The organism is Brevibacterium aurantiacum (assembly GCF_007558825.1).
Lineage (GTDB): Bacteria > Actinomycetota > Actinomycetes > Actinomycetales > Brevibacteriaceae > Brevibacterium > Brevibacterium aurantiacum_A.
This window is the reverse complement of sequence record NZ_VLTK01000003.1, coordinates 343,602-458,944: the sequence shown is the minus strand read 5'-3', so window position 1 is coordinate 458,944 and position 115,343 is coordinate 343,602. Positions and strand designations below refer to the sequence as shown.

99 protein-coding genes and 5 tRNA genes (2 of these 104 cut by a window edge) are annotated in these 115,343 nt (G+C 62.8%); 90 read left to right on the top strand and 14 right to left on the bottom strand.

Translation table 11 applies throughout. From position 1 onward, the window contains the following. Together FO013_RS07035 and holA are read left to right on the top strand one after the other, a co-directional pair. A protein-coding gene (locus FO013_RS07035) for a ComEC/Rec2 family competence protein (RefSeq protein WP_143921836.1) crosses the window boundary here: on the top strand, positions 1-484 show its end. It extends 1,814 nt beyond the left edge of the window; only the last 484 of its 2,298 coding nucleotides appear in the window; its start codon lies beyond the left edge, outside the window; it ends in the stop codon at positions 482-484. 63 nt (positions 485-547) lie between these two features. Further along, the gene (gene holA / locus FO013_RS07030) at positions 548-1,531 is read left to right on the top strand and encodes a DNA polymerase III subunit delta (RefSeq protein ID WP_143921835.1); all 984 of its coding nucleotides are present in this window, start codon (positions 548-550) and stop codon (positions 1,529-1,531) included. Positions 1,532-1,636: 105 nt separating this feature from the next. On the opposite strand, the gene rpsT is transcribed toward holA, so the two are convergent. From rpsT to FO013_RS07010, 4 genes are all read right to left on the bottom strand, one after another. After that, positions 1,637-1,897, bottom strand: a complete 261-nt coding sequence (rpsT, locus tag FO013_RS07025) for a 30S ribosomal protein S20 (protein ID WP_143921834.1) — start codon at positions 1,895-1,897, stop codon at positions 1,637-1,639. 215 nt (positions 1,898-2,112) lie between these two features. Then, complete coding sequence (locus FO013_RS07020; protein WP_143921833.1) at positions 2,113-2,478, bottom strand: VOC family protein; 366 nt, start codon at positions 2,476-2,478, stop codon at positions 2,113-2,115. Between the two features lie 61 nt (positions 2,479-2,539). Next, positions 2,540-3,136 carry a type II toxin-antitoxin system PemK/MazF family toxin gene (locus FO013_RS07015; RefSeq protein ID WP_143921832.1) on the bottom strand — a complete coding sequence of 199 codons (597 nt, stop codon included), beginning with the start codon at positions 3,134-3,136 and terminating at the stop codon, positions 2,540-2,542. 11 nt (positions 3,137-3,147) lie between these two features. Further along, positions 3,148-3,915: an endonuclease/exonuclease/phosphatase family protein gene (locus FO013_RS07010; protein ID WP_143921831.1), complete on the bottom strand. Its 768-nt coding sequence runs from the start codon at positions 3,913-3,915 to the stop codon at positions 3,148-3,150. A gap of 187 nt (positions 3,916-4,102) precedes the next feature. Here FO013_RS07010 and lepA point away from each other — a divergent pair, with 187 nt between their 5' ends. Beyond that, positions 4,103-5,974: a translation elongation factor 4 gene (gene lepA, locus FO013_RS07005; RefSeq protein WP_260848033.1), complete on the top strand. Its 1,872-nt coding sequence runs from the start codon at positions 4,103-4,105 to the stop codon at positions 5,972-5,974. Continuing rightward, positions 5,975-7,207 carry a radical SAM family heme chaperone HemW gene (hemW, locus tag FO013_RS07000; RefSeq protein ID WP_143921830.1) on the top strand — a complete coding sequence of 411 codons (1,233 nt, stop codon included), beginning with the start codon at positions 5,975-5,977 and terminating at the stop codon, positions 7,205-7,207. Between the two features lie 108 nt (positions 7,208-7,315). Here the strand turns inward: hemW and FO013_RS06995 are convergent, their stop codons facing one another. Both FO013_RS06995 and FO013_RS06990 read right to left on the bottom strand, forming a co-directional pair. Further along, on the bottom strand, positions 7,316-8,128 hold the full coding sequence (locus FO013_RS06995; protein ID WP_143921829.1) for a DUF4870 domain-containing protein: 813 nt from the start codon (positions 8,126-8,128) through the stop codon (positions 7,316-7,318). Positions 8,129-8,267: 139 nt separating this feature from the next. Then, positions 8,268-9,131, bottom strand: a complete 864-nt coding sequence (locus tag FO013_RS06990; protein ID WP_143921828.1) for a DUF3097 family protein — start codon at positions 9,129-9,131, stop codon at positions 8,268-8,270. Positions 9,132-9,272: 141 nt separating this feature from the next. Here FO013_RS06990 and hrcA point away from each other — a divergent pair, with 141 nt between their 5' ends. From hrcA to zapE, 8 genes are all read left to right on the top strand, one after another. Then, on the top strand, positions 9,273-10,343 hold the full coding sequence (hrcA, locus tag FO013_RS06985; protein WP_143921827.1) for a heat-inducible transcriptional repressor HrcA: 1,071 nt from the start codon (positions 9,273-9,275) through the stop codon (positions 10,341-10,343). Between the two features lie 121 nt (positions 10,344-10,464). Continuing rightward, positions 10,465-11,580 (top strand): molecular chaperone DnaJ, encoded by a 1,116-nt coding sequence (gene dnaJ, locus FO013_RS06980; protein WP_143921826.1) that lies wholly within the window; start codon positions 10,465-10,467, stop codon positions 11,578-11,580. Beyond that, entirely contained in the window at positions 11,577-12,359 is a 783-nt protein-coding gene (locus FO013_RS06975) for a 16S rRNA (uracil(1498)-N(3))-methyltransferase (RefSeq protein WP_143921825.1), read from the top strand. Before dnaJ ends, FO013_RS06975 begins: the two co-directional genes overlap by 4 nt. 28 nt (positions 12,360-12,387) lie before the next feature. Then, a complete protein-coding gene (locus FO013_RS06970; RefSeq protein WP_143921824.1) occupies positions 12,388-13,440 on the top strand; it encodes a PhoH family protein in 1,053 nt (350 codons plus the stop codon). Beyond that, entirely contained in the window at positions 13,437-13,925 is a 489-nt protein-coding gene (ybeY, locus tag FO013_RS06965; protein WP_143921823.1) for an rRNA maturation RNase YbeY, read from the top strand. Before FO013_RS06970 ends, ybeY begins: the two co-directional genes overlap by 4 nt. Positions 13,926-13,928: 3 nt before the next feature. Continuing rightward, entirely contained in the window at positions 13,929-15,182 is a 1,254-nt protein-coding gene (locus tag FO013_RS06960) for a hemolysin family protein (RefSeq protein WP_143921822.1), read from the top strand. A gap of 1 nt (position 15,183) precedes the next feature. Next, positions 15,184-16,119, top strand: a complete 936-nt coding sequence (gene era / locus FO013_RS06955; protein ID WP_143921821.1) for a GTPase Era — start codon at positions 15,184-15,186, stop codon at positions 16,117-16,119. A gap of 97 nt (positions 16,120-16,216) precedes the next feature. Further along, complete coding sequence (gene zapE / locus FO013_RS06950; protein ID WP_143921820.1) at positions 16,217-17,227, top strand: cell division protein ZapE; 1,011 nt, start codon at positions 16,217-16,219, stop codon at positions 17,225-17,227. 124 nt (positions 17,228-17,351) lie between these two features. Here zapE and FO013_RS06945 read toward each other — a convergent pair whose 3' ends face one another. Then, complete coding sequence (locus FO013_RS06945) at positions 17,352-17,828, bottom strand: PGPGW domain-containing protein (RefSeq protein WP_260848032.1); 477 nt, start codon at positions 17,826-17,828, stop codon at positions 17,352-17,354. A gap of 136 nt (positions 17,829-17,964) precedes the next feature. Between FO013_RS06945 and FO013_RS06940 the strand changes: the two genes are divergently transcribed. From FO013_RS06940 to FO013_RS06855, 18 genes are all read left to right on the top strand, one after another. Beyond that, positions 17,965-18,037 (top strand) — tRNA-Gly (locus FO013_RS06940). A 26-nt stretch (positions 18,038-18,063) separates the two neighbouring features. Next, positions 18,064-18,134 (top strand) — tRNA-Cys (locus tag FO013_RS06935). A gap of 34 nt (positions 18,135-18,168) precedes the next feature. Then, a tRNA-Val gene (locus FO013_RS06930) sits at positions 18,169-18,240 on the top strand. Between the two features lie 36 nt (positions 18,241-18,276). Further along, positions 18,277-18,348: transfer RNA gene (locus tag FO013_RS06925), tRNA-Val, on the top strand. A 184-nt stretch (positions 18,349-18,532) separates the two neighbouring features. Then, positions 18,533-19,882 (top strand): DUF4190 domain-containing protein, encoded by a 1,350-nt coding sequence (locus FO013_RS23155; protein WP_313900571.1) that lies wholly within the window; start codon positions 18,533-18,535, stop codon positions 19,880-19,882. A 185-nt stretch (positions 19,883-20,067) separates the two neighbouring features. Then, complete coding sequence (gene thrS, locus FO013_RS06915) at positions 20,068-22,074, top strand: threonine--tRNA ligase (protein WP_143921818.1); 2,007 nt, start codon at positions 20,068-20,070, stop codon at positions 22,072-22,074. Then, positions 22,071-22,670: an HIT family protein gene (locus tag FO013_RS06910; RefSeq protein ID WP_143921817.1), complete on the top strand. Its 600-nt coding sequence runs from the start codon at positions 22,071-22,073 to the stop codon at positions 22,668-22,670. The genes thrS and FO013_RS06910 overlap by 4 nt, the downstream gene beginning before the upstream one ends. Beyond that, positions 22,667-24,688 carry an alpha/beta hydrolase family protein gene (locus FO013_RS06905; protein WP_143921816.1) on the top strand — a complete coding sequence of 674 codons (2,022 nt, stop codon included), beginning with the start codon at positions 22,667-22,669 and terminating at the stop codon, positions 24,686-24,688. The genes FO013_RS06910 and FO013_RS06905 overlap by 4 nt, the downstream gene beginning before the upstream one ends. A 224-nt stretch (positions 24,689-24,912) precedes the next feature. Beyond that, entirely contained in the window at positions 24,913-25,392 is a 480-nt protein-coding gene (locus FO013_RS06900) for an NUDIX hydrolase (protein WP_235344391.1), read from the top strand. A 126-nt stretch (positions 25,393-25,518) separates the two neighbouring features. Further along, positions 25,519-26,271, top strand: a complete 753-nt coding sequence (locus FO013_RS06895) for a YebC/PmpR family DNA-binding transcriptional regulator (RefSeq protein WP_143921815.1) — start codon at positions 25,519-25,521, stop codon at positions 26,269-26,271. A 21-nt stretch (positions 26,272-26,292) separates the two neighbouring features. Next, positions 26,293-26,889 carry a crossover junction endodeoxyribonuclease RuvC gene (gene ruvC / locus FO013_RS06890; protein WP_143921814.1) on the top strand — a complete coding sequence of 199 codons (597 nt, stop codon included), beginning with the start codon at positions 26,293-26,295 and terminating at the stop codon, positions 26,887-26,889. 460 nt (positions 26,890-27,349) lie between these two features. Continuing rightward, positions 27,350-29,392 (top strand): HNH endonuclease signature motif containing protein, encoded by a 2,043-nt coding sequence (locus FO013_RS06885; RefSeq protein WP_143921813.1) that lies wholly within the window; start codon positions 27,350-27,352, stop codon positions 29,390-29,392. A gap of 153 nt (positions 29,393-29,545) precedes the next feature. Beyond that, positions 29,546-30,166: a Holliday junction branch migration protein RuvA gene (gene ruvA, locus FO013_RS06880; RefSeq protein ID WP_143921812.1), complete on the top strand. Its 621-nt coding sequence runs from the start codon at positions 29,546-29,548 to the stop codon at positions 30,164-30,166. A 77-nt stretch (positions 30,167-30,243) separates the two neighbouring features. Further along, positions 30,244-31,287 carry a Holliday junction branch migration DNA helicase RuvB gene (gene ruvB / locus FO013_RS06875; protein ID WP_143921914.1) on the top strand — a complete coding sequence of 348 codons (1,044 nt, stop codon included), beginning with the start codon at positions 30,244-30,246 and terminating at the stop codon, positions 31,285-31,287. Positions 31,288-31,368: 81 nt separating this feature from the next. Beyond that, complete coding sequence (locus tag FO013_RS06870) at positions 31,369-31,977, top strand: preprotein translocase subunit YajC (protein ID WP_260848031.1); 609 nt, start codon at positions 31,369-31,371, stop codon at positions 31,975-31,977. Positions 31,978-32,010: 33 nt separating this feature from the next. Next, the gene (gene secD, locus FO013_RS06865) at positions 32,011-34,335 is read left to right on the top strand and encodes a protein translocase subunit SecD (protein ID WP_260848030.1); all 2,325 of its coding nucleotides are present in this window, start codon (positions 32,011-32,013) and stop codon (positions 34,333-34,335) included. Beyond that, the gene (gene secF, locus FO013_RS06860) at positions 34,332-35,348 is read left to right on the top strand and encodes a protein translocase subunit SecF (protein ID WP_143921811.1); all 1,017 of its coding nucleotides are present in this window, start codon (positions 34,332-34,334) and stop codon (positions 35,346-35,348) included. Before secD ends, secF begins: the two co-directional genes overlap by 4 nt. Positions 35,349-35,364: 16 nt before the next feature. Next, the gene (locus tag FO013_RS06855) at positions 35,365-37,662 is read left to right on the top strand and encodes a RelA/SpoT family protein (protein ID WP_143921810.1); all 2,298 of its coding nucleotides are present in this window, start codon (positions 35,365-35,367) and stop codon (positions 37,660-37,662) included. A 30-nt stretch (positions 37,663-37,692) separates the two neighbouring features. On the opposite strand, the gene FO013_RS06850 is transcribed toward FO013_RS06855, so the two are convergent. Together FO013_RS06850 and FO013_RS06845 are read right to left on the bottom strand one after the other, a co-directional pair. Further along, complete coding sequence (locus tag FO013_RS06850; RefSeq protein ID WP_260848028.1) at positions 37,693-38,253, bottom strand: hypothetical protein; 561 nt, start codon at positions 38,251-38,253, stop codon at positions 37,693-37,695. Positions 38,254-38,349: 96 nt separating this feature from the next. After that, the gene (locus FO013_RS06845) at positions 38,350-39,702 is read right to left on the bottom strand and encodes a DUF349 domain-containing protein (RefSeq protein WP_143921809.1); all 1,353 of its coding nucleotides are present in this window, start codon (positions 39,700-39,702) and stop codon (positions 38,350-38,352) included. 119 nt (positions 39,703-39,821) lie between these two features. On the opposite strand from FO013_RS06845, the gene FO013_RS06840 reads away from it, so the two are divergent. Then, positions 39,822-40,466, top strand: a complete 645-nt coding sequence (locus FO013_RS06840; protein ID WP_186293008.1) for an MBL fold metallo-hydrolase — start codon at positions 39,822-39,824, stop codon at positions 40,464-40,466. Between the two features lie 88 nt (positions 40,467-40,554). Next, entirely contained in the window at positions 40,555-41,889 is a 1,335-nt protein-coding gene (gene hisS / locus FO013_RS06835; RefSeq protein WP_143921808.1) for a histidine--tRNA ligase, read from the top strand. A gap of 83 nt (positions 41,890-41,972) precedes the next feature. Here the strand turns inward: hisS and FO013_RS06830 are convergent, their stop codons facing one another. Then, positions 41,973-42,347, bottom strand: a complete 375-nt coding sequence (locus FO013_RS06830; RefSeq protein WP_143921807.1) for an ArsR/SmtB family transcription factor — start codon at positions 42,345-42,347, stop codon at positions 41,973-41,975. Positions 42,348-42,466: 119 nt separating this feature from the next. Between FO013_RS06830 and aspS the strand changes: the two genes are divergently transcribed. The 49 genes from aspS to FO013_RS06585 all read left to right on the top strand — a co-directional run bounded on the left by aspS (position 42,467) and on the right by FO013_RS06585 (position 98,310). Beyond that, positions 42,467-44,251 carry an aspartate--tRNA ligase gene (gene aspS / locus FO013_RS06825; RefSeq protein WP_143921806.1) on the top strand — a complete coding sequence of 595 codons (1,785 nt, stop codon included), beginning with the start codon at positions 42,467-42,469 and terminating at the stop codon, positions 44,249-44,251. Then, complete coding sequence (locus FO013_RS06820) at positions 44,251-45,738, top strand: replication-associated recombination protein A (RefSeq protein ID WP_143921805.1); 1,488 nt, start codon at positions 44,251-44,253, stop codon at positions 45,736-45,738. The genes aspS and FO013_RS06820 overlap by 1 nt, the downstream gene beginning before the upstream one ends. A gap of 138 nt (positions 45,739-45,876) precedes the next feature. Continuing rightward, positions 45,877-47,490, top strand: coding sequence for a cation:proton antiporter family protein (locus FO013_RS06815; protein WP_260848027.1), 1,614 nt, complete (start codon positions 45,877-45,879; stop codon positions 47,488-47,490). 300 nt (positions 47,491-47,790) lie between these two features. Continuing rightward, entirely contained in the window at positions 47,791-48,390 is a 600-nt protein-coding gene (gene rpsD / locus FO013_RS06810; protein WP_186293019.1) for a 30S ribosomal protein S4, read from the top strand. A 175-nt stretch (positions 48,391-48,565) separates the two neighbouring features. After that, positions 48,566-51,220, top strand: coding sequence for an alanine--tRNA ligase (gene alaS, locus FO013_RS06805; protein ID WP_143921803.1), 2,655 nt, complete (start codon positions 48,566-48,568; stop codon positions 51,218-51,220). Further along, a complete protein-coding gene (gene ruvX / locus FO013_RS06800; protein WP_143921802.1) occupies positions 51,217-51,693 on the top strand; it encodes a Holliday junction resolvase RuvX in 477 nt (158 codons plus the stop codon). The genes alaS and ruvX overlap by 4 nt, the downstream gene beginning before the upstream one ends. Beyond that, positions 51,690-52,832 carry an endolytic transglycosylase MltG gene (mltG, locus tag FO013_RS06795; RefSeq protein WP_143921801.1) on the top strand — a complete coding sequence of 381 codons (1,143 nt, stop codon included), beginning with the start codon at positions 51,690-51,692 and terminating at the stop codon, positions 52,830-52,832. Before ruvX ends, mltG begins: the two co-directional genes overlap by 4 nt. Further along, entirely contained in the window at positions 52,829-53,797 is a 969-nt protein-coding gene (locus FO013_RS06790) for a shikimate dehydrogenase family protein (protein WP_143921800.1), read from the top strand. The genes mltG and FO013_RS06790 overlap by 4 nt, the downstream gene beginning before the upstream one ends. Before the next feature lie 27 nt (positions 53,798-53,824). Beyond that, positions 53,825-54,601, top strand: a complete 777-nt coding sequence (locus tag FO013_RS06785) for an A24 family peptidase (RefSeq protein WP_143921799.1) — start codon at positions 53,825-53,827, stop codon at positions 54,599-54,601. Between the two features lie 10 nt (positions 54,602-54,611). Then, on the top strand, positions 54,612-55,817 hold the full coding sequence (gene aroC, locus FO013_RS06780) for a chorismate synthase (protein WP_143921798.1): 1,206 nt from the start codon (positions 54,612-54,614) through the stop codon (positions 55,815-55,817). After that, positions 55,814-56,437, top strand: coding sequence for a shikimate kinase (locus tag FO013_RS06775; protein WP_143921797.1), 624 nt, complete (start codon positions 55,814-55,816; stop codon positions 56,435-56,437). Before aroC ends, FO013_RS06775 begins: the two co-directional genes overlap by 4 nt. A 79-nt stretch (positions 56,438-56,516) precedes the next feature. Next, entirely contained in the window at positions 56,517-57,632 is a 1,116-nt protein-coding gene (gene aroB / locus FO013_RS06770; RefSeq protein WP_143921796.1) for a 3-dehydroquinate synthase, read from the top strand. A gap of 115 nt (positions 57,633-57,747) precedes the next feature. Beyond that, positions 57,748-58,308 carry an elongation factor P gene (gene efp, locus FO013_RS06765; protein ID WP_143921795.1) on the top strand — a complete coding sequence of 187 codons (561 nt, stop codon included), beginning with the start codon at positions 57,748-57,750 and terminating at the stop codon, positions 58,306-58,308. Then, positions 58,309-58,716, top strand: coding sequence for a transcription antitermination factor NusB (gene nusB / locus FO013_RS06760; protein ID WP_143921794.1), 408 nt, complete (start codon positions 58,309-58,311; stop codon positions 58,714-58,716). It begins immediately after the preceding gene. 110 nt (positions 58,717-58,826) lie between these two features. Further along, a complete protein-coding gene (gene pyrR, locus FO013_RS06755; RefSeq protein WP_143921793.1) occupies positions 58,827-59,378 on the top strand; it encodes a bifunctional pyr operon transcriptional regulator/uracil phosphoribosyltransferase PyrR in 552 nt (183 codons plus the stop codon). Further along, positions 59,375-60,355: an aspartate carbamoyltransferase catalytic subunit gene (locus FO013_RS06750; protein WP_143921792.1), complete on the top strand. Its 981-nt coding sequence runs from the start codon at positions 59,375-59,377 to the stop codon at positions 60,353-60,355. Before pyrR ends, FO013_RS06750 begins: the two co-directional genes overlap by 4 nt. Then, positions 60,348-61,667 carry a dihydroorotase gene (locus FO013_RS06745; RefSeq protein ID WP_143921791.1) on the top strand — a complete coding sequence of 440 codons (1,320 nt, stop codon included), beginning with the start codon at positions 60,348-60,350 and terminating at the stop codon, positions 61,665-61,667. The genes FO013_RS06750 and FO013_RS06745 overlap by 8 nt, the downstream gene beginning before the upstream one ends. Next, complete coding sequence (locus FO013_RS06740) at positions 61,652-62,146, top strand: PH-like domain-containing protein (protein ID WP_143921790.1); 495 nt, start codon at positions 61,652-61,654, stop codon at positions 62,144-62,146. The genes FO013_RS06745 and FO013_RS06740 overlap by 16 nt, the downstream gene beginning before the upstream one ends. After that, positions 62,143-63,294, top strand: a complete 1,152-nt coding sequence (gene carA / locus FO013_RS06735; protein WP_143921789.1) for a glutamine-hydrolyzing carbamoyl-phosphate synthase small subunit — start codon at positions 62,143-62,145, stop codon at positions 63,292-63,294. The genes FO013_RS06740 and carA overlap by 4 nt, the downstream gene beginning before the upstream one ends. A gap of 9 nt (positions 63,295-63,303) precedes the next feature. Beyond that, positions 63,304-66,579, top strand: a complete 3,276-nt coding sequence (gene carB, locus FO013_RS06730) for a carbamoyl-phosphate synthase large subunit (protein WP_143921788.1) — start codon at positions 63,304-63,306, stop codon at positions 66,577-66,579. Next, positions 66,579-67,436, top strand: coding sequence for an orotidine-5'-phosphate decarboxylase (gene pyrF / locus FO013_RS06725; RefSeq protein WP_143921909.1), 858 nt, complete (start codon positions 66,579-66,581; stop codon positions 67,434-67,436). The genes carB and pyrF overlap by 1 nt, the downstream gene beginning before the upstream one ends. A 244-nt stretch (positions 67,437-67,680) precedes the next feature. Continuing rightward, positions 67,681-67,992: an integration host factor, actinobacterial type gene (gene mihF / locus FO013_RS06720; RefSeq protein ID WP_092108101.1), complete on the top strand. Its 312-nt coding sequence runs from the start codon at positions 67,681-67,683 to the stop codon at positions 67,990-67,992. A 19-nt stretch (positions 67,993-68,011) separates the two neighbouring features. After that, positions 68,012-68,575: a guanylate kinase gene (gene gmk, locus FO013_RS06715; protein WP_222103585.1), complete on the top strand. Its 564-nt coding sequence runs from the start codon at positions 68,012-68,014 to the stop codon at positions 68,573-68,575. A gap of 12 nt (positions 68,576-68,587) precedes the next feature. After that, complete coding sequence (gene rpoZ, locus FO013_RS06710; protein WP_101618587.1) at positions 68,588-68,920, top strand: DNA-directed RNA polymerase subunit omega; 333 nt, start codon at positions 68,588-68,590, stop codon at positions 68,918-68,920. Further along, on the top strand, positions 68,917-70,173 hold the full coding sequence (gene coaBC, locus FO013_RS06705) for a bifunctional phosphopantothenoylcysteine decarboxylase/phosphopantothenate--cysteine ligase CoaBC (RefSeq protein WP_143921786.1): 1,257 nt from the start codon (positions 68,917-68,919) through the stop codon (positions 70,171-70,173). The genes rpoZ and coaBC overlap by 4 nt, the downstream gene beginning before the upstream one ends. After that, the gene (gene metK, locus FO013_RS06700) at positions 70,170-71,372 is read left to right on the top strand and encodes a methionine adenosyltransferase (RefSeq protein WP_313900570.1); all 1,203 of its coding nucleotides are present in this window, start codon (positions 70,170-70,172) and stop codon (positions 71,370-71,372) included. The genes coaBC and metK overlap by 4 nt, the downstream gene beginning before the upstream one ends. Further along, positions 71,372-73,537 carry a primosomal protein N' family DNA-binding protein gene (locus tag FO013_RS06695; RefSeq protein ID WP_143921784.1) on the top strand — a complete coding sequence of 722 codons (2,166 nt, stop codon included), beginning with the start codon at positions 71,372-71,374 and terminating at the stop codon, positions 73,535-73,537. The genes metK and FO013_RS06695 overlap by 1 nt, the downstream gene beginning before the upstream one ends. A 54-nt stretch (positions 73,538-73,591) precedes the next feature. Next, entirely contained in the window at positions 73,592-74,551 is a 960-nt protein-coding gene (locus FO013_RS06690; protein WP_143921783.1) for a methionyl-tRNA formyltransferase, read from the top strand. Continuing rightward, positions 74,548-76,041, top strand: coding sequence for an RsmB/NOP family class I SAM-dependent RNA methyltransferase (locus FO013_RS06685; protein ID WP_260848026.1), 1,494 nt, complete (start codon positions 74,548-74,550; stop codon positions 76,039-76,041). The genes FO013_RS06690 and FO013_RS06685 overlap by 4 nt, the downstream gene beginning before the upstream one ends. A gap of 1 nt (position 76,042) precedes the next feature. Then, positions 76,043-76,705: a ribulose-phosphate 3-epimerase gene (gene rpe, locus FO013_RS06680; protein WP_143921782.1), complete on the top strand. Its 663-nt coding sequence runs from the start codon at positions 76,043-76,045 to the stop codon at positions 76,703-76,705. Positions 76,706-76,716: 11 nt separating this feature from the next. Further along, positions 76,717-77,382: a nicotinamide mononucleotide transporter family protein gene (locus FO013_RS06675; protein WP_143921781.1), complete on the top strand. Its 666-nt coding sequence runs from the start codon at positions 76,717-76,719 to the stop codon at positions 77,380-77,382. An 80-nt stretch (positions 77,383-77,462) separates the two neighbouring features. After that, positions 77,463-77,726, top strand: a complete 264-nt coding sequence (locus tag FO013_RS06670; protein WP_143921780.1) for a phosphoribosyl-ATP diphosphatase — start codon at positions 77,463-77,465, stop codon at positions 77,724-77,726. 62 nt (positions 77,727-77,788) lie between these two features. Further along, positions 77,789-78,628 (top strand): ATP phosphoribosyltransferase, encoded by an 840-nt coding sequence (hisG, locus tag FO013_RS06665; protein WP_143921779.1) that lies wholly within the window; start codon positions 77,789-77,791, stop codon positions 78,626-78,628. A gap of 25 nt (positions 78,629-78,653) precedes the next feature. Continuing rightward, on the top strand, positions 78,654-79,070 hold the full coding sequence (locus tag FO013_RS06660) for a PH domain-containing protein (protein ID WP_260848025.1): 417 nt from the start codon (positions 78,654-78,656) through the stop codon (positions 79,068-79,070). 2 nt (positions 79,071-79,072) lie between these two features. Beyond that, positions 79,073-80,272 (top strand): CaiB/BaiF CoA transferase family protein, encoded by a 1,200-nt coding sequence (locus tag FO013_RS06655; RefSeq protein WP_143921777.1) that lies wholly within the window; start codon positions 79,073-79,075, stop codon positions 80,270-80,272. 134 nt (positions 80,273-80,406) lie between these two features. Beyond that, positions 80,407-81,909 (top strand): carboxyl transferase domain-containing protein, encoded by a 1,503-nt coding sequence (locus tag FO013_RS06650; protein ID WP_143921776.1) that lies wholly within the window; start codon positions 80,407-80,409, stop codon positions 81,907-81,909. 28 nt (positions 81,910-81,937) lie between these two features. Continuing rightward, positions 81,938-82,702, top strand: a complete 765-nt coding sequence (gene hisF, locus FO013_RS06645) for an imidazole glycerol phosphate synthase subunit HisF (protein WP_143921775.1) — start codon at positions 81,938-81,940, stop codon at positions 82,700-82,702. Next, positions 82,699-83,070: a phosphoribosyl-AMP cyclohydrolase gene (gene hisI, locus FO013_RS06640; RefSeq protein ID WP_143921774.1), complete on the top strand. Its 372-nt coding sequence runs from the start codon at positions 82,699-82,701 to the stop codon at positions 83,068-83,070. Before hisF ends, hisI begins: the two co-directional genes overlap by 4 nt. Then, positions 83,060-84,622: an anthranilate synthase component I gene (trpE, locus tag FO013_RS06635; protein WP_143921773.1), complete on the top strand. Its 1,563-nt coding sequence runs from the start codon at positions 83,060-83,062 to the stop codon at positions 84,620-84,622. The genes hisI and trpE overlap by 11 nt, the downstream gene beginning before the upstream one ends. Position 84,623: 1 nt before the next feature. Continuing rightward, positions 84,624-85,151, top strand: a complete 528-nt coding sequence (locus FO013_RS06630; RefSeq protein WP_143921772.1) for a Trp biosynthesis-associated membrane protein — start codon at positions 84,624-84,626, stop codon at positions 85,149-85,151. 98 nt (positions 85,152-85,249) lie between these two features. Next, positions 85,250-85,519, top strand: a complete 270-nt coding sequence (locus FO013_RS06625) for an HGxxPAAW family protein (protein WP_143921771.1) — start codon at positions 85,250-85,252, stop codon at positions 85,517-85,519. Continuing rightward, positions 85,516-86,319, top strand: a complete 804-nt coding sequence (gene trpC, locus FO013_RS06620) for an indole-3-glycerol phosphate synthase TrpC (RefSeq protein WP_143921770.1) — start codon at positions 85,516-85,518, stop codon at positions 86,317-86,319. The genes FO013_RS06625 and trpC overlap by 4 nt, the downstream gene beginning before the upstream one ends. 37 nt (positions 86,320-86,356) lie before the next feature. Next, a complete protein-coding gene (gene trpB / locus FO013_RS06615; protein WP_143921769.1) occupies positions 86,357-87,571 on the top strand; it encodes a tryptophan synthase subunit beta in 1,215 nt (404 codons plus the stop codon). After that, positions 87,568-88,359, top strand: a complete 792-nt coding sequence (gene trpA / locus FO013_RS06610) for a tryptophan synthase subunit alpha (RefSeq protein WP_143921768.1) — start codon at positions 87,568-87,570, stop codon at positions 88,357-88,359. The genes trpB and trpA overlap by 4 nt, the downstream gene beginning before the upstream one ends. Beyond that, on the top strand, positions 88,356-88,670 hold the full coding sequence (locus tag FO013_RS06605) for a hypothetical protein (RefSeq protein WP_143921767.1): 315 nt from the start codon (positions 88,356-88,358) through the stop codon (positions 88,668-88,670). Before trpA ends, FO013_RS06605 begins: the two co-directional genes overlap by 4 nt. A 178-nt stretch (positions 88,671-88,848) precedes the next feature. Then, complete coding sequence (gltB, locus tag FO013_RS06600) at positions 88,849-93,549, top strand: glutamate synthase large subunit (RefSeq protein ID WP_143921766.1); 4,701 nt, start codon at positions 88,849-88,851, stop codon at positions 93,547-93,549. After that, positions 93,542-94,996, top strand: a complete 1,455-nt coding sequence (locus tag FO013_RS06595; RefSeq protein ID WP_143921765.1) for a glutamate synthase subunit beta — start codon at positions 93,542-93,544, stop codon at positions 94,994-94,996. Before gltB ends, FO013_RS06595 begins: the two co-directional genes overlap by 8 nt. 123 nt (positions 94,997-95,119) lie before the next feature. After that, entirely contained in the window at positions 95,120-96,667 is a 1,548-nt protein-coding gene (pyk, locus tag FO013_RS06590) for a pyruvate kinase (RefSeq protein WP_101618596.1), read from the top strand. 248 nt (positions 96,668-96,915) lie between these two features. After that, on the top strand, positions 96,916-98,310 hold the full coding sequence (locus FO013_RS06585) for a dicarboxylate/amino acid:cation symporter (protein WP_143921764.1): 1,395 nt from the start codon (positions 96,916-96,918) through the stop codon (positions 98,308-98,310). A 211-nt stretch (positions 98,311-98,521) separates the two neighbouring features. On the opposite strand, the gene FO013_RS06580 is transcribed toward FO013_RS06585, so the two are convergent. Next, positions 98,522-98,603, bottom strand: a tRNA-Leu gene (locus FO013_RS06580). A 160-nt stretch (positions 98,604-98,763) separates the two neighbouring features. On the opposite strand from FO013_RS06580, the gene FO013_RS06575 reads away from it, so the two are divergent. Then, positions 98,764-99,384: an ANTAR domain-containing response regulator gene (locus FO013_RS06575; RefSeq protein WP_374701013.1), complete on the top strand. Its 621-nt coding sequence runs from the start codon at positions 98,764-98,766 to the stop codon at positions 99,382-99,384. A gap of 156 nt (positions 99,385-99,540) precedes the next feature. Here FO013_RS06575 and FO013_RS06570 read toward each other — a convergent pair whose 3' ends face one another. Continuing rightward, positions 99,541-99,999, bottom strand: a complete 459-nt coding sequence (locus tag FO013_RS06570; protein WP_143921763.1) for a PaaI family thioesterase — start codon at positions 99,997-99,999, stop codon at positions 99,541-99,543. A gap of 41 nt (positions 100,000-100,040) precedes the next feature. Here FO013_RS06570 and polA point away from each other — a divergent pair, with 41 nt between their 5' ends. Continuing rightward, complete coding sequence (gene polA, locus FO013_RS06565; RefSeq protein WP_143921762.1) at positions 100,041-102,707, top strand: DNA polymerase I; 2,667 nt, start codon at positions 100,041-100,043, stop codon at positions 102,705-102,707. A gap of 251 nt (positions 102,708-102,958) precedes the next feature. On the opposite strand, the gene FO013_RS06560 is transcribed toward polA, so the two are convergent. After that, positions 102,959-103,798, bottom strand: coding sequence for a class I SAM-dependent methyltransferase (locus FO013_RS06560; RefSeq protein ID WP_143921761.1), 840 nt, complete (start codon positions 103,796-103,798; stop codon positions 102,959-102,961). Positions 103,799-104,002: 204 nt separating this feature from the next. Here FO013_RS06560 and rpsA point away from each other — a divergent pair, with 204 nt between their 5' ends. The 5 genes from rpsA (at position 104,003) to FO013_RS06535 (ending at position 111,995) form a co-directional block, all read left to right on the top strand. Further along, positions 104,003-105,490 carry a 30S ribosomal protein S1 gene (rpsA, locus tag FO013_RS06555; RefSeq protein WP_069600240.1) on the top strand — a complete coding sequence of 496 codons (1,488 nt, stop codon included), beginning with the start codon at positions 104,003-104,005 and terminating at the stop codon, positions 105,488-105,490. Positions 105,491-105,536: 46 nt separating this feature from the next. Then, on the top strand, positions 105,537-107,357 hold the full coding sequence (locus FO013_RS06550; protein ID WP_143921760.1) for a hypothetical protein: 1,821 nt from the start codon (positions 105,537-105,539) through the stop codon (positions 107,355-107,357). 9 nt (positions 107,358-107,366) lie between these two features. Beyond that, positions 107,367-108,527: a dephospho-CoA kinase gene (gene coaE / locus FO013_RS06545; protein WP_143921759.1), complete on the top strand. Its 1,161-nt coding sequence runs from the start codon at positions 107,367-107,369 to the stop codon at positions 108,525-108,527. 65 nt (positions 108,528-108,592) lie between these two features. Beyond that, positions 108,593-110,725 carry an excinuclease ABC subunit UvrB gene (gene uvrB / locus FO013_RS06540; protein ID WP_143921758.1) on the top strand — a complete coding sequence of 711 codons (2,133 nt, stop codon included), beginning with the start codon at positions 108,593-108,595 and terminating at the stop codon, positions 110,723-110,725. Between the two features lie 202 nt (positions 110,726-110,927). Then, positions 110,928-111,995: a TerC family protein gene (locus FO013_RS06535; protein ID WP_143921757.1), complete on the top strand. Its 1,068-nt coding sequence runs from the start codon at positions 110,928-110,930 to the stop codon at positions 111,993-111,995. Positions 111,996-112,119: 124 nt separating this feature from the next. Here FO013_RS06535 and FO013_RS06530 read toward each other — a convergent pair whose 3' ends face one another. After that, a complete protein-coding gene (locus FO013_RS06530) occupies positions 112,120-112,410 on the bottom strand; it encodes a YciI family protein (protein WP_143921756.1) in 291 nt (96 codons plus the stop codon). Positions 112,411-112,476: 66 nt separating this feature from the next. Here FO013_RS06530 and FO013_RS06525 point away from each other — a divergent pair, with 66 nt between their 5' ends. Then, positions 112,477-115,002, top strand: a complete 2,526-nt coding sequence (locus tag FO013_RS06525) for a DEAD/DEAH box helicase (protein ID WP_143921755.1) — start codon at positions 112,477-112,479, stop codon at positions 115,000-115,002. Between the two features lie 15 nt (positions 115,003-115,017). After that, positions 115,018-115,343 carry the beginning of an excinuclease ABC subunit UvrA gene (gene uvrA / locus FO013_RS06520; RefSeq protein ID WP_143921907.1) on the top strand. It continues 2,545 nt past the right edge of the window, so only the first 326 of its 2,871 coding nucleotides appear in the window; its start codon is at positions 115,018-115,020; its stop codon lies beyond the right edge, outside the window.

Below are 115,343 nucleotides of genomic sequence, written 5' to 3'. Positions count from 1 at the left end.
CGACGCCGGTGGGGCCCAGATCGAGGTGCTCTGGCCACCTGCGCGAGAGACCGCGGGGGCAGAGGAGAACGCGGGAGCAGAAGAGACCGCAGGAGCAGCAGAGACCGCAAAGACAGAGGGGACCGAAGTGCGCAATGACGACTCACTGGTCCTCCGGGTCGAACAGAAGGGACTGCGCTACCTTGTCCCCGGCGACATCGGAGAAGACGAACAGTTCATCGTCGCCCAGAATCTCGAACCCGTCGACCTGCTCATCGCACCCCACCATGGCTCCTCCGACCTGTCGGAAGACTTCTTCACTGCTGCAGGCGCTCGCCTCGGAGCGATCTCAGTGGGGGAGAACAGCTACGGCCATCCCACCCCACGAGCCCAACGAGCCTTCGGGCCCGTCCCGGTTCTGCGCACCGACCTCTGCGGCACCATCGCCATCTATGCAAACGCGCAATACAGTACGGGGCGAAGCTGTGGCGGTGATGGACAGTGACTCCCGCGGTAGGCTCCGGTGACCGAGGCACATCGAGTCCGTGGCTAACGATAGGCTGGGCGCATGGCAGTGAAGAAGACCCTGATCCCGTGGAGTTCCGCGAAGCCCGCGCCCGTAGTGATGATCTCCGGAAACGAGCCTGTGCTCATCCGCATGGCCAAGGATCGGATCGTCACTGCCGCGCGGAAGTCCGACCCGGAGGAGATCGAGTTCGACGCCGCCGGATACCAGGGTGGAGAGCTGCTCATGGCCGCCTCGCCCTCATTGTTCTCCTCCTCCAAACTCATCGTCGTCGACAGCGTCGAGAAGTGTTCGGAGGCGTTCTTGGCAGATGCGCTCGCCTACCTCGATGAGCCCAATGACGATGCCGTCGTCCTGCTTCTTCACGGAGGCGGCAACCGCGGCGCCAAATTGGTCAAGAAGATCGAGTCGAACGGATTCCCCCGGGTCGATGCTGCGCCGCTGAAGAACGAGAGCGACCGCGCCAAATTCGCCCAAGGACGATTCAAGGCTGCGAAGAGGCAGATCGACGAATCAGGGATGGCCGCGCTCATGTCTGCACTCGGGGCCGACCTGTCCGAACTCAATGCCGGAGTCGACCAGCTCATCGAGGACACCGACGGAACCATCACCGCGCAGATCGTCGACCAGTACTACGGCGGACGAGTGGAGGCCACCGGCTTCAAAGTCGCCGACGCCGCAGTCGGAGGTGATGCGAAGAGCGCGCTGAGCCTCCTGCGCCACGCACTGTCGACCGGGTCCGACCCGGTGCCCCTGGTTGCCGCGGTCGCGATGAAGCTGCGATCGATGGCCAAGGTCCAGGGATTCTCGGGATCGAGCGGCGAGCTCGCCTCGGAGCTGAAGATGGCTCCCTGGCAGGTCGATCGTGCCCGGCGCGAGGTGCGCCGGTGGAACGAAGTCGCCTTGGGGCAGTCATTGATCGCGGCAGCCGAAGCTGATGAGGCCGTCAAAGGCGGAGGCCGTGACCCGGTCTATGCGGTCGAATGGTTCGTCTCCGAAGTCTGCCGGTTGGCTCGTCAGCGCTGAGCGGTGAAGAGTCTCTGAGCGGAGTACAGACTCTGAATGGTGAATAGTTGAGGGGCCCGATCCAAACGGATCGGGCCCCTCGAAGCTATAGCCTCAGTGATCGACTCAGAGAGCGTTGATCTGCGTGGCCATGCGCGACTTGCGGTTCGCAGCGTTGTTCTTGTGCAGAACACCCTTCGAAACGGCCTTGTCGAGCTTACGGGCGGCAACAGCATAAGCCTGCTGTGCTTCGTCCTTGTTGCCGGCAGCAATGTTCTCGCGGACGACGCGGATATGTGACCGAACCTCGGACCGCACAGCCTTGTTGCGCTGGCGAGCCTTCTCGTTGGTTTCAATCCGCTTGATCTGTGACTTGATATTAGCCAATTTCAACACTCTTTCGTGTTAGTGGAACATGGTCGTGAGGGCACACCTGACCGACATACTCATCTCCGCGGGGAAACACATCGATGATATCGAGCCTGATGGCATCTTCACCCGACCTCAGCGAGACACACGCCTTTGATGAAGATACTTTCTCAACGATACAGGCTGATTCCGTCAGGCAGAAATTCAATCCGCGTGAATCACGCGAGCGAGCATCAGCTGTCTACGTGTGTGATGGCGAGGATACTGCCAGCCGGGTCCTCGATCACCGCGAACTGATCATTGTGAACAAGAACCTTGCCGCCCAGAGCGGTGCATCGTTGCGCGCTGACTGCGACATCGGCGACGTTGATGTATACGAGCCAGACAGGCGGAAGCGATGCATTCGCGCCGCGCCGGTGGCATATACCGCCGACATAGTCAGCACCGTCTGCAGTCTTGAGGAAGTAGTCGGAGTAGCCTTCCATGTCCCACTCTTCGACAGTCCATCCGATCACATCTGTGTAGAAATCACGGAGTGGGCCAGCCTCCGGGACTGTCAGGTCCGCGGAAACGATGGTGCCTATCCTGTGACTGTCCATGATCGAATTCTCAGTGGGGGAGACGATCCTGTCAATGCTTTGTGCTGATGGACGAGCAGGCTCAACCGGCGGCGACGTTCCTGCCGATCTGCTCGAAGATCTCGCGCGGCATGATCGATCCTTCTCGACGGATGGACTGCGGATCGAGTCGGATCACACGGTCGAGACGAATCTCGGAGGGCCTGCCGTGCGAGTCCCAATCGCCGCTGCCGATGTTCATCCACCGGGCATGGCGGTCTTCGCGAACCTCTCCGACTCCACCGGAAATGTGGTCCTGGCTGGTGAGCATGAGCGCGAGCACCCAGCGACCGTCCTTGCCCACGACCAGGGAAGGGCGATCCTTGCCCTGGGAATGGTCTTCTTCGTAGGGGACCCATCCCCAGACGACCTCTCCCGGATCGGCATCACCGTCGAGATCGGGTGAATAGGTGACATTGACCGGGCCGCGGTAATCACCCGGGTAGTCGCTCTGACCCGCCGAGGCGGGGTCGGATGACCGTGCATCTGCCCCACCAGTTCCACTTCTTCCAGGACCATTCGGGCGCGGGCCCGACCCCTGCGGGCCCGCTTTCTTCTTCGCCTGTGATTCCTTGAGGAATTTGAAGCCTTCGTTGACGCCGATCTTGACGACGCGATTGACCAGTGATTTCCAACTCATGGTCACTAAGCCTAATCGACGTAGCTCAGGACCGCCTCGACCGGAAAGTGGTCGGAGGGGTATTCGCCGTCAGCAGAGAAGGTGTTGATCCGGGTCGACACGGTCCGCAGGTCCGATGAGGTCAGGATCCAGTCGATCCGGCCATCCCCGTCCTTCGGGCCCTTGTAGCGGTGGAAGGTGCCGATGTTCTCACCCGGGACGATTGCCCCGGTGTCGGTGAGTCCCAGCTCAGTGCAGAAATAGTTGTAGACGGGGGAGCCCGTGGCGACGTTGAAATCTCCTGTGACCACGCACGGACCGGTGGCCGCGGCGAGATGGCCGGCCATGATCTTCCCTGATTCCAGACGAGCCTCTTCGGACTTGTGATCGAGGTGAGTGTTGAGCAGGCGTAGCGACTGCCCGGCGAGACGATCCCGAAAATCGACCACTGTCAGCGTCCGGGCGTGGGAGACACCCCAGGATTCGGAGGCGACCGTCTCCGGATGTTCGGACAGCCAGCTGATGTCGACGGTGTCGACGTCGAATCGCGATGAGTCGTAGATGACCGCGGTGAACTCACCCGAATTGCCGCCCGAATGTCCCTCACCCAACCAGATGTACTCACCGGGAAGCAGGCTGATGAGTGTCTCGAGCTGATCGAGCTCACCCTCCTGCGTGCCGATAATATGAGGGTGAGCCTGGGTGATGAGCTCGGCGGCGATGGGCAGGCGCTTGGCCACGGGATGGCCGTCCATCGCCGGATATCTGAGGTTGAAGCTCATGATCGAGAAATCGCTCATGGCTCAATCTTCGCCGATCGCCGTCGAATGTGCAGGATCGGCACCGGGATTCTCAGTGAGTTCGAGTCGGAGATAAGAAGCTGGGCTCGCATGCACCGGGGTGCGGAGGATTCCAGTCTGGTGCGCAACCCATGGAACAATGGAAGTTCTGGTCTGTCGAAGGAAGTCTGTCGAAGGAAGGGCGTTCATGTCACCTCAGGTGAAGCCGCAAGCACTCGAACGGATTTCGCCGTCCGCTACATCACCCGAGTTGATCCGCAATTTCTGCATCATTGCTCACATCGACCATGGAAAGTCGACCCTGGCCGACAGGATGCTCCAGGTCACCGGGGCGGTTCAGCCGCGCGATATGCGAGCTCAGTACCTCGACCGGATGGACATCGAACGCGAACGCGGAATCACGATCAAGTCCCAGGCCGTGCGCATGGCCTGGGAGAACGAGGGCACTCCCTTCGCTCTCAACATGATCGACACTCCGGGGCACGTCGACTTCAGCTATGAGGTTTCCAGATCCCTGGCTGCCTGTGAAGGTGCGCTCCTTCTCGTCGACGCAGCACAGGGCATCGAAGCCCAGACTCTGGCCAACCTCTACATGGCCATGGAGAACGATCTCGCGATCATTCCCGTCCTCAACAAGATCGACCTCCCCGCCGCACAGCCCGAGAAGTACGCGGAAGAGCTGGCCAACCTCATCGGCTGCGAACCCGAGGACTGTCTGCTGGTGTCGGGCAAGACCGGTGAAGGTGTCGACGCAGTCCTCGATCGCATCATCTCGGACATTCCTGCTCCTGTCGGCGACGCCGATGCGCCGGCTCGAGCCATGATCTTCGATTCCGTCTACGATACGTACCGGGGGGTCGTGACCTATGTGCGCCTCATCGACGGTTCGCTGCATCCGCGTGAGAAGCTGACGATGATGTCGACGGGCAGCACCCACGAGCTCCTCGAGATCGGCGTCTCCTCACCGGAGCCGAAGGCCACGAAGGGCCTGGGCGTCGGCGAGGTCGGATATCTCATCACCGGTGTCAAAGACGTGCGCCTGTCCAAGGTCGGCGACACGGTCACACTGAATTCTGCACCAGCCACGCAGGCGCTTGAGGGTTACAAGGAACCTAAGCCAATGGTGTATTCCGGGCTGTTCCCAATCGATGGATCGGACTACCCGATCCTGCGCGATGCCCTTGACAAGCTCAAACTCAACGATGCCTCGCTGGCTTACGAGCCAGAGACCTCGACGGCGCTGGGCTTCGGCTTCCGCTGCGGATTCCTCGGACTTCTCCACCTCGAAGTCCTGCGTGATCGCCTCGAACGCGAATACGACCTCGACCTCATCTCCACCGCACCCAGCGTGATCTACGACGTCACGATGGAAGACGGATCGGAGATGGAGGTCACGAACCCGAGCGAGTATCCGACCGGCAAGATCAAAGAGGTCCGCGAACCCATGGTCCGGGCCACCATCCTCACCCCGAGCGATTACATCGGCGCGGTGATGGAACTGTGCCAGACGCGTCGCGGCAGTCTTCAGGGAATGGACTACCTGTCCTCGGACCGGGTCGAGATCCGTTACCGACTGCCCCTGGCCGAGATCGTCTTCGACTTCTTCGACCAGCTGAAGTCGAAGACCAAGGGCTACGCGACCCTCGATTACTCCGATGACGGCGAAGACGCAGCGGACCTGGTCAAGGTCGACATCCTGCTTCACGGAGATCACGTCGACGCCTTCTCTGCGATCGTCCACCGCGACAACTCCTACTCCTACGGTGTGCTCATGGCTGGCAAGCTGCGCAAGCTGATCCCGCGCCAGCAGTTCGAGGTGCCGATCCAGGCTGCCATCGGTTCGCGCATCATCGCTCGTGAGACCATCCGCGCCATCCGCAAGGATGTGCTGAGCAAGTGCTACGGCGGAGACATCAGCCGAAAGCGCAAGCTGCTGGAGAAGCAGAAGGAAGGCAAGAAGCGGATGAAGGTCGTCGGCAATGTCGAGGTCCCTCAGGAGGCCTTCATCGCCGCTCTGTCCTCGGATGATCCGGAGCCCAAGAAGGAATCCAAGAAGTAAGTGCCCGCACAACCGACTGGTGAGACTCCACCGCTTGACGGTTCGCTGCCGGCCTCGGCCGGGGTCGGCGCGGCCTCTCGCGGGCTGAGCCTGTACGTTCACGTCCCCTACTGTCGGGTCCGCTGCGGCTACTGCGACTTCAACACCTACACCGCAGAGGATCTGGGACCCGGCGCCTCCCGCGAGGACTACCGCAGCAATCTTGCCCGCGAACTTGATCTGTCGACTCGTGTCCTCGCCGAGGCGGGGGGCGCCGACCGTGCGGTGACGACGATCTTCTTCGGCGGAGGTACCCCGACGATGTTGGCCGCCGAGGTGCTGGCCGGTGTGATGGATGACATCCGCGACCGCTTCCGGTTGGCACCGGATGTCGAGGTCACGACCGAAGCGAACCCCGACACATTGGACCCGAGCTACATTGCGACCCTGGCAGCGGCTGGGTTCACGAGGATCTCCTTGGGCATGCAGTCGGCTGTGCCCCATGTGCTCGCGACCTTGGACCGCACACACGACCCGGAGAAGATCCCGGATGTGGCGAAATGGATCAAAGAAGCCGGTCTGGAGCTGAGCCTCGATCTCATCTACGGCACACCGGGCGAGTCCATCGACGATTGGCGCAGGTCACTTCAGGTGGCGCTGAGCAACGACGTCGATCACATCTCCGCCTATTCGCTCATCGTCGAACCCGGTACGAAGATGGGCGCCATGGTTCGCCGAGGTGATCTGCCGATGCCCGACGAAGACGACCTGGCCGACAAATACGAGATCGCCGATGCCGCCATGGAGGCGGCCGGTCTGCACTGGTACGAGGTCAGCAACTGGTCGACGTCAGCGGAGACCCGCTGCGACCACAACATGGCCTACTGGCGCAATGCCGATTGGTGGGGCTTCGGACCCGGAGCCCATTCGCACATCGGTGGAGTGCGGTTCTGGAACGCCAAACATCCTCGTGCCTGGTCCGACCGGCTGCTCGCAGGCGAGTCGCCTGCCATCGGTCGTGAGGTGTTGGAAGCATCGACCCAGGAGATCGAGCGGATCATGCTCGCGGCTCGCATCGATTCGGAACTGCCTCTGGACTCACTGGGCACAGGCAGTGACAGGGCGATCAGGGGATTCGTCCAGCAGGGACTTCTCGATGGAGACGCCGTGGATGAAGGCCGCTTCGAACCTACGTTGCAGGGCCGGCTGATGGCTGACTACATGGTTCGTATCCTCACGGACTACGTGGACTGAACCACCACCATGTGAACTGAACCGAACGCAGAGAAGCCGCTGTCATCGATTGCGATGGCGGCGGCTTCTCTGTGCTGAGATGACTCTCAGATCATGTGGCGGATCTGATCACTTCACGAATTCGAAGGTAAGTGGGAACTTGTACCCTTCTCCCTTGCTCCCGGCCACAGCGGCGATGATGTAGAGCACCGTGTAGACGAGCGGGACGAGGAATGCCAGGAAATAGACGAAGAAGCCGAGACCGAAGGTGACGAGAGCGAGGACGAAGGCGATGACCATGAACACCATGACGGCTGCGAACGTGGCGATGCAGTTCGTGATCATTGCATTGAGGCCTTGCCGCGAGTGTTCGCGCACATAAGGCGATTCGTCCTTCTTCACGAGGAACATGATCAGTGGCAGGAAACCGACGAAGATCGACCCGATGTGAGTCCATAGGACCGTGGTTCTCTCGGCCTCGCTGGCCTGCCAGAACATCTCGGAGCCGGGACCGTAGGCATTCTCCGGAATCATTCGTGAGTCGAACAGCGCCGGATTTCCGACTGGTTGACCCGGTCCGTAGCTGTGTGCCTGCTGACCATAGGATTGCTGAGCATACTGCTGCTGACCCTGGCCATACTGCTGCTGTTGCCCGTACTGCTGCTGACTGCTGTAGGCCTGCTGTGATCCGTAGCCGGGCTGTTGCTGCTGCGAGCCATAACCCGGCTGCTGCGAACCGTAGCTCGGTTGCTGTGATCCGTACCCTGGCTGCTGTGCACCAAAGTCCGGCTCAGCTGGCTGGTTCTGCTGGGAACCGTAGTTCTGCTGAGCGGGGTTCGGCTGGCTGTAGGGCTGCTGGGGTCCAGAGGCCTGAGAATAGTTCGGCGGCATTGGACGCGACTGGTCAGGGCCGTTGTTCGGCTGCTGGGGGTTGTAAGACATGCGGGTCCTTTCAGGGCTTCTGGACACTCACACTATCGGAAATGCCCTGGCGCCGAATTGGGGAAAGCCCGAATCCTGTACCAGTTCGATCACATTCGACCGCGGCCACATTCGACCGCGGCCACAGCCGACCGAAGTCTCAGCCGACGGTGACGAAGTCGATGAGCTCTTCGACTCGACCCGAGAGTGTGGGTTCGACATCGGCTATGGTGCTGACCTTGCCCAGGATGCGCACCCAGCCCCGTGCCACATCCCGGTGGTCGGCGTGCGGCCAATCGATACGTCTCAGGATTCCCGTCTTCCAATCCTCACCACGGGGGACCACCGGCCATTCCCTGATGCCGACGACATGAGGCTTTACAGCCTGCCAGATGTCGACATAGGGATGACCGATGATGTGGACGACGTCGCGGTAGCGGGGATCAGCATGCACCGCCTCGGCGATCTTGGATTCTTTGGTGCCGGACACGAGGTGATCGGCGAGGACTCCGACGCGGTGATCCTTGTCAGGACCGAACGCGGCGAGCTTGTCGGCGACATCGTCGAGTCCACCCAGCGGTTCGACGACGACTCCCTCGATGCGCAGATCGTCGCCCCAGATCTTCTCGACGAGCTCGGCATCGTGTTTGCCTTCGACCCAGATGCGGGAACCGCGAGCCACCCGGGCACGAGCATTGCCGACCGCACGTGAGCCCGAAGCCGTGCGACCGGGAGTCGACTTCTTCTTGGTCGGCAGCTTGATGTCGACGGGTTTGCCCTCAAGCAGGAAGCCAGGACCCAGGGGGAACGCGCGGACCTTGCCTGCCCGGTCCTCAAGATTGACGACGATCCCGGCGGTGGTCTTCTCAGCGCCGACGACGGCGCCGACATATCCGCTCATCGCGTCTTCGAGAACCATTCCGAGACCCAGCTCAACAGGCGTGGACTTCTTGGGCCGGTGCGAGGAAGGCGAGGTACCTGCCAGCACATCGGGCCCGTAGCGATCAAAGGTATTCACGGTCAACCACCCTAATCAAGGACTTGACGCGATAGGTGCAGACCCGCTGGGGCAGGCCCGAAAGTGAATTCGGAATGTAAGAAGCGTAGAATTGGCACTCAAAGCAGATGAGTGCCAAATGCGGTGCCGAACGAAGGAAGGGGACGAATGAACGACAGCAGGCGAGCACAGGTTCTGCGGGCGATCGTCGAAGACTTCGTCGCCACCAATGAACCCGTCGGGTCGAAGGCCATCGTTCAGCGGCACACGCTCGGTGTCTCTCCGGCCACGATTCGCAATGACATGGCCCACCTGGAGCAGGAGGGCTACATCGCGCAGCCTCACACCTCCGCTGGTCGAATCCCGACTGATCTCGGCTATCGGATGTTCGTTGATCGCATCGACGACTTCAAACCGCTCACACACGCTGAGCGGCGCGCGATCTTCCAGCTCATCGATGGCAACGGGGACCTCGACGACATGCTCGACCGCACGGTGAGGGTCCTCTCGGGCCTGACCCACCAAGTGGCGCTGATCCAGTATCCGACAGTCTCGCGTGCCACGATCAAACACATCGAGGTAGTGAGTCTTGGCCCCAACCGCATCCTCGTCGTCCTCATCACCGATGCAGGGCAGGTTGAGCAGAAGATCGTGATCACGCCGGGCGTCGTTGACGATGAGTCGCTGCGCGGAATCCGCGATGAGGTCAACTCCGAATTCTCCGGTCAGAAGCTGTCGAGAGTCGTGAGCACGGCCACACCTCGTGCTTCGGCCCAGAACGATGACGGCACCCAGTCAGAACCTGTCGTGGGAGCCGGCGCTGTCGGAACCGACGTAGCCGCGGCACTGGTACAGGTCCGCTCCGCCGTCATTGATCTCGTCATTGCCACGCGTGAAGAGCGCATCATCATGGCAGGCACAGCAAACCTGGCTCGATCCGGCAGGGAGTTCGGTGAGAAGATGGCACCGATCCTCGAAGCTTTCGAAGAGCAGGTCGTACTGCTCAAGCTGCTGACGTCGATGGCTGAGGACCAAGAGGAGATCAGCGTTCGGATCGGTCGTGAGAATACTCACGAGTCGTTCAGCTCGACATCCCTCGTGGCCGCCGAATATGGTCATGACGCGGGGTCCACCGCGCGATTGGCAGTGCTCGGGCCGACCCGGATGGACTATCCTACGACGATCACAGCTGTCCGGGCCGTGGCGAAATACGTCTCCTCTGTCCTCGACCAGGGCTAGATGCACCGACACCAGAGCACACAGCACAGCGCGAACAAGCAGCACAGCGTGACCAAGCACCACACTGCGAACAGGCACGATAACGCGAACAACGCACACCACCAGGGAGAGAGAAGTTTCTGTGGCCGATCACTATGAAACACTCGGAGTGTCCAAGGACGCTTCGGCGGCTGAAATCAAATCGTCGTACCGAAAGCTGGCCCGGAAGTATCACCCCGATGTGAACCCGGGACACGAGGACGAGTTCAAAGCCATTTCCCTCGCCTACGATGTCCTCTCCGATTCGGAGAAGCGCCGGAACTATGACATGGGCGGCGGCGAGAACGGACAGGGCTTCCCAGCCGGTGGCGGCTTCGGCGGCTTCGGCGACATCTTCGAGACCTTCTTCGGTGGGGGAGCCGGCTCGGCCGGCGGTCCGATGCCGCGCACACAGCGCGGCAAGGACGCGCTTGTCGGAGTCGACATCGATCTCGAGACCGCCGCGTTCGGCGGCAACATCGACCTCGATGTCACCACTGCCGTCGTCTGCGACACCTGCTCAGGTGCCGGAACCCAGCAGGGCACATCCGTTGAGACATGCTCCCTGTGCCACGGTGCCGGCAGCGTTCAGCGCATGACCCGGACGCTCCTGGGCCAGATGGTGACGAACCAGACGTGCAACTCCTGCCACGGCTTCGGCACCGTCATTCCCAACCCCTGCCTCAACTGCCAGGGTGACGGTCGGGTCCGCAAGCAGCGGACCATGAAGATCCGCATCCCCGCCGGAGTCTCCGACGGAACCCGCATCCAGCTTTCGTCGCAGGGCGAAGTGGGACCCGGGGGAGGTCCTGCTGGTGACCTCTTCGTCGAGGTCATGGTCTCCCGCCACGAAGTCTTCCAGCGCGACGGTGACAACCTGCGCGCCTCCGTCTCCGTGCCGATGACCGCAGCCGCTCTGGGCGCTTCGATCCCCTTCGACACCTTCGACGGCTCGCAGGAGCTCTCGATCGAAGCCGGCATCCAGTCAGGCACCGTCATCAAGCTTCCAGGACTCGGTGCCACCCGACTGCGTTCGGAGACCCGAGGCGACCTGCTCGTCACGGTCGACGTGTTGACGCCGGACAAGCTTGACGATGAGCAGAAGGAACTGCTGTCACAGCTGGCGACTCTGCGTGAGGAAGAGACCCCGCGCGCTCAGATCACCACCCAGAACCGCGGCATGTTCTCCCGCATGCGTGAGAAGTTCGCCGGTCGGTGAGTCTTCCCGTCTTCTTCTCGACCCAGGTCGCCGAGGCGGCCGCCGGTCAGGTGCTCACCTTCGGTGAGGACGTGGCCGGACACGCGGTCCGAGTCCGCAGACTCGGGCCCGGGGACGAGCTCGAAATCGTCGACGGATCCGGCACCCGCGTACGCGGAACGGTATCGACCGCCTCGGCGAACGAACTCGGACTGCACGTCGCCTCGGTGACTCACACCGACGAGGACCAGCCACGGTTGGTCCTCGTGCAGGCTCTGGCCAAGGGCGACCGCGATCTGCAGGCGATCGAAGCCGCCACAGAGATCGGAGTCGACGAGGTGGTCCCGTGGGCCGCCGAACGCTCGATCGCCGATTGGCCCGCGAAGAAGCGCGACAAGCTCGCAGCCAAGTGGGACAACGTTCTGCGGGCGGCATCCCTGCAGGCCAGACGATCCCGCTTCCCTCTGCGCCACGACCTGGTCCGCGGCACCGGCCTGGCATCGACTCTGACCGCCACAGACACCGTCTACGTCCTCCATGAAGCCGCCGAGCAGAAACTGTCGCAGGCTCTGAGGGACTCTGGACCAGCGAATGCGTCGGTCATCGAAGATTCCTCGGCCGCGGACTCTGGACGCATCGTCCTAGTCGTTGGTCCCGAAGGCGGGATCAGCGACGCTGAGCTCGATGCCCTCGCAGCCATCGGTGCGAAAGCCGTTCTCCTGGGACCCACGGTCCTGCGGTCATCGTCGGCCGGAGCCGCCGGACTCGTCATGGCTCAGAATTCATTGGGCCGTTGGTGACGAAGGCGACTACGATGGAAGCACACAATTGCAGTACTCCCACAAGTACGAACAGTCACTAAGGATCATTCTGGACACCTCCACTCAGCCCACGAACTCTGTGGACAACACACCTGCCGAAGAAGCTGCATCGGACACAGTGCGTCTCGTGATTCCCGACTCCATCGATCTGGTCGAGTTCTTCGGGCCGGGGGAATCGAACCTGCGGAAGCTCGAGCGAGTATTCCCCGACCTCGACCTGCACGTGCGCGCCAACCAGGTCCAGGCCAGCGGTGAGCCGCCGCGCGTGGCAGCCTTCGTCTCAGTCATCGGGGAGCTCAAGAAGCTGCATGGCTCCGGCCACCGCATCAACGAGGAGACGATCGATCGGGTGGCGTCGTTCTCCTCGGAGGGCAAAGCCGCCTCGGCGGTGATGGGAACGAACATCCTGTCCACCCGCGGAAAGTCCATCCGTCCCAAGACGATGGGCCAGCACGACTACGTCAAGGCGATCCGCAACCACACGATCACCTTCGGCATCGGTCCAGCAGGTACGGGCAAGACGTACCTGGCAATGGCCATGGCCATCAACGCCCTGCAACACAAAGAAGTCTCACGCATCATTCTCACCCGCCCAGCGGTTGAGGCGGGGGAGAGCCTGGGCTACCTGCCGGGAACGCTGAACGAGAAGATCGACCCCTATGTGCGGCCCCTCTACGACGCCCTGCACGACATGGTTGATCCCGAGTCGATTCCGCTGCTCATCGAAACGGGGACCATCGAGGTCGCACCGTTGGCATACATGCGCGGCCGCACCCTCAACGATGCGTTCATCATCCTCGATGAAGCGCAGAATACGACCGGTGAGCAGATGAAGATGTTCCTCACCCGGCTGGGCTTCGGCGCGCGGATGGTCGTCACCGGTGACGTCTCTCAGATTGACCTGCCGGGCAAGACCCGCAGCGGTCTCAACCTCGTCCAGGACATTCTGACCGGAATCGACGACATGGAATTCTGCCACCTTGGCAGCAAGGATGTCGTCCGCCATCAGCTGGTGACGAAGATCGTCGATGCCTATGACCTGTGGGGAAGCACCGAGTGAATACCGAGATCTCAAACGAGACAGACGAAGCAATCGACCTCGACGAGGTCGTGGCTCTGACCGAATACCTGGGCCAGGCTCTGCACATGCACGCCGGCGCCGAGCTCGCAGTCACGATGGTCGATGCGAAGGCGATGGAGGAACTCCACATCACCTGGATGGACCTCGACGGTCCAACCGATGTGATGTCGTTCCCGATGGACCAGCTCACACAGGGACGGGCTGGGGCTCCCACCGAGGGCCAGATGGGTGACATCATCATCTGCCCCGAGGTGGCCGCCGCTCAGGCCTCGTCCTCGGGGCATTCGACCATGGATGAGGTGCTCCTGCTGACCGTCCACGGATTCCTGCACCTGCTCGGATACGACCACGGCGAGCCTGAGGAGAAGGAGGAGATGTTCGCCCTGCAGCGGCATCTGCTGCTCACCTTCTTCGCTGCCCGCTACGACGGTCGCACCGACATCCCTTCTCCCACTGAGGTCTGAGCCGTGCTCTGGCTGTTCCTCGGTGCCGCACTGTGTCTCGTCGTTTCGGCGACTCTGTCTGCTGTCGATGCCGCTCTGCTCAGCGTGTCGCATCAGGCGATCCAGGATGCGAAGGACGAAGGCAAGAAGTCTGCGTTTCGGGCAGAGAAGATCCTCATCGATCTGCCCACAAACATCAACGTCATCATCTTCGTCCGAAACTTCATGGAGGCACTGGCCACGGTCTTCATTGCTCTGGCCTATAACTCGATCTACTCCGTGGGACCGCTCATGGTCGTGCTCACAGTGCTCACCGCCTCGATCGCTGTCTTCGTCGTCGCCGGCGTGTCCCCACGGACAATCGGTCGACGCCGTTCTCTGGCCGTCTGCCTCAACCTCAGCTGGGTCGTGGGCGCAGCACTTGTCGTACTCAAACCTCTGACGAACATCCTCGTCCTCCTCGGCAACCTGCTGACGCCTGACCGCGTGTACAAGGACGGCCCCTTCGTCACCTCCGACCAGCTGCGCGACCTCGTGGAGCGGGCCAGTGAGTCCGACATCATCGAAGACGGCGAACGGGAGATGATCCAATCCGTCTTCAACCTCTCGGACACCTCGGCGAATGAGGTCATGGTTCCGCGCACCGACCTCGTGACGGTCAACTCCGGCACACCGCTGACCAAGGTCATGAATCTCTTCCTCCGCTCGGGATTCTCACGGATCCCCGTCAGCGGAGAGGATCTTGACGACATTCGCGGCGTTGCCTACCTCAAGGACGTCGCCAGACGGCTCCACCTCCACCCGGAGGACGCAGAACGATCGGTCGATATCCTGGCACGGGGAGTTCTGTTCGTCCCCGAGACCAAACCTGCTGATGACCTGCTGGAGCAGATGCAGCTCGATTCGACGCATCTGGCGATCCTCGTGGATGAATACGGCGGCACCGCCGGACTCGTCACCATCGAGGACATCGTCGAGGAGATCGTCGGCGAGATCGAAGACGAGTACGACACCAGTGATGATGAACTCGTCGAGGTCGACGACGGCTCATTCGTCATCAGCACCCGCATGTCGATCTCCGACTTCGCCGACTATTTCGATGTGAAGATCGACGAGGACGACGTCAACAGCGTCGGCGGTCTGCTCACGAAGCTCATCGGCCGCGTTCCCATCGACGGCTCGAACGCATCGATCGAAGGTCTTTACATCGAAGCGATGGAGGGTCAGGGCCGCCGCCACCGCATCACCCACGTCAGGGTCACGAAGGAAGAGAACTGAAATGGAATTTCGTACAGACTACCCCGAGAACTACCGGGCCGGCTTCGCCTGCTTCGTGGGCCGACCGAACACCGGTAAGTCAACGCTGACGAACGCGCTGGTGGGGGAGAAGGTGGCGATCACCTCGGCGAAGCCCCAGACCACTCGGCACACGATCCGCGGCATCGTCCACAAAGACGATCACCAGCTGATCCTCGTCGACACCCCGGGACTCCACAAGCCTCGGACCCTGCTGGGCAGCCGCCTCAACGATCTTGTGGCCTCGACGCTGAGCGAGGTCGACGTCATCGGCTTCTGCCTGCCCGCTGATGAACCTATCGGGCCCGGCGACAAGTACATTGCGTCCCAGCTCGAGCTCCTCGACGGCCGCACCCCGATCGTGGCCCTGGTGACGAAGACGGACAAGGTTCCCCAGGAGAAGGTCGCCGAGGCTCTGCTGGCTGTGGGTGGCCTCGCCGACTTCGCCGATGTAGTTCCGGTTTCTGCCGTCGAGGGATTCCAGATCGACACGGTCGACTCCGTTCTGACCGGTCACCTGCCGGTCTCTCCGCCGCTCTACCCCGAGGGGGAGCTGACGGATGAGCCGGAGGAGATGATGATCGCCGAGCTCGTCCGTGAGGCTGCGCTCGAAGGCGTCCGCGACGAGCTTCCACACTCCCTGGCCGCTCAGGTCGAGGAGATGTACCCGCGTGAGGGACGCAGCGAGGACAACCCGCTGTGGAACGTCCACGTCAACCTCTACGTCGAACGTTCCAGCCAGAAGGCGATCATCATCGGCAAGGGCGGCAGCCGACTCAAAGAGATCGGAAGCGAATCGAGGCGCGGCATCGAAGCACTGCTCGGGACCAAGGTCTACCTCGACCTGCATGTGAAGATCGCCAAGGACTGGCAGAGAGACCCGAAGCAGCTGGGGCGTCTGGGCTTCGACTTCAGCTGAGACGACTTCAGCTGGGAGTGCTCTCCCGCCAGCTGAGAGCACTCTCACGTCAGAGGCAGTTGATCGACCACGCGTGGCCTGCAATAGACTAGGCCGAGTGAATGCCGAGCAGACTCTGGTCGCACTGAGCGACCGTTCCCCCCACGTTGCACCCGAAGAACTGATTGCGGGCCTCGTCCCGCCACCGCAGTTCCACGACGTGTCCTTCGCCAGCTACCGCACCGATGACTCGGAGCCCTCGCAGGCCCAGGCACGCAACAAACTTGAGGAGTTCGCAGCGTCGTCGACATCCAAGGGCTTCCTGGGCAAGCTGTTCTCGAAGGGCAAGGACGGACCAAAGGGCGTCTACCTCGACGGCGGCTACGGCGTGGGCAAGACACACCTGTTGGCCTCGGCTTGGCACGCGAATGAGAAGCCTGCGACCTTCGGCACCTTCGTCGAATACACGAACCTCGTCGGCGCGCTCGGATTCATCCGTGCCCGTGACGATCTCTCACAGATGAAGCTCGTCTGCGTCGACGAGTTCGAACTCGACGATCCCGGCGACACGGTGCTCATGTCACGCCTCATGCGCGAACTCACCGACGCCGGCGTGAAGATCATCGCCACCTCGAACACTCTGCCCGGATCGTTGGGGGAGGGCCGCTTCGCCGCACAGGACTTCATCCGAGAGATCCAGGCGCTGGCCGACCAGTTCGACATCTACCGCATCGAGGGCAAGGACTACCGCCACCGTGGGCTGAGCGAGCCGGCTGAACCGGTTCCTGCCGAGAACCTCGATGCCGCGACGTCTGAGTTGACCGGCACAGTCGCCCGCGACGACTTTCCGACACTTCTGCGCCATCTCTCCACCGTGCATCCCTCTCGGTACGGTCGCATGGTCGATGGGTTGGACGCGGCCGTGTGGGAAGACGTAACGACGATCGACAACGAGGGTGTCGCGCTGCGCTTCGTTGCCCTCGTCGACAGGCTCTATGACCGCAACGTCAAGATCATCAACTCGGGACAGGCGTTGAACAAGGTCTTCACCGAAGAGTCATTGGCTGGAGGGTACCGGAAGAAGTACATGCGCTGCCTTTCGCGCCTGACAGCGCTCTCCTCGCAGTGATCTGCCCTCCTCGCATTAACAGGCGCTCCTCGCATTAACAGGCGCTCCAGGCGGCAGCTGGCTCCCTTGGCAGCAATTGTGGCTCCCCAGGCAGCAATTGGCTCTCTGGGCAGGTTCGTCGGCGCTACTGCAGCTCGAGGTATTTGAGGACCTCGATTTCGGGCACCCAGTCGGGGAGTCCGATGATCCTGAAGGCGGCCCAGACGACAACGGCAACTAGTGCCGCTGTAACCGCAGCGAGCGTCCAGCGCACCCAGACCGGCCGCGCCATGACCCAGTGCGTCCATTTCTCCACGTTGAGGCGGACGAAGTGCAGAATCCGCTGCGCCCAACGGAACTCGCTGGAGATGACGAACAGTCCGATGATGACGATGAGCCACCCCGGGCCCGGAAACGGCACGAGCACCAGGCCGATGAGCACGATGAGCGTGCCCACTCCACCGACGATGGTCCGATAGAGCCGTGCCGTGTGCGGGTTGGCCATGACGGTTCTGCGCCAGCGCAGGAAGCTCAGACGCGTCTTGCGCCAGGGGCGCACGCCTTGCTTGTGATGGCGTGACAGCCACCCTGTGGGGCGCTTGTCCTGGGGATCGTCGTTCACTCTTCCAATATAAGTCGATGAGTCTGAAAGCCCGATTTGTGTGTGTGACCACGATCACTCGGATCTGATTTTGCATGGACCGCCACCTGCGTATAGAGTTATATCTCGTTGCCAGGGAAACCGGGCAGCGAGAAATGCGGATGTGGCTCAGCTGGTAGAGCATCACCTTGCCAAGGTGAGGGTCGCGGGTTCGAATCCCGTCATCCGCTCGAAGGCGTCATGGCACTGCCTTGATGGTGGCGTGGCCGAGAGGCGAGGCAGCGGCCTGCAAAGCCGTATACACGGGTTCGAATCCCGTCGCCACCTCGGATTCGTCCAACGGTTCGCTGTTGGTGAGTCGGCGCGATTGGCGCAGCGGTAGCGCGCTTCCTTCACACGGAAGAGGTCACTGGTTCGATCCCAGTATCGCGCACAGGGACCTTGTGTTCCGGTGCAACAAATGAATAAGGCGCGATTGGCGCAGCGGTAGCGCGCTTCCCTGACACGGAAGAGGTCACTGGTTCGATCCCAGTATCGCGCACAGGAGAAGCCCCGAGTGACTCACTCGGGGCTTCGTGCATTCACCATCCGCGCCTCCAGCGCGAAGAGCTCGGCTTCGATGTGTCGGTCGTGTGTCAGGACTGCCACGTGGATGCCATGGGGAAAGCGACACATTCACTAGTACGCTAGTGACGGTAACCATCGACGAAGACTTCGGAGCACTCATGTCTACTCCTCAGAACCCGTACGAACCGAACAACGGTTCTGGAAATCAGAACCCCAACGGTCAGGGCCCCGACAACCAGCCGCCCAGTGCTCCTGGTTTTTCGGGTGATCAGAACAACGGGCAGCAGCCACCGCAGTACGGTTCGCAGAACAACGGGCAGCAGGCACCACAGTACGGCTCGCAGAACGATCCGAATCAGCAGCCGCAGTACGGTTCGCAGCCACCGCAGTACGGTTCGCAGCCCCAGTACGGCTCGCAGCCAAACGACACGGGTGCTCCAGGATACGACCAGAACCAGGGCGGCTACGGCCAGGGTTATGATCCCAACGCTCAGGGCTACGATGCCAACGCGCAGGGTTACAGCCAGGACCCCTACAGCCAGGACCCCTACAGCCAGAATCAGGGCGGCTATGGTCAGGGCTACGACCCCAACGCGCAGGGCTATGACGCGAACCAGTACGGCCAGCAGCCCGCTTACGCCGGTGCTGAGGGTTCTTCGGACCAGTTCATCCCAGCCAACCCAAATGCGAGCTACGGTTCGTATTCTGCAGGCTCGGGGAACAACAAGTCGAAGAACATCTGGGGAATCCTCGCGTTGATCGGCGGCATCGCCGGCATCGTCCTGTCCATCTTCTTCGGAATCGGATTCATCTTCGGCGTTGCCGGCGCGATCTTCGCCTTCGTCGGTCTCTCCGCGATCAAGAAGGGGTTGGCCAATAACAAGGGCATGACCATCACCGGCATGATCCTCAGCTTCATCGCCATCCTGTTCTCGATCATCTCGGTCATCGTCACCTTGATCTTCGGCGGCATGTTCATCACGGCGATCGGCGAAGCCGCCGACGAGCAGTCCTCATCCGCAGCTCCGGTTCAGGGTCCCTCCGACCCTGCGCAGGACCCCAGTCAGGGTGCAGGCTCGTCTGACGGCAGTGAAGCGGCGGCTCCTCCGGTCGAGGGCGGCGGTGTCGAGGTCGGCACCGATGTGACGGCGGCGGTCGCCGTGAAATCAGGTACCGCGTCCGAATATGCTGCAGGCGCCGAAAGCAGCAATGGCGAGATCGCGATCGTCACTGTGACTGCCAAGAACAGTGGAAGTTCCGACGTCGATCTTTCGCTTGCACAGTTCACCGCCGACAATGGTGCGGGCAAGGAATATGAGGATGTGTTCGACGCCTCCAAATACAAGGGCGGCTTCCCTTTCTCTGACCCGATCCCGGCTGGAGGAGAAGAGACCGTCGAACTCGCATTCGCAGTTCCGTCCGCCGAGGTCGACAAGGTGCACCTGAAGCTCTCCATGAGCGAAGATCTGGGCAAGGGCAAGGACTTCGAATTCAGCAAGGCCGCGTGATACGGCTCGGGACGACCCTCCGATCCCGACTGACGTAGGCGCGAACCGCGCTGACATCGAAAACTGTATATGATTCACCAGTTGGGTGGCGGTCTCACGACTGCCACCCAACTGGTTTCGCACCGCCGATTTGGTATTAGACTCGAGTGGCGAGACACCCTAGAACAGACGAACGGAGAAGATCAGTGGCAGACAGCATTGACTGCGCGGGAGAGACCATTCCTTGGAAACAGGGACTGACCGGCACGGAGATCTTCTCCACGGACCGCACGGTCGTTGCAATGTGGCTCGACGGGCAGCCTGTCGACCTCAGCCGCGAACTTTCCGCTGGTGACAAGGTCGCTCCGATCGCCATCGATTCCCCCGCGGGTCTCGACATCCTGCGCCACTCGGCCGCACACGTCACCGCCCAGGCCGTTCAGGACCTGTTCCCAGACGCGAAGCTCGGCATCGGGCCCTACATCACAGACGGCTACTACTTCGATTTCGATGTCGCTGAGCCCTTCACCCCTGAAGATCTCAAGGCGATTCAGAAGAAGGCCGCCCAGATCGTGAAATCCGGCCAGACCTTCAATCGAGTCGTCGTCACCGAAGATGAGGCGAAGGCGCGTATGGCCGATGAGCCCTACAAACTCGAACTCATCTCTGACAAGGGCGCGGGCTCCGACGACTCGGCCTCCGTCGAGGTCGGCGCCGGTGAACTCACCGTCTACGAGAACCTTGACCGCAAGGGCGAAATCGTGTGGCAGGACCTCTGCCGCGGACCGCACCTGCCCACGACCAAACTGATCGGCAACGGGTTCGCAGTCACCCGCTCCTCGGCGGCCTATTGGCGCGGAGACCAGGCCAATGCGAGCCTGCAGCGCGTCTACGGCACCGCCTGGGCCTCGAAGGAGGATCTCAAAGCCCACCAGGATCGCCTCGCCGAGGCAGAACGCCGTGACCACCGCAAGCTCGGTGCCGAACTCGATCTGTTCTCGTTCCCCGAGGAGCTCGGCTCCGGTCTGCCCGTCTTCCACCCGAAGGGCGGAGTCATCAAGCGCGAGATGGAGGATTACGTCCGCGCCCGCCACATCGAAGAGGGCTTCGAGTACGTCGGCACCCCGCACATCTCCAAGGAGACCCTGTACTACACCTCCGGGCATCTGCCGTACTACGGCGAGAACATGTTCCCGCCGATCTCCGTCGACGAGGTCCGCGACGAATCCGGGGAAATCGTCAAGGAGGGCACCCCCTATCGTCTCAAGGCGATGAACTGCCCGATGCACAACCTGATCTTCCGCTCGCGCGGACGCTCCTATCGCGAACTTCCCCTTCGTCTCTTCGAATTCGGCACCGTGTACCGTGACGAGGCCTCTGGGGTCGTCCATGGTCTCACCCGTGTGCGCGCACTGACCCAGGACGATTCGCACTCCTATGTGGCGCAGGAAGACGCCGCGAAGGAGATCCGTCACCTGCTCGAATTCGTCCTCAGCCTGCTGCGTGATTTCGGACTCGACGACTTCTACCTCGAACTCTCCACACGCGACGAAGACGGGAAGAAGAAGGACAAATTCATCGGCTCCGATGAACAGTGGGCAGAAGCCACTCAGGTCCTCGAAGAGGTTGCACGGGAGACCGGGCTCGAACTGGTCCCCGATCCCGGCGGAGCCGCGTTCTACGGTCCCAAGGTCTCCGTCCAGGCCCGCGATGCCATCGGCCGGACCTGGCAGATGTCGACCGTGCAGCTCGACTTCAATCAGCCGGAGCGCTTCGGCCTGGAATACCAGGCCGCCGACGGTACTCGTAAGCAGCCGGTGATGATCCACTCGGCGAAGTTCGGGTCCATCGAGCGGTTCATGGGTGTGCTCATCGAACACTATGCGGGCGCGTTCCCCGTCTGGCTGGCACCGGTACAGGTCACCTGCATCCCCGTGGCCGAGGAGTTCAACGACTACCTCGCCGAGGTGGCCTCACAGCTGCGGGCTGCCGGCGTTCGCGTCGAGATCGATGACAGCGACGATCGGTTCCCGAAGAAGATTCGCAACGCCTCGAAGTCGAAGGTGCCCTTCGTGCTCATCGCCGGTGGGGAGGATCGCGACGCGAATGCTGTGTCGTTCCGTTTCCGCAACGGTGAGCAGGACAACGGCGTATCCGTCGCCGAGGCGGTCACCCGAATCGTCGAATCCATCGAAACCAAGGCCCAGGTATGACAGAGGACCCACACAACCGCCTCGGCGAGGGCAGGCCCGATCCTTGTGAAGGCATGCCCGAACCCGAGGCGGCTGCGGGTTTTCCGGGGGAGTCCGATGGTTTCCAGCGGCTGTGGACACCGCATCGGATGGTCTACATCGGAGGGCAGGACAAACCCAAGCACTCCGGAGTTTCCGAGTGCCCGTTCTGTACGGCGCCGACGAGGTCCGACGAACAGGGCCTGATCGTGGCCCGCGGCGAGGAAGTGTACGCAGTGCTCAATCTGTACCCGTATAACCCGGGCCACCTCCTCATCTGCCCCTATCGTCACGTCGCGGACTACACGGAGCTGTCCGAGTCGGAGACGGCGGAACTCTCCCACTTCTCGCAGAAGGCGATGACCGTGATTCGCGCCGTATCGTCCCCTGACGGCTTCAACTTGGGAATGAACCAAGGACCCGTGGCAGGTGCCGGTATCGCTGCGCACCTCCATCAGCACATTGTGCCCAGATGGGGCGGGGACTCGAACTTCCTGCCCGTCGTGGCACAGACCAAAGCTCTGCCGCAGGTGCACGCCGACGTGCAGGCTGCGCTGTCAAAGGAATGGAACAGATGAACCCCGAAGATCTCGACTCTCTCGCCGAGTACTCATCCCCACTGCTGCGCGGCAGCGAAGCCGTCATCACGATCACCCGCCCCGATCTTGAGTCGAACAGCTATCTCTCGCAGCTTTTCGCGCTGTCGGGGGAGACCTCGAGACGGCTAACCCACAACTGGCGAGACTTCGCCCCCGAAATCCGCAGCAATTGGTCAGGATATCTGAGTGCGGCCAAGAAGGAATCAGCTCAGCTGTTCGCCGGCTCCAGCCTGGAGACGGCTCATCGGATCACGGACAACCACCTCGGCGTCTCCGAGTTCGCGCTCGACGATGAGGGCGCACGGGCACTCTACGTCGCGCGGGTGGCGCAGCCGGGACGCTACGGTGAGGACGACGACATCCCCGCCGCTGAGGAAGCGCCACGGCGAATCACCTCGGCGGCCTACCTGAGCAACGGACTGGGCTACACGAACGACCGTCCGGCGCAGGCCTTCCTGGTCGATCTCGTCGAACCGGGCCTGGGGAAGTCCGGCATCGCAGGCGGAGCCGAGGTGCCGATGTCCACACTCCTGGAGTCCCCGGAATCAGATGTCCACGACCCGCAGTTCTCACCGAGCGGCACCCGAGTCAGCGTGGTTTCCTCGGTGGTGCCCGACCATGGCGAGTCCGACCTGCGAACGACGGTGTGGCTGCTTGGCGGAGACCACCCGGAGCCGCTGACGCTGCCGCGGATGAGTGTGAACCTGCACAGTTGGGTCGACGATGAGACTGTGCTGCTCGTCGGCAACGAGTTGACCCGAGACGAACTCGACTTCGTTGGGCAGATGCCCGGACTCTTCGTCCACGATCTGACCACTGGCTCGACACGACGCCTGACCGACCCGGAGACCGTCTCGGTCGCGTCGATCCGGCCCCAGGTCATCGATACAGCTGGAGACGGCTCAGGTGCGGCGAAGGCTTCTGTCATCGCTGTCGTGGACACGGATGGAGCCTCAAGGATCATCGCGATCGAACTCGCTGCCGAGACGCGGACACTGGACGAACTGAACTTCCTCACGGATGACACGGCAGTGGTCAACGGCTTCGACGTGGACGGAGACAATCTCGTCTGGACAGGGGAGACGCCCACGAACCCTGCTGTTCTCGACCGTGTGCGACTCTCCGGATCCGGCCGGACATCCGCTGGCGACGGCGAGGTCCTCAGAGCACATCCTGCGCCCGCGAATTCCGTCCTCCCGCAGCTTCTTCGAGTCGACGGTGAGGGCGGGGCCATCACGGGGTGGCTGGCGAAGCCCAGCGGCCCAGGACCGTTCCCCGTCATTCTCAACATCCACGGTGGGCCGTTCGCGCAGTACACCCACGGGTGGTTCGATGAAACCCAGGTGCTCACCTCCGCCGGGTACGCCGTGGTCTACGCGAACCCGCGCGGCTCCGGCGGACGCACCCGTGCGTGGGGTACCGCAGTGCAGGGGGACATGGCGGCCCCAGCGATGGCCGACGTTCTCGCGGTCCTCGACCACGCGCTGGCCAATGATGCCGAGCTCGACTCCACCCGTCTCGGCGTCCAGGGCGGATCCTACGGCGGCTATCTCACCGCGATGATCACTGCTGCAGATCATCGCTTCCAGGCGGCCATCGTCGAACGCGGCTACCTCGACCCCGACAGCTTCGTGGGCACCTCTGACATCGGACGGTTCTTCACCGAGGAGTACACCACCCGTGATCGGGAGGCCATTGCACGGCAGTCGCCTTTGGCACACGCCTCGCAGGTGCACACGCCCAGCCTGGTGATGCATTCGGAACTCGACTTCCGCTGTCCGCTCGAACAGGCTCAGCAGTATTATGCCGCGCTGCAGCGGGCCGGTGTGGACACCGAAATGCTCATCTTCCCCGGAGAGAACCACGAACTCTCACGCTCGGGCCAGCCCCGCCACCGTCGGCAGCGTTTCGAAGCGATGCTCGACTGGTGGGACCAGCATCTGGGCGGAGACGTCGATGCGAATCTCGACGACCAGACCGCCTCGGCGATCCACTGAGCCGATGACCGACTCAACCGCCTCTGAGGCGATGCCCCTACCCCTCTTGCACCTGGCCAGAACACGTCCCAAGTCGGTGATTTCTCACATTGAACGTCACCAGCTTGGTCGTCTGGGGACTACCCGATATCGTTCTGTCGGTTACGATTGCGGTCTTGCCGGTTGCTTGCCGCTTCACTATTCTGCTCAGACTGCATCCGTCCATCGTCAACTCCTGGAGAACCATGAAACCTCGTAAAGCCTCACGGGTCGTATTACTCAATGAGCGCGACGAGGTTCTCCTGATTCGTGCTCAGGACCTGCTCACGCCCACACACCAGTGGTGGATGACCTGCGGCGGCGGATCCGAACTGGGGGAGTCTGCGGCTCAGACAGCGGCCCGCGAACTCGCCGAGGAGACCGGGATCGAATGCGAACCCGGAGAGCTCATCGGACCCTTGGCCACCCGTGACGGGGTGTTCGAATTCACGGAGAAGTCTCTGCACCAGCGGGAAACCTACTTCGCCTTCCGCACGAGCGAGGACATCGAGCTCGAGGACGCCGTCTGGACTGACATCGAGAAGCGCAGTCTGCTGGAATTCCGGTGGTGGTCTCGCGAAGAGCTGATGACCACGACGGAGACGATCTATCCGAAGAATCTTCTCAGCCTCATGGATCTTGTCGCTGAAGGCTCTGTGCCCGAGGTCCCCCTCGTCATCGACTAGTGGCCGCTCGGCATCGGCCGAGGGAACGTACCGCATGAGCGGTGAGCTGCTTCGTCCGGCACAGCGCACATAACGGTGTGCTGAGCGTATAGACTCTAGGGGCTGTATCTATAGGAAGGAACACCAGTGTCAGGTCATTCCAAGTGGGCAACGACTAAACACAAAAAAGCTGCCATCGACTCCAAGAGGGCCAAGCTCTTTGCCAAGCTGATCAAGAACATCGAGGTTGCCGCTCGCAACGGTGGGCCTGATCTCGAAGGCAACCCGACGCTGTTCGACGCGGTCCAGAAGGCGAAGAAGAACTCGGTTCCTGCCGACAACATCACCCGCGCGGTCAAGCGCGGCGGTGGTCTCGACGGCTCAGCCGTGAACTACGAGAACATTCTGTACGAAGGCTATGCCGCAGGCGGTGTCGCCCTCCTCATCGAATGTCTGACCGACAACCGCAACCGGGCAGCCTCTGAAGTCCGCGTGGCAGTCACGCGCAACGGCGGCACCATGGCAGACCCCGGATCGGTCACATACAACTTCGACCGCAAGGGCGTCATCACCGTTCCCGCCGAGGGAACCGACGAGGACTCGATCCTTCTGGCCACCCTCGATGCCGGAGCCGAAGAGGTCAAGGACGAAGGCGAGAACTTCGAGATCATCTGTGAGGCCACCGACCTCGTCGCCGTGCGCACAGCGCTTGTCGACGCAGGCATCGACTATGACTCGGCCGAGGCATCCTTCGTGCCCGGGATCGAAGTCAGTTTGGACGCGGACACCGCCAGCAAGGTCTTCAACCTCATCGATGCGCTCGAAGACAGCGACGAAGTTCAGAACGTCTATTCCAATGCTGATGTCAGCGACGAGGTTCTTGCCGAACTTGATTCCTGATGAGGCCGAATATGGTGCCTGATGAGAATCCTCGGCGTTGATCCTGGTCTGACCCGGTGCGGGCTGGGTGTCATCGACACCCTGCCCGCCCGCAAGGCCACAATGGTTTCCGTCGATGTGCTGCGCACGCCATCCACGGACTCCGTGGATCTGCGTCTGGGCGCCCTCGCCGAGGCGTTCGACAGCTGGCTGGACACGTACCGTCCCGATGTCGTGGCCATCGAGCGAGTATTTGCCCGCAATGACGTCTCCACGATCATGGGAACGGCCCAGGTGTCAGGCCTGACTATGGGGCTTGCCGCCAGGCGCGGACTGCCGGTGGCGATGCACACGCCCTCCGAGGTCAAAGCCGCCATCACCGGGTCAGGACGGGCTGATAAGAAGCAGGTCACGAACATGGTGACCCGGATCCTCGAACTCGAGGCTGCGCCGAAGCCGGCCGATGCCGCGGATGCTCTCGCGATCGCGATCTGCCACTCATGGCGTGGAGCACTCAGCGGGCAATCGACTCCTGGAGCGAATAAGGACCTGAATGAGCGCAAGAGCGCCGGACGTCAAGGCACGGGCCTGACGAAAGCTCAGGAGCAGTGGGCCAAGGCCCTTCGCAAAGCCAAGTAGTGTCATCGCGGTCGGGTGTCCCGCTTTTTCGCCGTCTCGCCGTCCGGTCGTCCAGTCGTTGAGTGTCGTCCCGCTGACGCTGCGCTTCGCCGTCACTGCGGCACTCCACTCCGACATTCTGCCGTCACTTCGCCGTCACTTCGTTTCGCAGTGCGAAGCGGGTGTGACGGTTCTTTTGTGCGCGAGTCCGGGTGTGTGATCGCGGGTGTCGGCGCGGAGATGACCACCGAGCAGTGCGGAGATGACCAGCGAGCAGTCCTGTCAGTTTCCGATGTGCAGTGTGCGCAGGTGTCAATCCTTCTTGGCTGAGCGTGAATGTCGCTCTAGCCGAATAGAACAACATAGAATACGACGAATCGAATGTAGATAGAATCGAATAAAAGTCTATACAATGCGCATTTGATCTAATACAATGGGACTATACACGCAACAATGTTGTTGACGAACGGATGTACAGACGATGACTCTCACCCCCGACCGGACACCAGGAAAGTGCCATAGGCGCTCACCTGGCACCGCCGCGGGAGAGTCTGCCGAAGGCCCGCAGGAACCTGGCACAGCTGTGGGGGAGTCCGCCGCCGACGAAGATGAATCGTTGTCGATGCCGGAGCCGACATCGTTTCGGGAGCAGCTTGAGGCCGCCGGAATGGACCTGACAGGCAATCCTTTGGCGGAGAAGCTCGATTCGATCGCGGCTGTTCCAGTCACACCCATGGAAAGTTGCGATGACGATTCTGACCGGCACAGCACCGAAGGTGCATATGCCGATGAACAGGTTGCTCCGGTCGATTCTGGAGCGCAGAGTGATGGCGGTGGGATCGACCGGTCCCCAACTGCGGACGAAGGTCAATCGACTTCTGTCGTGATGCATCCACTTCTATCGGATGCCGAATGGCGCGACCTCGACCGACTTGCCCCCGAGTTGACCCGCAGCATCGGTAACCTCAGTATCCTCAAAGACGAACTGTTGAGATTCGAACGTCCTCTTGGGCCTGATCACGCGATGACTGTCATCAACGGGATCGAAACCGCCACTCGCATTCTCGAAGCGATGTCTGCTGTCGCTCTGTCGGTCTATGAACGGTGCGGGACTCCCACCGACTATGGAGCGAAGACGACGAAGGCGCTGGTCCAGAACCGGTTGAATCTGACCGGGTATGAAGCCAACCGACGTGCGGAGCTCGCCAAAAATCTCGGCGGCCGCGTGTACATGACTGGTCAGGCCAGAGAACCCGTCAACCCCATCGTTTCCAAGGCCCTGCATTCGGGAGTGCTCTCGGCGGGTCAGGCGACCGCGATCAACGACTGTCTTTCCAAGCTGCCGATCTGGGTTTCATCCAGTGTGCGCGACAAAGTCGAAGCGGACCTTGTGGAAAGGGCCCCACGAGTCCGGGTCTCAGATTTGAAAACGATCTTCGCTACTATTTTGGACCGTATTGATCCCGACGGAGAAGAACCGAAGCTTTCGCGGGATCGTTCGCGCTGTTACGTGACTGTGCGAGCCCGAGATGACGGCGACTGGGATCTCAGAGGCCTCTTGGACTCAGTCTCAGGAGGAATCCTCAACGGACTGCTGGCCTCGCGTATTCTGCCAGGTGACAACTCGGAAAACCCACAGAGCGCACCGGGCTCGACGGAACCTCTGCAGGCTCACGATGGCGCGCGCACGACTGATGGCACGCGCACGACTGTGAAAGACGAGGGTCCTGCCGAGCCTGAATTCGACATCTTTCGAGCCGTTTTGGCCGGGGACGTCTCGGACGCGCCGTTGCCACATGCTCTGCCAGAGGATCGGCCGGACTGGATTGCCGATTCAGGAGGTTCCGATTCGGCTGTTTCTGGGTTCTCGAGCTTCGGAGTCAGCGAAGACGGAGCGCTGGTCGACACAAGCGGGAGTCAAGGAACAGTGCGCAATCGCATCTACGGGCGATTTGCAACAATGATCTCACGCGTCGAGATGGACCGGATAGGGCGAGGTTCGCCATTCGCCTTGGTCGTCACCGCAAAAGCTGAAGACATTGCGACCGGAAAAGGACGATCGACCACAGGTTGCGAAGCCGAATTTCCTCTATCAACGGCGGTCAGCGAAGGATTGAACGGTTCAGTCTTCTTCCACCTGATGTCGGATAAAGCCAAGACGATGGAAATCGCCACCGAAGGTCGATATGCCACGAACAGGCAAGTGGCAGTACTCGCAGCCAGAGATCAAGGCTGCACCTTCCCCGGATGCGATGCACCGCCAGGATGGTGCGACGCGCACCACATTGTGCCTTGGGCTGACGGGGGCAAGACCGACATCAACAACCTCACGTTGGCATGCGGACTGCATCACCACCTGATCGACAAATCGGATTGGTATGCCCGAATGCTCCACGATGGCCGACCAGCATGGATCCCGCCACTGGGCATTGACGTCGAACGGCGTCCGATCCTACACGCCAGGTTCGTCGCGCAGGAGATCATTGACGGACTGTTCGACGGAGCCGAGCTCCCACCGCAGTGATCGCAGAGCTCCCACCGCTGTGGTGGCAGAGCTCCCACCGCTGTGACGCGCTGGTGATGTTTTCCGGACAGACCATTGCGGGGCGGAGCCTTGGTATCGTCGGTATGTCGAGTCAGGTACTCGGGGACTAGCTGATAGCCTGGATTCGTACATGTGTTCCCACTCGAAAGGCAGGCCGTGATCAGTTTCCTCAGCGGTACGGTCCATCGCATCGCAGCTGACCACCTCGTGATTCTCACCTATGGTGTCGGGCGCCGAGTCAACGTCACGCCGGATACCCTTTCAAACACACGTCATGGTGCAGATATCGAACTCGTGACCACCCTGGTTGTGCGTGAAGATTCCATGACTCTCTTCGGCTTCGATACAGAAGATGAGAATCACACCTTCGACGTGCTGTTGTCGATCTCCGGAATCGGTCCCCGCCTGGCCATGGCAATTCTGTCGGTGATGGGGCCGGGCGAACTGGCAGCCGCGATCTCGAATCAGGATGCCAACGCGCTGACCCGCGTGCCAGGGATCGGCAAAAAGGGCGCCTCCCGAATCATCCTCGAACTCGAGAACAAACTGCCGAAGCTCTCCGTGTCCCAGCCAGGGCCGCAGCTGTCGTTCGGCGGTGCGAATCAGCAGGTCGTCGACGCTTTGGTCGGTCTTGGCTGGAAAGAAGCACAGGCCGCTGACGTCGTGCAGGAAGTGGTCAATGATCTCGGCCAGAATGCGGGCACCTCGGAGCTGTTGAAGGCTTCGCTCAAGGTTCTGGGTGCTAGGAAGTGACCAGCTCCTATGACGGTGGAAACAGCTCTTACGGCGGTGGAAACAACTCCTACGGCGGTGGTGACACCTCCTACGAAATGGAATTCGGTGATCAGGAACTGACCGGCGCCGAAGAGGAGCGTTTGGTCTCAGGCCGCGCGGAGACCGCCGAGCGCGATGCGGAAGCAGCACTTCGTCCCAAAGGACTGCAGGACTTCATCGGCCAACCTCAGGTCCGCGAACAGCTGTCCCTCGTGCTCGATGCTGCGAAAGCACGGAACAGAGCCCCCGACCACGTGCTGCTCTCGGGGCCTCCCGGCCTGGGGAAGACGACGCTGGCAATGATCATCGCGCATGAGATGCAGACGAGTCTGCGGGTCACTTCCGGGCCGGCAGTTCAGCATGCAGGAGATCTCGCAGCGATCCTCTCTTCACTGGAGGAAGGCGAAGTCCTCTTCATCGACGAAATCCACCGGATGGCTCGCGCCGCAGAAGAGATGCTCTATGTCGCGATGGAAGACTTCCGTGTCGATGTCATCGTCGGCAAGGGCCCCGGCGCCACAGCGATTCCGCTCGACCTGCCCCAGTTCACCATGGTCGGGGCCACGACTCGTTCCGGTCTGCTGCCCGCACCTCTGCGTGACCGGTTCGGATTCACCGGACTCTTAGACTTCTACTCAAGCGATGATCTCCTGACCGTGCTGAAGCGGTCAGCCCACATGCTCGGAATCGAAGCAGACCTTGCAGGTCTGACGGAGATCTCAACCCGGTCTCGCGGCACTCCTCGAGTTGCCAACCGCCTCCTGCGAAGGGTCAGAGACTGGGCGCAGGTGCGCGGAACCGGCATCATCGATGAGGCCGCAGCGCTCACGGCGCTCAAGGTCTACGAGGTCGACGAACTTGGACTGGATCGTCTTGACCGTTCCGTGCTGCAAGTTCTGTGCAAACGTTTCGCTGGGGGGCCGGTTGGCCTTGGAACCATCGCTGTTTCCGTCGGAGAAGAGGCCGACACCGTTGAAACCGTATCGGAACCCTACCTTGTGCGAGAGGGGCTCATCAGCCGCACTCCACGCGGTCGAGTTGCGACGTCAGCAGCTTGGAAACATCTCGGGATGCAGATCCCAGCAAACTATGAGTTCTGATCCCGGCAATTGAGTTCGCCTTGAGTACTGAGTACGAACTAAGGTAGTGGACTGGTTCATTCTTATGAAAGGTAGATACCTGTGGATTTATTGATCCCTCTCGCGCTTGCAGCGTTGCTTATTTTTTTCCTGTTCAATTCTCGGCGTAAACAGAAAGCGCGTGCAGAGCAGATCAAGACGGGACTCGTCCCCGGGGCTACCGTGATGACGACGTTCGGTGTCTTCGGCACGGTTCTGTCCATCGACGATGAAAACAACCAGGTCACCCTCGAGTCGGGCCCCGGCACCGTCCTCCGCGTTCACCGTCAGGCAATCGGCCAGATCAACAACCCTGAAACCGAAGGTGCTGCCGCCGGCGGCGCTGTTGCAGGATCTGCCGACGTTGCCGACGACGCTGAGAGCAGGGATACCCCGGCGATCACCGACGCAGAACTCGACGCCATGAATGAGCGTAAGCGCGCCGAGAACACCGATAATGATGCGGATCTTCCAGCAGACGATCTCGTTGACTCCGACACCGGACTGAACACCGATGCTGATCAGCCCAAGGCCGACGACGCAGACTCCGTCACCGGCGACGATGCTCCCGGGTCTGAGCGTGCCGAGGACGTCGTGGATGGTTCCGGTGACACTGATGCTGACGCATCCGGCACCGATTCTTCCGATCCTGAGAACAACAAGAAGAACTGACTTCGCTCACTGCACTCAATCGAAAGCTGAAACGTGTCCGATACTGAAGAAAAGCCACGTCCTGGTTTGCGCTTCGTGTGGCTGTCGATCATCGCTGCACTGCTCCTCGGCATCATTGCCGGCGGTGTCGTATGGTCAGATGCCACGACCACCCCGAAGCTCGCACTCGACCTCGAGGGCGGAACCTCGATCATCCTGGAGCCCCAGGTTTCAGAGGACACGGACATCAGCAAAGAGCAGCTTGATCAAGCTGTGTCGATCATTCGACAGCGTGTGGACTCGACAGGTGTCTCCGAAGCCGAGATCACGACCCAAGGCGATCGCAACATCATTGTGAACCTGCCGGGCAACCCGGACGAGGAGACGCGTAACCTGGTCCGTTCTTCTGCGCAGCTCGTCTTCCGTCGAGTCGCACTCGTCGGTGACCCTCGTTCCCAGGAGGATATCCAGAAGGAACAGGAGAAGAGCGGCGGGGGAGAGCAGCAGGACCCCTCCGAAGGACTCACAGACGAGGAGAAGAAGCGACTCGAAGATCTCACCGGTGGCGGTGCCGGTGCACAGGCGGATGCTGGTGCACAGGGCGACGGCAGCGGTCAGGGCGGAGCTGGAGCACCGGGCCAGGACAGCGGGAATGCACCTGCCGGTGGCGGCGAAGTTGCCAAGGCCGGTGGCGGCGATGTCGCCAAGGCCGGTGGCAGCATTCCAGGACCGGCAGGCAAGGACGCTGAGAAATCCGGGGAGAAGAGCGGCGAACAGGCGGCCGAAGCGAGCGGGTCCGGCAAGGGCGACGACACGAAGGTCACTGATTCGACGCCGAGACCGCTCTTCGACCCCGAGAAGGACGTCGACAAGTGGCAGACCGAGTCCATCATCAAGAAGTACTCGGAGCTCGACTGCACTGATCCGAAGAATCGGACCGGTGGACAGCAGCAGCCAGCCGATGAACCGGTCGTCGCCTGCGGTAAGGACGGAGAGGCCAAGTACATTCTCGGCCCCGTCGAACTCTCGGGCGAGCATCTCGAAGACGCCAACTTCGGCTATGCGGCCGGCGCCAACGGAGTGCAGACCAACCAGCCTGCAGTGAACCTCAAGTTCGACGGCGTCGGGCGTGAGATCTTCAAGCAGATCACCTCGGACATCACCGGGAAGCAGCAGCCGTACAACCAGTTCGCCATCGCTCTTGACGGAAACGTGCTTTCGGCACCGACATCGAACGCAGCGATCACTGACGGCAATGCTGAGATCTCGGGCAACTTCACTCTTGACGAGGCCCAGACCCTGGCCGACCAGCTCAAGAACGGCTCTCTGCCGTTGAGCTTCCAGGTCCAGAGCGAGGATCAGATTTCGCCGACATTGGGTACCAACTACCTCAATATCGGCCTGCTCACCGGTCTCGTCGGACTCATCCTCGTCGTCATCTATTCGCTCCTGCAATACCGAGTGCTCGGTCTGGTCACGGTCTCGAGCCTCGTCGTCGCCGGCGTGTTGACATATCTCCTGCTGCTTCTGGCTTCGTGGAGATACGGCTATCGACTGTCTCTGGCAGGTGTCGCCGGTATCATCATCGGCATCGGCATGGCGGCGGACTCGTTCATCGTCTACTTCGAACGAGTCAGAGACGAATTGCGCAGCGGCAGACAGCTGCTGTCTGCGGTCGAAGTCGGTTGGGATCGTGCCAAACGCACCATCTGGGCGTCCAAAGCAGTGAACATGCTCGCCGCGGTCATCCTCTACATCCTGGCCGTCGGTTCCGTGCGCGGGTTCGCCTTCACCCTGGGCCTGACTGTGATCATCGACGTGCTCATCGTCTTCCTGTTCACGCACCCCATGTTGGAAGTGCTCGCACGCACCAAGTTCTTCGGTCAGGGCCATCCGATGTCCGGTATGGATCCGAGGCTGTTGGGTGTCAAGCCTGCTGCCTATCGTGGCGCGCTCAACCTCAGCATCGACGACGAGAAGTCGCCGGAGGCACGCAGACGGGAGAAGGCTCGAACCCGAAAGGCAGGAATGTCCTCCGACGTCGAGGCGGATTCGGTCGAGGATTCGACTGTCGAGTCGACAAGTTCGTCGTCTGGATCTTCGTCTGCATCGTCGAAGGTCGATGCCGGATCCGAGTCATCCAGCCAGTCTCGTGGCACGACGACGACCAAACGGTCGAAGAAGTCTCGGTCCACCGATTCCGACGAGGCCTCTGATTCCACAGAGCCAGTCGATGTCGCGACCGAGACGAAGTCGAAGAAGAAGACCGCGTCGTCGACGAAATCGGCACGAACCGGTAGCACGATCGCAGAGCGGAAGGCGGCTGAGAAGAAGGCCGCCGAAGATTCTGCCGACAATGGCAAGGAGGCAGACAAGTGAAACGGTTCTTTGCCTGGGGCAACCGGCTCCACAACGGTGAGTCATCGATTCCCTTCGTCGGGAAGGCCAAACTCTGGCTGTTGATCTCCGGCGCTCTGGTTCTTCTGTCACTGCTCGTCCCATTGATCGCAGGATTCAACTTCGGTATTGCCTTCAAGGGCGGATCGCAGTTCCAGGTCGACCACGTCTCGGACACTGCGCCGGCTAAGGGCGAAGACATCGTCGCCGGGGTCGTGGGCAATTCCGAACCACGTCTGAGTCCTACGGGCGATACAGCTGTGAAGATCGAGACGAACCAGCTCAGCGATGACGAGATGCAGGAGGTCCGTGACGCTCTTGTGAGCGGATACGACGTCAAGGCAGAAGACGTCACATCCACGTTCGTCGGCCCCGAGTGGGGCCAGGACGTGACCGAGAAGATGATTCGCGCTCTCGTCATCTTCGTCGGCATCGCCATGATCGTGATGGCGCTGTACTTCCGTACTTGGAAGATGTCTCTGGCAGCGATCGTCGGACTGCTGGTCGTCATGATCATCACGACGGGCATCTATTCCGCGACAGGATTCGAAATTACTCCTGAGGCGGTGATCGGCTTCCTGACGGTCCTGAGCTTCTCGCTCTACGACACTGTGGTGGTCTTCGATAAGATCAGAGAGAATACGACTCGGTTCAAGGACAAACGCAATCTGAAATTCTCTGAGTTGGTCAACCTCGGCGTCAATCAGACAACGGTTCGTTCGATCAATACCTCCGTCGTGTCGGTGCTCCCGATCGCATCGATTCTCTTCATCGGTGTATTCCTGCTCGGCGCGGGAACTCTGGTCGACATCTCACTGTCGCTGTTCATCGGTACGATTGTGGCAGCAGCTTCGACGTTGTTCGTCGCCAGCCCCCTCTATGCCCTCCTGCGGGCAAATGAACCCGCAGTCAAGGAGCAGGAAGAGGCTGTGCGTGAACTACGCTTGAAGAATGGAGCAGAAGATGTTCCGCCGGTGATTCACGCCGAGGTCTGAGCAGAAAGGGGATGTCATGGCTTCTTCCGCCGATTCGCGCCGTCCGCGAGGCATCTCCCGCTTAGCATGGTGGGCGGCCAGGGCGCAGAACAACCCTGGCTACCCACGTGTCCTCGGTCCGATGATCAGGGCTCTGCAGTCTAATCACCCGAAAGCCGACATCGATCTGGTGGTCCGGGCGTATAAGGTCGCAGAACAGGCTCACCGCGGTCAGACCCGCAGGTCGGGTGATGACTACATCACGCACCCCGTGGCCGTGGCCACGATCTTGGCTGAGATCGGCATGCTGCCGGTTACCCTCGCCGCCGCGCTGCTTCACGACACCGTCGAAGACACCTCCTACTCCTTGAAGGAACTCACCGAGGAGTTCGGTCCCGAAGTCTCCGCGATGGTCGACGGGGTGACGAAGCTCGACAAACTCACCTACGGCCAGGCCGCGCAGTCGGAGACCGTGCGGAAGATGATCGTGGCCATGGCCAAGGACATCCGTGTCCTCGTCATCAAACTTGCAGACCGTCTTCACAACGCCCGCACCTGGCGTTTCGTACCCGCCTCATCGAGTACGAAGAAGGCTCGTGAGACCCTCGAGATCTATGCCCCATTGGCTCACCGCCTCGGCATGAACACGATCAAGTGGGAACTCGAGGACCTGTCCTTCCAGGTTCTCCACCCGAAGGTCTACGACGAAGTGGTGAGACTCGTCGCCGATAGGGCACCCCAACGTGAGAAGTATCTGGCCACGGTCTCCAGCGAACTCCAATCGGAGCTCGGGCAGTCAAACATCGAAGCCGCGATCACAGGGCGACCGAAGCACTATTACTCGATCTATCAGAAGATGGTCGTCGGCGGTCACGAATTCGCCGACATCTATGACCTCGTCGGGGTTCGCGTCCTCGTCGAGACCGTTCGCGAGTGCTACGCCACGCTGGGGATCGTCCATGCGCGGTGGAATCCTGTCCCCGGCCGATTCAAAGACTACATCGCGATGCCGAAGTACAACATGTACCAGAGCCTGCATACGACGGTGATCGGACCGAACGGGAAACCCGTGGAGATCCAGATCCGAACCCACGAAATGGACCGACGCGCAGAATTCGGCGTCGCCGCCCACTGGAAGTACAAGGATCGCCGCAACGCGTCGAAGGCCGCTACGTCGAATACCGCACGGTCGGTCAAAGTCTCAGATGACGGCGAAGTTGATGACGCAGCATGGCTGCGTCAGCTGCTGGAATGGCAGCGCGAGGTCAGCGACCCCGATGAGTTCCTCGACAACCTCCGTTATGAAGTGAATTCGAAAGAAGTCTACGTCTTCACCCCCAAGGGTGACGTGATGAGCCTGCCGGCAGGGGCGACTCCCGTCGACTTCTCGTATGCGGTTCACACCGAGGTCGGGCACAAGACCATGGGCGCCCGGGTCAATGGTCGTCTCGTCGCGCTCGACACCGAGCTGAAGAACGGCGACTCGGTCGAAGTCTTCACCTCGAAAGATGAGAACGCAGGCCCCAGCCGTGACTGGTTGGGCTTCGTCAAGAGCCCTCGCGCACGCAGCAAGATCCGCCAATGGTTCTCCAAAGAACGCCGCGAAGAGGCGATCGAGAACGGTCGCGAGCAGCTGGCTCGGGCAATGCGTCGTCACACGCTCTCCGCCTCGGCGCTGATGAGTCAGGAAGCGCTGCAGGTTGTGGCCACTGAGCTGCGCCTGCCCGATGTCACCGCGCTCTACGCTGCGATCGGCAACGGCGTGAGCTCGGCCGCCCACGTCGTTGATCTGCTGGCAAAAGAAGTTGGAGACGACAACGAAGAGACGGTTCTGCCACCGTCACCGCGCAATCGCACTGGTCAGTCCTCGGGCCATCATTCCTCGTCCGGGGGAGTCACAGTCAAAGGCGTCGACGACGTCCTGGTGAAACTCGCCCGCTGCTGCACGCCGGTGCCAGGTGATGAGATCCTCGGTTTCGTCACGCGTGGTTCGGGAGTCTCCGTTCACCGTGTGGACTGCCCCAACATCGCGTCCCTCGAGCGGGAGCCTGAGCGGATGGTCGATGTCTCCTGGGGCGAGACGACCAGCGGAATCTACCTCGTTCAGATCCAGGTCGAGGCCTTGGACCGCTCAGGTCTGCTCTCGGACATCACGAAGGTCCTCACCGAGACTCACGTCAACATCCTGTCCGCCTCGGTTGCTACGTCACGGGCTCGAGTTGCCCAGTCGAAGTTCGTCTTCGAGATGAGCGACGCCAGCCATCTCGATACCGTACTCTCGGCAGTTCGCAAGGTCGAAGGGGTCTTCGACGTCTACCGCATCGCCGGGGGCTGAGGGCGACCGGATTCAGACTGCCGCACTAGGTCAGCGTCTATCGCGGTCTGATGCGGCACAGGTCCGCTCGAAGACGGTTCGCATGTGGGCGACATATGGCCTGCGGGACATCTCCGCCAGATACATGCGGAACCGTTGTCTGGCTCTTGCGGGAAGTTCGTCGATGAGGTTCTTCACGACCTGGGCCGAACGTTCATCGGGGGTGCGCAGGTGGGGGACCAGCAGGTCGTAGAGCGTTCTGTCCTCCGTAGTGATGGGCAGATCGCTGATCAGTTCCCATTCGTTCCGCGCAATGGTGAGTTCATGGACGACGACGTCGCAGCTGTCGACGTAGCGCCGCCTCGGATAGGTGATGAACGTCAGCGGACTCGGAGCTCTGCCAAGGCCGGTGTGAACCCACCACGCGATGTCATGGGAGAGCACAAGACGAGGTGGGATCTGCGCCCGCAGCGCCGCCATGCGGTCCTCTGAGCTGAGCACAGCGCCCTTGCGGACCCATGTGGACTCGGTCAGCCGCGTCAGCAGTCCGTCCAGCGTCAGTTCGGTGAGGTGCTCATAGCTGTAGTCGCGCAGATGAAACATCGCCTCCATACAGCAACTATTGCGCTGTATGGAGGCGTGTTCAATACCGAAGATCCGATCTGTGGATAAACCGCGACTCATGGTCGCCAGGCTGTGGAAGCCCCGTCAGCCCAGTTCGGCAGCTGTCTGAGCCAGCTGGTCTCGCCAGGCCCGACGTGCGTCGAGTGCCGACTGTGCTTCAGCGACGGCCTTCTCGTCGCCACCGGCCTTCGCCTTCTCGTACTTCTGTTCCAGTTCGGTGATCGAGTCGTCGAGCTGGCTCAGCGCACCGGACGTGCGTGCCTTGGTCTCCGGGTTGCTGCGCTTCCATTCGGCGTTCTCGGCATCGGAGAGGGCGCGTTCGACATCACGCAGCCCGTTCTCCATGCGGGACACGTCGGCCCGAGGCACCTTGCCGGCAGCCTCCCACTCGTCCTGAATGACGCGCAGTTCCTTCTTCGCCACGGCAATATCACCGATCGGCAGCAGACCCTGCGCCCTGGCCAAGATCTCCTCTTTGGCCTCAAGGTTGCCCTTGTACTCCTCGTCGACGGCAGCATTCTCTGCATCTCGAGCTGCGAAGAAGACGTCCTGGGCGGCACGAAAGCGCGCCCAGAGAGCATCATCGTCCTTGCGCGAGGCACGCGGAGCTTTCTTCCACTGGTTCATGAGGTCTTTGTACTTCTGCGACACATTGCGGAAGTCGGTCGAGTCGGTCAGCGATTCCGCCTCGGCAACGAGCTTCTCCTTGATCCGCTTGCCTTCGGAATTCTGCTTGTCGAGCTCTGCAAAGAATTCCTTGCGCTTGTGCTCGAACGTGTTCCGAGCCTGCGAGAAGCGGCCCCACAGCTCCTGGTCCACGGCACGCGGCAGTCTGGGACCGCTGCGCTGCATGTCCTTCCACTGACCGAAGAGCTCACGCAGACGTGCCCCGGACTGCTTCCACTGGATCTTCGCGGGATCGCGCTTGGCCAGCGATTCAGCCTCGGCGACGATCTCTTCGCGTTCCTGTGCGGCCTCGAGCTTGGCTGCTTCCGCACGGGCAGCCTGCTTCGACTCGGTGGCCTGCGCATCCGAGATCAGGGTATCCAAGGTGGCAGAGAGGCCCTTGAGATCGCCGACGACATTGGCCTCCGGCAGGGTCTCCTGCAGGGTCTTCGCAGCAGAGGACACGTCGCGACCGGGAGCACCGGCGGACAGACGATTGCGGAGAAGTGCTGCGTTCTCCACCAGGTCGACGTACTTCTTTGCGAAGTACTCCAAGGCTTCCTCAGGGCCGGCATCGGGATACTGCCCGACCGCACGCTCGCCGTCGGCAGTGACGACGAAGACATTGCCTTCCTGGTCAGCGCGACCGTGCTCGATTGCGCGCCGGACTTCCGCATCATGATCAACGGTAGTCCCGGTCACGGTCTGAGCCGCCTGTGGACGGGGCAGAGAGGACGGGCGCGGGACCGGCTTCGGGGTCGGGGTCGACATGATTCTCACCTTGTTTCCATCGGTCGAACCTGCGGGACTCTGTGCCTGCAGATCACTCGATTTCCTGATTGACGTTATCCCAGCATAACCAAGCCCCATGCTCTGGATAGACTTTGAGCATGGATGTATTTGTGACCCGCGCCGAATTTCTCGAAGTCAACTGCTACGCCGTGCGTGCCGAAGGCCACGACGATGCCATCTTCGTCGACTCAGGTTTCGACTGTGCACCCGGTCTCGACGAGATCGTGGACGAAGAGAATCTGGTGCCTCGGGCCATCTTCCTCACCCACGGTCACCCCGACCACATCCTCGGACTGACCAACGTCCTGTCCCGCTGGAATGTGCCTGTCTACCTGGGCGATACCGACCGTTATCGCTTGGACAAGCCCGCCGAGACTCTCAGCCCTCAGTTCGCCCAGATGCTCGAACCGCTCGTCAAGGATTGGTCAGCGCCCAAGGTCAACGCGCTGATCGACGCGCAGACGGTGGAGGTCGCAGGGTTGACGATCACTGCTGTGGCCGCACCCGGACACACGGAAGGTTCGACCCTGCTGCGGGTGCAGGCCGACGGTGAGGAGATCATCTTCACCGGCGATGTGGTCTTCGCCGGAGCGATCGGACGCGTCGACCTGCCAGGGGGAGACGCTTCGGCGATGGCAGAATCACTGCGAGCCTTCGCGATGCTGCCCGACGTTCCCATCTATCCTGGACACGGTCCAGGCTCCCGAGTCGGCCACGAGCTGGCGACGAACCCGTTCTTCTAGAGACGAATCGGTTCCGAGCGAGACGAACCGACCAACACCCACCAGGTACTACAACACCCATCAGAGACGAAGAGCACCAAGGAGAACAATGGCGAAGTCAGCCCGACTGTCCGGTTTCCCGGAACGACTTCCAGCAGAGCGCGTAATCGAGAGGTCGATCATCGACGTCCTCGAACACACCTTCGCGCTGCATGGATACTCGGCACTCAACCACCGTGCAGTCGAGCCGATCAGCCAGCTCGCCAAGGACGGAGAGATCGACAAAGAGATCTTCGCTGTCAGCCGCCTGCACTCCGAGGGCACCGAGCGCAATCCGCTGGGGCTGCACTTCGACCTCACTGTGCCCCTGGCGCGGTTCATCGCCGACAACGCGAACGAACTCTCCTTCCCGTTCAAAGCCGCTCGAATCCAGCCGGTGTGGCGCGGTGAACGCCCCCAACAGGGCCGGTACCGCGAGTTCATCCAGGCCGATATCGACGTCGTCGCCGAGGCGGAGCTGCCCGGACACTTCGAAGTTGAGATTCCACTCGCCGTCGCCGACGCCTTCAGCCGGCTGGCCCCACTGGGCGTGCCCGGGGTCAAGATCGTGGTCAACGATCGCAGGCTCCTCGAAGGGTTCGCGCGTGGCATCGGACTCACCAACATCCAGGCCGTCCTGCGCTGCCTCGACAAGTACGACAAGATCGGTCCCGCCGAGGTGGGCAAACTGTTGGCTGCGGAAGCCGAGGCCGACGAGGAGCAGCAGCGACTGTGCCTCGCACTGGCCGCGATCGAATCGGATTCGCCGGACTTCGCGGACGACGTGCGTGCGCTCGGCGTCGAACACCCCCTGCTCGACGAGGGTCTCGACTCTCTGACGACGATGCTTCGCGCCGCCCACGAGCGAGCACCCGGCGTCGTTGTGGCGCAGCTGAAGATCGCACGTGGACTCGACTATTACACAGGAGCCGTCTACGAGACGCAGCTGATCGGACACGAAGAACTCGGATCGGTGGCCTCAGGCGGTCGCTACGATTCGCTCGTGACTGTGGGTAAGAAGAGCTACCCCGGTGTTGGGATGTCGATCGGCGTCTCGCGGCTCATGGCCTTCATCCTCGATGCCGACAGCGGCATCAAGGCCACGCGTGGAACACCGTCGGCTGTGGTCGTCGCTGTGACGGATGAGGACAAGCGCGGTGAAGCCGATGCGGTTGCCACCGCTCTGCGTGCCCGTGACATCGCCTGTGAGGTCTCACCGAGTGCTGCGAAGTTCGGAAAGCAGATTCGCTACGCCGAACGTCGGGGTATCCCCTTCGTGTGGTTCACCGAAGGTGAGAGTGGTCACGAAATCAAGGACATCCGCTCCGGGGAGCAGGCTCCGGCGAACCCGCAGACATGGGAGCCTGTCGCTGCCGACCGTAAGCCACTGGTGTACCGGGACTGAGATCGTTCCGACCGAATCCTGACTGAGCCCAGGTGTGAAGCCTCTATCCTGCCTGGGCCCAGGTGTGAAGCCGCTGCCCAGTGTCAGGAGCCGCTCGCGGGCGGGTCGGGTGCCAACGATCCGTCGGGGGCGATGTGATCGAAGATCTCGCGCACCATTGAGACCACGTGCGGATCGTCGACGGTGTAGAAGATCCGGCGCCCGTCCCGGCGAGACGAGATCAGGCCCGCCAATCTCATCTTCGCCAGATGCTGACTAACGGTGGGTACAGCCGCACCGATCGCCTCGGCGAGGGAAGAGACATCGAGCTCCTGATTGACCAACGTCCAGACCAGACGGAGGCGAGTCCCGGAGGCGAGCATGCGAAAGGTCTCCGCGGCCACCTCGACCTGCGCGGAGGTGGGGTCGGTTCCCACATCCGAGCCCGGATCCTCCGTGCCCGTGCCACTTGTGCTCATGTGATCCTCTTCCTCGTCGCCCGCGGCAGATGACCTGCAGTGGGCCATGCCGGTATTCCACTGGCGAGCGACTATCATTGTTCACGCGCTGCCACATAAACATCGTAAAGGAGCCCTAGGTGCTGCGAAGCCACAAAACCGGAAGCCTGCGAGCCTCACACGCAGGACAGACCGTCACCCTGACCGGGTGGGTCGACCGTCGTCGCGATCACGGAGGTGTCGCCTTCATCGATCTGCGTGACGCTTCGGGCATCGTCCAGGTCGTCGTCCGTGAGGACGATGCGCACTCGCTGCGCAACGAATCCGTCGTCAAGGTCACCGGCACCGTGTCCCTGCGTCCCGAGGGCAACACCAACGCCAACCTGCCCACTGGTGACATCGAGGTCATCGACACGAACGTCGAGATCCTCAGCCTCGCCGAGGCGCTGCCCTTCCAGGTCTCCGACCACGCCGAAGACGCCGGCACCGTCGGCGAGGAGACCCGCCTGCGCTACCGGTACCTCGACCTGCGTCGGTCCGGTCCGGCTTCCACCATGCGTCTGCGATCGGCCGCGAACAAGGCAGCCCGCACTGTCCTCGACGAGCAGGAATTCCTCGAGATCGAGACCCCGACCCTGACCCGGTCCACCCCTGAAGGCGCCCGCGACTTCCTCGTCCCCGCACGCCTGCAGCCCGGTTCCTGGTACGCCCTGCCGCAGTCACCGCAGCTGTTCAAGCAACTTCTGCAGGTGGCCGGCATGGAACGCTACTACCAGCTGGCACGCTGCTACCGTGACGAGGATTTCCGCGCGGACCGTCAGCCCGAGTTCACCCAGCTCGACATCGAAGCCTCCTTCGTCGAGCAGGACGACATCATCGAGCTTGCCGAGAAGATCCTCGTGGCTCTGTGGAAGCTCATCGGACACGAGATCACCACGCCGATCCCGCACATCACCTACGCCGAGGCGATGGAGAAGTACGGCAGCGACAAGCCCGACCTTCGCTTCGAGCTCGAACTGCACAACCTCACCGAATTCTTCCAGGACACCCCGTTCCGGGTCTTCCAGTCCGACTACGTCGGCTCGGTCGTCTACCCCGGCGGCGGCTCACTGCCTCGTCGTCAGCTCGACGCCTGGCAGGACTGGGCCAAGCAGCGCGGCGCCAAAGGCCTGGCCTACGTGCTCGTGGCCGAAGACGGCACCCTGACCGGTCCCGTGGCCAAGAACATCTCCGATGAGGAGAAGGCAGGCCTCGTCGACGCCGCAGGAGCCACCCCCGGTGACGCGATCTTCTTCGCCGCCGGTGACCCTGCGAGCTCACGTGCTCTCCTGGGCGCCGCCCGCAACGAGATCGCCGAACGCACAGGACTCATCAAAGAAGGCGACTGGGCCTTCGTGTGGGTCGTCGATGCACCGCTCTTCGAATCCGCAGCAGCGGCTCAGGCCGCAGGCGACGTCGCTGTCGGTGAAGGATCATGGACCGCTGTCCACCACGCCTTCACCGCTCCGAAGCCGGAATTCCTCGACACCCTGGAATCCGACCCGGGTGCTGCCCTGGCCTACGCCTACGACATCGTCTGCAACGGAAACGAGATCGGCGGAGGTTCGATCCGCATCCACCGCAAGGACGTCCAGGAACGGGTGTTCAAGATCATGGGCATCTCCGAGGAAGACGCACAGGAGAAGTTCGGCTTCCTCCTCGAAGCCTTCAAGTTCGGCGCACCCCCGCACGGAGGCATCGCCTTCGGCTGGGACCGCATCGTGTCCCTGCTCGCCGGGGTCGACTCGATCCGCGAAGTCATCGCCTTCCCGAAGACGGGTGCCGGATACGATCCGCTCACCCAGGCTCCCGCACCGATCACCGACGCACAGCGTGCCGAGGCCGGCGTGGACTTCGAACCGGAAGACGACGACGCCGAGGCCTGATGACCAACGGTCCTGACCTCTTCTCCTCCGACAGCCCGGACCAGGGATCGCCTGGTCCGGGCGTCGGCGGTTCATCTGCCGGTTCGGGGCGAGCTCTCGATCCGCTGGCGGTGCGGATGCGTCCGCGCACCATTGCCGAGGTGGTCGGCCAAGATCATCTGACGTTCCCCGGTTCACCCCTCGTCCAACTCGTCGAGGCCAGCGGGGGAGACCGGGCAGGAGCCTCCTCGGTGATCCTGTGGGGTCCTCCCGGGGTCGGCAAGACCACCCTGGCCCACGTCATCTCCCACGCGCCGGGCCGCACCTTCGTCGAGATGTCCGCGATAACCGCCGGCGTCAAGGACGTGCGACAGGTGATCGAGAACGCCAGGCGCGAGCGCGACATGTATCAGCGCACGACCGTGCTGTTCCTCGACGAGATCCACCGATTCTCGAAAGCGCAGCAGGATGCTCTGCTGCCAGCGGTGGAGAACCGCCTCGTCGTGCTCGTGGCCGCGACGACCGAGAACCCATCGTTCTCCGTCATCTCCCCACTCCTGTCCCGCTCGCTTCTGCTCACGCTGCGTCCGCTCGACGATGCCGCCATTGCCGATCTCCTCGACCGTGCAGTCACCAGCGAACGAGGTTTGGCCGGCCAGTTCGAACTCGAGCCTGCGGCGAAGGACTTCATCGTCCGCATCGCCGGTGCTGACGCCCGGCGCTCCCTGACGATCCTCGAAGCCGCCGCCGGAATCGCTGCCGCACAGGCAGAGTTCGCAGGGGCAGACGACGGAGACGCGGCCGACGACTCGCCTGATGACGCGGCCGACGACGCGACTGATGACGCGGCCGATTCGGAAACTGATCGCCGCGCGATCCTCATCACCGAGGCCGCCTGTGCCGAGGCCAGCTCCGAAACTGTGCTGCGCTACGACAAGAACGGTGACCAGCACTACGATGTCATCTCCGCATTCATCAAGTCGATTCGCGGCTCAGACGTCGATGCCGCGTTGCACTACCTGGCCAGGATGATCGTTGCCGGCGAGGACCCCCGCTTCATCGCGCGGCGCGTCGTGATATCGGCTGCCGAGGACATCGGTATGGCCGATCCGCAGGCCCTGCCGATCGCGGTGGCGGCGTCAACAGCCGTGCAGAACATCGGCATGCCGGAAGGACGCATTCCGCTGGCCGAGGCGGTCACCTACCTGGCCATGGCGCCGAAGTCGAACGCGAGCTACCGCGCCCTCGACGCAGCCATCGCCGACGTCAAGAACGGGTTCTCCGGGCAGGTGCCAACACATCTGCGGGACGCGCACTATCCCGGCGCCAAGGAGCTCGGCCACGGCGAGGGCTACAAATACTCGCACGATCATCCTCACGGAGTCGCTGCCCAGGAATATCTGCCCGAGACACTGCGCGGGAAGCGCTACTACGAGCCGACAGGCAACGGGATGGAGCGCTCCTTGGGTGAGCGTCTCGAGATGCTGCAGAGACTCCTGCGGCCCTGATAAAGGCACCGGCCTGCCGATATTCGCCGCCGAATTCCTCCCTCTGACCCCTGGGACGCGGTAGTTTTGTGCACAGGATGAAGGAGAGCCGCGGCCACGATCGGTTCGCTGGCGTCTGAGGGGCCGAGGAGGGTTGACGTGCAGGACATCATCGTCACCATCGCGGCCGCTCTCGCTCTGGGATTGGTGGCGCGCGTACTGCGCATTCCTCCACTGGTGGGCTTCCTTGGTGCCGGATTCCTGCTTCACTTCCTCGGCTTCTCCGCATTCGACGGTCTCGAACGGATCTCCGACCTCGGCGTGGTTCTGCTCCTCTTCACCATCGGACTGAAGTTCGATCTGCGATCCCTCCTCCAACCCGAGGCCTACGGTACGGCTGCGCTCCATATGATCTCCAGTGTTCTCGTGGGAGCCGGCACGATCGGGTTCGCTGCGGTCATCGGCGTCGTATCGCTCGACGGTGGACTGGGCACGATCGGTCTGCTCGGATTCGCACTGTCGTTCTCCTCAACAGTTCTCGTGGTCAAGGTCCTCGAAGACCGCTCCGACGACGGTTCGTACTACGGTCAGATCGCCATCGCCATCCTCGTCCTCCAGGACATCGCCGCCGTCGCCTTCATCACCGTTGCAGGTGAGGAGCCGCCGAGTCTATGGGCCTTCGCACTCGTTCTCCTGATCCCCGCAGCATGGGTGCTGCGCCGCATTCTCGACCGTGTGGGACGAGGCGAGCTGCTGGTGCTCTTCGGCGTGGTCATGGCACTGGGCCCGGGATACGTGGCCTTCGAGTCCGTGGGCATCCATGGTGACCTGGGGGCTTTGGTGATGGGTCTGCTCTTCGCCGGCCATCCCAGATCCACCGAGTTGTCGAAGTCCCTATTCAGCGTCAAGGAGCTCTTCCTCGTCGCCTTCTTCGTCGTCATCGGACTGCAGGCGATCCCGACCTGGGCCGACCTGCTCATGGCGTTGATCCTGTGCGTGATTCTCATCCCCTTCAACTTCCTCAGCTTCTATCTGTTGGGTCGACTCTTCGGCCTGCGCAACCGGACCAGCATCCGCACCAGTCTCGCCTTGAGCAACTTCTCCGAATTCGCGCTCATCGTGGTGGCGGTCGGGGCAGCCAATGGAGTGTTCGAGGACAGCTGGCTGACAGTGACTGCTTTGGCCGTCGCGATCTCAATGATCATCTCCTCATTGGCCAACGCCTACAGTCTGCAGATCGTGGGCAGGCTCGATGAGATCCTGCCCGATGAGAATGAGGCCAGACTGCGACCACCGGATCGCCCGATCGACACAGGTACCGCCGAGGTGGTGGTGCTGGGCATGGGCCGCATCGGACGCGGTGCATATGAGCGATTGGTCGACCGAGGGGGTCTGTCCGTCATCGGTGTCGACAACGATCATCTGGTGGTGGAGGATCTCCAGGACGAGAAGTTCAACGTCCTGGAGGGCGACGCCACAGACCACGAGTTCTGGCACCGCATTGTCGTCGGTGGAACCGCCCGGACCGTGATTCTGGCTATGGCGATCCACGACTCGAACACCTTCGCACTCGAACAGCTGAGAATAGCCGGTTTCGACGGTGCCATCGCCGCAGTGGTCCAGCGTCAGGACCAGGCCGACGCCCTCACCGCGGCAGGAGTCCACACCGTCGTCAACATCTATGGTGGTTCGGGAGCCGAAGTTGCTGATGCGGCAATGCGGCTGCCCACCGAGCGAAGGCCCGACGGCGGAGCCGGCCGTACCGGCGCCTGAGCACCAGAACCTGCCGGGCAGATATCCTCTTTGCCCTGTGATCAACCCCGCGGCAGCGCGGCGGCGCATCGCTCGAGTCCCCGTTCTGTCGCTTTGCGCCGGGGGAGTGGAATCCGCTAAGATTGGTTGCTGTTGTGCCTGCACCCTAAAGGCGGTCGGTGCGAGCGGATCTCGACGCTCAATCCCTCTTTCCCATCCAGGGAAACAACCGTGTCGACTTGGGCGAGAACCCATGGCCGGTCGAGACACACCATATTGATGAAAGGTAATACAGTGCCAGCACCAGCACGTAACCGCCGGATGACGCGCGTCTCGCGCGCCCTCGGCATGCCGCTGACTCCGAAAGCGGAGAAGTACTTCGAGCGTCGCCCGTATCCTCCAGGCGAGCACGGCCGTGCACGTCGTCGCAATGACAGCGACTACTCGGTCCGTCTCAAGGAGAAGCAGCGTCTTCGCGCCCAGTACGGCATCCGCGAAGCTCAGATGCTCAAGATCTACAAGGAATCCAGCCGCCTCTCCGGTCTGACCGGTGAGACCATGGTCGAGCTCCTCGAAATGCGTCTCGACGCGCTGGTGTTGCGTTCGGGCTTCGCTCGGACCATCGCCCAGGCGCGTCAGTTCGTCGTGCACCGTCACATCACCGTTGACGGCCAGCGCGTCGATCGTCCTTCATTCCGCGTGAAGGAAGGACAGACCATCCAGGTTCACGAGCGCAGTGCATCGATGGATCCGTTCCAGGTCGCAGCAGCCGGTGGACACAAGGATGTTCTCCCTGCAGTTCCCGGCTACCTCAATGTCAACCTCGAAGGTCTGCAGACCACCCTGCTTCGTCGCCCCAAGCGCGAAGAGGTTCCTGTGACCGTTGATGTTCAGCTGGTCGTCGAGCACTACTCGCGCTGATCACCCCAGAGGGATCGCACGGCATCAACTGCCCGGAACGTCGAGTTCCGGGCAGTTGTGCATTCATACGCAAGTCGACGGCGCGCAGCGTCGGCACCTCGCATAATGCGGATGAGCCACTAAACTAATCACTGATGAGTGCAAGAGTGCACACGCAACATGTGAAAGGCCTTGGATGAAGACGGCAGAGATCAAACAGCGCTGGTTGGACTACTTCGAAGCGAATGGGCACGCAGTCGTCCCCTCAGCGTCGGTGATCAGCTCGGATCCATCGATCCTGTTCAACATCGCGGGTATGGTTCAGTTCATCCCGTATCTCTCCGGTCGGGAGCCCGCCCCATTCAATCGCGCCACGAGCGTGCAGAAATGCGTGCGCACCGGCGACATCGAAGAGGTCGGAAAGACCACCCGCCACGGCACCTTCTTCCAGATGAATGGCAATTTCTCCTTCGGCGACTACTTCAAGCGCGAAGCCATTCGCTTCGCCTGGGGACTGCTGACGAACCCCGTGGACGACGGTGGTCTCGGCTTCGACGAGAACCGCCTGTGGGCAACAGTCCATGAGGACGATATCGAGACCATCGACCTGTGGCTCGAGGAGACCTCGATTCCACGAGAGCGCATCCAGCCGCGCGACAACGAGGACAATTTCTGGCACACCGGTCAGCCCGGCCCCGGCGGCTACTGCTCCGAGATCTACTTCGACCGTGGTCCGGACTACGGTGTCGAAGGCGGTCCCGTGGCCGATGAAGATCGGTACATCGAGATCTGGAACCTCGTGTTCATGGAATTCGAACTCAGCGAGGTCCGGTCGAAGGTCGATTTCGACATCGCCGGCGACCTCCCCGCGAAGAACATCGACACCGGCATGGGCCTCGAGCGTGTCGCCTTCCTGCTCCAAGGCGTCGAGAACATGTACGAGATCGACGAAGTCTTCCCCGTCATCGAGGCCGCCAGCCGCCTCTCCGGCCACAGCTACGGTGCCGATCACGAGGCCGACGTGCAGATGCGAGTCGTGGCCGACCACGTCCGCTCCTCCTTGATCATCATCGGCGATGGTGTCCGCCCTGGCAACGAAGGCCGCGGCTACATCCTCCGACGTCTCCTCCGCCGTGCCGTACGTGCGATGCGCCTCCTCGGCGTGACCAGCGAAGTTCTGCCGGAGCTGCTGCCGGTGTCCATGGAATCGATGAAGCTCTCCTACCCTGAGCTGGAGACGGATTTCGACCGCATCTCCCGCATCGCCTACGCCGAGGAGAAGGCCTTCCTGCGGACCCTGGAATCGGGCACACAGCTGTTCCAGAACGCTGCGGCCTCCCTGCCTGAGTCGGACAAGACCATCAGCGGCGACGTGGCGTTCGCTCTGCACGACACCCACGGATTCCCCATCGACCTGACTCTGGAAATGGCTTCCGAGCAGGGCGTCCACGTTGACGAAGAGGGCTTCCGCGCCCTCATGAGTCAGCAGCGGACCCGAGCCAAGGCCGACGCGAAGGCGAAGAAGGGCGGCGGACATACCGACCTCTCCGCCTACTCTGCGCTGCTCGAAGACGGTGCCTCCGAGTTCGTCGGCTACGACCGCCTCGAAGCCGACTCCCGGGTGCGTGGAATCGTTGTCGACGGGCTCGCCCAGGAAGTTCTGACACCGGGACAGTCCGCCGACCTCATCCTCGATCTGACTCCGTTCTACGCCGAGGCAGGCGGACAGCGCGCCGATATCGGCCTCATCAAAGGCCATGGTTTCACCGCCCGCGTCCTCGACGTGCAGAATCCCATCAAGGGGCTCCCCGCGCACAGAGTCGAAGTCATCGACGGCGAGATCCATGTGGGGGCCGAGGTCCTGGCCGTCGTCGACCGCGACCACAGGTTCCAGGGTTCACAAGCGCACACCGCCACGCACCTCGTCCACGCCGCGCTGCGCGAGATCCTCGGTACTCACGCTGTCCAGGCCGGCTCGATGAACCAGCCGGGCTACATGCGCTTCGACTACTCATTCCCTGAAGCCCCGAGTCCGCAGATGCGGGCGGAGATCGAAGACGTCGCCAACCTCGCCGTTCGTTCGAACTACGAGGTCGGGACCGAATTCCTGCCGTTCGAGGACGCCAGGAAGTCAGGTGCGATGGCGCTCTTCGGTGAGAAGTACCCGAATATCGTGCGCGTCGTCGACATCGGCGGGCCATTCTCCCGCGAACTCTGCGGAGGCACACACGTCGGTGCTTCGTCCGAGGTCGGGCCGATCTCCGTGCTCTCCGAAGCCTCCGTGGGCTCAGGCGTGCGCCGCATCGAAGCCGCCGTCGGCATGGACGCCTTCCGCTCGCTGGCAGCTGAACGCAGCATCGTCTCCTCCCTGTCCGACATGCTCAAGGTGCCGGGAACCGATGTGCGCGAACGCGTCGGAGATCTGATGACCAAGCTCAAGGATGCGGAGAAGGAGATCGCTCGCCTGAACTCCCAGCAGCTCCTGGCCTCAGCAGGAAGATTCCTCGACAACGCCGAAACCGTGGGATCAACTCTGTTCGTCGTCGCCGAACTCGGCGAGGTCTCGAATGCGGGAGATATCCGTACAGTCGTCACCGACCTGCGCGGTCGAGTCTCGGAACGATCCGCCGTGGTCCTCGGCATCGGAACGAGCAACGGAAAACCCGTTGTCGTGGTCGCCACGACCGCTGCCTCACGCGATGAGGGACAGCAGGCCGGCAAGCTCGTGTCACTGGCCTGCGGTGAACTCGGCGGCGGCGGAGGAGGCAAACCCGACCTCGCTCAGGGCGGCGGCAGCGATGCCTCCGCGATCCCCTCTGCCATCACAGCGGTCAAGGCAGCTCTCCAGTGAGTTTCCGCCGGGGCCGACGTATCGGCCTCGACATCGGTTCGGTGCGCATCGGGGTCGCCAGCAGTGACCCTGACGGCATCCTCGCTACGCCGCTGACAGTGGTGCGGAGGACCGACGAGCCTGCTGCGCTGAGAGCGCTGCGGGAGATCATCGACGAATACGAACCGATCGAACTGCTCATCGGCGACCCGAAATCCCTCGACGGCGCGGCACGGGCGGCGGCGGCGACCGCACTTGATTTCGCCAGGCGAATCAGCCTCGCTACGTCGACGCCCATCCGCCTCGTCGATGAGCGCTTCACCACGGTCGAGGCTCACCACGCCCTCGCCGCCGCAGGGAAGAACTCGCGTCAACGTCGTGAGATCGTCGATGCCCAGGCAGCCGTGATCATTTTGCAGAATGCCCTCGAATTCGAACACAACACCGGTGAGCCAGCCGGTCGAGCAATGCCCGACGAGGAGAGTGAGCTATGAGCCCGTTCCCAGGTGAGTTCTCGGAAGACGAAGGGCTGACCAGGTCCGACCTCAGAGCAAAGAAGCGCCGCCGGATGCTGCGCAGACGTCGGACGACGGCCATCGTCGTCGTCTGCGTGCTCGTATTCGGCATCGGAGGATTCTTCGGTGTCAGAGCCGCCGGCGGAGTCTTCGATGACCTGTTCGGTCCCAAAGGCGACTACGAGGGCGCCGGCACCAGCGAGGTCACGATCGAGATCCCGCCGGGAGCCTCTGCCCGCTCCGTGGCCAATCAGCTCGTCGAGGCCGGGGTGATCATGAACTCCGAGCCGTTCCTCGACGAGGTCGAGCGCCGCGATATCACGATCCAGGCCGGGCCGATCATTCTGCGCGAGAAGATGAGTTCCAAATCAGCAGTGGAAGCGATCGTCAATCCGATCAAACCTCCCACGATCACGATCGCCGAGGGCCGCAAGATCGACCAGATCAAATCGACGATGGTCGAGTCGGGAATGAAGGCCGAAGCCGTCGACAAAGCCATCGATGACAAGACCCCGAAGGATTACGGCCTCGACGTCGATGCCCCCAGCCTGGAGGGGTATCTGTATCCGGCAACCTACGAACTGAACCAGGACAAAACGGCCGAGGACATCGTGTCCGAGATGGTCAATAAGACGAAGCTTGAGATCGAGAACGCTGACATCGATCTCGACGACGCGAATCGGATCATGACCCTGGCGAGCCTCGTCGAAATCGAATCGCCCGGTGACGAAGAGGTCCGAAAGAAGGTGGCGCAGGTCTTCCTCAACCGCATCTCAGAGGATTCGAGGACCGGCGAACTGCTCCAGTCCGATGCGACGGTGGCCTATATCCACGGTGCCCGCAGTGACCTGACGACGACGAAGGAGGAGCGCGAGTCCGACAGCCCGTACAACACGTACAAGAAGAAGGGGCTGCCACCGGGACCGATCAATTCGCCCAGCGCCGGAGCAGTCGATGCCGCGCTCAATCCCACCAAAGGTGATTGGCAGTTCTTCGTGGCCACGAACCCGGACACCGGGGAGACCAAATTCGCCGACACCTACGACGAGCATCGGAAGAATGTCGAGATCTATCGGAAATGGCTCAAGGAGCACGGAGAGGCCAACGGCGACAAATGACGATCTCGGCTGCGGTGCTCGGTCGCCCGATCGCCCATTCCAAATCGCCGCTGCTTCATCGTGCGGCATTTCAGGCCCTGGGCCTCCACAGCAGCGAATACGCCAGTTTCGACATCGGCGCGGAGGACCTCGAATCCTTCCTGGCAGCTCACCGAAGCCAGATCGGATTCTCGCTGACGATGCCTTTGAAGGAACGGCTCGTCGAACTCGCGTTGACCCATGGGTGGGGCCTCGATGACACAGCCGGGCTGACCGGAGTGGCGAACACACTGGTTCGCCGAGGTGGGGCGACGTCGGTTGCCAACACCGACGTGCAGGGCATCGTGCGCGCGCTGACTCCGGGTCTCAACACCTATCGGGAAGCAGCAGTCACCGCCGCGATATCGGCCACGGCCGCAGGTCTCGGCGCGACTGCAGGCGTGAGCACGGCCGACGGCGATGGTGCTGACAGAGCGACCATCCTGGGTGCAGGAGCGACCGCGGCTTCGGCGCTGCTGGCCTGCCGCGAACTGGGCATCGCCACGGTCGAATTCCTCGTCAGAAACCCTGATCGGGCCGGACGGGTCCTCGACCTCAGCAAACAGCTTGGAGTGTCGGCGTCCACCGCGCCGCTGAGACAGATCGGACCCTCCGCCGTTGTCATCTCGACCCTCCCCGCCGAGGCTGTCCTCGAACTGCAGTGGTCTCCCGGCTTCCGCTGCGGAGTTGCCCTCGACGTCGCCTATGCTGCGGAGTCCGACTTCCTTCAGGCAGCCGAATCCCACGGCCTCATCCCGGTAGAGGGCACGGTGATGCTCGTCGAGCAGGCCGTTGCACAGTCGGAGATGTTCATCGCCGCGGCCGAAGCAGCGGATGCCGAGCCCTGCCTCACTCAGGGCCCAACGCAGAACGCTGAGCGGCGCGCCGTGATCACAGCAGCCATGTACAGCGCACTCGAAGATCGACCTGGGCCGGCAGGCGACTGACCAGAAGGACGGAAAGGGCGGGCGAGGGTGGACATCGGAGTTCTCCACGGGTGGCCGATCGGAGTCAGCGCCGTCATCAGTGCTGGTCTCGGCATTCTCCTGGCCCGCAGCACCTCGTGGTGGCTGGCCGATGACGACCACGCTGCCGTGCTCGCGAAGACTCGTCTTTTCCGCCCTCTGCCCTTAGTGATCCTCGGCATCGTCTTGGCAGTTGCGGCCGCACTGCTCTTCCCCGCCGCCGGCGCGGCACCCGGCTCCGGCTCACTATCCGATGCCGGCTCAATGTCAGGCGCCGGTCATAGTGCCGACATCGGGTCCGTCGACCGGCTTCTGCTGGCTCTGAGCCTGGGTGCAGCGGCCGCTGCCACCCCGTACCTCGCTGTCGTCGACATCGTCATCCATCGGCTGCCGGATCGGATCGTGTATCCGCTCATCGGAATCGAACTTCTCACCTTCGTTCTCGGGCAGCTGCTGGGGGAGTCCGCCATCTGGGGCCTCGGTCTCATCGCCGGAGTCGCCGGGGTCCTGTTCTTCGGCGTCCTCTACCTGAGCGGACGGGTGATGCACGCGCGCACGATGGGCCTCGGCGACGTCAAACTGGCGTTCGTCGTATTCGGTGTGCCCACACTGTTCTCCCCATGGGCACCGGCGCTCGTCTTCATCATCATGATGCTCATCGCCGGCATCGCAGCCCTCCTGGCAGCCGCTGCGAAACGCAGCCTGAAGGCGACGACGATCGCATTCGGACCGGCAATGCTATCCGGAATGTGGTTCGGGTCGGTGCTTGGCCCAATCCTTTTGTAGAATCGGTTGAATGTTGAGATGGCTGACTGCAGGCGAATCCCACGGCGAAGCGCTGACTGGGATCATTGAGGGGCTTCCCGCCCACGTTCCTATCACCAGGGAAGACATCCGCGCGAGCTTAGCTCGACGCAGACTGGGCTATGGCCGTGGAGCGCGGATGAAGTTCGAAGCCGACGAGGTTCGCCTCCTCGGCGGAGTGCGACACGGGCAGACATTGGGCTCACCCGTGGCCGTCGAGGTCGGGAACACGGAATGGCCCAAATGGGAGACCGTGATGAGCCCCGACCCGATCGACGAGGACGAACTCGCCGGTCAGGCTCGGAACGCCCCGCTGACCCGACCGCGGCCCGGTCATGCCGATATCGTCGGCATGCAGAAATACGGATTCGACGAGGCTCGACCGATCCTCGAACGTGCCTCGGCCCGAGAAACGGCAATGCGTGTGGCGTTGGGCACCATCGCCGCGAACTTCCTGGGCGAACTCGGCATCACGCTCGTCTCCCATACCGTGGCAATCGGCACGGCTGCGGAATCCGCAGAGACTGCGACCGAACCAGCATTGCCGTCGGCAACGGACGTCGACGCACTCGATGCCGATCCCGTGCGCTGTTTCGACCCGGAACTCTCCGCTCGCATGGTTGAGCAGATCGATGCTGCGAAGAAGGCTGGCGACACCCTCGGTGGAGTCGTCGAGGTTCTCGCCTATGACCTGCCGCCCGGTCTTGGCTCGCACGTCCACTGGGACCGTCGGCTCGACTCCCGACTTGCCGGGGCCCTGATGGGCATTCAGGCGATCAAGGGCGTCGAGGTCGGCGACGGCTTCCTCACTACCAGGCGCCCCGGGTCCGCAGCCCACGATGAACTCGCCGTGGGTGACGAGGTTATCCGACGCGTCAGCAACCGCGCAGGCGGCACCGAGGGCGGAATGTCGACAGGTGGACCGCTGCGAGTCCGGGCAGGCATGAAGCCCATCGCTACGGTCCCACGCGCTCTGGCCACCGTCGACGTCGTCACCGGTGAACCTGCCAAGGCCAACCACCAGCGCTCAGACGTGTGCGCGGTTCCAGCCTCCGGTGTCGTGGCTGAGGCGATGGTGGCTCTCGTTCTCGCCGAGGCAGTGGTGGAGAAGTTCGGCGGAGACTCCGTGGCCGAGACCAAGCGGAACCTGGATGCCTACGTGGCGGCCATTCCGGAGAACCTCCGCATCGGCCGATGACTCAACGCCCGCACCCGAAACCGGTTCCACCGCTGGAACCGGTCCCGGCCTCGCAGTCGCGCATCGTCCTGACTGGACCGCCTGCGGCCGGCAAATCCACGATCGGTCGTCTCCTGGCTGATCGTCTCGATCTGCCGCTCATCGACACCGATGCGAACATCGTCGACAAGTACGGCGTCATCGCAGAGATCTTCGTCGAGCGTGGTGAGGACCATTTCCGACGGATCGAACGCGAGGTCGTCCGGCGCGCCCTGCGTCGTCTGCTCGACCGTCCAGGCATCGTCTCCCTGGGCGGGGGAGCGATTCTCAACCCGGGCACCCGTGCCCAGCTGGGCCATCCCGCGATCAAGGTCGTGCACATCGACATCGATGTCGACACCGTCGTGACTCGACTGAACTCCCCGCACAGACCGCTGCTGCGCGGTGCGGGAACCCCGGTCGAGAACTGGTTGGCGCTCGTGAACGAGCGTGAACCTCTCTATGATCAGGTCGCGACCTTCCGTGTACATGCCTCGAATTCGCATCCCTCGACCATCGTCAACCGCGTCGTCGACGTCCTCACCGGTCTGCAGCGTGCGGAGGAGTATGCCAAGTACTCGGGCCGCGACCCGGAGAGTTAGGCTTGAGGTCGCAACCGGTTCAGAGTTCAGCCACCGCGGTCATGTCATGCCCGGAGGCAGCAAAGGGGAAAGTGCACGAATGAGTCTCACACGCATCAATGTCGAAGCCGGCGGGAACTATCCGGTTCTCGTGGGCCAAGGTCTCCTGGGCGAACTTCCCGAGCTCCTCGGTCCCCGCGTCGAGAAGGTGCTCGTCATCCATCCGCGGGCTCTGCGGACAACAGGGGAGACGGTCCGTGATGACCTGCGTGCAACGGGTCTCGATGCGATTGTGGCCGAGATCCCCGATGCGGAGGAAGCCAAACATGTGCAGGTCGCCGCGTTCTGCTGGCAGGTCCTCGGTCAGAGCGACTTCACCCGCACCGATGCCATCATCACTGTCGGCGGAGGAGCCGTCTCCGACCTCGGCGGCTTCGTCGCAGCAACCTGGCTGCGCGGAATCTCCGTCATCCACATTCCCACCACGGTCCTCGGAATGGTCGATGCGGCCATCGGCGGCAAGACCGGAATCAACACCGCTGAAGGCAAGAACCTCGTCGGTTCCTTCCACGCGCCCCAGGGCGTCCTCGTGGACCTCGACACCCTGCAGACGCTGCCGGAGAACGAGCTCTTCACCGGCCTCGCCGAGGTGGTCAAGACCGGCTTCATCGCCGATCCCGCGATCCTCGATCTGGTGAGCAGGCATTCGAAGGCTGAGATCGCCGAGGTGGATGGTCCCGTCCTGCGTGAGCTCATCGAACGCGCCATCGCCGTCAAGGCCGAGGTCGTCGCAGACGACTACAAGGAGTCCGGACGCCGCGAGATCCTCAACTACGGCCACACCCTCGCCCACGCCATCGAGCACAAAGAGCGCTATCAGTGGCGCCACGGCGCCGCGGTATCCGTGGGCATGGTCTTCGCCGCCGAGGTAGCGGCGATGGTCAAGAGCCTCTCGCCGGAGACCGTCGACCTCCATCGTGAGCTGCTGACCAAGCTGGGCCTGCCCATCGCCTACCGTGCCGATGTCTGGCCGCAGCTCCTGGATACGATGAAGCGAGACAAGAAGGCGCGCGGTTCGATGCTGCGCATGGTGCTGCTGAGCGAGGTGGGCGCACCCACGACGGTGGAGATCCCGGACGTCTCAATTCTCCACACGGCCTACCAGGAGATCGGCGAGGACTCGCCCCGCGTCATGCTCGGCACAGATCTGGGCTGAGTGGCCCAAGATGGCAGCTGCTACCCGAGCTTGCTAGAATTGCTGTTTGGCGAAACTGCCAGACACACCAAATCACCTCGCGGTGGCCAAGACTGACACGAAGAAGGACGAATTAGTGGCTTCAACCAACGACCTGAAGAACGGCCTTGTGCTCAATATCGACAAGCAGCTGTGGCAGGTGCTGGAGTTCCAGCACGTCAAGCCCGGCAAAGGTCCGGCATTCGTCCGCACCAAGCTCAAGAACGTCATCTCCGGCAAGATCATCGACAAGACCTTCAACGCCGGGACCAAGGTCGAGACAGCCAATGTCGACCGTCGCGATATGCAGTACCTCTACCATGACGGCACCGACTACGTCTTCATGGACGCCGAGGACTACGACCAGGTCAGCGTCTCTCCCGACCTCGTCGGCGATGCCGCCAACTACATGCTCGAGAACCAGAACCTGCAGATCTCCTTCCACGAGGGCACCGCGCTCTCTGTGGAACTGCCGCCTTCGGTCGAGCTGCTGATCACCCACACGGAACCTGGGCTGCAGGGCGACCGCTCGACCGGTGGCTCCAAGCCTGCAACGCTGGAGACCGGCTACGACATCCAGGTGCCCCTGTTCCTCGAAGAGGGCACCAAGGTCAAGGTGGACACCCGCAACGGCGACTACCTGGGTCGCGTCAAGTAAGTGTCAGCACGAACGCGGGCCCGCCGTCGGGCCTTGGAACTCATGTTCGAGGCAGGACAGCGTCGCCTCGACACCGATCAGGTCGTGACCATGCGGTCCAACGACCCCGACTATCCGATGAAGGCCTACGCGGTGGAGATCGTCGAAGGAGTCACGAGCCATCGTGACGAGATCGACGAGATCATCGCCACCTACGCGGAGGGCTGGACTCTGGAGCGGATGCCGGCCGTCGACCTGGCCCTGCTCCAGATCGGAACCTGGGAGATCCTCTTCAACGATGAGGTGCCTGACAAGGCAGCCATCGACGAAGCCGTCTCGCTGGCCAAACAGTTCTCAACGGACGACTCGCCAGGGTTCATCTCGGGACTGCTCTCACGCGTCCTGGACGTCAAGCCCACCCTGATCTGAGTCCGCGGGTCCGGAATCCGGACCCGCGCACCGACCTCACTCATACGAGGACTACAATCGAATCGAACCACTCCTTTAACCACCGTCCGGAGAGGCGGAGAAGGGGAAGCATGACACAGCGAACAGTGCTCGATGCCCCAGATATGAAGCGGGCAATGACCCGTATCGCCCACGAGATCATCGAGTCCAACAAAGGCAGCGGCGACCTCGTTCTGCTCGGCATCCCACGCCGCGGGGTGCCCTTGGCCACTCGACTGGCAGAACAGATCGCCTCGATCTCCGGGCGTCCGGAGATGGCAGGCGAACTCGTCGGAAGCCTCGACATCACGATGTACCGTGACGATCTGCGCAGCGGCTCCTACCGCGCTCCAGAACCCACCACCATCCCCGCCGAGGGCATCGATGCCAAGACCGTCGTCCTCGTCGACGATGTGCTCTTCTCCGGCCGCACGATCAGAGCTGCACTCGATGCGCTCTCCGATCTGGGTCGTCCGTCCAGGGTCCGGCTCGCCGTCCTCGTCGACCGGGGCCACCGTGACCTGCCGATCCGAGCCGACCACGTCGGCAAGAACCTGCCCACCTCGAGCAGCGAACGCGTCAACGTCTCCCTGGCGGAGATCGACGGCGAAGACGGCGTCACGATCTCGGGGGGCCGCGAATGAAGCACCTCCTCGACACCGTCTCGCTGAGCCGCGAAGACGCCATCTCGATCCTCGACATCGCCGAGGAGATGACACAGGTCTCCGAACGCGAGGTCAAGAAGCTGCCCGTGCTGCGTGGACGCACCGTGGTCAATCTGTTCTTCGAGGATTCGACGCGCACCCGCCTGTCCTTCGAAGCCGCTGCCAAAAGGCTCTCGGCCGACGTCCTCAATTTCTCCGCCAAAGGCTCGTCCGTATCCAAGGGCGAAAGCCTGCAGGACACGATCCAGACCATTTCGGCCATGGGCGCCGATGCGCTCGTCGTCCGACATCCCGGATCGGGCACCCCGCATCGACTGGCCCACACCGGCTGGATCGACGTCCCCGTCGTCAACGCCGGCGACGGCACTCACGAACACCCCACGCAGGCGCTGCTCGATGCCTTCACCCTGCGTCGCGCCCTCGGCGGGTTCTCCGCTTCAGGGGCGGTCAAGGACGGACCGCGGGGTCGAGGGCTTGACGGCGCAAAGGTCGCCATCGTCGGTGACGTGCTGCACTCACGCGTAGCACGGTCGAACGTCCATCTGCTGGCCAACCTCGGCGCCGAAGTTCACCTCATCGCACCCCCGACGCTGCTTCCATGGGGCGTTGAAACCTGGCCCGTGACTCTGCACTACGACCTCGACGAGGCGCTGCACTCCGAGGAGTTCGCAGCCGTGATGATGCTGCGCGTCCAGCACGAGCGCATGCACGAATCGTTCTTCCCCAACGAACGCGAATACGCACGACTGTGGGGACTCTCCGCAGCCCGGCTGGCCGGACTGCCCAAGGAGACATTCATCATGCACCCGGGGCCGATGAACCGCGGCTTCGAGATCTCAGCGGCAGCCGCCGACTCACCGCGCGCCCTCATCCTCGACCAGGTTGAGAACGGAGTGAGCGTACGAATGGCGGTCCTGTACCGCCTCTTGACAGGTCAGGAGGAGACCAATGACTGATTATCTGATCCGCGGTGCGAACGTGCTGGGCCAGGGAATCGCCGATATTGCGATCAAGGATTCGACCATCGTCGACCCCGATCTGCTCGACCCCGACGGCAGCGATGTGGAACTCGTGAACGCCGACGGGCTCATCGCCCTGCCCGGCCTCGTCGACATGCACACACACCTGCGGGAACCGGGCAAAGAAGATGCGGAGACGATCCTGAGCGGGTCGCGCGCGGCCGCCTCGGGCGGCTTCACCTGCGTTCATGCGATGGCGAACACAGCCCCCGTCGCGGACACCGCAGGCGTCGTCGAACAGGTCCACCGACTCGGCCGGACAGCCGGCTACACCGAAGTCGTGCCCATCGGAGCCGTGACCATCGGCCTGGAGGGACAGAACCTCGCCGAAATCGGAGCCATGGCCCGCTCGGCGGCTCGAGTTCGGATCTTCTCCGACGACGGCATCTGCGTCTCAGACCCGCTGCTCATGCGTAGGGCACTCGAGTACGTCAAGACCTTCGACGGAGTCATCGCCCAGCACGCCCAGGAGCCGCGACTGACCGAGGGGGCGCAGATGAACGAGGGCGTCGTCTCTGCGGAGCTGGGACTTCCCGGCTGGCCGGCGGTGGCCGAGGAATCGATCATCGCCCGCGACGTGCTCCTGGCCGAACATGTGGGCTCGCGGCTGCACATCTGCCATGTATCGACCAAGGGCAGCGTCGACATCATCCGCTGGGCGAAGTCCCGCGGAGTCGAGATCACCGCCGAGGTCACCCCGCACCACCTGATGCTCACCGACGAACTCGTCCGCAGCTTCGACCCCGTCTACAAGGTGAACCCGCCGCTGCGGACCGAAGCCGACGTCACCGCACTGCGCGAAGCGCTTGCCGACGGCACGATCGACGTCATCGGCACCGACCACGCTCCGCATACAGCCGAACACAAATGCAGCGAATGGACGGCAGCGGCCATGGGCATGGTCGGCATGGAGACAGCGCTGCCCATCGTCGTCGAGGCGATGTCCGACTACGACTTCGACTACCGCGACCTCGCCCGCGTGATGTCGGCAACACCGGCACGCATCACCGGAGCAACAGGACACGGCAGCCTCGAGAGCGGCTCCAGTGCCAACATCGTGCTCATCGACCCGAACTCCACGCACACGATCGTGCCCGCCGACCATGCGACGAAGGGTCGCAACAACCCGTTTGCCGGTCTTGAGGTCTCCACCTCGATCACCGACACGTTCTTCTACGGCCACCGTGTGCTCTCCGGCGGACGACTCAGCACACCCCACCCGGCAGGAGCATCATGGACAGACCAGTAAGCGTCATCATCATCGCAGTCGTCTTCCTCCTCCTGATCCTCGCGATCACCTGGGGGTGGAGCCGACGAAAGAAGAGCCAGACAGTGGTGCCGCAGCCGGCGAAACCACATATGGGAATCAAACCCGTCGCGGACCCCGTCGAAGGGTCATATGTGTCGACGACCCTGGCCGGACATCCGCTCGAACGAGTCGCCGTCCATGGTCTCGGCATCCGCACCACGGGAGAGATCGTCATCACCGACGGCGGGGTGGTCATGGATCTCGCGGGTCGTGAGGACTTCCTGATCCCCAGGCGCGATATCGTCTCCGTCGACACCACCGCCGGCATGATCGGCAAATTCGTCGAACGCGGCGGCATCGTGCGCATCACCTGGCGGCTGGGGGAGACCCTCGTCGACACCGGCTTCCGCGCGCGCTACGCCGCCAGCACCAACCCCACCGTCGACCGCATCCGCGAAATGATCGAAGAGGCACAATGAGACTGTCCACCACACCTGCTGTCCTCGTCCTCGAAGACGGACGCACGTTCCGAGGCTCTGCCTACGGCGCTATCGGAGAGACCCTGGGCGAAGCGGTCTTCGTCACCGCAATGTCCGGTTATCAGGAGACCCTGACCGACCCGTCCTATCATCGTCAGATAGTGATCCAGACCGCGCCGCACATCGGCAACACGGGAATCACCGATGATGATGACGAATCGGCGAAGATCTGGGTCGCCGGCTACGTTGTCCGTGACGCGTCGCGCGTGTCCTCGAACTGGCGCTCCATCGGAGACCTGTCCACCCGCCTCGAAGAATCGGGCATCGTGGGCATCAGCGACGTCGACACCCGTGCCCTGACACTGCATCTGCGCGAAGCCGGTGCAATGCGCATGGGAATCTTCTCCGGTCCTGCCGCCGAGGCCGACGACGATGAGCTGCTGGCCAAGGTCCAGGCCTCACCGCACATGGCCGGAGCGAAACTGGCCGAAGAGGTCTCGATCACCGAGCCCCAGCTCATCCCCGCAGTGGGCGAGAAGAAGTTCAGCGTCGCAGCCCTGGACCTGGGTATCAAGTCGATGACCCCCCAACGCCTGAGCGAACGGGGCATCGACGTCCACGTTCTGCCCGCCACGACGAGCTTCGCCGAGATCACGGCATTGGGTGTCGACGGAGTCTTCTTCTCCAATGGTCCCGGGGACCCAGCGACCGCCGATGCTCAGGTCGAACTACTCCGCGAGGTCCTCGGCGCGAAGATCCCGTTCTTCGGCATCTGCTTCGGCAACCAGCTGCTGGGCCGAGCGCTGGGCTTCGGCACATACAAACTGCCCTTCGGCCATCGCGGCATCAACGTCCCCGTCATGGATCGCACCACAGACAAAGTCGAGATCACCTCGCAGAACCACGGCTTCGCCGTCGACGCGCCTTTGGATAGTGAGACACAGGCACCACATGATGAGAGTTTCGGCCGTGTCGCCGTCTCCCACGTGTGCCTCAACGATGACGTGGTCGAAGGACTCCAGTGCCTCGACCTCCCCGCGTTCTCCGTCCAATTCCATCCGGAGGCCGCAGCCGGGCCCCACGATTCGAGCTACCTGTTCGATCGCTTCATCGACCTCATGTCCGCTTCCCAGGTCGCACAGGCCTAAGGAGAACCCATGCCACTCAGACAAGATCTCACATCCGTCCTCGTCATCGGCTCCGGACCTATCGTCATCGGTCAGGCCTGTGAATTCGACTACTCGGGCACCCAAGCCTGCCGTGTGCTGCGCGAAGAGGGCCTGCGGGTCATCCTCATCAACTCGAATCCCGCGACGATCATGACCGATCCCGACGTTGCCGACGCCACCTACGTCGAGCCCATCGATCCCGACATCATCGAATCGATCATCGACAAGGAACGCCCCGACGCAATCCTGCCGACCCTGGGCGGACAGACAGCGCTGAATGCGGCGATCGCACTGCATGATGCCGGCACACTTGAGAAGTACGGCGTCGAACTCATCGGCGCCGACGTCGACGCCATCCAGCGCGGCGAGGACCGGCAGAAGTTCAAGACCATCGTCGAGGAATGCGGCGCCGAGTCGGCGAAATCCATCATCTGCCACACCATCGACGAGGCACTGGCCGGAGCCGAGGAACTCAACTATCCCGTCGTCGTCCGCCCCTCGTTCACCATGGGCGGACTGGGTTCCGGCATGGCCTATGACGAGAACGACCTCCGGCGCATCGCCGGCGCCGGCTTGGGCGACTCCATCACCCACGAGGTTCTCCTCGAAGAGTCGATCCTCGGCTGGAAGGAATACGAACTCGAACTCATGCGCGACCACAAGGACAACGTGGTCGTCATCTGCTCGATCGAGAACGTCGATCCCGTCGGCGTCCACACCGGCGACTCGATCACAGTGGCCCCATCGCTGACCCTGACCGACCGCGAGTATCAGAAGATGCGCGATATCGGCATCGACGTCATCCGCGCCGTCGGAGTCGCCACCGGCGGCTGCAACATCCAGTACGCAGTGGATCCGAAGACCGGCCGCATCGTCGTCATCGAAATGAACCCCAGAGTCTCACGGTCCTCGGCATTGGCCTCGAAGGCCACCGGCTTCCCGATCGCCAAGATGGCCGCCAAGCTGGCTGTGGGCTACTCGCTTGACGAGATCCCCAACGACATCACGAAGGTCACACCGGCCAGCTTCGAACCGACACTCGACTACGTCGTGGTCAAGATCCCACGGTTCACCTTCGAGAAGTTCCCCGCAGCGGATCCGACACTGACCACGACCATGAAATCCGTGGGCGAGGTCATGGCGCTGGGCCGCAACTTCACCACCGCACTGCAGAAGGCCATGCGGTCGATGGAGCAGCGCGATGCCTCGTTCTCGTGGTCCGATCTTCCCGACATCAGCGACGAGGATGTCAGAGAATCCGTCCTCGAGTCGATCTCGCACGCGACAGCCGACCGCATCCATTCCGTTCAGCGCGGATTGGCCGCTGGCCTGAGCAATGCCGAGGTCTTCGAGGCCTGCGAGATCGATCCCTGGTTCCTCGACCAGATCGAACTGATCAATGAGGTCGCCGAGTTCATCTCCTCAGCAGACGAACTCGACGCTCAGGTGCTGCGTGTCGCGAAGAACCACGGCTTCTCCGATGAGCAGATCGCGTCGCTGCGCAGCATGGATACCGGTGTCGTCACCGGTGTCCGGCAGGCCCTCCGGATCCGCCCCGTGTTCAAGACGGTCGACACCTGCGCCGGTGAGTTCGCCGCACACACCCCGTACCACTACTCGAGCTATGACGATGAGACAGAGGTCGCCCCGCGCGAGAAGCCTGCCGTGATCATCCTCGGTTCGGGACCGAACCGGATCGGCCAGGGCATCGAGTTCGACTACTCATGCGTACACGCGACGATGGCCATCTCCGAGGCCGGCTTCGAAACGATCATGGTCAACTGCAACCCGGAGACCGTGTCCACGGACTACGACACCGCTGATCGCCTCTACTTCGAGCCCCTGACCTTCGAAGATGTCATGGAGGTCTATCACGCCGAGGTGGCCGCCGGTCCCGTACTCGGCGTCGTCTGCACCCTGGGTGGTCAGACCCCGCTGGGACTGGCCGACAAGCTCAAGGCAGCAGGAGTGCCGGTCCTCGGCACCCAGCCCGAAGCCATCGACCTGGCCGAGGATCGCGGCGAATTCGGCGCCGTCCTCGACCGCGCCGGTCTCACCGCTCCGAAGCACGGCACCGCCGTGACCTACGCGGAGGCCGAGAGGATCGCCGAGGAGATCGGCTACCCGGTCCTCGTCCGCCCCTCATATGTGCTCGGTGGCCGCGGCATGCAGATCGTCTACGACCGCACTCAGCTCGTGGACTACATGGCCACTGCCACAGAGATCTCCGTGGACCGTCCCGTCCTCGTCGACCGCTTCCTCGAGGACGCCATCGAAATCGATGTCGATGCTCTCTACGACGGCACCGACATCTTCATCGGCGGCATCATGGAGCACATCGAGGAAGCCGGAATCCACTCTGGTGACTCCGCCTGCGTGCTGCCTTCGCTGACCCTGGGCGAAGACGTGCTGGACCGTGTCCGCACTGCCACCACGGCAATCGCCGAAGGCACGAACGTGCGCGGGCTGCTCAACATCCAGTTCGCCATCACCGCCGACGTCCTCCACGTCATCGAAGCCAACCCACGTGCCTCCCGGACCGTGCCGTTCGTCTCGAAGGCCACCTCCACACAGTTGGCGAAGGCCGCCGCGCTCATCGCAGTCGGACGCACCATCGCCGATATGCGCGGAGACATGCTCCCGGAGACCGGCGACGGTTCGCGACTGTCCTTGGACCATCCGATCGCGGTCAAGGAAGTGGTCCTGCCGTTCCGTCGATTCAGGACCGTCGAGGGCAAGGTCGTCGATTCGATCCTCGGACCGGAGATGCGCTCGACCGGTGAGGTCATGGGCATCGACCACGACTTCCCGACAGCCTTCGCGAAGGGCCTGCTGGGAGCATCGATCAAGCTTCCGACCTCCGGCACGGTGTTCGTCTCGGTTGCAGACCGGGACAAAAGGGCCATGGTCCTGCCGGTCAAGGAACTCGTCGACTTGGGCTTCGACGTGGTCGCCACAACCGGAACGGCCGCAGTCCTGTCCCGGTACGGCATCAAGACCACACAGGTGCACAAGCACTTCGAGGCCGATGCTGAGGATCGCACGATCCTCGACTACCTGGCCGCCGGCACGATCGACATGGTCATCAACGTCCCATCCGGACGCCAGGAACGAGCAGACGGCTACGAGATCCGTGCCTCGGCGACCGCACACTCCGTGCCGCTGATCACCACGCTCGCCGAGTTCGCAGCCGCAGTCACCTCACTCGAGGTCGTTCGTGACAAGACCTTCAAGGTCCGCAGCCTGCAGGACTGGAACGCGTGATGTTCGGCGCCCGCCTACAGGCGGCCATGGACGAGCACGGACCGCTGTGTGTGGGCATCGACCCCCATGACCACCTCCTTGAGGCCTGGTCGCTGCCGCGCACAGCGGCAGGGCTGCGCGAATTCTCACTGCGCACGGTGACCGAGCTGGCCGGGAATGTGGCTGCGGTCAAACCGCAGTCAGCCTTCTACGAGCAGTACGGTTCGGCCGGAGTCGCCGTTCTCGAAGAGACCCTCGCAGCCTGCAGGGAACACGATCTCATCAGTGTCCTCGACATCAAACGCGGGGACATCGGATCGACCATGGGAGCCTACGCACGGGCCTACCTCGATCCCGCCTCGGCGCTGGCCGCCGATTCGATCACTGTGTCTCCGTACCTCGGATTCGGGGCACTGGATCCGGCCTTCGAACTCGCGAATGCTCATGATCGGGGAGTCTTCGTCCTCGCGCTGACCTCGAATCCGGAAGGTGCAGAGGTTCAGCACGCCAAGTGCGGAGAATCCGTCGAGGGATTCGGAGACTCCGTTGCCGGGACGATCGTGGGCCAGGTAGCTGCGCGCAACTCGTCTGAGTCCGCGCAGGGACTCGGGCGCTTCGGCCTGGTGGTCGGAGCGACGATCGGATCCGGCGCCCGCGAGCTCGGATTCGACCCGTCTGCGTGCGGAGGGCCGATCCTGGCACCGGGAGTCGGGGCTCAGGGAGCCGGGATCAGTGAGCTCATCGACGTCTTCGGCACAGATGCGATCGCTGCCAACCAGATTCTGGCCACCACCTCACGCGCTGTGCTCAGCGCCGGGGCAGACGGCGTGCGCGCAGCGGCACGCTCGCTCAACGAGTCCCTGACGCAAGTGGGCTGAGACCCGGGCAGCTCATCTCTCATCACTTGCGCAGGCCGCCGGTTTCGGCGCCCTGCGCAAGGCGTGCACCGAATGGTCGGCATCGGTTGGACGACGTCGTCTGAGGCAGGACGGGACGGGCCCGGTTCGGCCAGTTCTGCAGACACTTGAGTTTTCTTTTGCGCTTTGTGCCTCTCACGAGGGTTTTTGTTTTAGACTGAAGCAACTTCCCTACCTGCCCGTTCATGGTGACAGAGGAGATAATGTGGCACTCGAACCTTTGACCCCGCAACAGCGTTCAGCCGCTCTGGACAAGGCCTTCAAAGCGCGTCAAGCGCGAGCCGAGGTCAAGACAGCGCTGAAGAATGGTCAAACCGATCTCGCAGCTGTGCTGAAGAAGGCCGGCGCGGACGAGGCACTCGCGAAGATGCGCGTCGTCGATCTGCTGAGATCACTGCCCGGCGTCGGAGACCGACGCGCGGAGGCGGCCATGGACGACGTCGGCATCGCATCGTCACGTCGGATCAAGGGCCTGGGCGTACACCAGAAAAATGCCCTGTTGGAGAAATACTCCTGAATGTGTGAACAATAGATCTGTGAATAATCGACTGACCGTCCTCGCGGGACCTACCGCGGTCGGAAAAGGCACCATCAGCGCGTACATCAGAGATCATCATCCCGAGGTCTGGTTCTCCGTCTCCGCCACCACGCGGCCGCGGCGACCCGGCGAAGTCGATGGTGTTCATTATCACTTCATCAGCGATGACGAGTTCGACTCGCTCATCGCTGCCGGTGAGCTGCTCGAGTACGCCGTCGTCCACGGACGCCACCGCTACGGCACTCCTTCGGCCCAAGTCCAGGAGAAGCTGAACCAGGGGACACCCTCCCTGCTGGAGATCGATCTGCAGGGGGCACGCCAGGTCAAGGACAAGATGCCTGACGCGCTGTTCGTCTTCCTGTCTCCGCCCAGCTGGGAGGAACTCGTGTCGAGACTCACCGGGCGCGGAACGGAATCAGCAGTCGAACAGGAGCGTCGACTGACCACGGCCAAGCAGGAATTGCAGGCCGAATCCGAGTTCGATGTCACGATCGTCAATGACCACGTTCGCACTGCGGCCGAAGAACTCATATCATTGATGGGTATACCCACTACCGATTAGATTGGACATTCATTGCCTGCACAACCTGAAGGCATCACCAATCCACCGATTGATGATCTGCTGGCCGTGACCAGCTCGAAGTACGAACTGGTCTCGATTGCCGCTCAGCGAGCCCGCCAGATCAACTCCTACTACGCCCAGCTCCAAGAGGGCCTGCTCGAGAACGTCGGTCCGCTGGTGACCCCGGGCACCCATGAGAAGCCACTCTCGATCGCGCTCCGCGAGATCAACGAAGGCAAGATCGTGGCCCGCGAAGTCACGGAAGCCGACTTCGGTGCGCTCACCCAAGAGCCTGCACAGCCGGCTGCCAGCAACGACGGCGCACTGGACTTCAGCGACCAGTGAGAACCGTACTCGGCGTCGCCGGTGGAATCGCCGCTTACAAGGCGTGCCATGTCATTCGGCGACTCCGGGAACTCGGGCACAGCGTCAAGGTCGTGCCCACCGCCAGCGCACTGAACTTCGTCGGTGCGGCCACTTTCGAGGCGCTGTCCTCACAGACCGTGACCACCGATGTCTTCGACGAGGTCGAATCGGTCAACCATGTCCGCATCGGGCAGGACGCCGAACTCGTCATCATCGCGCCGGCCACCGCCAATACTCTGGCCAAGCTGGCCGCAGGCATCGCCGATGACCTGCTGACCGCGACTGTCCTCACGACGACCGCCGAGGTGGTCGTTGCCCCCGCCATGCATACCGAGATGTGGCAGAATCCCGCCACAGTCGCGAACATCGCGACCTTGAAGCAGCGGGGCATCCATGTCCTCGAGCCCGCTGTGGGGCGTCTGACCGGCCCGGACTCCGGTCCCGGTCGTCTGCCCGAACCCGAGGCGATCGTCGACTTCGCGCTGGCCGCTGCCCGATCAGCACAGACCGATCCAGTGCCGAAGACAGTCGGGCCGCTGAACGGCAGACGCGTCGCCATCAGTGCCGGCGGGACCAGGGAACCGCTCGATCCCGTCCGATTCCTCGGGAACCGCTCCTCAGGCAAGCAGGGCATTGCGCTGGCACGTGCCGCTGCCGCCGCCGGAGCCCACGTCGACCTGGTCGCGGCCAACATCGACTCGGGCCTGCTGTCGGCGCTGCCCGACAGCGTCCGGATCACCTCAGTCGAGTCCACCCTCGAGCTCCAGGCCCAGATGCAGGCAGCTCAGGCTGATGCTGATGCCATCATCATGGCCGCCGCCGTCGCCGACTACCGTCCAGCCGAGCGCACCGCTTCGAAGATGAAGAAGTCGGGTGATGAGGGAATGACTCTGAACCTGGTGCAGAACCCGGATGTGCTCGTGGGACTCGTCGAATCACGTTGCGAACACCAGCTCATCATCGGATTCGCCGCCGAGACCGGAGATTCTCATCACAGTGCGATGGACTACGCGAAGGCGAAGTTCCGTCGCAAGGGCGTCGACCTCCTCGTCTTCAACAATGTCTCGGACGACAGGGCGTTCGGCCACGACGACAATGCCGTCCAGATCCTGAGCGTCGACGGTGACGAAGTAGTCGCCAGCCCCGAATTCACCGGCAGCAAGGACGATGTTTCGGAAAAGGTCATCGAGGCTCTCGCCAGCCGTTGGGAATGCGTAGAATCGACGGCGTGAGTCAATCAAATCTGCGCTTATTCTCGTCCGAATCCGTCACCGAGGGCCATCCCGACAAAATCTGTGACCAGATCAGTGATGCCGTCCTCGACGATCTGCTGGGTCAGGACCCGAACGCCAAGGTCGCCGTCGAGACGATGGTCACCACCGGTCTCGTCCACGTCGCCGGCGAGGTCAATACCGCAGCCTATGCCGACGTCGCCGGCATCGTGCGCCGACTCATCACCGGAATCGGCTATGACTCCTCCGACACCGGTTTCGACGGACACTCCTGCGGCGTCTCCGTGTCCATCGGCAGCCAGTCCACCGACATCCATTCCGGAGTGACGAACCCACTGGACTTCCGCGAAGCCGTGGAATCCGATCACGGTTCGAGTCTCGGCGCCGGCGACCAGGGCCTCATGTTCGGCTATGCCGACAACGCCACCGACGTCCTCATGCCCGTGCCCATCCACCTCGCATCACGCATGGCGGAGAAGCTCTCCGAGGTGCGCAAGACCGGTGCACTGGACTATCTGCGTCCCGACGGCAAAACCCAGCTGACACTGGGCTACGACGGCAACGAAGCCGTGTCGATCGAGAACATCGTCGTCTCGACGCAGCACGCAGGCCACGTCGATCAGGCACAGCTGCACGCCGAGATCAAAGACTTCGTCATCGATCCGGTCATCGCAGGCTCCGGTCTCGATGACAGCCATGCGAACATCCACATCAACCCGGCCGGACCCTTCGTCACCGGCGGGCCGATGGGCGACGCGGGGCTCACGGGGCGCAAGATCATCGTCGACACGTATGGCGGGTACTCGCGTCACGGCGGAGGCGCCTTCTCCGGCAAGGACCCCTCGAAGGTCGACCGCTCGGCCGCGTATGCCATGCGCTGGGTCGCGAAGAATGTCGTGGCCGCCGGGCTCGCCGATCGCGCCGAGGTGCAGGTGTCCTATGCGATCGGCCGTGTCGATCCGATGGGCCTCTACGTCGAAACCTTCGGCACTGAGAAGGTCGACCCACACGCGATCTCGCGGGCCATTCGCGAGGTCTTCGACCTGCGACCTGCCATGATCATCCAGGACCTCAATCTCCTGCGCCCGATCTACTCTCAGACATCGACGTACGGTCACTTCGGCCGTGAGCTCCCCGACTTCACCTGGGAGGTCACGGACCGCGCTGACGATCTGCTGCGCGCAGTCTCCTCGGCTTGATGGACGAACCTCTTCCGATCGACACCGGCACCTCAGCCATCGGGCAGGTGCCGCTGGCAGCGGAAGACCCCGTAGCCCACGTGCTCGTCGATCACCCGGTGCCGCACCTGGCCCGTGCCTTCGACTACGCAGTTCCGGAGAAGTTCGCCGACACGGCCCGCCCCGGTGTGCGAGTCAGGGTCAGATTCGCCGGCAGACTGCGCGACGGCTTCCTCCTCGAACGGGTCGAGAAGTCCGACCACATCGGACCGCTTGCCACGATCGAGCGCATCACCAGTCCCGTCGTCGTTCTCACCCCCGAACTGCTGCGTCTCGCTGATGCCACTGCTCGCCGGTACGCGGGAACCCTCTCCGATGTCCTGCGTCTGGCGATCCCGCCGCGTCATGCACGCGCCGAGAAGGCTGTGCTCAAGGCTGAGAAGACGCTGCACCAGAATGAGCGCAGTCACAGGGCACCGTCAGAAGGTGACAACGCGAATACTGCGCCCGAGGGCACGGCGGCTGCCGAGGACACGGAGGCGACGGCCGTGTGCACGGAGGCGACGGCCGTGGGCACGACGGCTGGCTCCGAGAAAGCGACTGCAGACAACTCGCCTGCGACGACAGCGGACACGATTGACCGCCTCGGCGAATGGGTGGTCAACGAGTCTCGGCACGAACGAGAAGACGGCTTCCCTGCCGGCGAGCATCCGCGGATGGCACTGACCTGCGTTCCCGGCCCTACGCCGGGACTGAGTTGGATCACCGCCGGGCTGGAGGCTGCCCGAGCGACACTGGCTGCAGGGGAGGCGGTGCTGTGGCTGGTGCCCGATCACCGTGAGCTCGCAGTCCTCTCGGCGGCACTCGACGCCAGCCCGGATATCTCCTCCTACTCAGTCTTGAGTGCAGACCAGTCACCGGAGCAGAGGTGGAAAGCCTGGCTGCGTGGCCTGTTGGGGCACACACGAGTGACGATCGGCACCAGAGCGGCCGCCTTCGCACCGATCGCAGGCCTCGGCCTCATCATCTGCTTCGACGACTCGAACCCGAACTACCTCGACCAGCACGCGCCATATCCGCACGCCAGAGAGGTATGCCTGCTGAGATCGACCATCGACACCACCGGACTGCTGTTCGTCTCCACCGATCGCAGCGCGGAGATCCAGCGCCTGGTCGAGGTCGGGTGGCTTCGCGACGTCACGCCCACCGGCCCCGAGCGCCGTGAGGGTGCGCCGCGCGTCTACGTTCCCGACGAGGAGCGTGACCCCTTCGCCTGGCAGCGGATCCCCTCTCGCGCCTGGCAGCTGATGCGCGGTGCCCTGCGCCCCGGGGCCAAGGACACGAACGCAGTCGGACCTGTCCTCGTCCAGGTCCCGCGTGCCGGGTACTACCCGGTGTTCGCCTGCGCGAGATGCCAAGAGGTCGCTCGCTGCCCCCAATGCTCGGCTGCACTGACCACTCAGTCCGAGGTCGGGCCCTTCGCCTGTCGCTCCTGCGGATACCACTCCGATACGTTCTCCTGCGGGCGCTGCCGCTCGAATCAGGTGCGCTCGATCGTGCGCGGCAGGGGACGGACCGTCGAGGAGCTGCGCAAGGCCATGCCGGGAATCGAAATCCTGGAATCCGGCGGCGATGACATTCCTGTCGCCATCGACGACAGCCCACGTATCGTCGTCGCCACCACCGGCGCTGAACCCTATGCTCTCGGTGGCTACGCCTGCGCAATCCTGCTCGACTCGCTGTGGCCGGGGCCGTGGATGCGCTCGACCGATGAAGGAGTCAGCAGACGACTGCGGGCGGCCGTCCTCGTGAGGTCACGCACTGCTGGGGGAGTCGTCTACCTCGGCGACACCGATGAGACGATACGGAACACGGTGACCACCTTCGACCCGGTCACCACGATGTCCAGAGCTCTCGGCGATCGATTCGAGCTCGGCTTTCCTCCCTATCGTCGCATCGTCGAACTCACCGGTGCCGGCACCGACATCGACGCCATCATCGCGGCCGTCCCAGACCTCACCGAACTCATCCGGGACTCCGACGGTGATGACCAGAAAGCCGTCGCAGCCTATCCGATCGCAGCAGGAGAGGCGGTCGGCGAAGCACTCGCTCAGCAGATCGCCTCCCGGTCTGCGAAGAAGCTTCCCCAGGTGCGCGTCCGCATCGACGATCCGCGGTCGCTGTGAGTGCCTCGGTGCCCGGACTCTGCGACTGCTTCGCGAACAAGTAGAATTCCTCAAGTGGATATCGTCTTCGCCGGAACTCCGGATGCCGCAGTGCCAGCCCTCGAGGCCCTCGTCGAATCCCGGCACCGCATCCGTGCCGTCCTCACCCGACCCGATGCACCGGTGGGGCGCAAACGCGTCCTCACCCCCTCACCGGTCAAGGCGCGAGCCCTCGAACTCGGCCTCGACGTCATCGAGGCCAGCCGGCTCCGCGGCGAGGTCATCGCCGAACTCCGGGCCCTCGACGTCGATGCCGTGGCCGTGGTCGCCTATGGGGCCATCGCCGGCCCGGCAGCGCTGTCGACCGCCGAGCTCGGCTGGTTCAACCTCCACTTCTCGCTCCTGCCGGCCCATCGTGGAGCCGCACCGGTCCAACGGGCCCTCATCGCCGGCCAGAACAGCAGCGGAGTCAGCGTGTTCAAGATCGACGAGGGTATGGACTCCGGACCCGTCCTGCGCAGACTCGAACTGCCTCTGGACCATCCCGATGTCGCCACCGCCCTCGACGACTACGCCCACCGAGGCGCGGTCGAACTGGTCGCCGCCTTCGACGACCTCGCGGACGGAACCGCAGTGATGACCCCGCAGTCCGGGGAGCCGAGCCACGCGGACAAGATCAGCATCGATGACGCCCATCTCGACTTCTCCGACTCTGCCCGGGCGGTCATCGACCGTTCCCGGGGAGTCAGCCCCAGCCCCGGCCCATGGGCGAACGTCGACGGGAAGCGGACCAAACTCTTCGGACTCACACCCGCTCCCGACGTCACCACCCCTTCAGAGGTCGGATTGCTGACCTCATGGCAGAAGTTCGTCGTCCTCGGCTGCGGCGACGGCTGGGTCCGCGTCGCAGAGATCCAACCCTTCGGCAAGGCCCGGATGGCTGCCGTGGACTTCCTCCGCGGCCGTGGCGACATCCGATTCGATCCCACTGAAACCAGCGCCGAGCCGGCGGCAGACCCCGAGCAAGGAGCATGAGACAGATGCCAGCAGATGAGCGCATGCCGCGGAAGAGACCGGCGAGGAACACGCCTGCAGCAGTCAGGAAGCCGACGGGCACCAGGTCTGCCGGCGGCAAGCAGTCAGGCGGCAGGCCCTCAGACGAACGAGAGCCGAGGCACGCGAAGAACCTGCCGCGACGCATCGCCTGGGAGGTCCTCGTCGATGTTGAGACGAAGGACTCCTACGCGAACCTGCTCCTGCCCGCCAAGCTCGCCCGCACGCATATGGACCACCAGGACGCGGCGTTCACGACTGAACTCACCTACGGCGCTCTGCGCCAACAGGAGTTCTACGATGCGATCATCGCCAAGGCAGCGAACCGGTCCCTCGACACCATCGACCCCGAACCGCTGGCAGGCATGCGCCTCGGCGCCCACCAGATCCTGTCCATGCGCGTGCCCGACCATGCGGCACTGTCGGAGACTGTCGCCGTCATCAAGTCCTACGCACCGAAGACATCCGGGTTCGTCAACGCCGTCCTGCGTCGGATCTCCGAGATCGACCGCGCCGAATGGCTGGCCCGTGTCACCGCCGGAGCCACTGCAGTCGGCGAACAGGCCATCGAGTACTCGCATCCCGAATGGATCGTCCGGGCCATGACGCAGGCACTGAAAGGCCACGGACGACAGGCTTCTGAACTGCAGGCGCTGCTCGAAGCCGACAACGCGGCCGCGAAGGTCAGCGTCTCCGCTCTGCCCGGACTCATTGACCGTAGCGAACTGCCCGGAGCGCCGACCGAGTTCTCACCCATCGGCGTCACCCTCGAAACCGCTGTGCCCAAGAACGTCGACGCCGTCGCCGCCGGCCGGGCCCGGGTGCAGGATGAAGGCTCCGCGCTGGTGGCCTTGGCACTGGCACACGTTCAGGCACCGACGGGCACTTGGGCGGACCTGTGCGCCGGACCCGGCGGCAAGGCCGCAGTCCTCGCAGCTATTGCGAAGCAGCGCGGCACCACCCTCGATGCCTTCGACTCAAGTGACCACCGGGTTGAACTTGTGCGGTCCTCCACTCAGGCACTCGACAATGTCACCACCCGCGTCCAAGACGCCCGCGACGCCACAGGCCCGTATGCGAAGGTCCTCGTCGACGTTCCCTGCTCGGGTCTCGGCGCCCTGCGTCGCCGTCCTGAAGCTCGATACCGCCGTCGCCCCGAGGACATCAACGCCCTGGCCGGACTGCAGCGAGAACTGCTGCGGGCGGCCTTGGACGCCTGCGCTCCGGGGGGAGTCGTCGCCTACTCCACCTGCTCTCCCCACTACGCGGAGACCGTGCTCGTCGTCGACGATGTCCTACGCGGCACCGACGTCGAAGTCCTCGACGCCCCGGCGGTCCTCGCCGAGGTCACGGGCGCCGATGCCGCAGGGTTTAGCTCGGTGAGCCGGGGAGCGGGACGGTACGCTCAGCTGTGGCCCCACGTCCACAACACCGATGGAATGTTCTTGGCCCTGATGCGGAAGGCGAACTGAAATGGCGATCGAGATCAATCCCAGCATCCTCAGCTCCGATTTCTCGGACCTGCGTGGTGAACTGGCGAAGATCAGCACGGCAGATATGGCGCACATCGACGTGATGGACAACCATTTCGTCCCGAACCTCACATTCGGGCCTCCCGTGGTCGAACGGATCCAGGCGATCAGCCCGATCCCGCTCGACGCCCACCTGATGATCGCCGAGGCGGACCGACACGCTCCGGTCTATGCCGAACTCGGCTGCGCCTCGGTGACCTTCCACGCCGAGGCGGCCGCCGCTCCCGTCCGCCTGGCCCGGGAGATCCGGAAGCTGGGGGCCAAAGCCAGCCTCGCACTCAAGCCGGCGACCCCGATCGAACCCTTCGTCGACCTCCTCGGCGAGTTCGACCAGATCCTCATCATGACCGTCGAACCCGGTTTCGGCGGGCAGAAGTTTCTCGATGTGTGCCTGCCGAAGATCCGACGGACCCGTGAGGCGATCTCGGCCGCCGGGCTTGAGATCAAGCTGCAGGTCGACGGGGGAGTCTCCATGTCGACGATCGAACGCGTCGTCGATGCCGGTGCCGATGTGCTCGTGGCCGGTTCCGCCGTCTACGGTGCCGAGGACGCTGCCACCGCGATCTCCGGGCTGCGTGAGCTCGCAGCGTCCCACGTGCACTGAAGAGAGCCGATATGGAACTGCTCGATTGGCTGAACACCCCGGCATTGGAACTGCTTGGCAAACCGGTGCCGTACTCCGACCTGTTCGGCAACATCTGTGCTCTGGCCACAGTGGTCCTTGCACTGCGCCGGAACATCCTGTCCTGGCCGGTCCAGATCCTGGGCTCCATCCTCCTCTTCGCCGCGAGCATCTCCGCGGGACTCGGCGGCAACGCCTCCCGCCAGGTCGTCATCATCGTGGCCGCAGTCTGGGGGTGGACGCAGTGGAAGAAGTCCCGGGAGGCCTCCGGCGAGGTCCTCGTCCGCTGGGCGACCTGGAAGGAACGACTGCTCCTGATCGTCGCTCTCCTGCTGGGCACCGGGGTGTTCGGCTACGTCCTCGCCCTCGGAGGGTGGTCCTGGAATCCCTATCCAGACGCCTACATCTTCATCGGATCGCTCGTGGCGATGTATGCCCAGGGGCGGGCGATCGTCGAGTTCTGGTTCGTCTGGCTGGCCGTCGACCTCGTCGGGATTCCCTTGGCAGTGGCCGGAGGACTCGTGTTCTCCGGGGCCGTGTACCTCATCTTCCTCGTCATGGTCGTCATCGGCTTCATCGACTGGTCAAAGCGATCACGCCAGACGATCTCCGCTCCGCATCGGGGTGCCACGGACATCAACCGCAGCACTGAGAGCTGAGGCTGCTGCGACGGGTGAGAGCGTCCCGCTGGCCGAGACCCCGTGTGAGCGCGGCGGCCGCGATGTATTAGGCTGGATTCGTGAAGACCTTTGACTCGCTCTACGCCGAACTCCTGCAGAAATCCCTCGATCGCCCCGAAGGCTCGAAGACCGTGGCCGAACTCGATGCCGGAGTCCATGCGATCGGTAAGAAGGTCGTCGAAGAAGCCGCAGAGGTCTGGATGGCGGCAGAGTATGAGACCAAGGATGAGCTCGCCGGGGAGATCTCTCAGCTGCTCTATCACCTGCAGGTGCTCATGGTCGCCAAGGAACTCAGCCTCGACGACGTCAACTCGCATCTGTAGCCTTCCACGCCGGCACAGCCGAACTCCAAACAACCGTTGACGATGAAACACAAAAGGACACCATGCTGCGTGTAGCCGTGCCGAATAAGGGCGCACTGTCCGAAGCCGCCTCCGAGATGCTCAGCGAGGCAGGATACTCCACCCGTCGGGGAAGCAAGACCCTTGTCCATCAGGACGAAGTCAACGATGTCGAATTCTTCTACCTGCGTCCGCGCGACATCGCCGTCTACGTGGGATCGGGGATCCTCGACGCCGGCATCACCGGCCGCGACCTGCTGCTTGAGTCGAAGGCCGAAGCCCAGGAAGTCATCGGACTCGGATTCGGAGCCTCCCGCTTCTTCTACGCCGGAGTCACCGGTTCCTACTCCTCGCCGACCCAGCTGGAAGGCGCACGCATCGCCACCAGCTTCCCGAACCTCGTCGACGCCGATCTGCAGGCCAGGGGCATCGACGCGAAGACCGTTCAGCTCGACGGTGCGATCGAGGTCTCCATCCAGCTCGGCGTCGCCGACGCCATCGCCGACGTGGTCGAGACCGGCAGCACCCTGCGCGCCGCAGGGCTCGAGACCTTCGGCGAACCCCTGCTGGAATCCGAGGCCGTCCTCGTCCAGCGTGAGGGTGCAGCCGAGTCGATCGAGGTGCTGCGTCGCCGTCTGGAATCCGTGATGGTGGCCCGGCAGTACGTCCTCGTCGACTACAACATCGAAGAGCGCCTCCTGCCCCAAGCACTCGGACTCACGCCCGGCCTCGAATCACCCACGATCTCCCCGCTGCAGGAGACAGGTTGGGTGGCCGCGCGCGTCATGGTCGAATCCAAAGAGGTCAACAATGTCATGGACCGTCTCTACGCAGTCGGTGCCCGTGCGATTCTGGTGACGAACATTGGCGCCTGCCGAATCTGAGTTCCGCGTCTTTCGACCCCGCCAGGTGCGCATCATCAGCACCATCGGCGCCGTGGTGGTGTTCATCGGCTTCGCGGTGCTCTCCGTCGCACTGCTCGTCGTGGACTGGGACCCCTGGACCCCGCTCGACACGGTCTGGATGAACCTGCTCGGGATCATCTTCGCCGCGGCCCTGCTGCGCGTCGCCGACATCCAGGCCCGACCCAGCGAAGCCGGCCTGGTCGTGAAGAACATGGTCAGGACACGCACTTTTGCGTGGGGACAGATCCTCGGCGTCGCGTTCTCACCCGAGGGTGACGACCCATGGCCCATCCTCGATCTGACCGACGGAACCACATACGCCGTGATGGCGATCCAGCACGCGGACGGGCCCCGAGCCCACGAGGAATGTCAGCGATTGCGTATGCTCATCGCTAGATGGACCCACTTCAAGGAGGAATAGGAATGTCGAACGACACAATCACAGGGGTCGAAGGCCCACTGACCGGATACACGGTCATCGATCTCTCCCGCGCATTGGCCGGCCCACATGCGGGAATGATGTTCGGTGACCTCGGCGCCCGAGTGATCAAGGTCGAGAACCCGGGCAAGGGGGATGACTCCCGGTCCTGGGGTCCTCCGTTCGTCGGTCCCGAGGACGATCCGCAGGCCACCTACTTCTTCTCCTGCAACCGCAACAAGGAATCCATCGCCCTCGATCTCAAGTCGGACACCGGCAAGGAGACGCTGCGGGAACTGATCTCCCGCGCCGATGTGCTCATCGAGAACTTCCGCTCAGGCGTCCTCGATCGACTCGGTTTCTCCACTACCGTGTGCATGGAGATCAACCCCCGCCTCGTGCTCCTCTCGATCACCGGCTTCGGCCACGACGGGCCCGAATCCTCGCGTGCAGGATACGACCAGATCGCCCAGGGCGAGGCCGGACTCATGTCGCTGACAGGATCCGGACCCGACGACATGCAGCGTGTCGGCGTTCCCATCGCCGACCTCCTCGCAGGCATCTACGGCTCCTACGGCGTTCTCGCAGCCCTGCTCGAACGAGAGCGCACGGGCAAGGGCAAGGTCGTGCGGACCTCGCTCATCGCCGGTATGGTCGGAGTCCACGCTTTTCAGGGCACGCGCGCCACGGTGGCCGGGCAGAACCCCGAGCCCGGTGGCAACCACCATCCTTCCCTCTCTCCCTACGGACTCTTCAACTGCCACGAAGGTGCCGTGCAGATCTCCGTGGGCAACGAGAACCTGTGGCAGAAGTTCTGCGCCGCATTCGACATCGACCCGGCGACCGAGGGCATGGGCGACAACTCCGCTCGTGTCGCGAACCGTCCGGCCGTGATCGAACTCATCGAAAGCAGATTCGCCGCCTACGGATCGGACGAGCTGCTCGCCAGACTCGCAGACGCAGGAATCCCCTCCGGCACCGTGCGCACCCTCGAAGAGGTCTACTCGTGGGACCAGGCACTGAGCCAGGGCCTCAAGGTCTCCGTCGACCATCCCATCCTCGGCGACATCGACTTGCCAGGACCACCGCTGCGGTTCTTCGACGCAGACGGCGAGGCCGAGGTCGAAACCACGAGGACCGCTCACGATGCACCGCCTCTGCTGAACGAGGACGCCGAGGCGATCGTGTCCTGGCTCGATTCGTGACTCTGAGGACCCGGGCCACCAGCTGCGCCCCCTGATCCGCAGGTGGAGGCAATCCGCAACTGGTGGCCCATCACCGCTTTACCGTTCGTCAGATTTACCGTTGGTCAGACACATCTGAAGCAGGAGATAAGCACGTGGCACGGTTGAATGCACATGAACTCGTCGACATCGTCGTAGATGACGGATCCTTCGTTTCCTGGGATACGACCCCGATCAGGCCCGCCGGGGGCATCTCCGAGGAATACGCGGCCGAACTCGCCGCCGCCGGGGAGAAATCCGGAGTCGATGAGGCCATCATCACCGGAGAGGGCATGATCGAGGGCCGGCGCGTCGCCATCGTCGCCGGGGAATTCCGGTTCCTGGCCGGTTCGATCGGCGTTGCCGCGGCTCAGCGGCTCGTCGACGCGATCGAACGCGCCACGCTCGAAGGACTGCCGCTGCTGGCCGGGCCTGCCTCGGGCGGGACCAGGATGCAGGAGGGCACGATCGCGTTCCTGTCGATGGTCAAGATCACCAACGCCGTGATGGCCCATCGTCGGGCCGCGCTGCCCTACCTCGTGTACCTGCGCCATCCCACCACAGGCGGGGTGTTCGCCTCCTGGGGTTCGATGGGCCATGTCACCGTCGCCGAGGCTGGATCACTCATCGGCTTCCTCGGCCCGCGGGTCTTTGAGGCCATCTACGGAGAGAAGTTCCCTGAGAACGTGCAGACGGGGGAGAACCTGCACAAGCACGGGATCATCGACGCAGTGATCAGTCCCGAACGGATCCAGACCACCCTCGCTCGAGTCCTCGACGTGCTCATGGGCGCCAAGGAGATTCCGCCCCGCGTCGCCGACCCGGACACACGCCCGGAGATCGTCGACCCGGACACCGACGCGTGGGATGCGATCACCCGTTCCCGCAACGCCGATCGTCCCGGAGTTCGCGACCTGCTGCGCACCGCGGCCAACACCGTGCTGCCCCTCAACGGCACTGGACAAGGCGAGAAGGACCCCGGACTGCTGTTGGCGCTGGCGAAGTTCGGCTCCGCCCCGTGCATCGTTCTCGGTCAGGATCGTTTCCGCCAGGATTCCCGGGCACCTCTCGGGCCAGCGGCACTGCGAGAGGCCAGGCGCGGAATGCGCTTGGCCGCCGAACTCGACCTGCCGCTGGTGACCGTCATCGACACCCCTGGTGCTGCACTGTCGAAATCTGCTGAAGAGGGTGGAATCGCCGGCGAGATCGCCCGCAGCCTCGCCGACCTCGCGAACCTCGATGCACCCTCCGTGTCCCTCATCCTCGGTGAGGGGTCAGGCGGGGGAGCCCTCGCGCTGATCCCCGCGGACCGGGTGCTCAGTGCCGAAAACGGGTGGCTTTCGCCCCTGCCCCCGGAAGGCGCCTCGGCGATCGTGCACCGGACGACCGACCGCGCGCCGGAGATGGCCCAGAGCCAAGGTGTGCATGCACCCATGCTCATGGCGACGGGAGTCGTCGACCGCATCATCGCCGAGCATCCAGATGCGAGTGAGGAGCCATTGGACTTCGTGTCCCGGGTGGGTGCGACACTGGAGTACGAACTCATCGAGCTCATGCGCGAACCATCCGACCGGCGCTTGGCGCGCCGGATGGAACGGTATCGCACCCTCGGAATCTGAACGTCGACAAGGAATCTAGGAGAGTCACATGGTTGCCATCAGAGTCATTCCGTGCCTCGACGTCGACGAAGGACGTGTCGTCAAAGGCGTGAAGTTCGCGGACCTCAAGGACGCCGGCGATCCGGTCGAATTGGCCCGACGCTACGGGGAATCCGGTGCGGACGAGCTGACATTCCTCGATGTCACCGCCAGCAGCGGTGATCGCGAGACCGTTCACGATATCGTCCGGGCCTGTGCCGAAGAGGTCTTCATTCCGCTGACCGTCGGCGGCGGCATCCGCAGCGTCACCGACGTCGACCGCTTGCTGCGCGATGGTGCAGACAAGGTCTCCGTCAATACCTCCGCGGTCGCGAACCCTCAGCTCATCAGCGATATCGCCCACCATTTCGGCAACCAGGTCCTCGTTTTGTCTCTCGATGCCAGACGCGCGCAGGGGACACAGACGCCCTCCGGCTTCGAAGTCACCACCCGCGGTGGCCGTGAGGGAACCGGTCGCTGCGCGATCGACTGGATCACCGAGGCGGCCGAGCGCGGCGTCGGCGAGATCCTCCTCAACTCCATCGACGCGGACGGCACCCGCGACGGCTTCGATCTCGAACTCATCGCCGCCGCGCGGACCGCGGTCGACGTTCCGCTGATCGCGTCCGGAGGAGCCGGACGAGTCGAACACTTCGCTCCGGCAGTGGCTGCCGGGGCCGACGCGCTGCTGGCCGCGAGTGTCTTCCACTTCGGGACGCTGAGCATCGCCGAAGTCAAGGACGCACTGCGCAGGGAAGGGATCGAAGTCCGATGAGCACACACGGTTCTGCCGCCCAGATCGACGCCACCCCGGAGAACTGGCGCGAACTGATCACGGTCAACGCAGACGGGCTCATTCCCGTCATCGTCCAAGAGGTCACCAGCCGTGAGGTCCTCATGATGGCCTGGATGGACACCGAAGCCATCGAACGCACCCTGAGCAGCGGTGCCGCAGTGTACTGGTCACGGTCGCGGCAGGAATACTGGGTCAAGGGCGAAACCTCTGGACACACTCAGAAGGTGGCATCCCTGAGCCTCGACTGCGATGCGGACGCTCTGCTCATGGAGGTCGAACAGACCGGGCCCGCCTGCCACACCCTGACCCCGACGTGCTTCACCGGAAGGACCATCAGTGCCAACTGACACACGCACGACCGACACCGGGCTGACGATCCGGCCCAGCCTCGATGAGTTCCGCGCTTCGGGCGCCGATCACCGCTTGGTGCCAGTCCACGCCGAAGTCCTCGCCGACTCCGAGACCCCGCTGAGCCTGTACCGCAAACTCACGGACGGCGGACCCGGCAGCTTCCTCTTCGAATCGGCCGTGTCCGGAGCCTGGGCGCGCTACTCATTCATCGGCTCCGCACCTGTCGCCACCCTGATCTCCGAGGGCGAGAGCTTTCGGTGGGACGGCACACCTCCGGTGGGGATCCCGACCGACGGCAGCGTTTTGGACGCGGTCACAGCGACCCTCGAACTGCTCGCCGTCGACGCGACCGAGTCGGCTCTTCCACCGATGGTCTCAAGCTTCGTCGGATACTTCGGCTGGGACATCGTGCGGCAATTCGAGAGGCTCGGCCCCGCCCGAGCCAACGAACACCATCTGCCGACCGTGCAGCTGATGATCCCCGGCGACATCGCGGTCTATGACCACTACTCCGGAACGCTCACCCTCGTGGCCAACGTATTCAACGTCAATGGTGCCGATACGGGCATCGACGATGCCTACCACGCAGGCGTCGATCGGATCGAAGCGATGTTGTCGAGGATCAGCAGGTCCAGCGACGCCGAGATCCTGAGCACGCACTTCGTCAAACCCGAGGTGTCGACGCGCACGGACCCGCAGGTCTACCTCGACAACGTCGAACAGGCAAAACGTGAGATCGTCGATGGAGAGATCTTCCAAGTCGTCCTCGGCCAACGCTTCGACACCGACTGCACAGCCGACCCGCTGACCGTCTATCGGATGCTGCGCCATTCGAACCCCAGCCCATTCATGTACCTGCTCAACCTCCATGACGACCAGGGACAGCCTGCCAGCATCATCGGCTCGTCCCCGGAAGCTCTCGTCACGGTCCGCTCCGGTGACGTCGTCACCCACCCGATCGCCGGCTCGCGACCTCGCGGAGCCACGACTGAAGAGGATTCCGCACTGGCCAGAGACCTCATCAGTGACGAGAAGGAACGTGCCGAACACCTCATGCTCGTCGACCTTGCCCGCAATGACCTCGCAAAGGTCTGTCGGGCGGGCACAGTCGATGTCAGCGAATTCATGGACATCGTGCGTTACAGCCACATCATGCACATCTCCTCGACCGTACGCGGAGAGCTCGCACCAGGACACACAGCCGTCGACGTGCTGCGTGCCACGTTCCCGGCAGGCACCCTCTCCGGAGCGCCGAAACCCCGCGCTCTGCAGATCATCGACGAGCTCGAAACCATCGGCCGCGGAATATACGGAGGAGTCGTGGGCTATATGTCGTTCACCGGCGACCTCGACCTGGCGATCGCCATCCGCACCGGAGTCCTGCGCGACTCGGTCATGAGCGTCTATGCCGGCGGTGGGCTCGTCGCCGATTCGGTTCCCGAGACCGAATATCAGGAATCGCAGAACAAGGCGGCCGCAGTCCTGGGGGCCGCGGCAGCAGCCGGCGCGGTGGACAAACTCGGAGCCTCGAGCAGGGAACGCGGCTGAGATGACGAAATCACGCGGAGTACTCCTCGTCCTCATCCTGGCCGGTGCACTCTGGGCGATCAGCCTTGCGTCCTGGCAGGCCGGTGTTCCCGGTGACTCATTGGGTCCTGCAGGTGTGGCCGATGTCACGGAAGACGCAAGCTCTCAGACATCTCCGGTCGCGACCGCCTGTGTCGCAATCATCGCCGTCACCGGGCTGCTATCAGCCATGTTGGGCAAGATCGGACGTTTCGTCGTTCTCAGCTTCGCTGCTCTGGCCGCCATCGGCTACGGCATGACCGCACTGCAGTCGGTTTCATCCCCCGGGGCCACCGCCTGGCCGATCGTGGCCCTGTTCGCGGCGGCCATCGCGCTCATCGTCGTCGTCTACATCGCCGTCGCCTCGGCGAAATGGGCCAATTCGAACCGGTACGCCAGGACAGCGGAAGCCGGAGGCGAAGAGTTCGATTCGGCAGCGACCTGGGACGCCCTCTCCCGCGGAGACGACCCCGATCCCACCGCTGGTGGGGCCGATGATGAATCGAAATGACCTCGTGACCGGGTCGGTGTCTCGACCAAACTCGAAGCGTGTCACAATGGATGCAACAAGTTTTCACGCGTGCCACGCCTGCATCTCTAAGGAGCACCATGTCGCAAACCGTCGCTCGTAACGGCGCAACCGATCTCGACAAATCGACGATCGACTATGCAGCAATCGCCGACCCGGGACACGGAAACTCCGTGGCCGGTTGGACCGGTGTCATCGTTATGCTGATCGGCGTCACGATCGGCTGCGTCGGGTTCACGATCCACACCGCGACCATCACCTACGTCGGCATCGGCGTCGTCGTGCTCGGCCTCATCGCCGGCATCATCCTGCGTGCCGTCGGCCTGGGAAACAAGCCGAAGAAGAAATGACTGTTCTCGACGATATCGTCGCCGGAGTACGCGAAGATCTCGCCGAACGCCGGAGGCAGACACCGCTGGCAGACGTCATCGACCGTGCACGCGCGGCCCGGCCGGCGCGTGCGTTCGATCTCGAAGCCGACTTCGGGGTCATCGCCGAGGTGAAACGACGTTCTCCCTCCCGCGGAGACCTCGCCCATATCCCGGATCCTGGGACCCTGGCCGGCCTCTATGCCGCTGGGGGAGCACGGGCGATCAGCGTCCTCACCGAAGGGCGTCGCTTCTCAGGAAGCCTGGCGGACCTCGACTCCGTCCGCGCAGCCGTCGACGTTCCCGTCCTGCGCAAGGATTTCATGGTCGAGGAGTACCAATTCCATGAGGCCCGCGCCCACGGCGCAGATCTTGTTCTCCTCATCGTCGCAGCACTCGACGTCGAACAGCTCCACGAGTTCCATGCTCTCGCTCACGAACTCGGGATGACGGCCCTGGTGGAGACCCACAACGCTGATGAGCTGGCGATCGCGGCCGAACTGAATGCCCCTCTGATCGGCATCAACACCCGCAACCTCAAGGACCTCAGCGTCGATACGAGCCGTTTCGCTCCCTTGGCCGATCTAGCACCGGCGGACTGCACACTCGTCGCAGAGTCCGGAGTCACCGGTCCCGATGATGTCGAGACCTACGCCGGAGCCGGCGCCGATCTCGTGCTCGTGGGCGAAGCACTCGTCACCGGCGGTGACGCCGAGTCCGCCGTGGCCGCGTTCACCTCGACAGGGCAGGAGCGCCGGGCGGCGACCAGTCGTCAGCCTTGATCCACCCGATTACCATTTCGAACCACGAAGGACGGCAATGACCGATTTGAGCCAGGAGAACGGACCCTACTTCGGTTCGTACGGAGGCAGGTTCTTCCCCGAAGCGCTGATCCCCGCGCTCGACGAGATCGAGGAGACATGGCGCAAATCCCAGGTCGACCCGGAGTTCACGCAGCAGCTGCTCGACCTGCAGCAGAGCTACATCGGCCGTCCCAGTCTTCTCACCGAGGCCACCCGGTTCGCCGCGCACTGCGGTGGGGCACGGGTCTTCCTCAAACGCGAAGACCTCAACCACACCGGCAGCCATAAGATCAACAACGCCGTGGGCCAGGCCCTGTTGGCCAAGCGCATGGGCAAGACCCGTGTCATCGCCGAAACCGGAGCCGGACAGCACGGTGTTGCCGCAGCCACGGCCGCCGCCCTCCTGGATATGGAGTGCGAGGTGTACATGGGTGAGGAAGACACCCAGAGGCAGGCACTCAACGTCGCTCGGATGCGACTGCTCGGAGCGAAGGTCAACTCCGTGTCCAACGGCACCAAGACGCTCAAAGACGCGATGAACGAAGCGATGCGCGACTGGGTTGCCAACGTAGAGAACACGCACTACATCATCGGCACAGTCGCCGGCCCGCACCCGTTCCCGGCCATGGTCCGGTCCTTCCAGGACATCATCGGCATCGAAGCCCGCGAACAGATCCAGAACGCCGTCGGCCGTCTGCCCGACGCGGTCTGCGCGTGTGTCGGAGGCGGGTCGAACGCCATGGGCCTCTTCGCCGCCTTCCTCGCCGATCCCGAGGTGAAGATCTTCGGCTTCGAAGCCGGAGGAGACGGCGTCGACAGCGGCCGCCACGCCGCCCGCTTCTCCGGTGGACGCCCCGGAGTCCTGCATGGCTCGGCTACCTATATCCTCCAGAACGAGGACGGCCAGACACAAGGGTCCCACTCGATCTCGGCCGGACTCGACTACCCATCGGTCGGCCCCGAGCATTCCCACCTCCACGACATTCAGCGCGTCACCTACGAGCCTGTCGTCGATGAAGAGGCCATGGAAGCCATGCAGCTGCTGTCGCGGTCCGAAGGCATCATCCCCGCAATCGAATCCGCCCACGCCCTGGCCGGTGCTATGCGCGTCGGACGGGAACTCGGCAGCGAGGCGGTCCTGCTCGTCAACCTCTCCGGGCGAGGCGACAAGGACATGACGACCGCGGCCAAATGGTTCAACTACTTCGACGAAGGAGCTGTGCAGGTATGACGAGCTCAGGACCCCGAACCGGTACCACTCTCGATGCAGTCGCCGAGGCAGGCCGCAAGGCCGCCCTGATCGGATACCTTCCGGTCGGCTTCCCCTCTGTTCCGGGTTCCATCGAGGCCATGGTCGAACTGGTGAAATCCGGAGTCGACATCATCGAGGTCGGCATGCCGTACTCGGATCCGGGGATGGATGGTCCCGTCATCCAACGTGCCGCCGAGCAGGGACTTGCCGCCGGTGTGCGCACCTCCGACATCTTCTCTGCGGTCTCAGCCGTCGCTGAGGCCGGGGGGACCGCCGTGGTGATGAGCTATTGGAACATCGTGCTGCAATACGGTGTCTCGGCCTTCGCCCGTGATCTGGACTCTGCCGGCGGCGGAGGCATCATCACCCCGGATCTCATCCCCGATGAGGCATCCGAATGGGTGAGCGCTTCGGACGAATTCGATCTGGACCGCATCTTCCTCGCTGCCCCCTCATCGACACCCGAACGGCTGGCCACCATCGTCGATGCGAGCCGCGGATTCGTCTATGCCGCCTCGACGATGGGAGTGACCGGCGTCCGCTCCGAGGTCGACAACCATGCTCGTGAACTCGTATCTCGGCTCAAGGATGCCGGAGCGCCGCACGCCTGCGTCGGGCTCGGCGTCTCGACCCGCGAACAGGCTGCAGAGGTCGCCGAATACGCTGACGGCGTGATCGTCGGCTCGGCGCTCGTGCGCGCTCTCGACAGCGGCGGAGTCAGCGGAATCGCCAGCTTGGCTGCTGAACTCGCCGAGGGCTGTGCATGAGCCGGGCTCAACTGCTCGCATCGAATCACGCACTGCAGCTCGGTTCTGCCACGATCCCCGGGTGGGCCCTTTGGGTGCTCGCCCTCGGTGTGGTCCTCCTCATCGTCGGAATCGTCGTCTTCGTCCTCGCTCGTCGTGCCCGAAAGGTCGCCCGCGCAACAGAAGGCGCTTCGAAAAAGGGCGGTGAGGGCTTCGGGGGACACGGCTTCGGATACTTCGGAGCGGTCACCTCCGCGATCTCGATCACCCCCGATGTGAAGCGGAGAACTCGGGGCGAGAGCGGTCCGAAGTCCGACGACCGAGACTTTTAGGTTCGTTTTACGGTCCTTTTTCTATTCCCTTCGGATTCACCACATGGTGTAGGTTGGGGTACCGACTGTGAGAACCACGTCACAATTGTGCCTGAGGACGATCTTCGAAGGGCACTGCGAAAACAGCTAGGGACAGCGCCGTCTTTAACGTAAACTCCTACACCCCGTGAAGGCAGCGATGTACAGTGAATACTCAACGACCCCGAAAGCTCCGCGTCAACCAGTTCGTGCCGGACTCTACGATCCCGCACTCGAGCACGACGCATGTGGGCTGGCCCTCATCGTCCGCTACCGTGGCCCGGCAGACCATGAGGTCGTCGAACAGGCTCTGACCGCACTGCGCAAACTCGAACACCGAGGCGGCATCGGCTCCGATGAAGGCACAGGGGACGGTGCCGGGATCACCCTGCAGATACCCCACGACTATTTCGCCGAGGTGCTCGGTGCCGACGGCGTCGAACTTCCGGAGCCGGGCAGCTACGCCGCGGGCATCGGCTTCTTCGCTCAGGACTACCGACAGGATCTCATCCCCGACGTGGCGTTCCCCACGGACGACAGGGACGCTTCGGTCACAGAGGGCTTGAACGATTCGCACGAGGATCAGGACGGCCTCGTCAAGCGCATCGCCGCCGAAGAGGGACTGAAGGTCCTTGCCTTCCGCGACGTACCCCACGACGCGAGCGTGCTGGGCGAGACTGCACGCACCACGATGCCGCGCATGCGCCAGCTCTTTCTCGCCATCGACGAACGGTATCCCTCCCGGGACCCACAGGATCTGAGCCGCCGGTCCTACATCGTGAGGAAGCGCCTCGACCATGCGGGTCTCTACTGCCCGTCACTCAACCCGGGCACCATCACCTATAAGGGCATGCTCTCAACGGGTCAGCTCTCCGCCTTCTACACGGAACTGCTCGACGAACGGCTGACCTCTCGGATCGCACTCGTGCATTCTCGCTTCTCAACGAACACGTTCCCGTCGTGGCAGCTGGCGCAGCCCTTCGGCACGATCGCCCACAATGGTGAGATCAACACGGTGCGCGGCAACCGCAACTGGATGCAGGCCAGGGAATCGAAGCTGGCCTCGGACCTGCTCGTCTCCCCGGTGCCCGGCACGTCGACGAGCCTGGACAGATTGTGCCCGATCGTGCCGCCCGGCGCCTCGGACTCGGCGTCATTCAACTCGGTGCTCGAACTCATGGTCGCCTCGGGCAGGTCGCTGCCGCAGGCAATGCTGATGATGATCCCGGAGGCCTGGGAGAACAACCCAGGCATGGGGGAGTCTCGCAAGGCGTTCTACGAATATCATTCGCTCCTGATGGAGCCATGGGACGGGCCCGCCTGCGTGGGATTCACCGACGGGAAGCTGGCAGGGGCGGTCCTCGATCGCAACGGCCTGCGTCCTGCGCGCTACGTCATGACCTCCGACACCGTGGTCCTGGCCAGTGAGATCGGCGTCGTCGACCTGCCCGAGGCGGACATCGTCGCTCGCGGTCGGCTGACCCCGGGACGGATGTTCCTCGTCGACACCGAGTCCGAACGGATCATCTCCGATACGGAGATCAAGAATCAGCTCGCTGCTGAGCATCCCTATGAAGAGTGGGTCAAGAGCTGTTCGCGTCGACTCGCGGACTTGCCCACCCGGATCCACGTCACTCACCCGCAGTCATCGGTGCGCAGGCGTCAGCGAACCTTCGGCTACACCGAGGAGGAGCTGCGTATCCTCATCTCGCCGATGGCAGAGACAGGGGCAGAGCCACTGGGGGCCATGGGCACCGACACGGCGATCGCGGCATTGAGCAAACGACCGAGGCTGCTCTTCGACTACTTCCATCAGAACTTCGCTCAGGTGACGAACCCGCCGCTGGACTCCATCCGCGAAGACATCGTCACCAGCATGTCCTCGGGCATCGGGCGCGAAGGCAACCTGCTGCAGTTCGCCCAGCCGGACTCCGCGCATATCCTGCTCGATCAACCGGTCATCGACAACGATGAACTGACGGCGATCTCGTACGTCCAGGGCCACCACCTCGGCGTCGACGATGGACGACCCAGTGTGACGCTGGCCGGCCTGTATTCGGTGAATGCCGGGCCTGATGCCATGGCAAAGCGCCTCGAGGCGCTGTGTCGGGAAGCCAGTGAGGCAGTTGAGGCCGGAGCAGTGTTCATCATCCTCAGCGATCGGGACTCGACGGCTGATCTCGCTCCGATTCCGTCGCTGCTGCTGACTTCGGCCCTTCACCACCACCTGGTGCGGCAGCGTTCGCGGACGCGGGTGTCCATCATCGTCGAGGCTGGCGATGTCCGTGAGGTCCACCATGTCGCCACGCTGGTGGCATTCGGCGCATCCGCAGTCAACCCGTACCTCGTCATGGAGACCGCCGAGGCGCTCGTGCGCTCAGACAGGATCCGCGGCATCAGCGAATCCGCGGCCGTGGCGAATGTGCTCACGGCGCTGAACAAGGGCCTGCTGAAGATCATGTCGAAGATGGGGATCTCGACTGTCCAGTCCTACCACGGTGCACAGACCTTCGAGGCCCTTGGGCTCTCGGATGACTTCATCGACGAGTTCTTCACCTCCACCCCGCACCAGCTCGGGGGCAAGGGGATCATCGAGATCACCGCGGAATCGAGTGCTCGGCATGCCGACGCCTACCGCGATGACCATCCGCGGCCCTCGCACCGGAATCTGCTGGTCGGAGGCGAATATCAGTGGCGGCGCGAAGGCCCGGGCCACCTATTCAACCCGGAGACGATCTTCAAGCTGCAGCACTCCACTGCCACAGGACGCTTCGACATCTTCGAGCAGTACACCCACGCCGTCGATGAGCAGTCGCGTGAGCTCATGACTCTGCGCGGACTGTTCGACCTCGTGCCCACGGAATCGGGACCGATCGACATCGCCGAGGTGGAGCCGGCCAGCGAGATCATGAAGCGCTTCTCGACAGGTGCAATGAGCTACGGCTCACTGTCCCAAGAGGCACACGAGACTCTGGCCATCGCCATGAACCGCATCGGCGGAAGGTCGAACACCGGTGAAGGTGGAGAGGACACCGAACGTCTCCTCGATCCCGAACGCCGCTCGGCTGTCAAACAGATCGCCAGCGGACGTTTCGGGGTCACCAGCCATTACCTCACCGAGGCCGACGACCTGCAGATCAAGATGGCGCAGGGCGCGAAGCCGGGAGAGGGCGGACAACTGCCCGGGACGAAGGTCTACCCGTGGATCGCGAAGACCAGACATGCCACTCCCGGAGTGGGGCTGATCTCTCCGCCGCCGCATCACGACATCTATTCGATCGAGGACCTTGCTCAGCTCATCCACGATCTCGGTCGCGCCAATGCCAAGGCCCGCGTGCACGTGAAACTCGTGTCCGGGATCGGCGTCGGCACGGTGGCCGCAGGCGTGGCCAAGGCCGGAGCGGACGTCGTCCTCGTCTCCGGTCACGACGGAGGCACCGGCGCCAGCCCGCTGAACTCCCTCAAGCATGCCGGCACCCCGTGGGAACTCGGCTTGGCCGAGGCCCAGCAGACCCTGGTGCTCAACGGGCTGCGAGAGAAGGTCAGCGTGCAGGTCGACGGCCAGCTCAAGACCGGCCGCGACGTCATCATCGCCGCCCTGCTGGGTGGCGAGGAGTTCGGATTCGCGACCACGGCCCTCGTGGTCTCCGGCTGCATCATGATGCGTGTGTGCCACAAGGACACATGTCCCGTCGGCGTCGCGACCCAGAACCCGAAGCTGCGCGAACGCTTCCACGGCCAGGCCGATCACGTCGTGAACTTCTTCACCTTCATCGCCGAGGAGGTCCGCGGCTACCTTGCACAGCTGGGCTTGCGCTCGCTCGACGAGGCGATCGGCGCAGTCGAGAGACTGCGCATCGATGAGAAGCGTGCCGAGGCCTCGGGCCTCGACCTCGATCTGGCCTCGATACTCACCGTGCCCGAGGACGTCCATGGCAACACCGCAGTGCTTCGCAAACGCACCACTGAAGTCAACCGCGACTTCGCGGGTGAACTGGACCTGCGTCTGCTGGCTGAAGCTGGGGAGTCAATCGAGTCCGGGGCGCAGGTCACGATCACCTCGGCGATCGAGAACACGGACCGCAGCGTCGGCACCCTGCTGGGACACAATGTCACGCTCGCTCATGCGGAGGCGGGCCTGCCCGAGCACACGATCAGGCTCGACCTACACGGCACCGCCGGGCAGTCACTCGGTGCCTTCCTGCCTCGCGGAGTCTCCATCGACCTGCACGGCGACGCCAACGACTACGTCGGCAAGGGGCTTTCGGGCGGGACCATCAGCGTGCATCCGCACGAGGAGAACCCGACCAGACCCGAGCACAACGTCATCGCCGGCAACGTGCTGGGCTACGGTGCGACCGCCGGCAAGCTGTTCGTCTCCGGCCAGGTGGGCGAGCGGTTCATGGTGCGCAACTCGGGCGCCGAGGCGGTGGTCGAAGGCATCGGTGACCACGGGCTCGAATACATGACCGGAGGCCTCGCCGTGATCCTCGGCAGCACCGGACGCAACTTCGCCGCAGGCATGTCGGGCGGCACGGCCTACGTCCTGGACTTCAACCCCGCCAAGCTCAACCCCAAGGAACGCGCTGCCGGCGTATTCCGGTTCACCGGGGTGGGAATCACCGACATGGAAGTCCTCCAGCGTCTGCTGGGTGAACATGTTCAGTGGACGGGTTCGCCCCTGGCTGCCCAGCTGCTCGACGGACTGCGCCGAGGAGAGGACGTCCTCTCCCGCTTCACAAAGATCATTCCCGTCGCCTATGCGATGGTCAAAGACGTCCAGGAAGAGTTCATCGCGGCAGGTCAGTCCGCGGATTCGGATGACGCCTGGCACAAGATTCTGGAGGTCGCCAATGGCTGATCCACATGGATTCCTCACCACCGACCAGCGCGAGCTGCCACGGCGGCGCCCGGTTCCCATCCGGCTCATGGACTACCGCGAGGTCTACGAAGCAGGTGATCCGGAGCAGCTGCGCAGGCAGGCATCGCGCTGCATGGACTGCGGCGTACCGTTCTGCCATCAAGGCTGCCCCCTGGGCAACCTGATTCCGGAGTTCAACGATGCGATGTATCGCGGCGAACTTCCGCGGGCCGTCGAACTTCTGCATGCAACGAACAACTTCCCGGAATTCACCGGTCGCGCCTGCCCGGCACCCTGTGAGAATGCGTGCGTCCTCGGGATCAATCAGCCTGCAGTGACGATCAAGCAGGTCGAGGTCTCGATCGTCGACCAGGGCTTCGCTGCCGGACTCATCCAGCCGATGATTCCTGAACGGATCACCGGTCAGACCGTTGCCGTCATCGGCTCCGGTCCGACCGGGCTCGCTGCAGCCCAGCAGCTGACCCGGGCCGGGCACACCGTCGTCGTCCACGAACGCGATGACCGCCTCGGCGGACTGCTGCGCTACGGGATCCCGGATTTCAAGCTCGAGAAGCAGCACATCGACCGTCGTCTCGATCAGATGCGCGCAGAAGGCACCCGGTTCAAGACCTCGGTCGAGATCGGCAGGGACATCAGCCTCGAGGATCTGCAGTCGAGCTTCGACGCCGTCATCGTGTGCACAGGTGCCACAGTGCCCCGTGATATGACTATCGCCGGCCGTGAGCTTCGCGGAGTCGAATTCGCGATGGACTATCTGGTGCCCTCGAATCGTGTGCAGGCGGGGGAGCAGCCTGGACCCGGTGGAGTGGAGAGCCACATCGACGCTCAGGGAAAGCACGTGGTCATCATCGGCGGTGGTGACACGGGTGCGGACTGTCTGGGCACGGCCCTGCGGCAGACTGCAGCCTCGGTCACGACGCTGGCGATCGGAGCTCAGCCGCCCATCGACCGCAGCGAGGCAGACCCATGGCCGACGGTCCCGCGCATCTTCGAGGTCCAGTCCTCTCATGAGGAGGGCGGCACGCGGCGCTACCTCGCATCGACGACAGGGTTCGCTGGAGATGAGCAGGGCCGGGTGGTCGGGATCGATGTGGCAGAGACCCAGTTCCTCGACGGTCGCCGTGTGCCGACTCCTGGAACCGAGCACCGCTTGGATGCAGACCTCGTGCTCCTGGCCCTCGGCTTCTCGGGGCCGGAATCCGACGTTCTCGGCCTCGACGTCAGCGACAGCGGAGCCTTCGCCCGCGATGAGTCCTATGTCGGTTCGACTCCCGGAGTGTTCATCGCCGGTGACGCTGGGCGGGGTCAGTCGCTCATCGTATGGGCGATCGCCGAGGGACGGTCGGTCGCGGCCGAGGTCGACCGGTTCCTCACGGGGTCGACTCGGCTGCCTGCACCGGTCGGACCACACGACAGATCGTTTTAAATGTTAAGATGATCCGTGTCAATTACTGAGAATCCCGCACATTGGTGTGCGTGACTCTCCTCCGACGAACAGACGTGGCGGGCGGTTCGGATCGCCCGCCACGGTACAGGTAGGGTGGTGTGCATGAGGCGTGCAAAGATAGTCGCAACATTAGGTCCGAATCAGAACTCCTATGAAGAGATCCGCGCGCTCGTCGACGAAGGCGTCGACGTGGCCAGATTCAATCTCAGCCACGGCAAGCGGGAAGAACACGAAGAGAAATTCGCCTGGGTTCGTCAGGCCGCACTCGACACCGGCCGCGCCGTCGCGCTGCTGCTCGATCTGCAGGGCCCGAAGATCAGGGTCGGCAATTTCGCCAACGGCAAGGAAGAGCTGGTCGAAGGTGCAGCCTTCACCATCACCAACCGCGACATCGCCGGCACAGCCGAGGTCGTGAGCACCACACTGTCGACTCTGCCGAGCGATGTGTCCGTCGGGGATCCCTTGCTCATCGATGATGGGCGCCTGCGTCTGCGTGCCACCGAGGTCACCGACACCGATGTCGTCACCGAAGTGGAGATCGGCGGAACGATCTCGAACCACAAGGGCATCAACCTTCCCGGTGTTCCGGTCTCCGTGCCGGCGCTGTCGGAGAAGGACATCGAGGACCTCAAATGGGGCCTCAAGCTCGGCTTCGACTGGGTGGCGCTATCCTTCGTCCGCAGTCCCGAGGACATGGACGATGTCAGGGCAGTCATGGACGAGGTCGGCATCTCCGCACCCGTCATCGCCAAGCTGGAGAAGCCGCAGGCCGTCGATCAGCTCGATGCGGTCATCGATGCCTTCGACGGAATCATGGTCGCCCGCGGTGACCTCGGGGTGGAGCTGCCCCTGGAGCAGGTTCCGATTGTGCAGAAGCGTGCGGTCGAGATCGCCCGTCAGCAGGCTAAGCCTGTGATCGTGGCCACTCAGATGCTCGAGACCATGATCGATGCGGCCAGGCCCACTCGCGCCGAGGCCAGCGACTGCGCCAACGCCGTCCTCGACGGAGCCGATGCTCTGATGCTCTCCGGTGAGACTTCAGTGGGCGACTACTGGGTCGAAGCGATCCGGACGATGAGCCGCATCATCGAATCCACCGAGGAACACGGCATGGAACGGATCCCGCAGCTGGGTACAGTTCCTCACACCAAGGGTGGGGCCGTGACGGCCGCAGCTGTTCAGATTGCTGAACAGCTCGATATCGATCTGCTGTGCACGTTCTCCCAGACGGGTGACTCCGTACGCCGGATGTCGCGTCTGCGTCCCGCCTGGCCGATCCTCGGCTTCACCCCCGATGCTCAGGTTCGCCACCAGCTGGCACTGACCTGGGGTGTGCGCCCCTATCTGGTCAAGACCGTGCGGCACACGGACCAGATGGCCAGGCAGGTCGATGCCGTGCTGCTCGCTGACGGAACCGCCCACGAGGGTGATCAGTCCATCCTTGTGGCCGGGTCACCTCCCGGAATCCCAGGATCGACCAATGCCCTGCGCATCCACACGATGGGTGATGCCGCCAAGGGTGTAGCTGCGGCTTACGAAGACTCCTCGGACGATGAGGAAGATCCGTTGGCCGGATACGGCATCGTCTCCGAAACGCCGGTCACCCATGAGGTGCCGATCGTCAAGGAGAACGGCACACCGAGGCACTGAGGCTCTCCACACGGCGGCTGCCCCTTCTTGGGGTGGCCGCCGTCGTCATGTCACGCTGTCATATGCGCGAGCAGCGACCTGAGTGGTTGGCGCCGGTGAGAGCCACTTCACTCGGACTTGCGGAATTTCTGAGATTGCTCAACAGTTGTGCTGTGAGTTGAACATTGCCTGAGCTTTGATTCGCTCGAAGTGAGCAGCGTTCGGGTTGAGCATCATTCGGAAACCGACAGACGAAGAAGAGGAATGGCATGAGATTGCCCAAGTGGAGCCGATCATTCGGGGTGCAGGTCACCATAGCCCTGATTGCGGGCGTGGTCCTCGGGCTGATCGCCCGATCCTGGGGCCCGGTCAGCGAGGGTCAGGACAACTGGCTCGGTCAGACCTTGGACACCATCGGCTCGTCCTATGTGACTCTCCTCAAAGCGGCCGTCGTGCCCCTCGTCATCACCGCGATCATCGCCAGCATCGGCAATCTGCGCAAGGTGACGAATGCAGCCAGGCTCGCAGTCTCCACGCTTCTGTGGTTCGCCTTCACCGCGCTCATCGCCGTACTCATCGGACTCATCCTCGGTGTTGTGATTCAGCCGGGTACGCACGCAGACGCCGCATCGTTGAGCGGTTCCGCCCCCGATTCGCAAGGCAGTTGGATCGGCTTCCTGACCGGTCTTGTGCCCGTGAACTTCCTCGGCATGGAGGTCGCGACCTCACCCGATGAGGCCGGCGGCCTGGTCTCCGAGGTCGACTTCAACATCCTTCAGCTCATCATCGTCTCCGGTGCCATCGGCATCGCCGCAGTCAAGGTCGGCAAGGCCGCCGAACCCTTCCTCCAGTTCGTCGAAGCGGCCTTGGCCGTCGTGCAGAAGGTGGTCTGGTGGATCGTGCGCATTGCACCGATCGGCACCCTCGGCCTCATCGGCAACGCGGTCAACTCCTACGGGTGGTCGACCATGGGTTCCCTGCTGTGGTTCGTCGTTGCTGTCTACGTGGGACTGGCGATCATCTTCTTCGTCGTCTATCCGACGCTGGCCAAGCTCAACGGCCTCTCGGCCCGTCAGTACTTCTCCGGTGTGTGGCCGGCCGCCCAGATGGGCTTCGTATCGCGGTCCTCGATCGGCACCATGCCCGTGACCCAGAAGGTCGCCACCGACAACTTCGGCGTTCCGCAGAGTTACGCCGCCTTCGCAGTCCCCTTCGGGGCGACGACGAAGATGGACGGCTGTGCCGCGATCTATCCGGCGATCGCCGCTGTCTTCGTGGCCCAGTTCTTCGGAATCGATCTCACGATCGTGCAGTACTTCCTGATCGTGTTCGTCTCCGTCATCGGCTCGGCGGCAACGGCCGGAACGACCGGTGCCACCGTGATGCTGACTCTCACGCTGTCCACTCTCGGGCTGCCTCTTGAAGGAGTGGGTCTGCTCCTGGCGATCGAGCCGATCGTCGACATGGGACGCACAGCGCTCAATGTCTCGGGACAGGCTCTCGTCCCTGCCCTTGTGGCCAAACGTCACGACATCCTCGATGTCGACCGCTACGATGCAGCTCGTGTAGACGGCTATGTGCCGGTCGATGAGGATGCAGAGGACAGTGCCGTCGATACCGATGGGGCTGAACTCGAACAGCCCTCGAGCGGAGCGCGTTCCTGACTCCTCTGGGCATCTGGCCGGCATGAGCATTTGGCTCATGTCGGCCGGAAATGTCTGTCGAGCTGTTGCGGCGCAGAGAGCTTCGCTGTCGGCCGAGTTCGCGGCGAAGAGTTACCGGCGAAATGAGTGAAGGGGCCGGCGAACATGAGTTCGCCGGCCCCTTCACTGCTGCTTGGTGCCCTGTGGCAGTCCGGTGACTGCCTGGGGTAAGTACCGGATGTGGGACTCGAACCCACACGTCTCTCGACAATGCATTTTGAGTGCACCGCGTCTACCAATTCCGCCAATCCGGCTTGGTCGTGGAGCGAATCCGCGACAGGGTTGAGTTTACGACAGCTTCTCGGTGATTGCACAATCGGCGGCGGTGGTGACCATCACACGGGTGGTTACCATCACAGAAGAAACTTGGACACCGACGTCGGTGCGCGCGTGGGCCTGGTTTAGACTGGTGCCGTGCTTTCAAACAGCGAACAACCAACTTCAGATGAGTCCGTGCCGGTTCGCCGCGTCGTAGTGGCGGAAGACGAGGCCGTGATTCGTCTCGATATCGTCGAGATGCTGCGCGAGGTCGGATACGACGTCGTCGGCGAAGCCGCAGACGGCGAATCCGCAATCCGCCTGGCCGAAGAGCTGCGCCCCGATCTCGTCGTGATGGACATCAAGATGCCCATCCTCGACGGAATCTCCGCAGCAGAGAGGATCGCCAAGGCGCGCATCGCTCCGGTGGTCCTGCTGACGGCCTTTTCGCAGAAGGAGCTCGTCGAGCGAGCTCGTGATGCGGGAGCAATGGCCTACGTGGTCAAGCCCTTCACCGCTGCGGACCTCATTCCGGCCCTCGAGATCGCCTTGTCGCGTCATGCAGAGATCAGCTCACTAGAGAGCGAGATCTCCGATCTGACCGAACGCTTCGAAACCCGCAAGGTCGTCGAACGCGCGAAGAGCCTGCTCCAGACCTCGATGGGTCTGAGTGAGCCCGAGGCCTTCCGTTGGATCCAGAAGACTTCGATGGATCGTCGCCTGACCATGCGTGAGGTCGCGGACACCGTTCTCAAACAGATCGGCTCCGACAAGTAGCCAGCATCCGTCCCAACACACACTGAGGCCGGCGAATCCGAAGAGGATTCGCCGGCCTCCTTCGTGTGATGCAGTCACTGCCCTGCACATCACATCGCCGGCAGATCGCACTGGCTTGGAGATCGCACTGGCTTGCAGATCTCACCGGCCTGCAGATCATTTGGGTTCGGTTTTGAGGATCATGTTCGTGATTCGCACGATGGAGAGGAGCCGGCCGGCGGCATCTGTCATCTTCACCTCGTGGGACACGATCGTGCGTCCCCGGTGGAGCACCTCGGCGCGGCCGGTCACTGTGCCGTCCCTCGCCGCACGCAGATGTGTGGCATTGAGGTCGACGCCGACGACGTTCTTCCCTCCGGAGATGAGGAACGAATGCATCGAGGCCAGGGATTCGGCGAGCACGACATGGCCGCCGCCGTGGAAGAGGCCCATGGGCTGAGTGTTGCCCGCTACCGGTGCGGTGCCCGTGACGTGGTCGTGAGTCAGCTCTGTGAACTCGATCCCCATCTTCGCCGCCAGATCACCGACTGCGTCGGGGGCGTTGAGCTGGCCAAGCAGCTGCCGGCACTGCTCTTCGGTGGTCTCCGCAGTCAATGATGCGTCCGGTGTGAACATCGTTCTCCTTCATGTCAGTTTTGAACGATAGGCTATGCCATGTGACTCAAGTAAACGAATCCCTCCTGCTCATCGATGGACACTCTCTGGCCTACCGGGCATTCCATGCCCTGCCGGTGGAGAACTTCGCCACCAGCACCGGCCAGTCGACGAACGCCATCTACGGTTTCATTTCGATGCTCATCAATGTTCTCAGGGACGAGTCGCCCAGCCATGTGGCCGTGGCCTTCGACCTGGGACGTCAGACGTTCCGTCTCGAAGAGTATCCGGAGTACAAGGCTGGCCGTGCCAAGACACCACCGGAGTTCCACCCTCAGATCGACCTGATCAAGGACATCGTCATCGCGATGGGGATCACTGTGGTGACCAAAGAGGGCTTCGAGGCCGACGATGCGCTGGCGACCATGGCCCGCATGGGCACCGAGGCTGGAGCCAGCGTCGAGGTGATGACCGGAGACAAGGACTCGTTCCAGCTCTCCAATGAGTCTGTGACGATCCTCTACCCCAAACGCGGCGTCAGCGACCTCAATCGCATGACACCGACCGCGATCGAAGAGAAGTACGCGGTGACTCCCGCGAACTACCGCGGACTCGCTGCTCTGGTGGGGGAGAAGGCCGACAACCTTCCCGGAGTTCCCGGGGTCGGTGACAAGACTGCGGCGAAGTGGCTGACGTCTTATGGTGACCTGCCCGGAGTGCTCGCGAACGCGGAATCGATCAAGGGCAAGGTCGGTGAGAAGCTTCGCGATCACGTCTCTGAGGTCGAACGCAACTTCAGACTCAATCGCCTCCTCGACGATGTGGACCTGGACCTGACTTACGCCGACCTGAAATGGGGCGAGGGCGACCCGAGCGAACTTTCGAGCCTGTTCGACCAGCTGGAATTCCAGGCGCTCGGCAAACGACTGAGTGCGATCTTCGGTGAGGAAGCCGTACCAGAGGAAGCTGCCGGACCCGCCCGCGAAGTCTCCGTTGAGACTCTCGATGTTCCGGGCCTGCTTGAGAAGATAGCTGATTCCGATGTGCTCGCTCTTGACTCCGACGCGCGTTACGAACTCGGGCACGGCGATGTTCGAGTCCTCGCTGTTTCCGGCACGCCGGAGGAAGCCTGGGTCGTCGACCTCGCCGAGGCGGGGGAGGCAGCCGTTGCGAAGCTGAGTTCGGCGCTGCGGACGAAGACCCTGATTCTGCACAGTGCGAAGACGCAGATCAAGGCCTGGCGCTCACTGGGCCTCGAGGTCGATGACGTCGCAGGTGACACGGCTCTGGCCGCTTACCTCCTGGTGCCCGATCAGCGCAGCTACGAGCTGCCGCAGATTGCGCTCGAACGTGCGGGCATCGAACTGAGCGAGCCCGGAAGTGACAGCGGACAGCTGGCCCTCTCCCTCGACTCGGACCAGACCGCTCAGACACACGGATACAGGGCTGCCGCGCTGCTTGAAGTCCACGAGATTCTTGCACTGGCAATCGATGATGCGAACATGAGCCAGGTCTACCGCCACATCGAGCTGCCCCTGGTCCCGGTGCTGGCCACGATGGAGCTGGCAGGCATCGCAGTCGATGAAGCGGGTCTGTCCAGGCTCATCGATGAGTTCACCAAGCAGGCGGAGGAAAGCGCGAAGCTCGCCTATGAGGCGATCGGCCATGAGGTCAACCTCGGATCGCCCAAGCAGCTGCAGGCCGTGCTCTTCGACGAACTCGACATGCCCAAGACGAAACGTACGAAGACCGGATACACCACCGACGCCGAGGCGCTGGCGGAGCTGTTCATCAAAACCGAGCATCCGTTCCTGCAGCATCTGCTGGCCTACCGTGATTCGACGAAGCTCAAGCAGACCGTCGTGGGTCTGCTCAAGACCGTGGCTGAGGATGGTCGGATCCACACGACCTACCAGCAGACCGTCGCCGCGACAGGCCGACTGTCCTCGCTGGACCCGAATCTGCAGAACATTCCGGTCCGCACCGAATCAGGGCGGCGTATCCGTGAGATCTTCATCTCCGACCCAGAGATCGAAGACTCTCGGCTCCTGACAGCCGATTACTCGCAGATCGAAATGCGCATCATGGCTCATCTTTCCGGCGATGCCGCACTGATCCAGGCATTCAAGGACGGCGAGGATCTGCACTCCTATGTCGGTTCGAGGGTCTTCGGAGTCGGCATCGACGACGTGGACTCCGCAATGCGATCGAAGGTCAAGGCCATGTCCTACGGACTGGTCTATGGGCTCTCCGCCTATGGCCTGTCCCGACAGCTGGCGATCGGTGTGGACGAGGCGAAGAACCTCATGGAGCAGTATTTCGAGCGCTTCGGCGCGGTCAAGGACTACCTCGACGAGATCGTCGAACAGGCTCGAGCCAACGGCTACACGGAGACCATCATGGGTCGTAGGCGGTACCTGCCGGCCCTGCACAGCGACCGGCGGCAGCTGCGGGACATGGCCGAGCGCGCGGCCCTCAACGCCCCGATCCAGGGATCGGCCGCCGACATCATGAAGATTGCGATGCTCAAGGTCAGCGACCGCCTCGGCGACCTCAAGTCGACTGTCCTGCTCCAGGTCCATGACGAGATCATCGTCGACGTCCACCCAGATGAGGTCGAGTCCGTAACGTCGATTGTGACCGAGGAGATGGGATCGGCCTTCGAGCTGGACGTGCCCCTCGACGTCAACGTCGGCACCGGAGTCTCCTGGCACGACGCAGCTCACTGACGCGTAAGTGAACCGGACGCGGTACTGAACCTCACGCGGAAGTGGACCTCACGCGGAACTGAACCGGACGCGGAACTGAACCTCACGCGGAAGTGAACCGGAATTCATTGTGCGATTACGTTCGAGAATGCTGCTGTGGGCGACCGTAATCGCACAGTGAACGCAGGTTCAGTGCGAAGTGAGGTCCATGAAGAGGTGCTGTGCGTTGCAGTTCGCGGCGGAGACCCGGCGGGTGCGCAGTGGTGCGGGAGTCAGTCCTTATTGAGAGTGGTGGAGAAGATGACGGTGCCGGGCATGAGCGAACCGCGAAGGGGAGACCAGCCGCCCCAGGCGGTCTGGTTGGACTCCGGCCATTCCGGCTCTGTCACCGAATCGATCGTGAAGCCGGCTGTGACCAGCAGATTCACCCAATCGCCCATGGTCCGGTGGTGCTCGGCGTAGACCGGCTGCCCGTCCGCGGAGATCTCCACGTACGGCGTGCGGTCGAAGTATGAGTACTCGACGGTCAGTCCCGCTTCGCCGGGCACATCGGGAAACATCCAACGCAGCGGGTGGGTGGTGGAGAAGGCCCACCGTCCGCCCGGTCGAAGCACACGAGCGACCTCGGAGAAGACGACATCGGCGTCCTTCACGAAGGGCAGCGCACCGTAGGAGGAGAACCCGACATCGAAGCTGTTCGACGCGAACGGCAGCTGTCGGGCATCGGCGTGGAGGAATGTCGGGGGAGTGGCATCGTTGCTGAGCGGGTGTTCGCGCTGGAGCCTGGAGGCCTGCTCGAGCATGCCTGAGGACACGTCGACACCGGTCGCGATCGCCCCTTCCTCGGCCAGCCAGCGCGAGCACTGTCCGGCGCCGCAGCCGACCTCGAGGATCTGCCTGCGAGCGACATTGCCGAGCAGATTCACATCGGATTCGCGGATTCCCTCCGGGCACCAGATGAAATCCGTGTCGCCGAGCGCACTGCCGTGCTCGGCCAGGTAATCCTCGGCGGAATTGTCCCAATAGCCCCTATTGGCGCGGACTGACGCCTCTTCATCGATGGGCAGATAGCCGCCGCTGATGACCTCGGCCTGATAACTTCCGTCGCTCATCATTCCTCCGTGGCGATCGCCATGTTCTGTTTCCGACTTCGGCGTGCATTCACGCCATGGATGATGCTAGTATTGACAACCGTATGCGCGTATGCATACATGTCCAAAATCGTAATCGAGACCGGATCCAGTTCTCGGGCTGTTTCACAGCATCGCCTCAGAGTATCGGATCTGGACCATAATTCCATCGGAGTCCCAACCTATATGACCACCACCACGCCGGAATCGGTGCAGCCGAAGCAGGTCGCTGTCAACGACATCGGAACCGCTGAGGACTTTCTCGCCGCAGTCGACGAGACGATCAAGTACTTCAACGATGGCGACATCGTTGAGGGCACCGTCGTCAAGGTCGATCGCGACGAAGTGCTCGTCGACATCGGATACAAGACGGAAGGCGTCGTCCTTTCGCGAGAACTCTCCATCAAGCATGATGTCGATCCCGGCGAAGTTGTCGAGGTCGGGGACGAAATCGAAGCCCTCGTTCTTCAGAAGGAAGACAAAGAAGGCCGACTCATGTTGTCCAAGAAGCGTGCGCAGTACGAGCGCGCCTGGGGCGACATCGAAAAGATCAAGGAAGACGACGGTGTTGTCACCGGTACCGTCATCGAGGTTGTCAAGGGCGGCCTGATCGTGGACATCGGTCTGCGCGGCTTCCTGCCTGCTTCCCTCGTGGAGATGCGTCGTGTCCGCGATCTGGCTCCTTACATCGGCCAGCAGGTCGAGGCCAAGATCATCGAACTGGACAAGAACCGCAACAACGTCGTTCTGTCTCGTCGCGCATGGCTCGAGCAGACCCAGTCCGCGGTCCGCCACGACTTCCTGCAGACCCTCCAGAAGGGCCAGGTCCGTCCCGGCGTCGTGTCTTCGATCGTCAACTTCGGTGCATTCGTCGACCTCGGTGGTGTCGACGGACTCGTTCACGTCTCCGAACTGTCCTGGAAGCACATCGATCACCCAGGTGAGGTCGTCACCGTCGGTGACGAGGTCACCGTTGAGGTGCTCGACGTCGATATGGATCGCGAACGCGTCTCCCTGTCGCTCAAGGCGACTCAGGAAGACCCATGGCAGCACTTCGCTCGCACCCACGTCATCGGCCAGATCGTTCCCGGCAAGGTCACCAAGCTGGTTCCGTTCGGTGCGTTCGTGCGCGTCGAAGACGGCATCGAAGGCCTCGTCCACATCTCCGAACTCGCAGTTCGCCACGTGGACCTGCCGGAACAGGTCGTCTCCGTTGACGAGACCATCTACGTCAAGGTCATCGACATCGACCTCGAACGCCGCCGCATCTCGCTGTCGCTGAAGCAGGCGAACGAGGGCGTCGACCCCGAGGCCGACGAATTCCTCGACCCTGCCCTCTACGGCATGCCGCAGGAATACGACGAAGACGGCAACTACAAGTACCCAGAAGGCTTCGATCCCGAGACCAACGAGTGGATGGAAGGCTTCGATTCACAGCGCGAGGTCTGGGAGCAGCAGTACGCTGCCGCTCAGGAGCGTTGGGAAGAGCACAAGAAGCAGGTCGCCAAGGCCATCGCTGCGGATGCCGAAGCAGGCTCCGAAGAGGCCGGCAGCGCTCCTGCCGAAGCTGCACCAGCCACCGGATCGTTCTCCTCGGAAGAGGCAGGCGACGAAGGAACACTGGCCAGCGATGAAGCTCTCGCAGCTCTGCGTGAGAAGCTTGCAGGCAGCTGATAACAGCACTCACAAGGGCTCCCGGTCGATTGATCGGGAGCCCTTTGTGTATGCATCCACTCTGCGACAGCGAGCCCGACCATGGCTGTGGTACGCGCTGCTGCTCACTGTCGCCAGCATCTGCGTGTTCGGGCAGGTCGCCGCCGATCCCGGAGGGCAGGTGGCCGCCGGCAACGACGACTCGTCACTCTTCATCTGGTGGCTCGGGCATGCGGCAGACATCGTCGCCACCCAACTGGGCTTCGGCACCGACGGAACCCCATCGGGAACAGCGAACGGGTTTCTCTACACGGAGGCGATGAACACCCTCAACGGTGGTGTCAACGGTGCCTGGAACACGTCCCTGGCCGGACTGGCCCTGATTCTGACCCCCGTCACCTGGGCGGCCGGACCCATCGTCAGCTACAACCTGCTGATCATCTCCATCCCGGTCCTGGTCAGCCTCGCGACCGCGGCACTCTTCACGCATTTCCTGACCCGAATCCCCGCCTTCGTCGCAGCCGGCGGTGTTGGCTTCTCCAGCTACGTGATCGCCCAGACTTCAGGCCATCCCAACCTCGCATTCGCCGTGGCACCACCGCTGGTGGCACTCATCATCATCCGACTGCTGTTTCGCGCGCCCTCGTCTGTACTCTTCAACCGTGAGTTCTGGACGCTGAGCCTCGGCCTGGGAGCTGTCCTGGGATTCCAGTTCTACGTCTCCACCGAGGTCCTCGCCGGCACCTTCATCGCCGCGCTGTGTCTGCTGGCGGGCATCGCCGTCTTCGGACGGAAGGCCCGGACGCTGACCAGCTGGGTGCGGTTGGCGCTGGGGGGTGTGCTCGGCTCCGCACTTGCCCTGCTCATCGCACTGCCCCTCCTGCTCACGATGCGCGGACCGAACGCTCCCGACGGTGCGATCAGACCGCACGGAGTATGGAACACAGACCTGCTCGATCCCATCATTCCCGCAGGTCCGACCCTTCTCGGGTTCGGTTCATCGCCGATCCCGCGCGTGATGGACATCGATGCTGCTGAGCTCGGGGCCTACGTCGGAGTTCCCGCACTCATCGCCGCTGCCATCATCGTCATCTGCCTCGTCCGCAGCCCCAGGTATGCGACGATTCTGCGCATCGCCTCGACGACGGGACTCCTGGTCTTCGTCCTGTCACTGGGCTCACCGGTCCTCTTCAACGGGGCGGCCGTCTTCGAGACCGGTCCCTTCGCGCTCGTCGAAGCCATACCGGTGCTCAACAACATCCTTCCCATGCGCCTGGTCCTGCATTCGACGATTGCACTGTTCGCGATCCTCGGCTGCGGACTGCAATGGGCACTCGACCATATTCGGAGGCGCTTCGCCCAAGGTCTGCTGGGCCTGCTGGCGGTCGCCGCGGTCTGCGTGATTCCCGGCGTGCAGAACTCACGTGAGGTCTACGTGCCCGACTTCTACACCGATTCCATCGCCGAGGCGGTTCCCGCCGGAGCCGTCGTCAAGACCGTGCCCCGCCCCCTGGCCTGGGCCGAACCACATGCCGATGAAGCCATGGTGTGGCAGTCTGTGAGCGGTTTCCACTATCGGGAGACGGGCGGCTACTTCATCGGTTCGAGTCCCGATGCGGCAGTGACATATGTCGCACCCGAGGACGCTCTCGACGAGCTGCTGCACGAGACGGTGTACTCGGACGCACCCTTCCCTGATCCTGACAGCAGTGAGGTCAACGCTGCCGTCGATGAGCTGCGTGGCTCAGGAGTCGACTACGTGGTCATCGCCCCGGATGCTCCGCTCCTGCCCGGCGGGCCCGGAGAATACGAGGACTTCCTCGACGCCAGTCTCGGAAGACCTTCCTTCGCCGACGACGGGGTACTGGTCTACCCTCTGAATCGCTAGGCTGAGCTCATGCTGAAAATTGGTCTCACCGGTGGAATCGGTGCAGGGAAGTCAACCGTGTCCGAGATCCTCGCCGCACATGGTGCTGTGATCATCGATGCTGACAAGATCGCCCGGGAGGTCGTCGCGCCGGGCGAGCCCCTGCTCGAGGAGCTTGCCGAGAGATTCGGTGAGGATGTCATCGCCGACGGCGGCGGGCTCGACCGGGCGCAGCTGGCAGCAGCGGCATTCGTCGACGAGGAGTCGACCCTTGCGCTGAACGCACTCATGCATCCCGCGATCCGCGACCGCACCCTCGAGCACTTCGCCAGGCATTCCGACGCCGAGGTGGTCGTCCACGATGTGCCGCTGCTGGTCGAGAATGCGATGACCCCTGCCTATCACCTCAATCTCCTCGTCGACGTTCCGTCCGACCTCCGGCTGCAGCGTCTGATGAGTGCCCGCGGCATGGACCGCGCCGATGCCGAATCGCGTATCGCACGGCAAGCCGACGACGAAGATCGCTATGCAGTCTGCGACGTGATCATCGACAATGCCGGGTCGGTCAGCCAGACGCAGGCCCGAGTTGCGCGCCTCGTCGACGACCGCCTCCTGCCGTTCGCAGCCAATCTGGAAGCTCAGCGTCGTGCGGCCCGGGGGCCGGTCGAGCTCGTCGACGCGACCGATCATGACTGGCCGATGCAGGCGCAGCGGATCATCGCGAAGCTGCACCACGGCATCGGCACACAGTTCCGCATCGACCACATCGGTTCCACAGCAGTTCCCGGCCTGGCGGCCAAGGACGTCATCGATCTGCAGCTCCTCGTGCCCGATCTCGACACCGCACGTGCACTGTCTGCCACTCTGGCCGATCTGGGATATCCGGGCGATGACGCGGTCGACAACCTCGGCGAGGGGCAGTTTGAGTCCAAACGATTCCACGCGAACACGGACCCGGGGCGGGCTGTCAATCTTCATGTCCGAACCGAGGATTCCGTCGGTGCCGTCTTCGCACGGGAATTCGTCGAACTGATGCGCACGGACTCAGCTGAACGCGAGAGGTACGCACTGGTGAAGCGAACTCTGGCCGATGACCACGCCCGCGATGCGCATACCGCGGGATACGCGGACGCGAAGGAACCGTACTTCCTGACGATGCGCCGACGGCTCGTCCCAGCAAGCTTCGACTGAGCAGTTCACAGCGGAGTCTCGGTTCAACAATTCACTGTGTCATGGGCGAGGGTTAGTGTTGGACCATGAGCTCAGAACGTCCCCTGCCAGCCATCGGCCACAGGCCCGATGTCACGCGCACAGTCGCCCCGTTCGAAGTCGTCTCCGAATACTCTCCATCCGGCGATCAGCCCACCGCGATCACCGAGATCTCGGAGCGCCTCGACCAGGGAGAGCGGGACATCGTGCTGCTGGGCGCCACCGGTACAGGCAAGTCCGCGACCACAGCCTGGCTGATCGAACAGGTTCAGCGACCAACCCTGATCATGGCACCGAACAAGACTCTGGCCGCGCAGCTGGCCAATGAGTTCCGGCAGCTGCTGCCCAACAACGCGGTCGAATACTTCGTCTCCTACTACGACTACTATCAGCCCGAGGCCTACGTCCCGCAGACCGACACCTTCATCGAAAAGGATTCCTCGGTCAACGATGAGGTCGAACGACTGCGCCACTCCGCGACGAACTCTCTGCTGACGCGGCGAGATGTCGTCGTCGTCTCCACCGTGTCCTGCATCTACGGCCTGGGCACACCGGAGGAGTACGTCGATCGGATGGTGACCCTCAAACGGGGAGAACAGTGCGACCGCGACGAGCTCCTCAAACGCTTCGTATCGATGCAGTACGCACGCAACGACATGGCATTCACGCGTGGCACATTCCGCGTCCGAGGCGACACCGTCGAGATCATCCCGCAGTATGAGGAGCTCGCCCTGCGGATCGAGTTCTTCGGCGACGAGATCGAAACTCTCCAGACGCTGCATCCTCTGACAGGCGAGATCGTCCGGGAAGAGGAGACGATCCACGTCTTCCCCGCTTCGCACTACGTCGCCGGTGAAAATCGGATGGGGCGAGCCGTCAGCGAGATCGAGAACGAACTGCAGACGCGGTTGAGCGAGTTCGAATCGCAGAACAAACTCCTCGAGGCCCAACGCCTGAAGATGCGCACCACCTATGACCTCGAGATGATGGAGTCGATGGGGTTCACCTCAGGCATCGAGAACTACTCCCGGCACATCGACGGACGTCCCGCCGGCTCGGCACCGAACTGTCTGCTCGACTACTTCCCAGAGGACTTTCTCCTCGTCATCGACGAATCCCACGTCACGATCCCTCAGATCGGCGGCATGTACGAAGGCGACATGTCGCGCAAGCGCACGCTGGTCGAACACGGATTCCGACTCCCCAGCGCGATGGACAACAGGCCACTGAAGTTCGACGAGTTCCGTGAACGCATCGGACAGGCCGTGTATCTGTCGGCGACTCCGGGCAACTTCGAACTCGGAAATGCGAATGGATACGTCCAGCAGATCATCCGACCCACTGGTCTCGTCGACCCGGAGATCGTCGTCAAGCCGACAAAGGGACAGATCGACGACCTGCTCGACGAGATCAGAACTCGCGTCGACGCTCAGGAAAGAGTCCTGGTCACCACGCTGACGAAGAAGATGGCCGAGGATCTCACGGACTACCTCCTCGAACACGATGTGAGAGTGCAGTATCTCCACTCGGACGTCGACACCCTGCGCCGAGTCGAACTTCTGACAGAGCTCAGGGGCGGCGAGTTCGATGTCCTCGTCGGAATCAACCTTCTGCGTGAGGGCCTCGACCTGCCAGAAGTCTCCCTTGTGGCCATCCTCGATGCTGACAAGGAGGGCTTCCTGCGTTCGGCCACCTCCCTGATCCAGACGATTGGTCGCGCGGCTCGCAACATCAACGGCCAGGTTCATATGTACGCCGACACCATCACACGGTCCATGCGTGAGGCCATAGACGAGACAGACCGTCGACGCGAGATACAGGTTGCGCACAACAAGGAACACGGCATCGACCCCATGCCGCTGGTCAAGAAGATCGCCGACATCACCGAACGGCTGCAGCGAGAGGACGCGGACACGCGTGAGCTCCTCACCGAATTCGACTACGGCAAGGGCAAACGCGGGTACAACTCGACGCTCACCGACGAACAGCGTCAGGCAGCAGGCACGTCCGGTTCCCTGCGCCCACCGGCAGCCGATCTGACCGAGCTCATCGAGTCCCTGACCTCGCAGATGCATACGGCGGCAGCGGAGCTGCAGTTCGAGCTCGCTGCCCGTCTCAGGGATGAACTCTCGGATCTCAAGAAGGAACTGCGGCAGATGAAGCAGGCCGGGCACGCCTGATTCGACCCACGTGCTCAGGCACAAGCATCCGCACGACTATACTGGTGTGGCTGGCGAAAGGGAGTATCCCGTCCATCCGTGCTCGTCACCACGATCCCTCAGAGGGTCCGGGCACGGAGCGCACGCCGCCACTGTCACAGTGGTCATAGCGTGGGAGAGACTTTCGGCACGGATACATCACTGACACCTTTGAAAGGCATCCATGGATATCCTGTCCTCCACACTCGCAGCAGGCGGTCAAGCCGCGGCCGGGAGTGAGTCCGCCATCCCCGCGTGGTTTATGATCACCTCTGGCATCATCGTCGTTGCGATCCTCGTCTTCGACCTGCTTCTCGTGATCAAGCGGCCCCACACTCCGTCGATGAAGGAAGCGGGCATCTGGGTCGCCTTCTACGTCGGCCTCGCCATCATCTTCGCCGGCGCGCTCTTCGCCATCGGGGACTCAACACACGGCAGTGAGTTCCTCACCGGCTGGCTGCTCGAATATTCGCTGAGCATCGACAACCTGTTCGTGTTCATCATCATCATGGGCAGCTTCTCGGTTCCGCGGAAATATCAGCAGGAAGTCCTGATGGTGGGCATCATCATCGCCATCGTCTTCCGCGGCATCTTCATCCTGGCCGGTTCCGCGATCATCACCGCCTTCGTCGAGGTCTTCTTCATCTTCGGCATCTTCCTCCTCATCGTCGCCTTCCGTCAGGCATTCAGCAATGAGGACGAAGGCGACGGAGAGAACGGTCTCATCCGACTCCTGCGCAAACGGATCAACGTCGTCGACGAGTACCACGGCAACAGCCTGCGCGTGACGATCGAGGGCAAGAAGTACTGGACGCCCATGTTCATCGTCTTCATCGCGATCGGGTCCACAGACGTCATGTTCGCCCTCGACTCGATTCCGGCGATCTTCGGCGTCACACAGAATACGTTCCTCGTCTTCACCGCGAACGTCTTCGCGCTGATGGGTCTGCGCCAGCTCTACTTCCTGCTCGGAGGACTCGTTGACAAGCTCGTCTACCTCCATTACGGAATCGCGGCTATCCTCGCCTTCATCGGTGTGAAGCTCTTCATCCATGCGCTGCACGAATCGGACTGGGAGTTCCTGTCCTGGGGCAAAGCAATCCCCGAGGTGCCCACCTGGTTGTCGCTGAGCTTCATCGTCTTTGCCATGGTGGTGGCGACACTCGCCTCGTTGGCGAAGATGAAGAAGGACGGCATCCCCATTCGCAGCTCGAACTCCAGCTCCGCGGAGTCAGACGCCTCGCAGGACTGAGCGACCGTTCCTGCTGCCGCAGGTGCGACTGTGCGCGGGTGTCCTCCCGAACGGGGACACCCGCGCACGTGGGCCATGTGGCCCGAGGCTCAAGCCTCGAAGACTCAAGCCTTTGAGTTCAGGCTCAGTCTTGGGAGAACGGACCGAAGACTGGGGTCCACTCCCGAACAATCGTCTCGTCGATGACACCGATCGAAGCATAGGGATCGTTCGCCAGAAGGGCGTCGATTTCCTTGCGGTCGGCGGCCTGCAGCAATAGCAGACCTCCGGGAACCGGTTCATCGTCCAATGGGCCCGAGGCCAAAACGGTTCCGGCTTCGTACAGATCGGCCTGCCACGCACGGTGTGCAGGTCGCGACTCCATCCGGGCGTCGGTATCTGGTCCATAGACATAGTTGACAGCGAAAACCGGCATCTGAAACTCCTGAGGTTCGATCAATAGGATGGACATCAGTCTAAACGGAAAGGTCTGTGCATATTTGTGGTGCGATTGCAGGAGATCCCAGCGGAATTCGCTGATGAAGATGCAGTGTATGAGGCGTTCGGCCACTACTGCGAAGAGCTGGGAATCGAACCATATCCCGCCCAGGACGAAGCCATCCTCAACATTTTGGCCGGCGACAACACGATCGTGGCCACTCCCACAGGTTCGGGCAAGTCCCTCGTGGCACTGTTCGCCCTCTACCAATCATTCACCCGCGGGATCAGGGCGTACTACACAGCCCCGCTCAAGGCGCTGGTGAGCGAGAAGTTCTTCTCTCTCATCGACGCCTTCGGCGCGGAGAACGTCGGTATGATCACCGGCGATTCCACCGTCAATGGGGATGCGCCCGTGATCTGTGCGACGGCCGAGATCCTAGCGAACCAGGCTCTGCGCGAAGGCGGAATGGTCGACGCAGGCATGGTCGTGATGGACGAATTCCACTATGTCGCCGATCCCTCCCGCGGATGGGCTTGGCAGGTGCCCCTGCTCGAGATGCCACAGGCGCAGTTCGTTCTCATGTCGGCGACGCTGGGCGACACGAGTGAAATCTGTCGCACCATGGAAGAGACCACCGGCCGCGACAGCTCAGTCGTCACCTCGGCGACCCGACCGGTTCCGCTCGAGTACGAGTACTCCACCGAGACACTCTCTGACACATTGCGCTCCCTGGTGCGCAACGACAAAGCTCCCGTCTATGTCGTGTCCTACTCCCAGGCGGGCGCTATCGATCTGGCCACAGGTCTGCTGTCCGTCGATCTGGCGTCGAAGGAACAGAAGGCCGCGGTCGCAGCAGCCATCAAGGGGTTCACCTTCGCGAAGGGATTCGGACAGAGCCTGCGCAAGCTGCTCCTGCACGGCGTCGGTGTCCACCACGCGGGCATGCTGCCCAAATATCGCCGTCTGGTCGAACAGCTCGCACTCAAGGGTCTGCTGTTGGTCATCTCAGGCACCGACACGCTCGGCGTGGGCATCAACGTTCCCATCCGCTCTGTGCTGCTGACAGGACTGACGAAATTCGACGGCCGGAAGATGCGCAAACTCAGCGTCCGCGAATTCCAACAGCTGGCAGGCCGCGCGGGTCGCGCGGGGTTCGACACCCGCGGCTACGTCATCGCGCAGGCGCCCGAACATGTGATCGAGAACATGCGGGCAGAGGCCAAGGCAGCCAATGCGGACAAGAAAAAGAAGAAGGTCAAGAAGAAATCAGCCCCGGCCGGATTCGTCGGATGGTCGGAGGAGACCTACACCAAACTCATCGAATCCCAGGCCGAATCTCTGCGCTCGCGTATGAAGATCGACCATTCGACGATCCTCAACCTCGTCGCCCGCCCGAAGTCGGACGTGGCCACGATCAGCGCCTTCATCGACAAAACCCACGAAAGCCGGGAACGTCACCTCGACCTCAAACTCACAGCCTTGAGCATCGGTCGCTCTCTCATCGATGCCGGCCTCATCGAAGCGAAGGGAGACGAACTGGTCCCGACCACCGACCTGGGGCCCCAGTTCGCCCTCAACCAGCCTCTGGCGCCCTTCGTACTCGCCGGACTCGAACTGCTCGACCCGGAGTCAGAGACCTATGCCCTCGATGTTGTCTCGCTCGTCGAATCCACCACGCCGGTGCCGTTTCCCGTCCTCAAAGGCCAACTCGATCGGCTCAAGAAGGACACCTTGGCCGAACTCAAAGCAGACGGCCTCGAATACCCCGAACGCATGGCAATCCTTGACGAGATCGAAGGCCCGAAGCCTCTGGCAGATGTCCTCGATCCCGCCTTCGAACACTTCATCGAGGTGCACCCATGGCTGCGAGCGGGGAACTTCGAACCGAAATCGATCGTGCGCGACATGGTCGAACAGGCGATGGGCTTCACCCAGTTCGTCAGCTACTACAGTCTCACCAGGGTTGAGGGCAGCCTCCTTCGCTACCTCACCGACGTGTTCCGCGCGCTGACACACAATGTGCCCGCCGACGACAGGACGGACGAGCTCTCGACCATCATCGAATGGCTGGGGGAGACGATCGCCCGCACCGACTCGTCACTGCTCGACGAATGGCGCACCCTGCAGGGGCTGTCCCCGACGGACTTCGCCGACGAAGAGCTGCCCGACCTCGATCGCAAGTTCTCAGACAACGAGCGAGTCTTCACCGCCGAAGTGCGCAATGCCCTGTTCCACCGGGTGCTGTTGGCCGAGCGTGCCGACTACACGGAACTGGGCCGCCTCGACGCCGACAGCGGCTTCGACGCCACAGCCTGGGAGGACGCGATCGAAGACTTCTACGAGGAGTACGGCGACCTCCTCACCGATGGGAAGGCCAGAGGCAAGGAATATATCTCGATCGAACCTGGTTCACAGACGTGGACCGTCCGTCAGACCTTGGCCGATCCCGATGACAACAGGGACTGGGCCATCGACGCCGAGGTGGACGTGCCGGCAAGCGACGAAGCCGGAGACATCGTGCTCCGAATCCTCGCGGTCGGAGAGATCAGCGCCCGTCCCCATTCAAGCAATGTCAGTGCCGAGTAATACAGTGGTCAGGTGATGAAAACTAACAGCGGTGAGCAGTCGGCAGGCGTGTCACATCTCGACACTCTGTGGGTCAAGGGCGCACGCGCCCATAACCTCAAGAACGTGGAGGTCGCCCTGCCCCGCGACTCCATGATCGTCTTCACCGGTCTATCGGGGTCGGGGAAGTCATCGTTGGCCTTCGATACGATCTTCGCCGAGGGGCAGCGCCGTTACGTCGAGTCCCTGTCCTCCTACGCCCGAATGTTTTTGGGCCAGATGGACAAACCCGACGTCGATTTCATCGAGGGCCTGTCACCGGCGGTGTCGATCGACCAGAAGTCGACCTCCCGCAACCCTCG

Excerpts from the sequence above, each read along its gene's own strand:
- holA (WP_143921835.1), top strand. The coding sequence starts at position 548 with ATGGCAGTGAAGAAGACCCTGATCCCGTGGAGTTCCGCGAAGCCCGCG.
- FO013_RS07020 (WP_143921833.1), bottom strand. The coding sequence starts at position 2,478 with ATGGACAGTCACAGGATAGGCACCATCGTTTCCGCGGACCTGACAGTC.
- FO013_RS07015 (WP_143921832.1), bottom strand. The coding sequence starts at position 3,136 with ATGAGTTGGAAATCACTGGTCAATCGCGTCGTCAAGATCGGCGTCAAC.
- FO013_RS07010 (WP_143921831.1), bottom strand. The coding sequence starts at position 3,915 with ATGAGCGATTTCTCGATCATGAGCTTCAACCTCAGATATCCGGCGATG.
- lepA (WP_260848033.1), top strand. The coding sequence starts at position 4,103 with ATGTCACCTCAGGTGAAGCCGCAAGCACTCGAACGGATTTCGCCGTCC.
- FO013_RS06995 (WP_143921829.1), bottom strand. The coding sequence starts at position 8,128 with ATGTCTTACAACCCCCAGCAGCCGAACAACGGCCCTGACCAGTCGCGT.
- hrcA (WP_143921827.1), top strand. The coding sequence starts at position 9,273 with ATGAACGACAGCAGGCGAGCACAGGTTCTGCGGGCGATCGTCGAAGAC.
- era (WP_143921821.1), top strand. The coding sequence starts at position 15,184 with ATGGAATTTCGTACAGACTACCCCGAGAACTACCGGGCCGGCTTCGCC.
- FO013_RS23155 (WP_313900571.1), top strand. The coding sequence starts at position 18,533 with ATGTCTACTCCTCAGAACCCGTACGAACCGAACAACGGTTCTGGAAAT.
- FO013_RS06910 (WP_143921817.1), top strand. The coding sequence starts at position 22,071 with ATGACAGAGGACCCACACAACCGCCTCGGCGAGGGCAGGCCCGATCCT.
- FO013_RS06905 (WP_143921816.1), top strand. The coding sequence starts at position 22,667 with ATGAACCCCGAAGATCTCGACTCTCTCGCCGAGTACTCATCCCCACTG.
- FO013_RS06900 (WP_235344391.1), top strand. The coding sequence starts at position 24,913 with ATGAAACCTCGTAAAGCCTCACGGGTCGTATTACTCAATGAGCGCGAC.
- ruvC (WP_143921814.1), top strand. The coding sequence starts at position 26,293 with ATGAGAATCCTCGGCGTTGATCCTGGTCTGACCCGGTGCGGGCTGGGT.
- FO013_RS06885 (WP_143921813.1), top strand. The coding sequence starts at position 27,350 with ATGACTCTCACCCCCGACCGGACACCAGGAAAGTGCCATAGGCGCTCA.
- ruvB (WP_143921914.1), top strand. The coding sequence starts at position 30,244 with ATGGAATTCGGTGATCAGGAACTGACCGGCGCCGAAGAGGAGCGTTTG.
- FO013_RS06855 (WP_143921810.1), top strand. The coding sequence starts at position 35,365 with ATGGCTTCTTCCGCCGATTCGCGCCGTCCGCGAGGCATCTCCCGCTTA.
- FO013_RS06850 (WP_260848028.1), bottom strand. The coding sequence starts at position 38,253 with ATGGAGGCGATGTTTCATCTGCGCGACTACAGCTATGAGCACCTCACC.
- FO013_RS06845 (WP_143921809.1), bottom strand. The coding sequence starts at position 39,702 with ATGTCGACCCCGACCCCGAAGCCGGTCCCGCGCCCGTCCTCTCTGCCC.
- FO013_RS06840 (WP_186293008.1), top strand. The coding sequence starts at position 39,822 with ATGGATGTATTTGTGACCCGCGCCGAATTTCTCGAAGTCAACTGCTAC.
- hisS (WP_143921808.1), top strand. The coding sequence starts at position 40,555 with ATGGCGAAGTCAGCCCGACTGTCCGGTTTCCCGGAACGACTTCCAGCA.
- FO013_RS06830 (WP_143921807.1), bottom strand. The coding sequence starts at position 42,347 with ATGAGCACAAGTGGCACGGGCACGGAGGATCCGGGCTCGGATGTGGGA.
- FO013_RS06820 (WP_143921805.1), top strand. The coding sequence starts at position 44,251 with ATGACCAACGGTCCTGACCTCTTCTCCTCCGACAGCCCGGACCAGGGA.
- rpsD (WP_186293019.1), top strand. The coding sequence starts at position 47,791 with ATGACGCGCGTCTCGCGCGCCCTCGGCATGCCGCTGACTCCGAAAGCG.
- alaS (WP_143921803.1), top strand. The coding sequence starts at position 48,566 with ATGAAGACGGCAGAGATCAAACAGCGCTGGTTGGACTACTTCGAAGCG.
- mltG (WP_143921801.1), top strand. The coding sequence starts at position 51,690 with ATGAGCCCGTTCCCAGGTGAGTTCTCGGAAGACGAAGGGCTGACCAGG.
- FO013_RS06790 (WP_143921800.1), top strand. The coding sequence starts at position 52,829 with ATGACGATCTCGGCTGCGGTGCTCGGTCGCCCGATCGCCCATTCCAAA.
- aroC (WP_143921798.1), top strand. The coding sequence starts at position 54,612 with ATGTTGAGATGGCTGACTGCAGGCGAATCCCACGGCGAAGCGCTGACT.
- FO013_RS06775 (WP_143921797.1), top strand. The coding sequence starts at position 55,814 with ATGACTCAACGCCCGCACCCGAAACCGGTTCCACCGCTGGAACCGGTC.
- aroB (WP_143921796.1), top strand. The coding sequence starts at position 56,517 with ATGAGTCTCACACGCATCAATGTCGAAGCCGGCGGGAACTATCCGGTT.
- pyrR (WP_143921793.1), top strand. The coding sequence starts at position 58,827 with ATGACACAGCGAACAGTGCTCGATGCCCCAGATATGAAGCGGGCAATG.
- FO013_RS06750 (WP_143921792.1), top strand. The coding sequence starts at position 59,375 with ATGAAGCACCTCCTCGACACCGTCTCGCTGAGCCGCGAAGACGCCATC.
- FO013_RS06745 (WP_143921791.1), top strand. The coding sequence starts at position 60,348 with ATGACTGATTATCTGATCCGCGGTGCGAACGTGCTGGGCCAGGGAATC.
- FO013_RS06740 (WP_143921790.1), top strand. The coding sequence starts at position 61,652 with ATGGACAGACCAGTAAGCGTCATCATCATCGCAGTCGTCTTCCTCCTC.
- carA (WP_143921789.1), top strand. The coding sequence starts at position 62,143 with ATGAGACTGTCCACCACACCTGCTGTCCTCGTCCTCGAAGACGGACGC.
- carB (WP_143921788.1), top strand. The coding sequence starts at position 63,304 with ATGCCACTCAGACAAGATCTCACATCCGTCCTCGTCATCGGCTCCGGA.
- pyrF (WP_143921909.1), top strand. The coding sequence starts at position 66,579 with ATGTTCGGCGCCCGCCTACAGGCGGCCATGGACGAGCACGGACCGCTG.
- FO013_RS06695 (WP_143921784.1), top strand. The coding sequence starts at position 71,372 with ATGGACGAACCTCTTCCGATCGACACCGGCACCTCAGCCATCGGGCAG.
- FO013_RS06685 (WP_260848026.1), top strand. The coding sequence starts at position 74,548 with ATGAGACAGATGCCAGCAGATGAGCGCATGCCGCGGAAGAGACCGGCG.
- rpe (WP_143921782.1), top strand. The coding sequence starts at position 76,043 with ATGGCGATCGAGATCAATCCCAGCATCCTCAGCTCCGATTTCTCGGAC.
- FO013_RS06675 (WP_143921781.1), top strand. The coding sequence starts at position 76,717 with ATGGAACTGCTCGATTGGCTGAACACCCCGGCATTGGAACTGCTTGGC.
- hisG (WP_143921779.1), top strand. The coding sequence starts at position 77,789 with ATGCTGCGTGTAGCCGTGCCGAATAAGGGCGCACTGTCCGAAGCCGCC.
- FO013_RS06655 (WP_143921777.1), top strand. The coding sequence starts at position 79,073 with ATGTCGAACGACACAATCACAGGGGTCGAAGGCCCACTGACCGGATAC.
- hisF (WP_143921775.1), top strand. The coding sequence starts at position 81,938 with ATGGTTGCCATCAGAGTCATTCCGTGCCTCGACGTCGACGAAGGACGT.
- hisI (WP_143921774.1), top strand. The coding sequence starts at position 82,699 with ATGAGCACACACGGTTCTGCCGCCCAGATCGACGCCACCCCGGAGAAC.
- FO013_RS06630 (WP_143921772.1), top strand. The coding sequence starts at position 84,624 with ATGACGAAATCACGCGGAGTACTCCTCGTCCTCATCCTGGCCGGTGCA.
- FO013_RS06625 (WP_143921771.1), top strand. The coding sequence starts at position 85,250 with ATGTCGCAAACCGTCGCTCGTAACGGCGCAACCGATCTCGACAAATCG.
- trpC (WP_143921770.1), top strand. The coding sequence starts at position 85,516 with ATGACTGTTCTCGACGATATCGTCGCCGGAGTACGCGAAGATCTCGCC.
- trpB (WP_143921769.1), top strand. The coding sequence starts at position 86,357 with ATGACCGATTTGAGCCAGGAGAACGGACCCTACTTCGGTTCGTACGGA.
- trpA (WP_143921768.1), top strand. The coding sequence starts at position 87,568 with ATGACGAGCTCAGGACCCCGAACCGGTACCACTCTCGATGCAGTCGCC.
- FO013_RS06605 (WP_143921767.1), top strand. The coding sequence starts at position 88,356 with ATGAGCCGGGCTCAACTGCTCGCATCGAATCACGCACTGCAGCTCGGT.
- gltB (WP_143921766.1), top strand. The coding sequence starts at position 88,849 with ATGTACAGTGAATACTCAACGACCCCGAAAGCTCCGCGTCAACCAGTT.
- FO013_RS06595 (WP_143921765.1), top strand. The coding sequence starts at position 93,542 with ATGGCTGATCCACATGGATTCCTCACCACCGACCAGCGCGAGCTGCCA.
- pyk (WP_101618596.1), top strand. The coding sequence starts at position 95,120 with ATGAGGCGTGCAAAGATAGTCGCAACATTAGGTCCGAATCAGAACTCC.
- FO013_RS06585 (WP_143921764.1), top strand. The coding sequence starts at position 96,916 with ATGAGATTGCCCAAGTGGAGCCGATCATTCGGGGTGCAGGTCACCATA.
- FO013_RS06570 (WP_143921763.1), bottom strand. The coding sequence starts at position 99,999 with ATGTTCACACCGGACGCATCATTGACTGCGGAGACCACCGAAGAGCAG.
- FO013_RS06560 (WP_143921761.1), bottom strand. The coding sequence starts at position 103,798 with ATGAGCGACGGAAGTTATCAGGCCGAGGTCATCAGCGGCGGCTATCTG.
- rpsA (WP_069600240.1), top strand. The coding sequence starts at position 104,003 with ATGACCACCACCACGCCGGAATCGGTGCAGCCGAAGCAGGTCGCTGTC.
- coaE (WP_143921759.1), top strand. The coding sequence starts at position 107,367 with ATGCTGAAAATTGGTCTCACCGGTGGAATCGGTGCAGGGAAGTCAACC.
- uvrB (WP_143921758.1), top strand. The coding sequence starts at position 108,593 with ATGAGCTCAGAACGTCCCCTGCCAGCCATCGGCCACAGGCCCGATGTC.
- FO013_RS06535 (WP_143921757.1), top strand. The coding sequence starts at position 110,928 with ATGGATATCCTGTCCTCCACACTCGCAGCAGGCGGTCAAGCCGCGGCC.
- FO013_RS06530 (WP_143921756.1), bottom strand. The coding sequence starts at position 112,410 with ATGCCGGTTTTCGCTGTCAACTATGTCTATGGACCAGATACCGACGCC.